Source organism: Halolamina pelagica (genome assembly GCF_900115675.1).
Taxonomy (GTDB): Archaea; Halobacteriota; Halobacteria; order Halobacteriales; family Haloferacaceae; genus Halolamina; species Halolamina pelagica.
Genome location: NZ_FOXI01000010.1, coordinates 1 through 89249, shown reverse-complemented (window position 1 = coordinate 89249; position 89249 = coordinate 1). Strand labels below are relative to the sequence as shown.

At 67.4% G+C, this 89249-nt stretch carries 83 protein-coding genes and 4 pseudogenes; 47 read left to right on the top strand and 40 right to left on the bottom strand.

All coding sequences use genetic code 11. The features are described from left to right. On the top strand, positions 1-573 hold a 573-nt coding region (locus BMZ83_RS12265; RefSeq protein ID WP_143076953.1), incomplete at its 5' end, for a sulfite exporter TauE/SafE family protein. A gap of 163 nt (positions 574-736) precedes the next feature. Beyond that, on the top strand, positions 737-1141 hold the full coding sequence (locus BMZ83_RS12260) for a helix-turn-helix domain-containing protein (protein ID WP_074879068.1): 405 nt from the start codon (positions 737-739) through the stop codon (positions 1139-1141). Between the two features lie 24 nt (positions 1142-1165). Here the strand turns inward: BMZ83_RS12260 and BMZ83_RS12255 are convergent, their stop codons facing one another. Beyond that, complete coding sequence (locus BMZ83_RS12255; protein WP_074879066.1) at positions 1166-1372, bottom strand: hypothetical protein; 207 nt, start codon at positions 1370-1372, stop codon at positions 1166-1168. A gap of 117 nt (positions 1373-1489) precedes the next feature. Here BMZ83_RS12255 and trxA point away from each other — a divergent pair, with 117 nt between their 5' ends. From trxA to BMZ83_RS12240, 3 genes are read left to right on the top strand one after another with little or no spacing between them, the layout of a single operon-like run. Next, positions 1490-1849 (top strand): thioredoxin, encoded by a 360-nt coding sequence (trxA, locus tag BMZ83_RS12250; RefSeq protein WP_074879064.1) that lies wholly within the window; start codon positions 1490-1492, stop codon positions 1847-1849. Then, positions 1850-2887: an NAD(P)/FAD-dependent oxidoreductase gene (locus tag BMZ83_RS12245; protein WP_074879062.1), complete on the top strand. Its 1038-nt coding sequence runs from the start codon at positions 1850-1852 to the stop codon at positions 2885-2887. Further along, positions 2887-3270, top strand: a complete 384-nt coding sequence (locus BMZ83_RS12240; RefSeq protein ID WP_074879060.1) for a hypothetical protein — start codon at positions 2887-2889, stop codon at positions 3268-3270. Before BMZ83_RS12245 ends, BMZ83_RS12240 begins: the two co-directional genes overlap by 1 nt. 84 nt (positions 3271-3354) lie before the next feature. Here the strand turns inward: BMZ83_RS12240 and BMZ83_RS12235 are convergent, their stop codons facing one another. Continuing rightward, complete coding sequence (locus BMZ83_RS12235) at positions 3355-5742, bottom strand: heavy metal translocating P-type ATPase (protein WP_074879058.1); 2388 nt, start codon at positions 5740-5742, stop codon at positions 3355-3357. 122 nt (positions 5743-5864) lie between these two features. Here BMZ83_RS12235 and BMZ83_RS12230 point away from each other — a divergent pair, with 122 nt between their 5' ends. From BMZ83_RS12230 to BMZ83_RS12220, 3 genes are all read left to right on the top strand, one after another. Beyond that, a complete protein-coding gene (locus tag BMZ83_RS12230) occupies positions 5865-6650 on the top strand; it encodes a sulfite exporter TauE/SafE family protein (protein WP_074879055.1) in 786 nt (261 codons plus the stop codon). Positions 6651-7254: 604 nt separating this feature from the next. Next, positions 7255-7518: a hypothetical protein gene (locus BMZ83_RS12225; RefSeq protein ID WP_074879053.1), complete on the top strand. Its 264-nt coding sequence runs from the start codon at positions 7255-7257 to the stop codon at positions 7516-7518. Between the two features lie 54 nt (positions 7519-7572). Continuing rightward, positions 7573-8433 (top strand): SDR family NAD(P)-dependent oxidoreductase, encoded by an 861-nt coding sequence (locus BMZ83_RS12220; protein ID WP_074879051.1) that lies wholly within the window; start codon positions 7573-7575, stop codon positions 8431-8433. Between the two features lie 33 nt (positions 8434-8466). Here BMZ83_RS12220 and BMZ83_RS12215 read toward each other — a convergent pair whose 3' ends face one another. From BMZ83_RS12215 to BMZ83_RS12200, 4 genes are all read right to left on the bottom strand, one after another. After that, positions 8467-9477: a Cdc6/Cdc18 family protein gene (locus BMZ83_RS12215; RefSeq protein WP_074879049.1), complete on the bottom strand. Its 1011-nt coding sequence runs from the start codon at positions 9475-9477 to the stop codon at positions 8467-8469. A gap of 84 nt (positions 9478-9561) precedes the next feature. Then, positions 9562-11130 (bottom strand): PH domain-containing protein, encoded by a 1569-nt coding sequence (locus BMZ83_RS12210; RefSeq protein ID WP_074879047.1) that lies wholly within the window; start codon positions 11128-11130, stop codon positions 9562-9564. Continuing rightward, positions 11127-11792, bottom strand: coding sequence for a PH domain-containing protein (locus BMZ83_RS17470; protein ID WP_394327204.1), 666 nt, complete (start codon positions 11790-11792; stop codon positions 11127-11129). The genes BMZ83_RS12210 and BMZ83_RS17470 overlap by 4 nt, the downstream gene beginning before the upstream one ends. A 220-nt stretch (positions 11793-12012) precedes the next feature. Next, positions 12013-13035, bottom strand: coding sequence for a succinylglutamate desuccinylase/aspartoacylase family protein (locus BMZ83_RS12200; protein WP_074879045.1), 1023 nt, complete (start codon positions 13033-13035; stop codon positions 12013-12015). Positions 13036-13156: 121 nt separating this feature from the next. On the opposite strand from BMZ83_RS12200, the gene BMZ83_RS12195 reads away from it, so the two are divergent. The 3 genes from BMZ83_RS12195 (at position 13157) to BMZ83_RS12185 (ending at position 16428) form a co-directional block, all read left to right on the top strand. After that, positions 13157-14479, top strand: coding sequence for a putative ATP-dependent zinc protease (locus BMZ83_RS12195; RefSeq protein ID WP_074879043.1), 1323 nt, complete (start codon positions 13157-13159; stop codon positions 14477-14479). A gap of 81 nt (positions 14480-14560) precedes the next feature. Beyond that, entirely contained in the window at positions 14561-15868 is a 1308-nt protein-coding gene (locus tag BMZ83_RS12190) for an acetamidase/formamidase family protein (protein ID WP_074879041.1), read from the top strand. A gap of 125 nt (positions 15869-15993) precedes the next feature. After that, positions 15994-16428 (top strand): hypothetical protein, encoded by a 435-nt coding sequence (locus BMZ83_RS12185; RefSeq protein WP_074879040.1) that lies wholly within the window; start codon positions 15994-15996, stop codon positions 16426-16428. Positions 16429-16430: 2 nt separating this feature from the next. Here BMZ83_RS12185 and BMZ83_RS12180 read toward each other — a convergent pair whose 3' ends face one another. The 6 genes and pseudogenes from BMZ83_RS12180 to BMZ83_RS12155 form a co-directional block, all read right to left on the bottom strand. Then, positions 16431-18086: an acyl-CoA synthetase gene (locus BMZ83_RS12180; RefSeq protein ID WP_074879038.1), complete on the bottom strand. Its 1656-nt coding sequence runs from the start codon at positions 18084-18086 to the stop codon at positions 16431-16433. A gap of 265 nt (positions 18087-18351) precedes the next feature. Next, a pseudogene (locus BMZ83_RS17240) lies at positions 18352-18549 on the bottom strand (response regulator); the annotation flags it as partial. Between the two features lie 356 nt (positions 18550-18905). Then, positions 18906-19139 carry an SHOCT domain-containing protein gene (locus BMZ83_RS12170; RefSeq protein WP_241729598.1) on the bottom strand — a complete coding sequence of 78 codons (234 nt, stop codon included), beginning with the start codon at positions 19137-19139 and terminating at the stop codon, positions 18906-18908. Positions 19140-19325: 186 nt separating this feature from the next. Continuing rightward, positions 19326-19643 (bottom strand): hypothetical protein, encoded by a 318-nt coding sequence (locus BMZ83_RS12165; RefSeq protein WP_074879035.1) that lies wholly within the window; start codon positions 19641-19643, stop codon positions 19326-19328. A 220-nt stretch (positions 19644-19863) separates the two neighbouring features. Continuing rightward, positions 19864-20586: pseudogene (locus BMZ83_RS12160) on the bottom strand (rhodanese-like domain-containing protein). Positions 20587-20688: 102 nt separating this feature from the next. After that, positions 20689-22470, bottom strand: a complete 1782-nt coding sequence (locus tag BMZ83_RS12155) for a 5'-nucleotidase C-terminal domain-containing protein (RefSeq protein ID WP_074879033.1) — start codon at positions 22468-22470, stop codon at positions 20689-20691. Positions 22471-22749: 279 nt separating this feature from the next. On the opposite strand from BMZ83_RS12155, the gene BMZ83_RS12150 reads away from it, so the two are divergent. After that, positions 22750-23535: a sulfite exporter TauE/SafE family protein gene (locus BMZ83_RS12150; RefSeq protein WP_074879031.1), complete on the top strand. Its 786-nt coding sequence runs from the start codon at positions 22750-22752 to the stop codon at positions 23533-23535. A 110-nt stretch (positions 23536-23645) separates the two neighbouring features. On the opposite strand, the gene BMZ83_RS12145 is transcribed toward BMZ83_RS12150, so the two are convergent. The 3 genes from BMZ83_RS12145 to BMZ83_RS12135 all read right to left on the bottom strand — a co-directional run bounded on the left by BMZ83_RS12145 (position 23646) and on the right by BMZ83_RS12135 (position 26641). Then, the gene (locus BMZ83_RS12145; protein ID WP_074879080.1) at positions 23646-24239 is read right to left on the bottom strand and encodes a helix-turn-helix transcriptional regulator; all 594 of its coding nucleotides are present in this window, start codon (positions 24237-24239) and stop codon (positions 23646-23648) included. A gap of 132 nt (positions 24240-24371) precedes the next feature. Then, positions 24372-25775, bottom strand: a complete 1404-nt coding sequence (locus tag BMZ83_RS12140; RefSeq protein WP_074879029.1) for a permease — start codon at positions 25773-25775, stop codon at positions 24372-24374. Between the two features lie 224 nt (positions 25776-25999). Further along, positions 26000-26641, bottom strand: coding sequence for a helix-turn-helix domain-containing protein (locus tag BMZ83_RS12135; RefSeq protein WP_074879027.1), 642 nt, complete (start codon positions 26639-26641; stop codon positions 26000-26002). A gap of 276 nt (positions 26642-26917) precedes the next feature. On the opposite strand from BMZ83_RS12135, the gene BMZ83_RS12130 reads away from it, so the two are divergent. Beyond that, positions 26918-29749 (top strand): efflux RND transporter permease subunit, encoded by a 2832-nt coding sequence (locus BMZ83_RS12130; protein WP_074879025.1) that lies wholly within the window; start codon positions 26918-26920, stop codon positions 29747-29749. A 224-nt stretch (positions 29750-29973) separates the two neighbouring features. On the opposite strand, the gene BMZ83_RS12125 is transcribed toward BMZ83_RS12130, so the two are convergent. The 3 genes and pseudogenes from BMZ83_RS12125 to BMZ83_RS17465 all read right to left on the bottom strand — a co-directional run. Continuing rightward, positions 29974-30885, bottom strand: coding sequence for a hypothetical protein (locus tag BMZ83_RS12125; protein ID WP_074879023.1), 912 nt, complete (start codon positions 30883-30885; stop codon positions 29974-29976). A 166-nt stretch (positions 30886-31051) separates the two neighbouring features. Further along, positions 31052-31885, bottom strand: coding sequence for a ZIP family metal transporter (locus tag BMZ83_RS12120; protein WP_074879021.1), 834 nt, complete (start codon positions 31883-31885; stop codon positions 31052-31054). 178 nt (positions 31886-32063) lie between these two features. Continuing rightward, positions 32064-32276 (bottom strand): annotated as a pseudogene (locus BMZ83_RS17465) (CBS domain-containing protein); the annotation flags it as partial. Between the two features lie 134 nt (positions 32277-32410). Here BMZ83_RS17465 and BMZ83_RS12115 point away from each other — a divergent pair. After that, positions 32411-33745 (top strand): cytochrome P450, encoded by a 1335-nt coding sequence (locus tag BMZ83_RS12115; RefSeq protein ID WP_074879020.1) that lies wholly within the window; start codon positions 32411-32413, stop codon positions 33743-33745. Positions 33746-33787: 42 nt separating this feature from the next. Here BMZ83_RS12115 and BMZ83_RS12110 read toward each other — a convergent pair whose 3' ends face one another. The 9 genes from BMZ83_RS12110 to BMZ83_RS12070 form a co-directional block, all read right to left on the bottom strand. Further along, positions 33788-34627, bottom strand: coding sequence for an ABC transporter permease (locus tag BMZ83_RS12110; protein WP_074879018.1), 840 nt, complete (start codon positions 34625-34627; stop codon positions 33788-33790). Next, complete coding sequence (locus BMZ83_RS12105; RefSeq protein WP_074879016.1) at positions 34624-35613, bottom strand: ABC transporter ATP-binding protein; 990 nt, start codon at positions 35611-35613, stop codon at positions 34624-34626. Before BMZ83_RS12105 ends, BMZ83_RS12110 begins: the two co-directional genes overlap by 4 nt. A 400-nt stretch (positions 35614-36013) precedes the next feature. Further along, positions 36014-36865 (bottom strand): SDR family oxidoreductase, encoded by an 852-nt coding sequence (locus tag BMZ83_RS12100; RefSeq protein ID WP_074879014.1) that lies wholly within the window; start codon positions 36863-36865, stop codon positions 36014-36016. Between the two features lie 230 nt (positions 36866-37095). Then, positions 37096-38175: a DUF5305 family protein gene (locus BMZ83_RS12095; protein ID WP_074879012.1), complete on the bottom strand. Its 1080-nt coding sequence runs from the start codon at positions 38173-38175 to the stop codon at positions 37096-37098. Beyond that, positions 38172-38666: a hypothetical protein gene (locus BMZ83_RS12090; protein WP_143076952.1), complete on the bottom strand. Its 495-nt coding sequence runs from the start codon at positions 38664-38666 to the stop codon at positions 38172-38174. Before BMZ83_RS12090 ends, BMZ83_RS12095 begins: the two co-directional genes overlap by 4 nt. Then, positions 38663-39649, bottom strand: a complete 987-nt coding sequence (locus BMZ83_RS12085; RefSeq protein WP_281243263.1) for a signal peptidase I — start codon at positions 39647-39649, stop codon at positions 38663-38665. The genes BMZ83_RS12090 and BMZ83_RS12085 overlap by 4 nt, the downstream gene beginning before the upstream one ends. A gap of 11 nt (positions 39650-39660) precedes the next feature. Beyond that, positions 39661-40182, bottom strand: coding sequence for a hypothetical protein (locus BMZ83_RS12080; protein ID WP_143076951.1), 522 nt, complete (start codon positions 40180-40182; stop codon positions 39661-39663). A 116-nt stretch (positions 40183-40298) separates the two neighbouring features. Continuing rightward, the gene (locus BMZ83_RS12075) at positions 40299-42761 is read right to left on the bottom strand and encodes a bacterio-opsin activator domain-containing protein (RefSeq protein WP_079990178.1); all 2463 of its coding nucleotides are present in this window, start codon (positions 42759-42761) and stop codon (positions 40299-40301) included. A 291-nt stretch (positions 42762-43052) separates the two neighbouring features. Continuing rightward, positions 43053-43832: a cytochrome b family protein gene (locus BMZ83_RS12070; protein WP_074879002.1), complete on the bottom strand. Its 780-nt coding sequence runs from the start codon at positions 43830-43832 to the stop codon at positions 43053-43055. 266 nt (positions 43833-44098) lie between these two features. Between BMZ83_RS12070 and BMZ83_RS12065 the strand changes: the two genes are divergently transcribed. From BMZ83_RS12065 to BMZ83_RS12030, 8 genes are all read left to right on the top strand, one after another. Next, complete coding sequence (locus BMZ83_RS12065; protein WP_074879000.1) at positions 44099-44971, top strand: winged helix-turn-helix domain-containing protein; 873 nt, start codon at positions 44099-44101, stop codon at positions 44969-44971. Positions 44972-45178: 207 nt separating this feature from the next. Continuing rightward, a complete protein-coding gene (hutU, locus tag BMZ83_RS12060; protein ID WP_074878998.1) occupies positions 45179-46930 on the top strand; it encodes a urocanate hydratase in 1752 nt (583 codons plus the stop codon). After that, a complete protein-coding gene (gene hutG / locus BMZ83_RS12055; protein ID WP_074878996.1) occupies positions 46927-47853 on the top strand; it encodes a formimidoylglutamase in 927 nt (308 codons plus the stop codon). The genes hutU and hutG overlap by 4 nt, the downstream gene beginning before the upstream one ends. Next, the gene (gene hutI, locus BMZ83_RS12050) at positions 47850-49079 is read left to right on the top strand and encodes an imidazolonepropionase (RefSeq protein ID WP_074878994.1); all 1230 of its coding nucleotides are present in this window, start codon (positions 47850-47852) and stop codon (positions 49077-49079) included. Before hutG ends, hutI begins: the two co-directional genes overlap by 4 nt. Next, on the top strand, positions 49072-50637 hold the full coding sequence (gene hutH / locus BMZ83_RS12045; protein WP_074878992.1) for a histidine ammonia-lyase: 1566 nt from the start codon (positions 49072-49074) through the stop codon (positions 50635-50637). The genes hutI and hutH overlap by 8 nt, the downstream gene beginning before the upstream one ends. A gap of 150 nt (positions 50638-50787) precedes the next feature. After that, positions 50788-52254 carry an arginine/ornithine antiporter ArcD gene (gene arcD / locus BMZ83_RS12040; protein ID WP_074878990.1) on the top strand — a complete coding sequence of 489 codons (1467 nt, stop codon included), beginning with the start codon at positions 50788-50790 and terminating at the stop codon, positions 52252-52254. Between the two features lie 92 nt (positions 52255-52346). Next, the gene (locus tag BMZ83_RS12035; protein WP_074879078.1) at positions 52347-53066 is read left to right on the top strand and encodes a hypothetical protein; all 720 of its coding nucleotides are present in this window, start codon (positions 52347-52349) and stop codon (positions 53064-53066) included. Continuing rightward, positions 53066-54367, top strand: coding sequence for a hypothetical protein (locus BMZ83_RS12030; RefSeq protein ID WP_174955944.1), 1302 nt, complete (start codon positions 53066-53068; stop codon positions 54365-54367). Before BMZ83_RS12035 ends, BMZ83_RS12030 begins: the two co-directional genes overlap by 1 nt. A 21-nt stretch (positions 54368-54388) precedes the next feature. Here the strand turns inward: BMZ83_RS12030 and BMZ83_RS12025 are convergent, their stop codons facing one another. From BMZ83_RS12025 to BMZ83_RS12015, 3 genes are all read right to left on the bottom strand, one after another. After that, on the bottom strand, positions 54389-56572 hold the full coding sequence (locus BMZ83_RS12025) for an LUD domain-containing protein (RefSeq protein WP_074878988.1): 2184 nt from the start codon (positions 56570-56572) through the stop codon (positions 54389-54391). Beyond that, entirely contained in the window at positions 56573-57079 is a 507-nt protein-coding gene (locus BMZ83_RS12020) for a LutC/YkgG family protein (protein ID WP_074878986.1), read from the bottom strand. Positions 57080-57154: 75 nt separating this feature from the next. Continuing rightward, positions 57155-58840 (bottom strand): formate--tetrahydrofolate ligase, encoded by a 1686-nt coding sequence (locus BMZ83_RS12015; protein ID WP_074878984.1) that lies wholly within the window; start codon positions 58838-58840, stop codon positions 57155-57157. Positions 58841-58971: 131 nt separating this feature from the next. Between BMZ83_RS12015 and BMZ83_RS12010 the strand changes: the two are divergent. Continuing rightward, positions 58972-59726, top strand: a pseudogene (locus BMZ83_RS12010) (potassium transporter TrkG). Beyond that, a complete protein-coding gene (locus BMZ83_RS12005) occupies positions 59723-59935 on the top strand; it encodes a hypothetical protein (protein ID WP_074878981.1) in 213 nt (70 codons plus the stop codon). Before BMZ83_RS12010 ends, BMZ83_RS12005 begins: the two are co-directional and overlap by 4 nt. A 56-nt stretch (positions 59936-59991) precedes the next feature. Here BMZ83_RS12005 and BMZ83_RS12000 read toward each other — a convergent pair whose 3' ends face one another. Together BMZ83_RS12000 and BMZ83_RS11995 are read right to left on the bottom strand one after the other, a co-directional pair. Further along, complete coding sequence (locus tag BMZ83_RS12000) at positions 59992-60333, bottom strand: antibiotic biosynthesis monooxygenase family protein (RefSeq protein ID WP_074878979.1); 342 nt, start codon at positions 60331-60333, stop codon at positions 59992-59994. 184 nt (positions 60334-60517) lie between these two features. Next, positions 60518-61261: a universal stress protein gene (locus tag BMZ83_RS11995; protein WP_074878977.1), complete on the bottom strand. Its 744-nt coding sequence runs from the start codon at positions 61259-61261 to the stop codon at positions 60518-60520. A gap of 212 nt (positions 61262-61473) precedes the next feature. On the opposite strand from BMZ83_RS11995, the gene BMZ83_RS11990 reads away from it, so the two are divergent. From BMZ83_RS11990 to BMZ83_RS11970, 5 genes are all read left to right on the top strand, one after another. After that, complete coding sequence (locus BMZ83_RS11990) at positions 61474-63081, top strand: long-chain-fatty-acid--CoA ligase (RefSeq protein WP_074878975.1); 1608 nt, start codon at positions 61474-61476, stop codon at positions 63079-63081. A gap of 29 nt (positions 63082-63110) precedes the next feature. Further along, complete coding sequence (locus BMZ83_RS11985) at positions 63111-63944, top strand: helix-turn-helix domain-containing protein (protein ID WP_245748694.1); 834 nt, start codon at positions 63111-63113, stop codon at positions 63942-63944. 149 nt (positions 63945-64093) lie between these two features. Beyond that, positions 64094-65308 carry a YkvI family membrane protein gene (locus BMZ83_RS11980; protein WP_074879074.1) on the top strand — a complete coding sequence of 405 codons (1215 nt, stop codon included), beginning with the start codon at positions 64094-64096 and terminating at the stop codon, positions 65306-65308. 86 nt (positions 65309-65394) lie between these two features. Beyond that, on the top strand, positions 65395-66477 hold the full coding sequence (locus BMZ83_RS11975; RefSeq protein ID WP_074878971.1) for a DUF1611 domain-containing protein: 1083 nt from the start codon (positions 65395-65397) through the stop codon (positions 66475-66477). After that, positions 66474-67526 carry a dipeptide epimerase gene (locus BMZ83_RS11970; RefSeq protein WP_074878969.1) on the top strand — a complete coding sequence of 351 codons (1053 nt, stop codon included), beginning with the start codon at positions 66474-66476 and terminating at the stop codon, positions 67524-67526. The genes BMZ83_RS11975 and BMZ83_RS11970 overlap by 4 nt, the downstream gene beginning before the upstream one ends. A gap of 439 nt (positions 67527-67965) precedes the next feature. Here the strand turns inward: BMZ83_RS11970 and BMZ83_RS11965 are convergent, their stop codons facing one another. The 3 genes from BMZ83_RS11965 to BMZ83_RS11955 form a co-directional block, all read right to left on the bottom strand. Then, positions 67966-68565, bottom strand: a complete 600-nt coding sequence (locus BMZ83_RS11965; RefSeq protein WP_074878967.1) for a class I SAM-dependent methyltransferase — start codon at positions 68563-68565, stop codon at positions 67966-67968. Between the two features lie 418 nt (positions 68566-68983). Then, on the bottom strand, positions 68984-69259 hold the full coding sequence (locus BMZ83_RS11960) for a DUF7521 family protein (RefSeq protein WP_074878964.1): 276 nt from the start codon (positions 69257-69259) through the stop codon (positions 68984-68986). A 3-nt stretch (positions 69260-69262) separates the two neighbouring features. Next, positions 69263-69613 carry an ArsR/SmtB family transcription factor gene (locus BMZ83_RS11955; protein WP_074878962.1) on the bottom strand — a complete coding sequence of 117 codons (351 nt, stop codon included), beginning with the start codon at positions 69611-69613 and terminating at the stop codon, positions 69263-69265. Between the two features lie 114 nt (positions 69614-69727). Here BMZ83_RS11955 and BMZ83_RS11950 point away from each other — a divergent pair, with 114 nt between their 5' ends. Continuing rightward, on the top strand, positions 69728-70288 hold the full coding sequence (locus BMZ83_RS11950) for a DoxX family protein (RefSeq protein ID WP_074878960.1): 561 nt from the start codon (positions 69728-69730) through the stop codon (positions 70286-70288). 58 nt (positions 70289-70346) lie between these two features. Here BMZ83_RS11950 and BMZ83_RS11945 read toward each other — a convergent pair whose 3' ends face one another. After that, the gene (locus tag BMZ83_RS11945; protein ID WP_079990175.1) at positions 70347-72161 is read right to left on the bottom strand and encodes a PAS domain S-box protein; all 1815 of its coding nucleotides are present in this window, start codon (positions 72159-72161) and stop codon (positions 70347-70349) included. Between the two features lie 551 nt (positions 72162-72712). On the opposite strand from BMZ83_RS11945, the gene BMZ83_RS11940 reads away from it, so the two are divergent. Both BMZ83_RS11940 and BMZ83_RS11935 read left to right on the top strand, forming a co-directional pair. Further along, positions 72713-73000: a DUF211 domain-containing protein gene (locus BMZ83_RS11940; protein ID WP_074879070.1), complete on the top strand. Its 288-nt coding sequence runs from the start codon at positions 72713-72715 to the stop codon at positions 72998-73000. A gap of 2 nt (positions 73001-73002) precedes the next feature. Next, complete coding sequence (locus BMZ83_RS11935; RefSeq protein WP_074878958.1) at positions 73003-73584, top strand: VIT1/CCC1 transporter family protein; 582 nt, start codon at positions 73003-73005, stop codon at positions 73582-73584. A gap of 9 nt (positions 73585-73593) precedes the next feature. Here BMZ83_RS11935 and BMZ83_RS11930 read toward each other — a convergent pair whose 3' ends face one another. Beyond that, entirely contained in the window at positions 73594-74472 is an 879-nt protein-coding gene (locus BMZ83_RS11930) for a universal stress protein (RefSeq protein WP_074878957.1), read from the bottom strand. Positions 74473-74639: 167 nt separating this feature from the next. On the opposite strand from BMZ83_RS11930, the gene BMZ83_RS11925 reads away from it, so the two are divergent. The 4 genes from BMZ83_RS11925 (at position 74640) to BMZ83_RS11910 (ending at position 77218) form a co-directional block, all read left to right on the top strand. After that, entirely contained in the window at positions 74640-75059 is a 420-nt protein-coding gene (locus BMZ83_RS11925) for a universal stress protein (RefSeq protein ID WP_074878955.1), read from the top strand. A 77-nt stretch (positions 75060-75136) separates the two neighbouring features. Next, complete coding sequence (locus BMZ83_RS11920) at positions 75137-75766, top strand: class I SAM-dependent methyltransferase (protein ID WP_074878953.1); 630 nt, start codon at positions 75137-75139, stop codon at positions 75764-75766. A gap of 54 nt (positions 75767-75820) precedes the next feature. Further along, the gene (locus BMZ83_RS11915; protein WP_074878951.1) at positions 75821-76213 is read left to right on the top strand and encodes a secondary thiamine-phosphate synthase enzyme YjbQ; all 393 of its coding nucleotides are present in this window, start codon (positions 75821-75823) and stop codon (positions 76211-76213) included. 150 nt (positions 76214-76363) lie between these two features. Further along, the gene (locus BMZ83_RS11910) at positions 76364-77218 is read left to right on the top strand and encodes a universal stress protein (RefSeq protein ID WP_074878949.1); all 855 of its coding nucleotides are present in this window, start codon (positions 76364-76366) and stop codon (positions 77216-77218) included. Positions 77219-77228: 10 nt separating this feature from the next. Here the strand turns inward: BMZ83_RS11910 and BMZ83_RS11905 are convergent, their stop codons facing one another. Beyond that, complete coding sequence (locus tag BMZ83_RS11905; protein WP_074878947.1) at positions 77229-79790, bottom strand: heavy metal translocating P-type ATPase; 2562 nt, start codon at positions 79788-79790, stop codon at positions 77229-77231. A gap of 198 nt (positions 79791-79988) precedes the next feature. Here BMZ83_RS11905 and BMZ83_RS11900 point away from each other — a divergent pair, with 198 nt between their 5' ends. The 11 genes from BMZ83_RS11900 (at position 79989) to BMZ83_RS11850 (ending at position 88356) form a co-directional block, all read left to right on the top strand. Continuing rightward, positions 79989-80387 carry an ArsR/SmtB family transcription factor gene (locus tag BMZ83_RS11900; RefSeq protein ID WP_074878945.1) on the top strand — a complete coding sequence of 133 codons (399 nt, stop codon included), beginning with the start codon at positions 79989-79991 and terminating at the stop codon, positions 80385-80387. Beyond that, positions 80384-80827, top strand: a complete 444-nt coding sequence (locus BMZ83_RS11895) for an arsenate-mycothiol transferase ArsC (RefSeq protein WP_074878943.1) — start codon at positions 80384-80386, stop codon at positions 80825-80827. The genes BMZ83_RS11900 and BMZ83_RS11895 overlap by 4 nt, the downstream gene beginning before the upstream one ends. Beyond that, on the top strand, positions 80820-81668 hold the full coding sequence (locus BMZ83_RS11890) for an arsenite methyltransferase (protein WP_074878941.1): 849 nt from the start codon (positions 80820-80822) through the stop codon (positions 81666-81668). The genes BMZ83_RS11895 and BMZ83_RS11890 overlap by 8 nt, the downstream gene beginning before the upstream one ends. Further along, entirely contained in the window at positions 81661-82842 is a 1182-nt protein-coding gene (arsB, locus tag BMZ83_RS11885) for an ACR3 family arsenite efflux transporter (protein ID WP_074878939.1), read from the top strand. Before BMZ83_RS11890 ends, arsB begins: the two co-directional genes overlap by 8 nt. A gap of 195 nt (positions 82843-83037) precedes the next feature. Further along, the gene (locus BMZ83_RS11880) at positions 83038-83775 is read left to right on the top strand and encodes a DsbA family protein (RefSeq protein ID WP_074878937.1); all 738 of its coding nucleotides are present in this window, start codon (positions 83038-83040) and stop codon (positions 83773-83775) included. Beyond that, complete coding sequence (locus BMZ83_RS11875; protein ID WP_074878935.1) at positions 83772-84311, top strand: hypothetical protein; 540 nt, start codon at positions 83772-83774, stop codon at positions 84309-84311. The genes BMZ83_RS11880 and BMZ83_RS11875 overlap by 4 nt, the downstream gene beginning before the upstream one ends. Before the next feature lie 194 nt (positions 84312-84505). After that, a complete protein-coding gene (locus BMZ83_RS11870) occupies positions 84506-85750 on the top strand; it encodes a M20 family metallopeptidase (protein WP_074878933.1) in 1245 nt (414 codons plus the stop codon). A gap of 88 nt (positions 85751-85838) precedes the next feature. Continuing rightward, complete coding sequence (locus tag BMZ83_RS11865) at positions 85839-86225, top strand: DUF302 domain-containing protein (protein WP_074878931.1); 387 nt, start codon at positions 85839-85841, stop codon at positions 86223-86225. Positions 86226-86349: 124 nt separating this feature from the next. Continuing rightward, positions 86350-86592 (top strand): sulfurtransferase TusA family protein, encoded by a 243-nt coding sequence (locus BMZ83_RS11860; protein ID WP_074878929.1) that lies wholly within the window; start codon positions 86350-86352, stop codon positions 86590-86592. Then, complete coding sequence (locus tag BMZ83_RS11855) at positions 86589-87728, top strand: NAD(P)/FAD-dependent oxidoreductase (protein ID WP_074878927.1); 1140 nt, start codon at positions 86589-86591, stop codon at positions 87726-87728. The genes BMZ83_RS11860 and BMZ83_RS11855 overlap by 4 nt, the downstream gene beginning before the upstream one ends. A 1-nt stretch (position 87729) precedes the next feature. After that, positions 87730-88356 carry a DUF1641 domain-containing protein gene (locus BMZ83_RS11850; protein WP_074878925.1) on the top strand — a complete coding sequence of 209 codons (627 nt, stop codon included), beginning with the start codon at positions 87730-87732 and terminating at the stop codon, positions 88354-88356. Between the two features lie 126 nt (positions 88357-88482). Here BMZ83_RS11850 and BMZ83_RS11845 read toward each other — a convergent pair whose 3' ends face one another. Next, positions 88483-88710 carry a HalOD1 output domain-containing protein gene (locus BMZ83_RS11845; protein ID WP_074878923.1) on the bottom strand — a complete coding sequence of 76 codons (228 nt, stop codon included), beginning with the start codon at positions 88708-88710 and terminating at the stop codon, positions 88483-88485. Beyond that, the coding region (locus BMZ83_RS11840) for a DsrE/DsrF/DrsH-like family protein (RefSeq protein ID WP_074878921.1) at positions 88710-89249 on the bottom strand (540 nt) is incomplete at its 5' end. The genes BMZ83_RS11840 and BMZ83_RS11845, both read right to left, overlap by 1 nt.

The following is an 89249-nucleotide window of genomic DNA, read 5'->3' as shown; positions in this document are numbered from 1 at the left end:
CCCGACATCGCCAAGAAGATCCAGTCCTACCGCGTCCCGCCGATGATCAGCCTGCGGGGCGGGATCAAGGTCTCGCTGTGGATGATCCTCCTCGTCGCGTTCGCGACCGGGCTGCTCTCCGGATTCCTCGGCGTCGGCGGCGGGTTCATCCGCATGCCCGCGCTGTTCTACCTGATCGGCGTGCCGGTTCCGATCGCGGTCGGGACGGACCTGTTCGAGATCGTGTTCTCGGGCGGGATCGGGAGTTTCCTGTACGCGATGGACGGCGCGGTCGACCTCACGATCGTCGTCCCGCTGCTGGCGGGGAGTGCCGGCGGCGCCCGGATCGGCGCAGCGGCGACCAGTCTGGTCGACGAGGACGAGATCAAGGTGTACTTCGGGGTGATGCTGCTGCTGGGTGCGATCGCGGTCGCCCTGCGGAAGATCGGGACGTTCCTGGACGTTCCCGTGCTCCAGACCGTCTCGCTGGTCGTGATCCTCGGCGCCGCGACGCTAGTCGCCGGCGCCGTCGTCGTCAGCTCCATCCGGGCGCTCCGGGCCGAGACTGACTCGACGACGAACGTGACCAACTGAGGCGTTCCGTTCGGGCCCGTCGCGCCCACGACCGCTGCGGCGTTTTCTGCGCGGCACGATCGAGCGCCACTTCGACTGCCGAGAGCGGTTTGTGTTCCCGTTCGGAAGATTGTACAATTTACGCACAAGTCTTTTAGGCGCCTGCGTGGTAGCTCGGGTACCAATGCCGGACGCGATGGCCGAACAACTGCAGCGAGATATGGTGTGTGAGGGACTGCTCGAGTGTTTCCACGGTCTGAAGCAGCTCGACCGGGACTGTTTCGAGGCGCTCGTCGACGCCGCCGAGCCGCTGACGGTCGACGAGATCGCCGACGCGGTCGATCGGGAGCGCTCGACCGCCTACCGGGCGGTCCAGCGGCTGCTCCAGACGGGGTTCATCCAGAAGGAGCAGGTGAACTACGACCAGGGCGGTTACTACCACGTCTACTACCCGACCGACCCCACGAAGATCGCCGACGACATGCAGCGGATCCTCAACGACTGGTACGCCAAGATGGGCCAGCTCATCCAAGAGTTCGAGAACAAGTACGAGCAGACGTACACGCCGCCGCAGTCGGCCGAGAGCTAGCGCCGCGGTCGGTTCGCTGCCGGGTCACTCCTCGGCGTAGAACAGCGTCCGCCGACACGCCGGGCAGACGTACGGCACCGGCTCCAGGATCTCGTCCGCGCGAAGCCCACCGAACAGCCCGTCGGCCGACTCGTCGGAGACGAGCACCACGTCCCCGAGCGCGCTCGATCCCTGTAGCTCCATGGCTTCCAGCGGTTCTCCACAGTCGGGACACTCACGATCAGTGCTCATAGGCGGGTCTCTGCGGGCGAACAAAAACCTCCTTCGCTTTCTCCCCCGGGATAGCCCCAGTTGTCTTGTACATATTACCCACAACCCTTAACAACTACTGGCTCCTACGGTAGCGTGATGTCAGTTGACTCTACAGCGGACAGTAGCACCGACACGCCCACCGAGCCGATCTACGTGGACGGGGAGGAGGCGCTGGACGAGATCGTCGCAGGGAACGACGTGGTGCTGACGGACTTCTACGCGGACTGGTGTGGCCCGTGTCAGATGCTCGAGCCGGTCGTCGAATCGCTGGCCGAGGAGACCGAGGCCGCGGTGGCGAAAGTCGACGTCGATGCGAACCAGATGCTCGCGAACGCCTACGGCGTCCGCGGCGTCCCCACGCTCGTCCTGTTCGCCGACGGCGAGCAGGTCGAGGAGATCGTCGGCGTCCAGGGCGAGGACCAGCTCCGCTCGCTGATCGAGCGCTACGCCGAATAAATGTCCGCGGACACCCGAGAACTGGTCGTCGCGGGCTCCGGGGTCGCCGGGCTGTCGGCGGCCGTCTACGCGGCGCGGGCCGACCTGGACCCGCTCGTCCTCGAGGGCGACGAGCCGGGCGGCCAGCTGACGCTCACGACCGACGTGGAGAACTTCCTCGGGTTCCCCGAGGGCGTCGGCGGGATGGAGCTGATCCAGCGCGGGACGGAGCAGGCCGAGCGCTTCGGCGCCGAGTTCCAGCACGGCAGCATCGAGGCCGCCGACGTGGACGGCCAGCCGCTCGAGCTCTCGCTCTCGACGGGTGGGACGATCCGCACGCGCGCGCTCATCGTCGCGACCGGCGCGAGCGCCCGCTGGGTCGGCGCCGACGGCGAGGAGGAGCTGATGGGCTACGGGCTCTCGACGTGTGCCACCTGCGACGGCGCCTTCCACCGCGGCGACGACGTGCTCGTCGTCGGCGGCGGCGACAGCGCGATGGAGGAGGCGCTGTTCCTCGCGAAGTTCGCCGACAGCGTCACCGTCGTCCACCGGCGCGAGGAGCTTCGCGCCTCGGAGATCATGGCCGACCGCGCCCGAGAGCACGAGGACGTCGAGTTCGCCTGGAACACGGAGCTGCTGGCCATCGACGGCTCCCAGGAGGCCGGCGTCACCGGCGCGACGCTCGTCTCCCACCCCGAGGGCTACCCCAGCGAGCGCTACGAGAACGGCGAGGACGTAACCGTCGAGGACGTCGACGTCGGCGGCGTGTTCTACGCCATCGGCCACGAGCCCAACACCGAGTTCCTGCGGGACACCCCGGTCGAACTCGATTCGGACGGCTACGTCCGAACGACCGAGTCGGCGTCGTGGGCGACGACGGCGACGGCCGCCGAGGGAGTCTTTGCGGCGGGCGACGTCATGGACCGTGCGTACCAGCAGGCGGTCACCGCCGCCGGCATGGGCAGCATGGCCGCGCTCGACACCGAGGAGTGGCTCGAGTCGACGACTGCGGTGGCGGCCGCCGGCGCCGACACACCGCAGATGGAGGCTGACGACTGATGGGAACCACTGACGACACGATCAACACGACCGACCCGTCGACCGTCGAGGACCAAGCCGACCGGATCGTCCTCTCGTTCCGGTCGCCGGAGGCCGACCCCGACGACGAGGGCACCTGGTGGGTCGCTGACAGCGACTGGCTCCAGGAGAACATGAACGACAGCACCTACCTGCAGTACCTCCAGCGGGCTCACGCCGGCCCGGTCACCGTCGGCGAGGAGTGGGAGGAGTTCGTCAACTGCGGCTGTGCGAGCCCGCAGGACGTGGTGCTCCGCGTCGAGGCGATCGAGGGCGGCACCGCTATCGGCTTCGGGACGACGATCGACCTCGTCGCCCGGAAATCCGTGCTCGAGGGCGACGCCGTGGTCGGTGGCGCGAACTGACCCTCCACTTTCTGTCGTAACTCGACCGCGTTCGAGCGCTTCGGTGAAAAATCGCTTCTGACTGTCGACGGCGTCGTCGACGCGCTACTCCTCCAGCAGCGGGCGCGAGGAGTTCGTCACGACCAGGATGCTGCTCGCGGCCATCGCGACCGCGGCGAACAGCGGGTTGAGCAGCCCCGCCAGCGCCAGCGGGATCGCGACCGCGTTGTAGAGGAACGCCCAGCCGATGTTCTGTTTCACGCGCGTGCCGGTCGCCTTCGAGAGGTCGAACACCGTCTCCAGCGAGCGCAGGTCGTCGTCGATGATCGCCACGTCGGCGGCGTCGACGGCGATGGCGGTGCCGCTGCCCAGCGCGATCCCGAGGTCGGCGCTTGCCAGCGCGGGCCCGTCGTTGGTGCCGTCACCGACCATCGCCAGCGTCCGACCGGCGCCGAGCCGACGGACGGTTTCGGCCTTCCCCTCCGGCGGCACGCCCGCGAACACCTGGTCGATCGCCGGGTGCTCGCGGTAGGTGGCCGTCGCCTCGTTCTCATCGCCGGTGAGCACCACCACGTCGACGCCGCGGTCGGCGAGCCCGGTGACGGTCTCCTCCCAGCCCGCCCGGGGCTGGTCGCCGAGAACGATCACGCCCTCGGCCTCGCCGTCGCGGCCGACGAGGATCGGGAGGTTCCCCCGCTCGCGGACCGACGCCGCCCGCTCGCGCAGATCCTCGGGGACGGTCCAGCCGCGCTCGTCGAACAGGTCCGGGTGGCCGACCACGACCGCCTCGCCGTCGACGGTTCCCGAGACGCCGTTCGTGTGGCTCTCGAACGCCTCGACCGGATCGTCGTCCCAGCCGGTCTCGAACGCGTCGGCGATCGCCGTCGCGACGGGGTGGGAGGAGCGCCGTTCCAGCGCCGCGGCGGCCGCGAGCGCGTCCTCGGGCGCCCCGGTCTCCGTGACCTCGAGGTCGCCGGTGGTGAGCGTCCCCGTCTTGTCGAACACCACGGTGTCGACGCCGCGGAACCGCTCGAACACCGTCTCGTCGAAGACGACGATGCTGCGCTCGATGGCGTCCCGGATGCCGGAGGCGACCGCCAGCGGCGTCGCGAGCCCGAGCGCGCAGGGACAGGAGACGAGCAGCACGGTCAGCGAGATCAGCACCGCCTGCGTCGGCCCGGCGCCGATCGCCAGGTAGGTGCCCCCGGCGACCAGGGCCAGCAGCACCACCGTCGGGACGAAGATCACCGCCAGCCGGTCCGCCAGCTTCTGCACGCCGCTGTTGGCGCTCTGGAGGTTCCACAGCAGGTTCGTCACGCGGTCGATGCTGCTCGTCGCGCCCTCACCCACCGCGAGCGTGAGCGAGCCGTCCGAGAGCACCGAGCCGCCGACCACCTGATCGCCCGGCTCCTTCGAGACCGGGAGGGACTCGCCGGTGACGACCGCCTCGTCGACGGTCCCCGTGCCGTCGACGACGGTTCCGTCGACGGGGATGCGGTCGCCGGTCCTGACCAGCACGCGGTCGTCCGTCGTGAGGTCGCTCACGGCGACGGTCGTCGTCGAGCCGTCGTCGAGCAGCGTGGCCTCGGAGACCTGCTCGTCGCCGAGTTCGGAGAGCAGCCCCATCGCGCGCTTCTTGATCGAGGACTCGTAGTAGTTGCCCGCGGTGACGACGACGACGATCGCGACGGTCACGTCGTAGTAGATGTCGATCCGGCCGAGCGCGGCCGCGAGCGTGCTGTAGGCGAAGGCGCTGACTGCTGCGAGCGCCACCAGCAAGTCCATGTTCGGCGATTTCGCACGCAAGCTCACGAGCGCGCCCCGCAGGATCGGCTTCCCGACACCGAACAGCACCAGCGAGGTCAGCAGGAACAGCACGGCGTAGAAGTACGACGCCCCCTGGAGCTGAGCGCGGGCCATCTCCTCCAGCCACGGCGGGTAGAGCCCGAAGTGGACGGGGTAGATGTAGATGAAGTAGGGGAGCATCACCGCCATCCCGAGCATCACGCCCGCGGCGATCCGCCACAGCAGCGTGTCCTCGGCGTGGGCGCCGGCGGTCCCCTCCTCCCGGTCGTCGGCGACGTAGCCCGCGGTCGTGAGTCGATCCTGCACCGATCCCTCGTCGACCTGCTCGGGGTCGTGGTCGACCCGGACGGTTTCGGTGACGTAGCTCGCCTGCGCGGCGTCGATCCCCTCCTCCTTCCCCGCGACGGACTCCAGGAACGCCTCGCAGGTGGTGCAGTGCATCCCGCTGACGTGGAAGTACGACCGCTCGTACCCCTCGGGGGGCTCCTCGTCGAGGGCGGCGTCCTCGGCGGCCGCCTCGCGCACGTCGTCGGCGTCGAGATCGACGTCCGCGTCGGCGTCGCCGAGGGCGTCGTGCACGTCCCGACAGCCCGTACAGCAGTAGACCGCGTCCTCGCCCTCGACCCGGCCCCGCGAGAGCGGGAGGCCACAGAGCGCACACTCGCCCTCGTCGGCGCTCGCCGTCATGCCTGGATCACCCGAGGCCGTTCGAGAGTCACACCAGAACTGAAAACCCCGTGCGGTCCGTAGCCCCGCATCGTGATCCGTGATCGACCGTCGCCGACGCGACGACCCCGCCGAGGTGAGCGATGATCCCGACGCCCGCACACGTCGGCCCGCTGCCGACGGGCGAGGTCGAGATCGTCCTCTTCCTGGTCGTCGGCCTGCTCGGGGGCGCTCACTGTCTGGGCATGTGTGGGCCGCTGGTGACGATGTACGCCGACAGGATGGAGAGCGGGAGCGAGAACGTGCTCAGTCTGTACGAGGTGCGGCAACACGCGCTGTTCAACGCGGGCCGGACGGTTAGTTACGCCGTTATCGGCGCGCTGTTCGGCGCGCTGGGCTCGGTCGTCTTCGGCGCGGCGTCGACGGTCACCGCGATCGGCGACACGGTCCGGGCGGTCTCCGGACTGGTCGTCGGCGTCCTGATCCTCGTCGTCGGCGCCCGATACGCGCTCGGCCAGTCCGGCGGCCACGGGCTGTTCGGTGGCGGGGGCGGCCTGTTCAGTTCGGTCTACGGCCGCCTCACCGCCCACGTCGACGAGTGGGCCAACGGCCCGGGGATCTTCGGGCTCGGCCTCGTCCACGGGCTGTTGCCCTGCCCGATCCTCTACCCCGCCTTCCTCTACGCGTTCGCGCAGGGCTCGCCCGCGGTCGGCGCCGTCTCGCTCACGCTGCTGGGGCTGGGGACGTTCCCGACGCTGTTCCTCTACGGCACCGTGATCCAGTCGGTCGGCAACCGCCACCGGGACCGCCTGCACCGCGTGCTCGGCGTCGCCTTCCTCGTCATGGGCTGGATGCCGATCGCCCACTCGCTCAGCCTGTTCGGGATCTCCATCCCCCACGTCGAAGTCCCGGTCTTCCTGCCGTTCTGACGGCGCGAGACCGCGCCCGCGCCGGTCGGTTCCGGGGCGATTCACGCCAGCTATTGGGGGTCGATCCCCCTGACGGTTCTGGTACGGCAGTCGAACCCTCCCCGGCCGTCGGGCTGTCGACCGCTGCTCCCCCGCCCGTGACCGACCCTCACGACCCCACACCACGACGTCCGCCGGTTTCGTCCCGTCTACCGCGGACCCGGTGGCCGGCTGCTGCCGACGCCCGAAGCGGAACCCGACCGGAACCGTTCGTTTCGCGCCCCAGTCAGTCGATTCCTTTGCGACCAGAACCGAACGGAACCCCCCGACGAGGCTTGACGGGCCCAGCGTCGCGAGCGGGGGTATGGCGAGTCATCCCCGGTCAGGGACGCGTAACGGAGGCGACCGAACGAGCGGACGGCCCCGGCGACGGGCCACCCGGCGTGGCGCCCCGCCGGCCCGGCTTCGACGCCGATCGGCGCCACCGTCGATCGGAAGACGACGCGGGGAGCCGCGCCGATACCGCTCGGCACCGCCGCGGCGGCCGTCGACCGCTGACTCCCCGCGAGTAGTCACGACCCTCACGGGGGCTCTCGGCCTCGATCTGCCGCGCGGGCCGGCGTGCATGCTCGGCACGCTCGTGCTGGCCGACGGGCGCACGCGGACGATCGCGACCGCGGGACTGCTCTGGCTGGCGCTCCAGGTCGGCTGCGAGCTCGGCGTGCTCGACGCCGAGGCGGGCATCTGGCTCGCGGCGGGCGTCGTCGTCGCCGCGCTCCACGCGCTCGACGGATCAATGGCCCCGCGGCGACTGCCGAGCTCCCAGGCAATCCGGAGACGGGACGACGGGGCTCGGCGACGGCGGGGGCGAGAGGGACGACACGGCTGAGGACCTGATCGGTGGCCCCGAACGTTCACTTCGCCGCCGGCCGTACGGCGGGGCATGAGTCAGGGCGTCGTCGTTCTCACCGGCGGAACGAGCGGGATCGGTCGGATCGCGGCGACGGAGTTGGCCGACGCGGGCTGGACCGTCGCGGTCGTCGGCCGCGACCGCTCCGCCGGCGAGTCGCTCGCCGGCGAACCGTCGACGGCACCGGGGACGATCCGGTTCCACCGGGCGGATCTGGCGACACAGGCCCGGGTTCGCTCGCTCGCTGACGAACTCCGCGACGCTTACCACGGGATCGACGCGCTCGTCCACAACGCCGGCCTCTCGGGGAGCGACCGGGTCGAGACGGCCGACGGGATCGAACGCACGTTCGCGGTCAACTACCTCGCGCCGTACCTCCTCACCCACGAGTTGCTCGACACCGTCAGGGCGTCGGCGCCGGCCCGGATCGTCACCACGGGCTCGGAGCTCCACCGACGGGCCACGCTCGACTTCGAGAACCTCCAGTTCGAGACCGACTACGACGCGTTGCAGGCGTACGCCCGGTCCAAGCTCGCGCTGGTAGCGTTCACGCTCGAACTCGCGGCGCGGCTCCCGGCCGACAGCGGCGTCACCGCGAACAGTTTCCACCCTGGCTTCGTCCAGTCGACGGGGCTGTTCCGCGACGCGTCGCGCCGGACGCGACTGCTGGTCCGACTGGCGGGGCTCGTCCCCGGTGTCGGCACGACGCCGCAGGCGGGCGCCGATCGGCTCGTCCGACTCGTGACCGACCCGACGTTCGGCGACCGGACGGGAGTGTACGTGGCCGGGGACGGGATCGAGGAACCGGCCGACGAGGCCGCCGACCCGGCCCGGCGGGAACGACTCTGGGAACGGAGCGCGGCGCTCGTCGGCGTCGATCCGGCGTGGCCCTGAGTCTGCCGTCGCCGCGGCGGCCCGCTCGGGGCGCTACCCCGTTCGCGAGGCCAGCCGGTAGGTCTTCCCTTCGCCGCCGCGCTCGGTCTCGATCAGGTTGTAGTGTTCCAGTTTCGGCAGGTGGTTCTTGCGCAGCGCCCGGAGCGTGATCGGGTCGGGGTGGGCCCGCTGGTAGCGGTCGTACAGCGCCTTCTGGATCAGCGGGCCGTGCTCCTCGACGCACTCGTAGAGCACGCGCTGGTGGTCGTTGAGCTTCGAGATGGTCTTCCGCCGGACCTCGGCCTCGGCGTCCAGCACCGCGTCGTCGACGAGCCGTGGAGGGATCGTCGACAGCCCCTCGCGCTCGCTCTTGCGGGCAGCCACGCGTAGCGCCGTGATCGCCTGCCGGGCGTCGCCGTCGACGAGTTCGGCGATGCGCTCCAGCGTCCCGCGCTCGACCGCCCCGGGTTCGAGCCCCTGTGCCGTCCGGCGGTCGAGGATCTCCGTGACGGTGTCGACGGTGTAGCGATCGAACTGGACGCGGTAGCCCACGGAGATGCGGGAGTGGACGCGCTCGTCCAGCCGGGCGAGCAGGTCGACCTCGCGGTTGGCGATGCAGATCCACGCGAGGCCCGGAACGGAGTGGAGGTCGTACAGCACGTCCGCGTCCTGCAGCTGGTCGACCTCGTCGAGGATGACGACGCCGGGGGAGTCGAGGCCGTCCTGCAGCGTGTCGATCAGTTCCCGCGCCGGCGCGTTCTTCGGGACGGCGGCGTCGGCGAGCGTGTTCGCGGCGCGTTCGAGCACGCTGCTCCGGGTGTAGTCCTTCCAGCAGTTGACGTAGGCGGTCGGCACGTCGAGCACCTCGCGCCGGAGTTCGCGGACGGCGGCGCGGGCGACGGTGGTCTTGCCGGCGCCGCTGGGGCCGAACAGGAAGCAGTTCTCCGCACGGACGCCGTCCTCGACGGGGGCGAGCGCGTCGGTCACCTCGTTCATCTGGCTGTTGCGCCCGACGATCTCCCGGGGCAGGTGTTCGTCCTCGAAGACCGTCGCGTCTCGCAGCATCTACCGGGTGGTGTGCCGACGACAGCATAAGTGGAACCCCTCGTGTTCCGATCAGTTCCGAACGCCGCCGCCGGCGGTCCGAGGTCACCCCCCCGGCGCGTGTTCGTCGTTCGGGCGCCGACGGTCCCGTCGGTCCTCCTCGCGGCGCCGTCGCAGCGCGGTGTACAGGCTCGCGGTGACTGCCTCGCGCAACCGTGCCGCCGTCCCCTCGTCCACGTCGACGGCCTCGGCGTCGTTGCCCACGAGGCTCCGGGCGCCCGCGGTGTCGATCGTCACCGTGCCCAACCGGCGACGGCGCTGGAACACCGTCGCCGAACTCGCGACCGTCTGGACCCGGTAGTAGGGGACGATCTTCGTCTGTCGCACCCAGAACCCGTTCCGGGTCAGGACGTGGTTCTCGCCGACGGCGTAGCCGCGGTTCCGCCACTTCAGGTGGGCGGCCGGGGGGACGAGCACGAGCGCCCCCAGCGCCAGCCACGGCGCGAAGGGGAGCCCCACGACGGCGTCGACGCCCCACAGCAGCCCCGTGAGGACGAGGACGACGGCGGCGTAGCGCACCACGTAGCGCTGGCGCGCCCGTTTCGGCGGCCGCTCGAACGTCACGTCGCCGACGGCCTCGATCGAGTTGGTGAGTTCGAGCACGCGGCCCCGCGTCGCGATCGGGATCGCCGACTGGGTGCTCCCCTGTGACCCTGCCCCGCTACCGCTCTGGCCGGCGGTCTCGATCTCGAGCGAGGCGTAGCCCAGCCACCGCGCGAGGACGTTCTCCTCGACGGTGAGCGACTGGATCTTCGACAGCGGGATCGTCCCGCTGTACTTCTGGAGGAGGCCGCGCTCGTACCGGAGTTCGTCGGCGGCGCCCCGCAGCGTGAACCCGTAGTACAGCGTCGCGTTGAGTGCGCCGTAGAGCAGACCGATCAGGACGATCCCGGCGAGCGTCACTAGCGGGCCGACGATCGCGCCGACGACCGACTGGTAGCCGTACAGCAGCATCTCGGCGTCGAACATCGCCGCCGCCGACGGCGCGAACACCGACGCGCCGAGGAACAGCGCCGGGATGATCCGCAGGTCGGTCGACACCACCGCGAGCAGGCCCAGTTCGCGGTCGCTGATCTCGAACAGCGTCTCGAACGTCTCGGGCTCCGCGGACTGCTCGTCGCTGGCGCGGCTCAGCCGGCTGATCTCGCGCTGGAGCCGGTTCGCCCGCGCGACGCTGACGAACTTGAGGTGGGCCTCGCTGGTGCTCCCGCCGGCGGTCTCGAGGCGGACCTCGGCGATGCCGAGCGCGCGCTGGACGACGTTCTGGCTGATGTCGACGTTCTGGATCCGGCGGAGCGGGATCTCCCGGTCCCGTCTGGCGAACACGCCCGAACGGATGTCGAACGTGTCGGCCGTGAGTTCGTACTCGAAGCGGCGGTAGTAGGCGACCCCGTAGCCCACGACCCCCAGAACGATCACGACGCCGAGCGCGGCCGTCGGAGTCGACCCGAGGGTACCCTGGACCACGCCGAACGCCGGGGCGCCGACGACCAGCAGCACGAAGGCGAGGCCGAGCCCCTGCTCGAGCACGCGGTACGGGATGGACAGCGGGTGCAGCCGGAACGCGCGGTCGATGAGGCGCTCCGCTTCCGCTTGATCACCCCCGTCGGTCATACGGCGTCGGCCTCCTCGGACTCGATGGCGAGCCGTTCGAGGCGGGTCTGCAGCGTCGACGCCCGCTCGGGGGTGAGCCCCGGGATCGTCACGTCGGCGCCCCGCGAGCCGGCGGTGTAGACCACGAGCGTCGACAGGCCGAGCAGGCGCTCGAGCGGGCTCCGCGTCGTGTCGATGTGCTGGACGCGGACGTACGGGACGACCGTCCGGACGCGGGTGAACACGCCCCGGCGCAGGTACAGCGAGTCCTCCCGGACGACGTACTCCCAGGATCGGTACAGCAGCACGGCCTTCAGGACGCCGTAGACCGCCGCGAGCAGGAACACCCCGACCCCCGCGGTCACGGCGGTCGAGCGCCCGGCGGGAACCACGTCGGTCGCGCCGCCGGCGACGAGGGTGATGCCGGCGACGATCGCCCCGAAGACGGCCGCGCCGACCGTCGAGCGGAGGATCCACTGGAGGCGAACCGTCGACGCGAGTTCGCGCGGGCTGTCGAGCACGTCGTCGTCGATCCCGGCCGCAGCCGCGACGGAGGGCGGCTCGTCGGTCGTCTCCCCGTCGCCGGGTGCCGTTTCTTCGGGGTCGCCGTCGGTCGGCGTCGACGGCGTCCCGGCGGTCGACTGCTCGTCGTCCGCCACGTTGTCGTCGTTGCGATCGCTCACTGTCACATGGGTGGGCCAACGGCGGCTTAATCGTACCGCCGTCACGCGGGCGTCGCCGAGGATCGCTTCTTCCCGGCCGCTTAACCACGGGTAAGCGCCCCGTCCCGGCGTCCAACCGGCGCGTGTGAGCGAACGAGCGCGGGAACCGACTGTGTTCGCCGACGTGGTGCGAACCCGGCGTCCTCGGGGTGGGACAGCGTCGAACTGACCCCGAATTCGCTCACGTCGGTCGCTCGGGCATCGTCCCGGCCCGCTCGCGCTCGTAGGCGCGTTGCGTCCGCGCGTCCAGTTCCACGAGGTGAATCAGCGGGTTCCCCGGATACACCACTGGGTTCTCCAGTTTCCCGACGAGGAGGCCCGTGAACGGCGCTTCGACGTCTACGACGTCGGTCTTGAACGGGTTCGAGATGCTACAGACGGGATCGCCCTCGTGGACCAGGTCGCCGCGGTCGTAGTGCATGTCCACGAGGCCGCCGTCGTCGGCTCGGATCCACGTCTTCTGATCGCTGGTGATGATCGTGCGCCAGCCCGGCCAGTTCACGGGCTCGGTCGGGTAGACGCCGTACTCCGCGAGCACGCTCGCGACGCCGTCCAGCGCGTCGTCGATGAGCCGTCGCTGGAACCGGTGGGCCTCGCCCATCTCGACGGTGATCGTGGGGACGCCCGCGGCGGTCGCCTCGTGGCGCAGCGTCCCCGACGCCCCCTCGCTGTCGATGATGACGTTCGACCCGTACGCGCGAGCGAGCCGCGGAACGTCGTCGTCGGCCATGTCCGCGCGGACGTGGAGCATGTTCGTGCGGCCGCGGGTCGACGTGTGGAAGTCGAGCCCGAGGTCGCAGGGCTCGACGAAGTTCCGGAAAATGTCGTCGGCCATCCGCTTCGCACTCGTGGAGTCGGCGTTTCCGGGGAACGACCGGTTGAGGTCACGGTCGTAGACGGGCAGGTAGCGCTGCTGGGTGACGAACCCCGGCACGTTCAACACGGGCATGCAGACGAGCGTGCCGTGGAGGTTGGTGTGGGACCAGTCGTGGGCGACCTCGCGCACGACTTCGATGCCGTTCAGCTCGTCGCCGTGGGAGGCCGCGGAGAGGCACACCGTCGGGCCGGAGTGCTCGCCGTTGATAATGGAGACCGGGATGCGGACGGGGTCGCCGAGGTACGTCTCGCTGATGCTGTACCGGATGTCCGCGCGCTCCCCGGGATCGACCCGGCCGCCGTTGTACGTGAACGCCCCCTCGGTCATGAGGACGTGCTTGGCGGCGGTTGCTTAAAACTGGGGTGACCGGCCGGCGGGGACGTCCCCGGCGGAACAATCACGCCGCCCATCGGCAGCGTTTAGTCGCTATCGGTCGATATTCCGACTAATGGACGATTCTGTCTCAGTGGGCGTACTCAGCCTCCACAACAGCAAGGAGACGAAGGCGATCCTGAACGCGGTGGAGGCGCTCGGCCACACGGGCGTCTGGCTCCGGGAGGACAACCTCTGTGTGGACATCGAGGACGGCACGGCGACGCTCGACCCGAACGTCGACGTCATCGCGAACCGGCTGCTGCTCTCGAAGACCGAACAGCCGGCAGAACTGCTCGGCCTCGCGCTCTCGCTGAGCAACCTGCGGCCGATGCTGAACCGGCCGCGGAACGTCCTCACGGCGTTTCACAAGTTCGCGACCGCGACCGCGCTCGTGGACTCCGACGTCCGCCTGCCTGACGCCACGCTCGCGCTCGACGCCGACCGCCTGAACGGCGAGAAAGCCAAGTACGGCGACGAGGTCGTCTACAAGACCGCGATCGGCACACACGGCGGCGGCACGTGGAAGATCAGCGCCGACGAACAGGTCAACCCCCGCGTCGGCGAGCGGTACGCGTTCCTCCAGGAGCTCGTCGAGCGCGACAGCGACCACCACCGTGACCTCCGCGTGTACGTCGTCGACGACGAGATCGTCGGGACCATGCGGCGGTACGCGCCGGAGAACGACTGGCGGACGAACGTCGCGCTCGGCGGGTCGGTCGAGGGCGTCGACGATCTCCCCGAGGCGGCCGCGGAGATGGCGCTGGGGGCGGCCGACAGCGTCGGGCTGGAGTACGCGGGCGTCGACCTCGTGGAAGGTGAGGACGGCTGGCACCTCCTCGAAGTCAACCCGACGGCCGGTTTCAAGGGGCTGTTCCAGGCGACCGGCGTGAGCCCGGCGCCGTCCATCGCGAAACTCGCGATCGAGACGGCGGGCGGCGAGGTGGACGACGAACGGGTCGCCGAACTCGCGACCTCCCTCGACGACTCCACACCCGCGGCCGTGGCCACCGAGCCCGAGCGGCAGTCCGAGGAAGTCACGACCATCGGGTACACGGAGGACGTGCTCGTCTCCGGGACCAGCGGGACCGAGCGAATCGTCGCCAAATCCGACACGGGCGCGTCGCGAACGAGCATCGACACGCGGCTCGCGGCGAAGATCGGCGCGGGCCCGATCAAGTCGATGACGAAAGTCCGCTCCGGGAGCGTCAAATCGGGGAAGGCGCGGCCGGTCGTCGACATCGTCGTCGGCGTCGGCGGGGACCGCCACACCGTCGCCGCGTCGCTGGAGGACCGGGGCCACATGGACTACCCGCTGTTGCTCGGTCGGGACATCCTCCAGCACTACCGGGTCGACGTTCGGCGGCGCTCGGACGGCGACGGGTCGGACGAGGAGTAGGTCGCGTGGCGTGCCGGCGGGCCGATCACGCGTGACACGGGCGGCGAACTTATGCTGAGTCGCCCCCAATCGTAACGTGGCATGTCTCAACAGGAAGTGAACCAGGAGCTGTACGTCGATCAGTACACGCTCGGGCTCGTCGGGCCGGACCAGGAGTGGGCCGGCACAGTCGCCGACGGCGGCACGGTCACCACGTACACGCCGCCGGGTTGCTGGGGCCCGATGATTACGCCCTCGTTCCGCGGCGGCCACGAGGTCACGCGGCCGATCCGCGTCGAGGGGGCGGAGGTCGGCGACGCCGTCGCGATCCACATCCGCGACGTGGAGGTGACGAGCATGGCCACGAGCACGGGGTCGATGGCCGAACGCGAGGACGCCTTCACGGACGACCCGTTCGTCGATCACCGGTGTCCGGAGTGTGGCACCACGTGGCCCGACTCGATCGTCGAGGGGACCGGCGAGGACGCCATCCGCTGTGCGGAGTGTGGCGCCAACGCCTCCTCCTTCGGCTTCGAGTACGGCTACACGGTCGCGTTCGACCACGAGAACGCGGTGGGGGTCACCCTCGACGAGGACGGCGCGCACGAACTCGCGACGGACGCCGAGGAGGTGATGGACATCCCCGAGAACGCCCGCCAGCACCCCATCCTGCTCTACGAACCGGACGGGATGCCGGGGACGCTCGGGCGGCTCCGACCGTTCATCGGGAACATCGGCACGACGCCGTCGGTCACGATGCCCGACTCCCACAACGCCGGTGACTTCGGCCAGAACCTGATCGGCGCCGAGCACGACTACGGCGTCGAAACGGAGGAGGACTTGGAGAAGCGTACCGACGGCCACATGGACGTTCCCGAGGTCCGGGCGGGCGCGACGCTGCTCTGCCCCGTCGACGTCGACGGCGGGGGGATCTACGTCGGTGACCTCCACGCCAACCAGGGCGACGGCGAGCTCTCGCTGCACACGACCGACGTGAGCGGCACCGTCACGATGGACGTGGAAGTGATCGAGGACCTCGAACTCGACGGGCCGGTCCTGCTGCCCAACGAGGAGGACCTGCCGTTCATCAGCCAGCCCTACAGCGACGACGAGCGTGACGCTGGCCGGGACCTCGGCGCCGAACACGGCGTCGACGTGAACACCGACATGGGGCCGATCCAGGTGGTCGGCTCGGGGGCGACGGTCAACGACGCCACCCAGAACGCGTTCGACCGGGCCTCGAAACTGCTCGACATGAGCGAGGGCGAGATCCGCGCTCGCTGTACGTTCACCGGCGGCGTCCAGATCGGGCGCCTCCCGGGCGTCGTCCAGCTCGACATGCTCGTCCCGATGGAGATCCTCGAGGATCGCGGGATGGACGGGCTCGTCCGCGAGCAGTACGGGCTCTAAGCGACACATCGGCCCGCAGACGGCCTACTGCGGGCAGTCCGGCTACCACCTTGCGGGGAGGGACCCGCGGCCAGTGCGGTAGATCGTCGGGAAAACCACTTGGTCCCTCCCACCCACCACCCTGTATGTCCCCCACCGCGCGCGATCTCCTCCTCGGCGATCCGTTCCAGCGGAACCTCGACCTTCTCGTCGCTGCCGTCCTGTTCGTCGGGACGTTCGTCGGGTACGCCATCGGCCTGTTCAGCGTCGAGGGCGGCATCGTCGTCCTGCCGTTCGACGCGACCGTCGTCGGCGTCGTCGCCGCCGGCCTGATCGGCTACGGACGCGGGGCGCTGCTCCCGGCGTGGGTCTCCGTCTTCGCGGCGTATCTCGGGTTCCACGCCGAGTGGGGACTGTTGAGTCTCTCGGGCCACTCGCTCCCGGGCAAGCTCGCGTTCCTGTTCGACCCCGTGAGTCTCGGCGTGTTCGCCCTGGCGTCGATACTCGTCGGGAGCGTCGCGTTCGGTGCCGGCTTCCTCCTGCGCCTCGGCCTCGATCGAGTCCGAGGGGCGGCGACGTAGGGCTACTCCCCGAACCGGTTTTGCTCGCGCTCGCGGAGCTCGATCCGGCGAGTCTTCCCCGAGGCCGTCTTGGGGAGTTCGTCGACGTACTCGATCCGGCGCGGGTACTTGTACGGCGCCGTCTCCTCCTTCATGTAGCGCTGCAGCGCGTCGGTGAGCTCGTCGTCGCCGTCGTACCCCTCGGCGAGGACGACGTACGCCTTGACGACGTTCCCGCGCTCCTCGTGGGGTGAGCCGACCGCGGCAGCCTCGGCGACGGCCTCGTGGGAGACCAGCGCGTCCTCGACCTCGAAGGGGCCGATCCGGTAGCCGGAGGAGAGGATGATGTCGTCGGCGCGCCCCTCGAAGAAGAAGTAGCCGTCCTCGTCCTCCCGAGCCAGGTCGCCGGTGCGGTAGTAGTCGCCGTCGAAGGTCTTCCCGTCGAGGGTCGGCTTCTCGTAGTAGCTGTCGAAGGTGCCCGGACAGTCCACGGGTACGGCGATCTCGCCGATCTCGCCCTGCTCGACTTCCGCCTCGTCCTGCGTGTCGATGATCGTCGTCCCCAGTCCGGGGGTGGGCTTGCCCATCGAGCCCTCCTTCACGTCGATCCCCGGGTAGTTCGAGACGAGCGCGACGGTTTCGGTCTGCCCGTAGCCGTCCCGCGGCGTGATGCCGTAGGCGTCCTGGATCGCCTCGATCGGCTCGCGGTTCAGGGGCTCGCCCGCCGACAGCGCCTCGACGAGGTCGAGGTCGTACTGGTCGAGGTCGGTCTGGGTGAACATCCGGTACTGGGTCGGCACCGCACAGAGCCGCGTCACTCCTTCCTCGGCCATCACGGAGAGGAACTCGTCGGCGTCGAACTCCCCCTGATAGAGGAGCTGGCGGGCGCCGGTCGTGAGCGCGACGCCGACGGGCGACCAGAACCACTTCGCCCAGCCCGTGCCCGTCGTGGCCCACAGCAGCTCGTCGTCGAGATCGACGCCGTCACCCTCGACGCCCGCCGGCTGCTCGTCCTCGGCGGAGACACCCCACCAGTAGGGACCGTTGACGAGTTCGAACGCCCGGAGCCACCGGTGACGGTGGAGGACGGGCTTGGGTTGGCCGGTCGTCCCCGAGGTGTAGTTGATGCTCATCGGGTCCTCGGCGCCGATCTCGGGCCCGTCGTGCTCGGTGTCGGCGCCGTCGATCAGGTCGGCGAACGACGCCCAACCGTCGGGCGCGCCGTCGAGGGCGATCGTCGTCTCGAGCGGCGTCTCGTCGAGCACCGGCTCGACCATGTCGACGAGCGACTCGTGGGCGACGACGGTCGTCGCTTCGCAGTCGTTCGCGCGGAAGGCGATGTCCTTGGGCTTCAGCATCGCCGAACAGGGGACGAGCAGTGCGCCCCGTTTGAGCGCCCCCAACTGGATCGCGAAGGCGTCGGGGTGGCGCGGGAACAGGTGCATCACGCGGTCGCCCTCGCCGACGCCCAGCGACGCCAGCGCCTCGGCGAACCGGTTCATGTCGTCCCGGACGTCGGCGTACGTCCGCTCGGCTTGCGTTCCGTCCCCGTCGAGGAACGTGACGGCGACGCGGTCCCCGAACGCCTCCGCGTGGTCTTCGATCGTCGACGTGATCGCGTAATCCTCCGGAATGTCCCACTCGAACGCATCGACGGCGGCCTCGTAGTCGACGGACATGATCACCCGAACGTGTGGGCCAGGTGGAATAACCGTTCGGGTTCCGACGGGACGCCGTACGGTGGCCTGGGAACCCGTCACGAACACGGGATTGTTCGAAGAACGGCGAGAGGCGTTCCTGACTGGCTTCGAGGGCACGGCTCGATCGGTACTGCTCGACAGCGTTCGTGATCCGGTTCGCCAGGACCGCGTACCGGCTCGTCCCGCCCTCCTTTTGCAGGTACTCCGTGACGCCGGCGGAGATCGCGCCGCTCACGACCTCCTCGTTGCCCGTGTAGAGAACGAACGGGAGGTCGGGGTTGTCCTCACGGACCGTTTCGAGGAACTCGATCCCGTTCGGCTCGGGCATCTCGTGATCGGAGACGACACAGTAGACATCGCGAGCCGCCAAGACGTCGACGGCTTCGTCGGGGGTCGCCGCCGTCAGAACCGACAACCGGTCGTCCTCACGCTCGAGATACATCGAAACGGGATCACCGAAATCCGGGTCGTCGTCGACGTGGAGGACGTGAATCGGGTCGGTCGAGGGCGTCATGCGCTCGAACGAATCACGCGATCATGACTGACACGCGGCGTACTAGGTGCTAGGTTCGCGCCGATCCGAACGGCTGTACTGCCGACCTCTGGGGTTCGAGCCTTAGGAGGGGGATCACCGGCCCATCCACTGTTCCGATCTGTGCCGAGGAGACGGAGCCGCCTGTCCGACCGGAGGGCGATCGTCTGCGGCAGCCGCATCGAGTCCGAAGGAATGGGGGCGAGGGGCGGGATCGCTTCCGTCAGTGGATCGGTCAGTCGCCGGTCACCGCCTGGCGTGTCCGTTCAGCGGTTGGACGACTCGAGCTGTTTTCGTCGACGCTCGAACTCCTCGTCGGAGAGCTCCCCGCGGGCGTAGCGCTCACGGAGAACGGAAAGCGACCCGCCATCGGTCCCCCCGGAACCGCTGTCGAGGACCGAGTAGCCGACGTAGAGCGGGACGCCAATCAGCAGGGCCATCCACAGGAGGCCCCAGAGACCCATCGCGCCGCCGAAGAGCCCCCAGCCGCCGCCCATCATACCGCCCCCGTAGCCACCGCCACCGTGAGCGGCTGCGGTGCCCGTTGCTGCGACTGACAGCGAAACTGCGAGCGTGGCGATTCGACGAGTCGTCCGTCCGAGGGTGCTGAGTTCGTGTGTCATTGTGATCGTGGGGTTGCAGTCCGGCTTGTCTCCGTTCTAGACGGGAGGCGCAGACAGGGATCGCTAGCAGCCGTGTCCCTGTCCGTTCATCCCGGTACTGGTGTGCTCCTCGTCCGCCATCTCCCGAGCCATCTCATCGACGCTCACGCCCATGTGCGACTCCATCTCGTCGACGGCGTTCGGGCCCATGTAGTCGGTCATGTGCCCCTCCATCCAGGTTGCCCAGTCCGCCGCATCACCGTCGACCGGCATCCCGTCAGCGGCCGTCTCGTTCCCCTGGCCCGGTTCGTCACCGTGTGCACTGACTGCCGGGGCTGCGACCGCGAGTCCGACGATCGCGAGCGCCACGAGCAGCCAGCGGCCGAGTTTGAAGTTGGTCATTGTCTTTCTCTCCAGTTACTCGTAGGACTGCTCGGGAGTTATCGACGTGGGTGTGAACCCGCGTAGGAGAACGTTCGATAACGTGTATGAGACGATTTAACCGTTTTCAGAACGAGCACCGTTCCTCCGGCCCGAATTCGCCGGGTTGGCACTCAACCCTTCTCCCGGGAGAGAACCTCCCCGGCCGAATCTGGGTTACTGGCCGGCGACGGCGCTGTGCCTATGCGGCACCGTTGTTCGGCCCCAGTTCGAGCTCCGTCGCCTCGCTCTCGTCGTCAACGGTCTCCTTGCCGGTGTTGATGGCGATAACTGTCTCGTAGTTCGGGGGCTTCTCCGGGACATCCTCGGCCAATCGTTCGACGAACGCCTCGCGGTCCAGCCCGAGGACGTCGAGTTCGGCACGGAGGTCTCCGAGCCGAGCTTCGAGGGGTTCGCCCGGCGAGCCGTTCTCGTAACAGCCGTCGCCCGTGACGGTGAGGTGGCCTGGCAGGATCGTCGTGTCGTCCAGGAGGTCGAGAATCGTCTCGTGGAGCGAGTCGTACAGCAGTTCCGCGCCACGCGAGGCGCCGTCCTCGCCGAACTGGAGTTCGGTCCGCCCGACGGAGTCGACGAACAGCGTATCACCCGTCAACGGGAGTTGGACGTCTCGATGGGGACGACCTCGGAGAGTTTGCTCCAGTCCTCCATGCCGCCAGTGACGACCGAGACGTCGTCGTAGCCGTGCTCTTCGAGGTCGAACGCGAACGGCGTCGACGATATACCGCTCCCGCAGATAGCGACGACCGGCCGGCCGTCGACCAGTGCGTTCACCCCGTTCAGTTGCTCCTCGCTCGACCCCCCGTCGAGGTCGTACGGAACGTTCACCGCGTCGCGCACGTGCCAGGCCTACGTAGCTGTCTTCGGGACGCACGTCGATGAGCGTGAACTGTTCGTCGGCGTCGATCTCGTCTGCAAGTCGTTACGGTGTGCTGTTTTGACCATTGTATTTTGCCTGTGTCGTGTCGCGTATGTCGTTCGTCGGAATTGTCGCGTGCGCCGTCGCCGTCTAGCGGGTTCGGTTACGCCCTTCATCGGGGAACGTGTTCCCGCGCGGAATCATCGACGTCTCGCAGTACGCCTCGCCGTCGGTGTAGTCGACGCCGGGCTGGATGAACGGATACGCCCCGTCCGCGGGCGTGTTCTGGACTCGACCGCCATCGTCGGCTGTCTCGACCAGTCCCATCACCGCGTAGTCGACGGGCGAGTGGTCCTCGAGATACTCGACGATGACGTCGACCGGTATCGTCCCGTCGTCGACCTCGACGTCCTGGAACGGGAACCCGCAGTTGCCGAGGTCGCGTTCGGGATCACCGGGCCGGCGGAACGTCGCCACCGAATACGTCTCCTCCGGGTCGACTGGCTCGCCGTCGATTCGCATCTCGACGAGGCGACGGCCGCGCTTTGCGGTCGGATCGACGGTCACCTCGACGTTCGAGGAGAAGTTGCGGATTCGACCGTCCTCCTGGTCGTAGGGGTACGGCGTGAAGTTGTCTTCGAGGAACTCCTCCATGTGGTTCGTGAGTTGCTGGCCGTAGGCGACACCACGGGCGACGGGCGTCGCCATCGGGAAGAACGTGTACAGTTCGCCGAGCGTGATCTCTCCGGGCGGGATCGCAGTCCCGTACCGGAACCCGTGCGAGACGGCGAGATCCGTGTCGAAGTGTGCCTGCAGTGCGTCGTTGAACAGCGTGTTCCAGGCGCTTTCGAGGAACGACTGCCGGTAGAGTGGCTCTTCTGTCCGGCCGACGACGGTATCGAGGGGCTTCTCGAGCGTCCCGGCTCCTCGATCGAACCCCAGGTCGTCCTCGAGGAACGGTGCACGCACCGATTCGACTGTCTCCGCCGCGTCGGCGTCCGGTTCCGGCGTGTGCTCGCCATCCTCGGTCAGACAGTAGAGCTGATGACGGAACTGTACCTCCCCGTCTCGAACCCGGAGGTCCACACGGCCGAGCGCCTCGCCCATCCCGGACTCAACGACGACGGTTTCGGTCTCCTCGACGACGATCGGGTCGTAGGTGTACTCGTGGGTGTGTGCGCTGAACATCACGTCCACGCTCGCACAGTCCTTGGCGGCTTGGACCACCCACGGGAGGCCGATCTCGGTGACCGCGACCACGACGTCGGCGCCGTCCTCGCGGGCGGCCTGTGCGGACTCCTCGAGGAGCGCGGGGTGCTTGCCGAAGCGGTACTTCCCCTCGTAGAACGCGGGTGCCATCCGGTCGACGTAGACGTTCGTCATCCCGACGACGCCCACCGAGAGTCCGCCAACGTCGAGGATGCTGTACGCGTCGTACAATCGCTCGTCGATCTCCCAATCGTAGAGGTTGTTCGCGAGAATCGGGGCGTCGAGGTCGTCCATCAGTTCTACGAAGTTACCGTCCTCCGCGGCTTCGTTCGAGTAGTCCCAGTTGCCGGGGACATAGATGTCGGGCGCGACGTGGTCGTTGATGGGGTCGAGCATCGCTCGCCCGTTGGTGTAGGTGGTCACGGCGGAGCCGTGGAAGGTGTCCCCACTCATGAGCGTACACACGTCGTGATCCTCGCGAAGTTCGTCGAGTTTGGCCGCGAGCAGGGGGATCCCGCCGCCGCGCTCGACGACGCGGTCGTCGTCTCCGAAGTCGAAGTTCGGCCTCGACGTTGGATTGTCGTAGTAGACCTGGTAGCGCGGCGTTAGCTGGCCGTGGAGGTCGCTGACGTGCGTGAAGACCACGTCGGGGGCGCCCGCACCGTCGCTGGCAAGGTCGCCACCGAGGGACGTCCACTCACCGAGTGCCTTGGTATCGTTCATCGTGACGGGCGTACAGCTACGCGCTCCTACTGTTCATGATTTGGGGTTGATATTTGAAAATAGACGTGTATTCACCAACACTGCATCGCAGAAGACCGGACTCCATATCCGAGAAGCACACTTCCGAGTTGGACATACAAACTCGGCCTCGACCTGAGAGCGATCGCGAACTATGGCCGGGGCGTCTCCCTTCGGCTCACCGGGGTAATTATTAAAGAAGGAAGCCGTAGCATCGTCCACACAGATGCGCCCACTGCCTCGTTCGTGGAGGCGGTATCGATGACGACTAACTGGGTAACGACGGGGCTGTCTGCAGTCGTCATCCTCTTCGCGGCCGCCGTTCACGGTATTGCGGGGTTCGGCTTCGCGCAGGTGTCGATGGGCATAATGCCGCTGTTTCGGTCGCCCTCGAGCGCGTCGATCATCTTCACGGCGACGGCGGTGGTGGCCAACGCCCGCGTCTGGTGGAGCGTCCGGGACGCGTTCGACTGGGAGAAGTGGATCGTCCCTGTCGCTGGGCTCGTCGTCGGGATGCCGCTCGGTATCTACGTGTTCAGTGGGTTCGACGCGGCACAGATGCGCGTCGCCATCGGGGGGGTTCTCGTGTTAGCGGTCATCGTCGTCGGCGCGACCCAGCAACTCGATGTCGTTACGGACTGGATCGAGGAGAAGGACTACCGACCGGGGAAGATAATTGGCGCGACGGCCGGGCTGCTCGCCGGAGTCTTCGGCGGCGCCGTCGCCGTTCCCGGCCCGCCGATGATCGTCTACGGGGCGTTCATGTCGGCGAGCGGATTCTGGAGCGACGAGGAGATGAAGGCCACGTTCACCGCCTTCTTCGGGACGCTCATGCTGTATCGCCTCGGGAGTCTCACCTACACGGGAGACGTGACGATGCCGCTGATGATCGAGGCTGCCGTCGCCATGCCGATGGTGTTCGTCGGCTCTTGGATCGGCGTGTACATCTTCGACAACATCCCCGAACGCATCTTCCAGTGGGTCGTACTGGGGCTACTGACCGTGAACGCGGTCGTCCTCCTGTATACGGCGGTTCCGGAACTCTAACCGTGTTCAGCTGTTCTCTGAACGGGGGTTTCGGTGCCTCCTCCCTTTATTCGTTGGACCCGCAAGCACTCACACGGTTCCAAACAGTTCTGGATCGAGAGTAACGATCGTTACTGCCCCTGGTTCTGCTGCAAATTGTCACTCGGATAGATACGGTACGTTCGCCCCTGGGGCTCGCGGTACAGTAGGCCGCGCTTCTCGAGAGCGCTCACCGTCTGACTTACCTTGCTCTTCGAGAAGTCCGAGCGATCCCTGAGCTCGATCTGTGTGATGCCAGGCGAGGTGATGACTGGTTCGAGGATGCGGCGTTCGTCATCGGGCAAGAGGTCTAATACGCGAGTCTGTGGCTGCGCCTCTGGGTTGATACCCCCCGCTGATTGGGCGTCCCCCTCCGGTGGTTCGGCACTCTCAGGACCGGTCGGATCCGTCATCTCGGTCTGTGAGCGGTCGTTTACGTCTACGCTGGTGACCTCATCCCGAATCACGAGATACCCCCCACCGACGACAGCCGAGACGAGGAGGGTTCCAAGAACGTACCAGAGTGGATTCGTCCCGTGAACGGACCCCATCGACGTGCCCATCATCGATCCCATCTGGTCGAACGCCTGCTGTCGCTGGTACGCTTGCCAGCTGAGCACACCGCCGACGACGAGGACGACAGCGACCAAGCCGCCGACTACTGTATCGGCTTGCCGTCGATTCATCTCCCCCACCTCGGTCCGCCGGGATACTTACTCATACACGGGAGTTTGCGAGACATCGCTGTAGCAGTTTTGATCGGCCAACGCAACACCCGTGGGTGCCTAGCCGCGATACTTGCGATCGAGACGTGGTGGTCAGTGATGTTCATGGCTCCGGGAAGACCCAGTCTCCGAAACCCGTGGGTGTTGCTGTGCAAATTCGGAGGGGTGCTTCTCGAACGTTCGCTTACAGGTCTTCGAGCAGAAGTAGTACGTCGTCCCCGCGTGGGCCGCGCTCGGGCCGTCGTCGTCGGTCCGCATGCCACAGACTGGATCCCGGTACTGCCCCGGCGCGCCGAGTCCCCGTCGATAGACGTACAGGAGGAACCCAGAGAGCGCGAAGGCGACGAGGTTGAGGTAGAACGTGTAGTTGAGTTCGAAGTACGTCTGCTCGGTCGCCGTCTCCCCGCCAGCCAGGTCCGGAACGATGTCGAAGGCGTCGAACAGCAGCTCCATCAGGAACCCGGTGAACGCCATCGTGACGAAGAAGACGCCGAGGATGTACAGCATCACTTTCCAGCCGTAGTACTTCCGGTAGACGTTCAACACGGGGATCGTGATGAGGTCGGCGTAGACGAACGCGATGACGCCGGCGAAGCTGATGCCGCCCCCCCAGAGCGCGACGGCGAAGGGGACGTTGCCCATACTGCCGACGAAACTGATGACGGCGATGGCGACGCCCATGATCGCGTTCTCGGCGGTGACGAGGAGGCCGTCGCCCTGGACGAACAGCGTGTTCCAGACCCACTGTGGGACGAAGACGATCACGAACCCGGAGATGAGGAACCCCGCGACGACGTCCTTCCAGATCATCGACCACTCCTTGCGGTACTGATTAGCAACCTTGTACCAGCCCCCCCACGACAGCAACTCGTCGCGCCACCCTCCGCCACTCGACGTCTCCTGGAGATAGGTCTCCATACACCCTTCCGAACAGAACTTCAACGTCTCACCGCCGTCGGTCGTGAGGGTGTACTCGTCGGTCCCCTCCATCCCGCAGGTGGGGTCTTCCGTGACGCCTGATTCCCGATCGCGCCGGTTGAGTGCGTCACGAACCTCGTCGAACAAGGTCTCGGGCAGCGTGAGGTGGACGATGACGGCCATGACGGCGATGAGGACGAGGCCGCCGAGCAGTTCCGCGAGGAGGAACTCCCAGCCCAGCAGGATCAGGATCATCAAGCCGAGTTCGACGATCAGGTTCGTCGACGCGAACATGAACGCGAGGAAGTTCACCGCGTGGGCGCCCTTCTTGAACAGTCCCTTCCCGATGGCGACGGCCCCGAAACTGCAGCCGCTGCTCGCCGCCCCGAACGCGGTGGCCTTGGTGAGGCCGCGCAGGTCGCCGTCGCCCAGCACCTGCGCCATTCGCTCCTTGGAAACGTAAACCTGGACCAGACTCGTGATCGTGAGGCCCATGATGATCGCCCACGCCGCCGTCCAGAGGAACCCGACACCGATGCGGAGGGCCTCGAGAACGCTCTCGATCATCGTTACCTGCATACGTGTATCATCGGAGGGATCATCTATTGCAGTTGTCCTTCGGACACCGCCGTTGGGAGGGCGCTCCTACTGTGGATTCCAAACCGGAGCAACGCCGTCTCGGATGGATCCAAGTCGAAAGGGCAGTCACGCACGTTCCCGTCACGGTCCGCCGGCACACCGAGGGGGTGGCCATCCCCGACACGGTACCTGAACACGCCGCTCTCAGCCGCGGACCCCGAGAGTTACGCTTCCACGTGCTCCTCGACGAACCAGTGGATGATGTGGCCCTCAGCCCGATGGAGCACGTCGCTACACGTCGCGTTCGCGACGTCGAGCGCCTCCGCCACGTCGCCTAACGTCGATTCCCGAGGTGCGCGGTAGTAGCCTGCGTCGACGGCAGCCAGCAGCACTTCTTGCTGTCGGTCAGTCAGCAACTGGTCCGCTCGACTCGCGTCGATCTCGCGGACGTGCTCGATCGCGAAGCCGATACCCAAATCGTCGAGGTGATCGCCGAGACTCGAGAGCCGGCTCGTCGACGTCGTCACCTCCCACGTGGCCGTCCCGTCCTGGATATCGAAGGGCATCTTGAGCGGGACACCGGCTCGCAGGACCGGGAGAAGCGGGAGCGGGTTCGCCGTCTCGATCTGGAGGAGCGCCTCGTCGTCGTGTTTCCAGAGTAGTTCGAGGTCCTCGACGTCGTCACGTGACTGAATGTCGGTAATGAGCGGCAGTGGGTCGGTAGTCTTGAGCCTGACCAGTCCGATCCCGGTCCCTTCGCCGGGAATACTCGTGACGACTTGAAACACCACCTCCGGATGCGCGGTCGAGAGATCCCCGATCCAGGTGTGGTCCGGAATATCGACGGAGAGTTTCGCGTGTGGCATCGTCGGTAGCGTCCCCTAACGGACCGCTCATAATAGCGGTGGATGCGAACATGTGAGGATGTACCTCAATAGCTCGTGCTGATCACTAACCAGCCGAGGAGTGTAGAGACACGTAATGTCGGTACTCCGCGAATACGTGGCTAGCGGACCGGGCTCTCGATTTCACGTCGTCCGCGTTTCTATCGTCAGGGAGCTGTCGCGTGTCAAGCAGGAGGCGGCACCTGCTGTGGCTCGTGTCTCGTCCGCCCCTTCGAAACCGGGGGTGAGTAGTCAGTAATGTTTGATGTGAGTGAGTGGATCACGGACAATGCTCGGCTCGTCATCGCGGTCATGGTCGTCGCGTCCGCGGTCGTCGCCGCTGGCGTGCCGATGGTCGACCGCTCGACGTCGCTCGATCAGTTCCAGACCGACGCCGACGAAGCCGACGCGCTCGAGTACGTCGACGCGAACTTCTCTCGCGGAACGACTGACACGACGTCAGCACAGGTCATCGTCCGAGACGACGACGTCCTCGATAAGGGGACGCTCGTGTCCATCCTCGAATACGAACGGGCGCTCCAGACCAACGAAACAGTCAACGAGACGCTCGTCGAGAACGACTCCACCCGAAGTGTCGCGAACGTCGTCGCGACCGCAGCGATCCGGGAAGACCGGGCCGCCGAGCTCCAGACTCGCGAACGCGAATTGGCCAGGACGGAGGCGCACCTCGCCGAAGCCCTCGATTCGCTCGAAAGCAACCCGAACGCGAGCGTCCGCCCCGCGTTCGATGCCGTCGACGCCAACACGTCAGTGGGCCTCACGGAGGAGGATTACACCCTGTTCGCGGCCGCCGTCGAGGAGCGACGCGAATCAACTGACGACAACGAAACAACCCCCACGGCCACCGCACAAAACGAGACAGGAGACAGGAGCGTCACGGAACAGATCCTCGCGGACGAGTACGCACGTCTCGCCGAGGACAGGCGCGAGTTGGCGGAGCTCGACCCCACGCTCGAGAAGCAGCTCGAGGAACTCCGGTCGCTCAGCGATTCGGAAGTCGGGACCCTCGTCGCAGACGTCCTCGCCGGGGATTCGGACCGGTCGGCACGCGCGCTCGCCTTCATGCCCGACTACTACGAACCGGGATCGACGGGGACGAACGCGACGCTGCTCGTCGTGACCCAAGAGTCCGCAGGCGGGTCGTTCGCCCCCGGTGACGCACCCGAGGAGATCGAGGACGCACAGGCCGCCATGACGGACCTGGCACCGGACGACGACTCGATGGCCGTCCTGGTCTACGGTGACGGGATCGTCTCGACGGAGATCACGAACTCGATGATCGACAGCGTCCTCCTGGTCGGCCCGCTGGCGATCGCGTTCGTCTTGCTCGTGCTCGTGGTCGTCTATCGGGACCTGCTCGACATTCTGCTCGGACTCCTCGGGATCGTGCTCGTTCTCGTGTGGACGTTCGGCGCGATGGGGTGGTTCGACATCGCGTTCAGCCAGCCGTTCATCGTCGTCCTCGTCCTGTTGATCGGCCTCTCCATCGACTACGGCCTCCACGTCGTGATGCGCTATCGGGAGGCTCGCGAGTCGAGCGGGACTCCACCCCGTCGCGCGATGGCTGTCGCGCTCGGGAGTGTCGGCGTCGCACTCGTCTACGTCACCACGACGACCGTCATCGGCTTCCTCTCGAACCTCACGAGCCCGCTCGGGGTCTTCCGCGAACTCGGCGTCGTCAGCGCCATCGGGATCGTGGCCACGCTTCTGGTCTTCGGCCTCCTCGTTCCGGCGCTGAAGGTCGAACTCGACGAACTGCTCGAACGCCGGGGGATCGACCGGGTGAAACCAGCCGTCGGAACCGGGGGTGGGCCGGTCAATCGCCTCCTCGATACGGGTGCGACGCTCGCAACGAAGGCTCCCTACGTCGTCATCGTCGTCGCGCTCCTCGTCAGCGCCGCAGGTGCGTACGGGGCGACAGGGATCGACGCCAGCTTCGAACAGTCGGACTTCCTCGCGGAGGATCCAGACGACTGGGTGAAGGACCTCCCCGATCCGATCGCGCCGGGGACGTACACGGCGGGGACGGCGATAGACACGCTCGACCGGGACTTCGTCAGACAGGACACCACAGCCACGATACTCGTCAGGGGCGACGTGACCGATCCCGCGACGCTCGACCGGCTCGATGCCGCACGCACGAACGCCAGCGACATGTCGGCGACGGAGACGTACGCCGACGGTGAGCCCGCAGTGACCGACCCGGTCACGGTGATGGATCGCGTCGCGGCGGACGACGAGTCGTTCAACCGGACGCTGTCGGCCGCCGACACCGACGGTGACGGCGTCCCCGACGAGAACGTGACCGCCGTCTACGACGACCTCTACCGGGTCGCACCCGAGGAGGCCGCCGACGTCGTCCACCGGGAGGACGGCGAGTATCAGGCCCTCCGGATGGTCGTGACCGTCGACAGTGGCGTCGCCGACGAGGTCGTCCGCGACCAGATGGGGTGGATCGCCGACGACGCGGAGGGGGAGGGCGTTTCCGTCATCGCGACCGGTGACGTGATCCTCAACCAGATCACGGCCGACCAGCTCGCGGAGACGGCGCTCCTGAGTCTCGTCGTCGCGCTGCTGTCGGTATTTGTCGTCCTCGCGGTCGCCTACCGGCTCACCGAAGGCAGCGCGTCGCTCGGCGCCGTCACGATCGTCCCCGTCGCGTTCACCCTGACGTGGGTGCTCGGGACGATGGCACTGTTGAACATCCCGTTCAACATCGTGACCGGGATGATCACCGGGCTCACCATCGGGCTCGGCGTCGACTACAGCCTCCACGTCAGCGAGCGGTTCAACCAGGAACTCGCCGAAGCGGAGACGGTTACGGCAGCACTGCACGAAACCCTAACCGGCACCGGCGGCGCGTTGCTGTCGAGCGCGGCCACGACCGCCGCCGGGTTCGCCGTGTTGCTCGTCGCGATCCTCCCGTTCCTCCAGTCGTTCGGCCTCATCACCGCGCTGACGATCGTTTACGCGTTCCTCGCCAGCGTGTTCGTCCTCCCGAGCTTGCTCGTCGTCTGGGCACGGGTCATGAACCGAGGTCCCGGATCGGGACCGCCGACGAGTGGGTAGGATCGTTCGCCCGCGTACGGAACCCGCGCCTCCGAACACGACCGTCAGCGCTGACCCGACCCGCTTGCTCACATGGACTCCGGTACCGGCCGTTTCGAGCTCTATTCGACCGCGATCATCGGGAAGTCGGCCACCGGTAAGTACAGTCCGTGTTCTCAACTCTTCCCACCGACGAGGGTGGGGTGAGAGCTCTCACCCGTGACCGATATTCGCGTCGGTGAGCCCTAGGGCCAGAGGAGCGGCGCCTCGCCAATCGACGCCGACCCCGTGACGAGGGCGGTTCGGCCGGACTGTGAAACCGAGCGGTCCTCGAACGCACCGACCGTCCCGTCGGACTGGCTGTCGACCCACGACTGGACGGCGTCGAGGTCGACGTCGTCGGCGTCCGCATGGACGAACGCCCACTGACCCTCGGCGGCGTCGCCGTCGAACGAGAGCGCGCTTCCATCGGCGACCATCCCTTCGAACACGCCCTGCGCTACTCCGGAATCCGCGACGGTCTCACGGGTCCGTCCGTACGTCATGGCGTCCCCGTCGAGGGCGTCCAAGAGGTCGACCATGGGTTCCCGAGCGGCGGCGTAGCGTGGGGTTTCACCGGCGCCAGTGTCGATCACGGCACGGGCGGCATCGACGGGTTGCTGAACGTTCCCGGTCGAGACGACGCGGTCGTCGGCGACCGCAACGGAACTGGTCGGGCTCCCACTCCCGTCCGGGACGTAGAGTGTGTACTCCCGGTAGGTCGTCCGCTCGACGTAGCCGTTCCCCTCGAGTGCGTCGGTCAGTTTGTCCTTCGAGCGGGAGCAGGCGGCGACCCCGGCGACGCTGCCTTCGACCAGCCAGTCGACCCGATCGACGCCCAAGCCGGCGGGGCCGAGGTGGTAGTCGACGAACGATTCGACGTCCCGGTACGCCTCGGCGTCGACTGCCGACTCGCGGACGGCAAACGTCGAGACGTCGATGGCGGCGAACGGGTAGTGACCCGGATCCCGAACCGTTCCGGGTTCGTGGAGCCAGTCTCGGAACTCGTCCGTCCGTTCGTCGGGACGTGGAGGGCTGAGGGAACAGCCAGCGAGCCCGGCGGCGCCGGCAGCAGTCAGCGCGCCGAGCAGGGTGCGGCGTTCCAGTGTAGGGACCATGCGCCATGGCTTTCGAGTCGCTTTCTTAACAGGTTTCTGGAATCGTTCGGCACCCCTCGCTGCGACTCCGTACACCACTCGGGACCTCCGTTCCGAGATTACAGCAGGTAGCCTCGGGGCCTTGATCGCTGGATGGCTCTAAGTCCCCCCGAGTGCCTATCAGCGATCACCCTAAACTGACGTCGAGATACAGCATCACAATGACGCCCGCCATCACCCCCAGGGTGGCAGTCCGTTCGTACCCTCGGGTGTGGGTTTCGGGAATGATCTCGTCGGAAATCACGAACAGCATTGCGCCCGCGGCGAAGCCCATCGCGTACGGAAGGATCGGCTCGACGGCACTGACCGCCAACGCGCCGAGCACTGCGAGCGGGATCTCAACGATACCGGATCGCAAGCCGGCGAAGACGGCATAGGACCGCCGATCCAGCCCGGCATTGATCGCGGCCACAGAGACGGCGAGGCCTTCGGGGATGTTTTGAATGCCGATAGCGAGCATCAGCGGGATCGCGTTCGCGATGTTCCCGGATCCGAATCCGACACCCACTGCCAGCCCTTCGGGCATGTTGTGGAGCGTGATCGCTAAGATGAACAGCACGACAGGAGCCAGCCGCTCGTTATCGAGCGGCAGGGACGTGCTCGGGTTGGCCTCGTCCCTCCGTCTGCGCCCGGTTAGGAGGTAGTGTGCATGGGGGATGAGCGCATCGGCTTGATCGAGAAAGAGGACGCCGAGTGCGACACCCACCAGCGTCGGGATCGGATTCCCCCCGGAGTATTGCTCGATTCCGGGGATGATGAGGCTCGTGAACGCTGCGGCCAGCATCACCCCGGCCGCAAACCCGAGCGCGCCATCGAGGGCACGTTCCGACGGGTCCCGCCAGACGAACACCAGCATCGCGCCGAACAGGTTTAGCCCCGCGATCACAACCCCGCCGACGAACCCTTGGACGACCGGGTTTTCGCCGGCGACGCGAACGAACAGTTCAGCGATCGAGATCATCGCTTTAGTCCCGAATCCACCTGCACCCAGATAAATTAGCCCGTTTTGCCCTCCTCTCCCGCCTCCGGTCGGGGGTATGCGCTCGGATCCTCATCATCCGACGATCGTTACGGGCCCCCGGGGCTCGTCACGATCGCACAGGTCGCTTGAATGATGGCCGGGGGCTGACTCGTCCAGATCACTCCTCGAGCAGCCACCCGAGGCGCTTCTCCCAGTACTCCTCGCTGGGTGTCCCTTCCTTTTCGCGGTCGTCTTCCGGTCTCGGATCCGGCGTTCGGGCACGTCCCGCCGCTCGTTGAGCGCGTGCCTCGAACCGTCCCCCTCGCCGGACCCCACGTACAGCCCTCGATCCGTGTGCAGTCGGACTCCGGGCCGACAGCAGCGGCGTCCCGCAGCCTCGTCGCGTGTTTCCGGACTCGGATCCGACGCCGTAGATGAACGAGCTCCGGACCGCCGTGAGCTCGGCATCGGTCCGACCCTCCCGAGCAAGTATCCTCAACACGGGGGCGGTCGTAGTACCACGCGATGCCCTCTGACACGAGCGGTGAGTTCCCACCCGGCCCCGACGGCCTCCCCGTCGTCGGCGCGGTCCCGCAGTCGATCCTCGGCGGCCTCGAGTTCACGGAGTCCGTCGCTCACGAGTACGGCGACGTCGTCCACTGGGAGGGGTTGGGCGAGCACTTCTACCAGTTCAACCATCCGGAGCACATCGCTCACGTGCTCGTCCACAACAACACGAACTACGTCAAGGGCGAGCAGTTCCAGCGGATCCTCCGTCCGCTGACCGGCAACGGCATCCTCAACAGCGAGGGCGAGGCGTGGCGCCGGAACCGACGACTGATGCAGCCCGCCTTCCACCCCGACCGGATCAGCGTCTACGGCGAGATGATGACCGACCAGACCGCGCGATTGCTCGACGACTGGTCGGCCGGCGAGACCCGGTCGATCCACGAGGACATGATGGAGTTGACCCTCCGGATCGTCGCCGAGGCGCTGTTCGGCGTCGACATCGACCGGTACGTCGACGAGATCGAGGCGGCGATGAACAGCTACCTCCCCGCCACCGCCAGCCTCTCGAACCTGCTCGTTCCCGAGGGCGTCCCGCTCCCGTCCCGGCGAAAGATGGCCAGCGCGCGGGCGACCCTCGACGAGGTCGTCGACGACATCATCGCCCAGAAACGCGACGACCCCGGTGCGGACGACGTGATCTCGATGCTGCTCGAAGCGCAGGCGGACGGCGCACCCCTGGACGACGAGCAGATCCGCGACGAGGCGATCACCCTGCTCACCGCCGGCCACGAGACGACCGCGGTGTCGCTCACCTACACGACCTACCTGCTCGCCCAGCACTCGGGGATCGAGGAGAAGCTCGTCGCGGAACTCGAAGCCGTGCTCGGCGGTGAGCGCCCGACGATGGCGGACCTGCCCGACCTGACGTACACCGAGCGCGTCGTCGAGGAGTCGATGCGGCTGTTCCCGCCGGTGCCGAGCATCGTTCGCGAGACGAAGGAGTCCGATCACGTCGGCGGCTACGAGATCCCCGCCGGGTCGCGGGTGTTCCTGAGCCAGTGGGTGGTCCACCGCGACGACCGGTGGTACGACGACCCGTTGGCCTTCCGCCCGGAGCGCTGGACCGACGACCTGCGCGATTCGCTCCCCCAACTCGCGTACTTCCCGTTCTCCGCCGGCCCGCGCCGCTGCATCGGCGACCGGTTCGCAATGCTCGAAGCGCGACTCATCCTCGCGATGCTCTACCAGCAGTACCACCTCGAACTCACCTCGGGCCGTACCGTCGAGGTGATCCAGACGGTCACCTCCCGACCCGACGAGGAGATCCGGATGCGGCTGCACGAGCGATAGCCGGCGTGGCGGTCCCAGCCTCCTTGCCGGGAGATAGGCCGGTTAGCTCAGGTCGGCTCGGCGGAACGTGAGATACCCGGCGACGAGCGGGACGACAGCCCAAGCGAGCATGATGACCACGAACACCGCCGGATCGAGGTACCCCGGTGCTGGGCCGCCGAGTCGCGCTTCCACGGCAGTTCCGCCGCCGAGCAACAGCCGCTGGACGAGCGCGTTGTACGCCCCGGTCGGACTGAACCCCTGCAGGAGCAGGAACCACCCGGGCACGACTTCGCCGGGCATCTCGCCGGTGACGAGCAAGTGAACCGCGTTTGGGGCCAGGTCCCAGAGCAGCGTCAGCCCGAGGTACGCCGTGATCGCCAGCGTCATCGCCCGGGATCGCGTCTTCGTGACGGCGGAGATCCCGATGGCGATGCCGACGAACGAAACGCCGAGAAGGACGGTCAGGATCGTCGTTCCAACGAACGCCCCCACGGGGAGGCCGCCGTAGAGTGCCGCCGTGACGACACCCGAGACCGCGAACCCCAGCGTGAGTCCGATCGCGACCACACCGCTCCGGCCGAGGAACTTCCCGAAGAGCACTTCGCCCCGCGACGGCGGGAGCCCGAGGATCACCTTCAGGCTCCCCGACTCCCGTTCGCCGGAGATCGCGAGGTAGGCGGCGATCAGCGCCATGATGGGGACGAGCAGCCCCGCGAACTGCGACGCGCCGCCGATCGCCATCTCGACACCGCCATCGACGTCGGGCACGAGGAGGGAGACACCCGCGGACAGCGACGTCATCACGGCGATGATCACGACGATGCCCCAGATCATGCGCGACCGGAGGGCGTCGGCGAACTCCTTGCGAGCGATCGTCAGCCAGATCGGCGCGGCCGTCATCGCTCCCCCTCCGGAGCGCCGACCTGCCGGGGCGCATCGCCGGTGTAGGCGCTGAACAGGTCCTCCAACGACGACTCCTCGATCGTCACGTCGAGCACTGCCGCACCATCGTCGCGGACGCGGTCGATCACGTCGACCTTCGCTGTGGCCTCGTCGACGCGTACCCGAATCGTTCGGTCATCGACGGCAACGTCGGAGACGCCGGCGATAGCCGCGACCGTCAGCGAGTCCGGGACGGAATCGACCGTGAGCGTCACCGTCGACCCAGTTCCGAGCGCGTCGCGGAGCCCGGCGATCGAGTCGACGGCGACGAGTCGACCACGGTTGAGGATCGCGACGCGGTCACAGACCGCCTCGACCTGGCTGAGAATGTGGCTCGAGAAGAAGACCGTCCTCCCCCGGTCGGCGTGGTCCCGAGCGATCTCACGGACGAGACGGACGCCGTTGGGGTCGAGTCCCGACGACGGCTCGTCGAGGATCAGTAGCTCCGGGTCGCCGACGAGGGCGATCGCGAGGGCCAATCGTTGGGTCATCCCCTTCGAGTAGCCACCGACGACGCGATCGGCAGCCGACGCGTCGAGCCCGACTCGATCGAGGAGGTCGTCGACGTCGTCGGTCGCTCGTTTCAACGAGATCGCGTACTCGAGGTGTTTCCGCCCGGAGAGACGGTCGTAGAGGCCGTACCCGTCCGGCAGAATACCGACCCGTTCGTGGATCGCTCGCGTCTCCCGCTGGGCGTCGAAACCGAGAACCGTCGCACTCCCGGCCGACGGCCTGACGTAGTCCATGATCACGTCGATCGTCGTGGACTTCCCGGCGCCGTTGGGGCCGAGAAAGCCGAATATCTCGCCCTCGTACACCGTCAGGTCGAGGTCGTCGACGGCCAACACGTCCTCCCCGTAGCGTTTCGTCAGCCCCCTCGTCTGGATGGCGACCGGCTCGTCGCCGGCCGATCCCCGTGCGTCCGATAGTGAACCCGTATCCATATTGTCCGTACGTGTACATCTCCCAAAATACTACGGTATTAGGTGTGTAGACTAATCGAGGAGGGGATGGTGGCGGCGATAGCCTCCGTCGTGTATGTCCATCGCGGCCTCACCCAAGTGAACCAGTACGTCGCCGGGACCGACAGTCTCGTCGAACCGGTTGAGCATGTCGCTAGCCCCCGAGATGAACTGACGATCGCGGCACGTGACGACTTCGAATGCCCGAGATGGTGATCGGAACTGAGGTATCGCGCCAGGGTGGTTCGCGCGTTCTGAGCGAGGGTCGTAACCCTGCGCCGGCCGTGGTGATACCCCACGGAGAGGGCGTTTCAACCGCCGGGCGCCCCCCTTGGTTCACCGGGCAGGCTGCTGGACTCCCCGCCGTGGAGGAAGGGATCGGTCACTCCCCGCGTTCGAACTCCGGGTCGAACATCCGTGCCGACAGCGGTGCCGGATCGCCGTCGGTGAGGTTGTACGCCGAGAAATCGGTGACTCCCGCCTCACGGAGCAGGGCTTCGTCGTAGAAGCTGTTGCCCGTACACGCCGACGGATCGCGTGCCAGGATCTCGAGCACTGCATCGGAGACGATCTCCGGGGTGCGCCAGTCGTCCTCGGTCCCGAGCCCGAAGTACCGGGTGGCGCGGGTGTCGATCGTCGTCACCGGCCAGAACGTGTTACAGCCGACGTCGGCGCCCGCCAACTCCTCGGCGAGCGAGAGCGTGATAAACGACATCCCGAGCTTCGACCACGCGTACGGGGCTTTCCCCGGCGAGCGGTCAGTCACGACCGGCGGCGAGTTCGATAGCAGCCACGCCTCGTCAAGTTCCGCGAGGTGATCGGCGAACGAGTGCGCGACGAGGTGGCTCCCGCGGACGTTCACGTCGGTTAGCAGATCGAACCTGTCGGCCGGCAGGTCGGCGATGTTCGCCAGCTGGATGGCGCTCGCGTTGTTGATGACGACGTCCACCTCACCGAAGTGGTCGATCGCCTCCTCGACGACCGCCTCGACGCGGGCCTCGTCGCGGAGGTCGAGTTCGAGCGCGAGGGCCTCGACACCGCGGTCACGCACCTCGCGGGCCGTCTGCTCGATGGATCCGGCGAGATCCGCGTCGTCGTCGTCGGTCGTCTTGCCCGTCGAGACGATGTTACAGCCGTGGTCGGCGAGTGCGAGCGCGAGCTGTTTGCCGATCCCGCGGGTCGTTCCGGTGATGAACGCCGTCGAGCCCGAGAGGTCCGGGGTCGCGAGTGCCATGCCTTCGGGTCGGCCGACCGAAGTATAATTCCCGGTGTCCAAGCGACAAACGCGGAGCTACCGGTCTCAGTGGATGATCAAGCCGTGTGTCGGAGGGGAACTCGTGGCCGAAACCGATGCGACGTGTTCAGTGCCCGCGAAACGACCCTCCGATCCCGGTTGCCAGGGGTTCTGACTGCGCCCTGTGTCGACGCGGACATCATCGCCGAGCACGCCCAGCCGACGATCAGTCAGGCGTCTGCTGGCGCCGGATCGTCGACCTCGCTGCCGGCATCCGGAACGAACACGTACAGCGCGCCTGCCGTCAGCACCGCGTAGCAGTCCTGAGAGGCGTCGTGGACGACTCGCGTCTCGGAGTCGATGGCGACATCGACGAGCGCCTGGAGCGACGCCATCGGAACGACGAAGGGGTGCGCAGCGAGCGTCGCGGGGAGCTCGCCGGTCGAGATCCACTCGGCGTACCGGAGCCGGTGGACGGTGGCCCGTTCGCGGGTGACCGAGAACTCGCGGCCGTACCGAGCAGCGCCGATCGCCAGCCCGCCAAGCACGGCCAGCACGCCGAACAGGGGCGTCCAATGGGGAACGACGACGCTGCCCAGTTCGGGGAGCGGTACCTCGAACACCTGCCGGGGGTCAGGCTGGGTCACCGACGTGGTCGTGGGGTGGTCCTGGCGGAGGTCCGTCGTCGGCAGCCGGTAGGCGTCCTCGCTCACGGAGAGCGGCGCCCGGTTCTCGAGGGTCCCCTCGTACTCCGGACCGTCGTACACAGTCTCCACGTGGAGGTACGCGGTTATCCCGCCGGCGTCGCCGATCTCGTCGCGCATCGTGTTCAGCGTGCGCGCGATCTCGGCGATCTCGATCGAGACGGTCGTGTTGACGGCCTGGCCCTCCTGCTCAACGCGGTCGGTCGTCGTCCGGAGCACGTCGCGGCGCTCACGAAACACGCCATCCGCGGACGACGACGCCTCGTACACGATCGAGAGCCGTTGCTCGATGTCGACGCCGTCCGGCGGGGATCGGGTTGAGGCCGTCACCGAGAGGTTCGGGGCGACCGCGCGGATGTACACCGGTTCGTCGGTCAGCACTTCGCCGTCGTCGTACATCGCGTGCTCGCCCTCGACCGGTGCCCGCATCGTCGTCCCCGTCTCGACGGTTGCGCTGTCGGTCACTTCCGTCACCGTCGTCGTCGGTGGGTACATCAGCGTGGCGGCGACGCCAACGACGCCGACCACGAGCAACACGACGCCGAGGGTCCGGAGCGGCCGGCCGTGGGTCGCCACGACGTAGCGGATCTTCGCGGCCGGAATCACGTGGCGGTCCCCTCGATCGGTACGCGTCTGCCGGAGGCCGTGGCGTCGATGTCGCCCGTTTCTGCGGCAGCGTCGAACACGATTTCGCTCCCGTCGAGCGAGTCGTCGTCGGGAACGTCGACGTCGACGGTGAGGCTCGCGCCCGGCCCGAGGTCGGTGCTGTAGGCGTCACCGACCGACGCGCCACCGACGACCAGACTCGCGTTCGCGGGGGACGCGCTCGTGAGCGAGACCGAGACCGTCGCCGTGCTCTCGAAACCGTTGGTGACGACGACGAGTTGGTCGACCGTCCCGACGCTGACGTTCGCGGCCGTGTCGAGCGACAAGGAGGCCTCCTGGTCGTTCACGACGTCGACACCGGCCCCACGGTCGACATCGCCCGTCGAGTAGGAGGCAGCAGGAAGGACGGCTGCACCGACGAGCAGCACGGCCGTCAGGAGGACGACGACCGGAAGTACACGGCGGGACCGACGGCGGGAACGTCCGCTCATCGCGGGTCCCACCACGCGGTGCGTGACCGTGACCGACTCTCGATCGGTGCCCGGCCGTCGACAGCGAGTCGGTGGACGGCGTACGCCGGTGCGACGACGGTCCCGATCGTGGCGAGCGCCGCCGTGACGGGGTGGAACGCGTGCAGCGCGCGCACGAGGCCGTACGGCAGGACCGCCGGGTAGTAGTACGTCGTCACCGTCGCGTCGTAGGCGCCGCGCTCCGCCCGTGCGGGGACGTCGACGACTACGTCGAACACGTCGCCGTTCGCGGCGACATCGGCGATCGTGACGCCCGTCCCCTCGACGAACTGGTAGGTGTATCGCGGGCCGGCCGCGACTTCGATGGTCCTGCTCACGGCTTCGCCGAGCGGGAGGACGCGCCCCCCGTCGGCGTCAGTCGCCACGGCGGTGAACGCCATCGTGTACGTCGGCGCCGAGTACGCGAGTGCGATGGCGCTCCCGACGACCGTCGTGAGGACGAGCGGCGTGATCAGGTCGTCGACGCGCACGAGGTCACGGGCGCGGGGGTTCCGCTCCAGGAGGCCGCCGCCGAGCAGCACGGCCAGCACGCCGAGCGGCCAGTAGGTGGAAAGCAGGGAGACGACGCTCGCGAGCCCCGGGATCACCACCGGTCGGTCGCCGAGGGTGAGTACCTGCCCGACGACACGGTCAGAAGTGACGACTGGGTGGCCGGTTGCCTGGTCCGTCGCGGGGTTAGCGTCACCCTGTGTGACGTAGCCCGCCTCGGTGACGTCGACGACGCGATGGGTGACGTACTCGCCGCGGTAGTCGGAGTCGAACACGAGGACGTCGCCGACCGACACGTCGCCGGCCGGGACGACGACGTAGCCGTCGCCGGTCCCGATCGTCGGCTCCATGCTGTCGCTGTAGACGTACGAGAGTTGGACGGGCGTCCCGGGCAGCGCCACTACGAGGACGCTACCAACCGCTAAGAGGACCAACACTCGACGAATCATCGAAATGGTGGAGCGGATTAGTTCGCCGAGACAGTCAGCGTCCCGTCGAGGTCCGTCGCACCCGACGCGACACCGGTCGTGTCGATCGTCATGACCGCACGGATTTCCTCGGCGGCAGCCGCAGTCCAGGTCACGTCCGTCGTGCTGTCGACGGTGCCCAGCGAGGTCGCGTCCGTCCAGTCGGTCCCCTGCTGGAACAGTTCGAACGTGACGCCGGCGGTGTCGTAGCCGAGCGTGAACGACCGCTCGGAGCCGTCGTTATTGATAATCGAGAACGCGTGGGACGTGTCGATGTTCGCCCCGTCACCGTAGACGAACGTCCCGTCCGTGTTGAGGTCCTGAACCGCGATCGAGAGCGCGTCCCCGCTCTCCGTGACACCTGCCGTCGTGCCGGCGTTGAGGCCGATCAGCGCCGAGGAGGCGTCCGTCGCGACCGCGAACGTCGCATCACGGGTGACAGTCGCGCTCGTGTACGCTGCCGTGCCGACACTGGTTCCGAGGATCGCTCCAACGCTTGCAATCACCGTTCTTCGTTGCATACCCCATCGTACCGTCCAGAGACGGAGGTGTGGCTCCGTTGGGTAGCCAACTTCCAACTCACTCGAGGGTTGGGTAGTAAACCCCTCCCCTCGGCGGACGCCCCGTCGGCGGCCGTTCACTCGGACGCCGAAACGGACAGCACCTGTCGGAACGCCTCCTCGAACAGGGCCCGCTCGGCCTGACGGATGTGTTGATACACCGCTTGCGAGGAGATGCCGAGTTTCTCCGCCAGGTCGTCGCCGGTGCACTGGCGCGGCGACTTGAAGTAACCGCTGAGGTACGCCACGTGGAGCACCTCGCGCTGGCGCGACGTGAGCGACTTCCGGAACGCGAGCAGACGGTCGTAGTCCGAGCGCGTGTCGGCCTGGGTCCGCTTTGCGAGCAGCCGCGAGCCGTCGAACCGGTCGAGGACGGCCGTGACGACCGGTCGAACGTCCTCGGCCCGGGCGACGTCGACGCTCGCGCGAACGGTCTCGGACGTTGCGGAGAGGTCTCCGAGCCGAAGGGCGTACTCCCGGATCCCGGTACCGAGCACCGATATCTCGAGAGCCAACTCGACGACACCCGCGCCGTCGTCGTCGGCTGCGACCGTCGCTTCACTGATCGTACTCATCGACGCGCCAGCGGCCGCAACATCCGCGGGATCGGCACCCTCGACCGCGAGGAACACCCGGGATCGGCCGTCGGGTTCGGGAATTACGCCCTGCACCGCGAACTCGGCACCGGTACTGGTCGCGAGGCGGCCGAGCAGGTGGCGTTCCGGCGGGATGTCGAACTCGAGTTCGACAGTCTCGTCGGACCGCAGTCCTCGACGCTGCTCGATCGAGTGGAGCGTCTCCCCGACCGTCGCCGCGACTGCCGAGAGCAGATCGGCGAACTGCTCGTCGAACGTCGTCCGGTCGGTCGCCAGCAGCGAGAGCACCGCATCGGTGGCGCCGCCGACCTCGATGGGAACCGCCATCACCGACTCGACGCCGTTGGAAAGCGCCGCCCGTCGCCACGGCTCCCGGGTGAGGCCGGTCGCCGCGTTCTCGACGTGGACGCGTGTACCGGTGCGCACCGCGACGACGGCCGGTTCGTCGCTCGTCTCGAGATCGAGCGGGACGGCGTCGAGATACTGCGGGATCTCCCCGGCCCACGCGCGCCGGTCGAGTTGCTTCCCGTCGGTCGGGGTGCCGATCCACGCGAGTTTGATCCCCTCGATCCGGCCCAGTTGGTCACAGACCGCCTCGAACACCTCGGCCCGGGTGTCGGTGCGGAGCAGCGTCTCGTTGAGGCCTCGCAGCGTCGCGTTGAGCCGTTCCAGCCGTTGTAGCTCGTTCGTCTGCTCGCGGAGTGCCGCCTTGCTCGAGTGGGCCTCCCGGGCCTTCTCGATCCGCTCGAAGGCGGCGGCTGCCGCGTTCGTGAGTATCTGCGCGAACTCCTGGTCGTCGTCGAACGATCGCGCGTGGTCGTACTCGACGACCAGCACGCCCGCGGCCCCGATCGGGAGCGCGGCCGCGTGGGCTGGCTCGTCGACGCCCCCGCGTTCGAAAACGGAGTCGCGGATGTCGACCGGCTCGCCGTCGATGAACGCGCGGGCGATCGGCCTCTCGGGGTCGAGCGGGACCTCCGTCACCACACCGTCGGGTGACGTGGCGTCGACGACCGCCAACCAGTTCTCGGCGGGGTCGTGGCGGAACACCACGGCCCGGTCGACCCCGAGGAGGTCCGTGACCGTCGAGAGAACGCTCCCGGTCACCTGCCGGGGTTTCTCGGCGCTCACGATCTCCGTCACCGCGGCGTGGAGCGCCGAAAGCGTCTGTTCGTAGCGCTTCCGGTCGGTGATCTGTCGGGCCTGTGTCAGCACGAACGTGCTGCCCTTGATCTCGATCGGTTTGAACTGGAGTTCCATCCAGAAGCGCTCGCCGTCCGCCCGCCGGCTACACTCCTCGGTGCTAGTGGCCCCCTCCCGAGCCGCCTGCCGGAGACGGTCGAGCAGCGTCGTCTCCTGTTCCCGCTGTGGCGGGATCGTCCCGATGTCGGAGATACCCATTCCCATCAGCTCGGACCGGTCGAGTTCGAGCATCTCCCGGAACACGGGGTTGGCGTCGACGAACGCCCCCGTCTCCGGATCGTTCAGCGCGATGCCGTCGGCGGCCTTCCGAAACAGCTCCCGGTAGCTCACCTCGGCGCGTTCCGCCTCGACGGCAGTCTCGACGCGTTGGGCCAACACGGGGAACTGCCCGGCGACGTCCGACTTCCGGAAGTAGTCCGTGAGGCCGGCGGAGACCGCCTCGCTCGCGACGCTCTCCGAACCGCGACCCGTGAGGAGGATGAACGGGAGATCGGGCCACTCCTCCCGGACCGTCCGCAGAAGCTCCAGCCCGTTCATCCCGGGCATCTCGTAGTCCGAGACGACGCAGTCGACGCGCTCGTCGATCAGATCGAGCGCGGCGGTCGGGTCACCGACCGACTGCACATCGAACTCCCCCTCGACGTGCTCGAGGCTATCTCGCAGCAGCGTCCGCATCTGCTCGTCGTCGTCGACGTGGAGCACCCTGATGGAGTCACGTTGGAGGGCGGGAAGTCGCGACATATTGGCTCCGCGAGTACTCCGATAACGATTGCAGCACCGATAGGCGATTTGGCTCCGAGAGTGGTAATTCAGCCCCCGTCACACGAGCACATAGGTCGGGGGCGCACAGTAGAGGGCGAGGAGATCGCCGACAAGCGCACGAATGATGACCGTACCACCTCTGTCGGGGGTTTGCCTAGCGCCCCGGGGAAGTGCAGAGTTTCAGCGTGACCGCCGATGGTACGCGAACCGAAACGAATCTCGGTCGTTACACACCTCCGGCGAGATCGGTTCGGGGTGTCGGCCCGCCGGTCACTTCGGCGGCCGCAGCCGGTAGTACCGGCGATTGAGGTCGTACATGTACCCCTCTCGCATCGTCTTCAGCACTGCGTAGGAAATCGCCGCAGCGATCGGCGGCAGGAGGAACGTCAGGTCGAACAGGAGCGGCGGCGACATCGGCACGAGGTTCTTCGCCGAGTAGACGGCGATCGTGAACGCGAACACGGTGCCGCCGACGCCGATCGCCGCCCAAAACGGCTGTTCGACCGGTCGTCTGGCACTCCCCTTGTTCAGGAACGGGACGATCGAGATCGTCCCGACCACGACGACGTTCGCCAAAACGCCGTAGATCTTGTCACTGACGACCTTCTCGCCGCCCAAAACCGCAAGTTCAGGGTTCAACGGACCGAGTTTCAGGAGGCCGAACGACCAGTAGAGGTACCAGTCCGGGAGGATGATCGCCGGCGTCACGCTTCGGTTAGCGGGATCCCCGATGTGGGGCGGGAGTGTCGCCGCCAGTAACAGGAGCATGCCGACGAAGAACGTGGCCAGTGCGAGGTTTCGGATCAACTCGTGGGGCCAGGTGGGGAAGCCAAGGACGTCTCGCTCGACGTACGTCGACTCCTGACGCAGGTCCTGGTCTTCCCGGCGCGCGCGCTCGAAGTACTCGTAGGTGAGTCGGGGGAGACCAGCGCGTCGGCGCTTGCGCTCACCCCACGTCGGCGTCTCGTCGTCGGGAGAAACGATGTTCGCTCCGGCGCCGTCGGTTCGCGGTTCGTCGTCGGTTCGGTCGTCTGCGGTGGGCTGTGACATTGCTGTGGAGGGTCGTCGCGGTTTCGAACGCCATCGCTCGGTTGGTGCGTGCAACGGTGGCCGAAACGCGTGCTCGATGCGGGAATGCGTGAACAGGGTATGGCCGAGGGGACCGTAAGGGCTCGCAGGAACGAGTTCCTGTTCGCGAACCGATACTTCATCGTGGTGGGCCTAGCGCCCCCGGGATGGGTGATGGGGATCGGGACCGGACGCCCCTGGATCGGATTCCAGAATACTGATTGTCACTACGATGCAACGTCGAGGGGATGTCCCCCACACAGCACGCCCGGCAGCGGCCGGAAGACGTGTTCGCCCTCCTCGCGAACGACATCCGGCTCGACATCCTTCACGAGCTCTGGGACGCAGGTCCGGAGCCGCTCTCGTTCTCCGAACTCCGCACACGGGTCGGCGTCGACGACTCCGGGACGTTCAACTACCACCTCGATCAACTGCGCCCGGCGTTCGTAACGAAGGACGGCGAGGCCTACACGCTCACGTACGTCGGTCGACAGACCGTTGGAAGCGTCACGTCGGGGCGGTTCAGCGCGGCGGAGGAGGTCGACCTCGAGCCCGTGCCGGCCGGCGACTGCATCCACTGTGGCTGCACCACCGAAGCGACGTACGACGATGGGTTCGTCGTCGTCGAGTGTTCGGCGTGTAACGAACTGCTGATCAAGATGTCGGTGCCGCCGATCCTCGTCGCATCCGCCGATCCGGACACGCTCCCGGACGTGGTCAACAAACACGTCCTGACCCGGACCGAACGCCTGAGCCGCGGGTTCTGTTCACTCTGTCGGGGGCGCGTCGACGCCGCGCTCACCACGGGATCGGACGAGAAGTCGATCACCCACCGGTCTGAGCTGGACGTTCGATTCACGTGCCGGGAGTGCGGTGCCAGATCCCGGCTGAACGTCGCGGCAGTCGTGATGGACCACCCAGCGGTCGTCTCGTTTCTCTACGACGTTGGCATCGACCGGCGGAAGACCCACGTGTGGGAACTCGAGTCGCTCTTGGACCCCGAAGCGACGATCGAGCGCCGTGACCCCCTCGAACTAACCCTCGTGTTCGAAATCGACGGGGTAAGTCTCTCGGTCACCGTCGACGAGACAGCCACGGTACTGCGACACGAACGCCGCTGACGGAACGCGGTCGACGGTACTCGACGAACGCGTGCCTGCGCTTGCTGATCGCCCGTCGGAGCTGTTCCTCGGTCGTCCGTCCCCCGCTCCCGAGGTCGTCGCCGATTTCTTCGGACAGACACCACTCCGCCGCCCAGGATTACTTAAAGTCATCTCCTAATGGAGAGGATGGGCCCATTGTGCTGCCGCCCGATGCTACGGATATTCATGGACGAGTCTGCCGACAAGGAGAACCGGATCCGCGAACCGAGCGAACAGTGGCGAGAGTATCAGGGCGCTCCGACCGGCACCGACCTCGAGTGTGAGGGGTGGCGACAGGAGGCAGCGTTCCGACTGCTGAACAACAATCTCGACCCGGAGGTGGCCGAGGACCCCGAGAACCTCGTCGTCTACGGTGGGACGGGGCGAGCGGCGCGCTCCTGGGACGCGTACGACGCCCTCCTCGACGAACTCCGCGGCCTCGGGGACGACGAGACGTTGCTCGTCCAGTCGGGCAAGCCAGTCGGGACGTTCGAGACCCACGAGCGCGCGCCGCGTGTCCTCATCGCGAACTCGAACCTGGTCGGGAACTGGGACTCGTGGGACCACTTCCACGAACTGGAGGCCGAGGGGAAGATCATGTACGGGCAGATGACCGCGGGGTCCTGGGCCTACATCGGGACCCAGGGCATCATCCAGGGGACCTACGAAACGCTGGCCGCCGCGGGACGCGAGCACTTCGACGGCACCCTCGAGGGGTCCATCGTCGTCACCGGCGGGCTCGGCGGGATGGGCGGGGCCCAACCGCTGGCCGTGACGATGAACCACGGCGTCTGTATCGCCGCCGAAGTCGACGAGGAGCGTATCGACCGCCGCCTCGAAACCGGCTACGTCCAGGAGAAGACCGACGACCTCGACGCGGCCATCGACGCCGCAGTCGACGCCGCCGAGCGCGGCGAGGCCTACAGCGTCGGCGTGCACATGAACGCCGCGGACATGCTCGAGGGGATGCTCGACCGCGGGTTCGTTCCGGACATCGTCACGGACCAGACGTCGGCGCACGACGAACTGGAAGGCTACTACCCCTCCGGGTACACCGTCGACGAGGCCGACGAACTCCGGGCCGCTGACCCCGACAGCTACGTCGAGGAGAGCGTGGACACCATGGCCCGCCACGTCGCCGCCATCCTCGAGCTGCAGGACCGCGGCGCCGTCGCGTTCGAGTACGGCAACAACATCCGCGGCCAGGTCGCGGACCACCGCGGGTCGGTGACCACGTCGACGGGGGCCGAACACGACCCGTTCGACTTCCCCGGGTTCGTCCCGGAGTACATCCGGCCGCTGTTCTGCCGGGGGAAAGGACCCTTCCGCTGGCTCGCGTTGTCGGGCGAGGAGGACGACATCTACCGCACGGACGAGGCGGTCAAGGAGCTGTTCCCGGAGAAAGCGGCGCTCCACCGCTGGATCGACCTCGCGCAGGAGCGCGTCCCGTTCCAGGGGCTCCCGAGTCGGGTGTGCTGGCTCGGCTACGAGACTGACGACGACGGGGTGACCGAACGAGCCCGGTTCGCGCTCCGCATCAACGAGTTGGTGCGGGAGGGCGAGATCGCGGGTCCGATCGTCGTGACGCGGGACCACCTCGACGCCGGCAGCGTCGCGAGCCCCAATCGGGAGACGGAGGCGATGCGGGACGGCACCGACGCGGTCGCCGACTGGCCGATCCTGAACGCGCTGTTGAACACCGCTGCAGGGGCCGACATCGTCAGCGTCCACGACGGCGGCGGCGTGGGGATCGGCAACGCCATCCACGCCAACAACCACGTCGTGCTCGACGGGACGGACCTCGCCGCCGAGAAGGCCGAACGCGTCTTCACGACGGATCCGGGGATGGGCGTCGTCCGCCACGCCGACGCGGGGTACGAGGACGCGATGGACGAAGCTGACCGCTCGGACGTGCACGTCCCCCTCTCCGACTCATGAGTGGATTCACCGAACCCGACCCGTGGCACGGCCCGTCGTCGGACCCGAACGACGAGCAGATCGGCGATATCGTCCACGGGACGACAGTCGACGCTGCGGGCGCGTACGACACCGTGTTCGTCGGCGAGCCCTACGACGGCGCCGTCATCGGTCGTACCGGGGCTCGCGAGGGCCCGGCGGCGGTTCGCGACGCCCTCGCCGCGACGAAGACGCACCACTTCGCGGAGGGCCCGCTCGGCCCCATCGGCGACGTGGGAGACGTCGACACCGATTGGACTCGCACCGTTTCGGAGGTGCAACACGCAGTCGAGACCACGGTCGAACCGCTCCACGACGCCGGCGTGCTCCCGGTGTTCCTCGGCGGGGACAACTCGCTGACGGTGCCCAACGTCGCGCCGCTGCTGTCGGGCGACTCGGTCGGCGTCGTTAGCTTGGACGCCCACCTCGACTGTCGCGAGATCCGCGAGGGGCCGACGAGCGGGACGCCCTACCGCCAACTGTTCGACCGCGGGCTGGACTCGCTGGTCGTCCTCGGCGCGCGCCACTTCGAGACGAGCACGCGCTATCACGACTACCTCGACGGGCAGGGTGGGCGGATCCACTCGGCCGCGTCGGTCGGCGCCGATCCCGCGGGGGCGGCGGCGACCGCTTTGGAGGAGCTGTCGGCGGTCGATACCGTGTACGTGAGTCTGGACGCCGACGTGCTGGACGCGGCGACGGCGCCGGGCGTGAGCGCGCCGACGCCCGGCGGGCTCACCGGCCGGGAACTGTTCGCCGTCCTCGGCCGACTGGCGGTCGACGACCGCGTCGCCGGGTTCGAAGTGGTGGAGTGTGCCCCGTCGCTCGACCGTGACGGACGGACGGTGACGGTGGCCGCGCGGGCGATCGCACACTTCCTCGCTCATCGAGGTGGGGGGCAATGACGGTCGACCTCCTGATCCACGACGCCAGCGAAGTTCTCGTCGGCCCCGACGAACAGCTGCTCGAGGCGGCCAGCGTCGTCGTCGAGGACGGCGAGATCGTGGCGACTGGGCCCACAGCGGAGATCGAGCGACGCTACCCCCGCGAGAACGCGGCCCAGACGATCGACGCCTCGGGGCAAGCCGTGATCCCTGGGTTCGTCGACTCCCACACCCACGCGCTGTTCGCCGGCGACCGGTCGGACGAGTTCGCGGCGAAACTCCGCGGGAAGACGTATCAGGAGATCCTGGCCGAGGGCGGCGGGATCCACCGAACCGTCGACGCAGTCCGTGCGGCCTCGCGGGAAACGTTGCTCGACAACCTGCTGGCCCAACTCGACGTGCTGCTCGCCCACGGGACCACGACGGTCGAAGTGAAGTCCGGCTACGGGCTCGACCTCGAGACCGAGCTCCGGATGCTCGAGGTCATCGACGAGGCCGACGACCGGCATCCGGTCGACGTGATCGCGACGTTCCTCGGCGCCCACGCGGTCCCGCGGGACAGCGACGCCGACGAGTACGTGGCCCGGGTGATCGACGAGTTCCTGCCGGCCGTGGCCGATCAGGGGATCGCGGCGTTCAACGACGTGTTCTGTGACGAGGGTGCGTTCACCGTCGAGCAGTCACGGCGCGTCCTCGAAGCCGGCGCCGAGTACGGGCTGACGCCGAAGATCCACGCCGAGGAGCTCGCCCGGACCGGCGCCGCCCAGCTGGCCGCGGACGTGGGAGCGGCGAGCGCCGACCACCTGCTCATGGCGACGCGGGAGGACGCCGAAGCGCTGTTCGAGGCGGGCGTGACGCCGGTGTTCCTCCCGGGGACGGCCTTCGGGCTCGACACCGAGTACGCCGATGCAGGGATGTTCCGCGCAGTCGCCGACGAGATGGGCGTCGACTCGCCCGCGATCGCGATCGCGTCGGACCTCAACCCGAACTGCTACGCACAGAGCATGGGCTTCGCGAGCACGCTCGCCTGCGTCGGCATGAAGCTGGCGCCGATGGACGCGCTGGTCGCCGCGACCGCGGGCGGGGCCCGCGCGCTGAACCGCACGGACGGGCTCGGGACGCTTCGGGAGGGCGCCCCGGCAGACCTCGCGATCGTCGACGCGCCGACGGCGGTCCACGTCCCGTACAACTTCGGCGTGAACGCCATCGAGACGGTTATCAAGGGAGGTCGTGTGGTCCATGAGTGACGTGATACTCGACGGGCAGTCGTTGACGCCGGCGGGAGTGGAAGCGGTCGCGCGTGACGGGGCGACGGTGAGCGTCGCCGAGCCGGCCCGCGAGCGACTCCGCGAGTCACGGGTCCGCGTCGAGGACGTGATGGCGACCGACGAGGCGGTGTACGGGCTGAACACCGGGTTCGGCTCGCTCGTCAACGAGCGCATCCCGGCCGAGGACATCCGCGCCCTCCAGACGAACCTCCTCCGCAGTCACGCCTCCGGCGCCGGCCGGTACCTGTCGCCCGAGGAGGTCCGGGCGATGATGGTGTCGCGCGTGAACTCGCTGGTCAAGGGGTACTCGGGCGTCCGCGAGGTCGTCGTCGACCACCTCGTGACGATGCTGAACGAGGGCGTCCACCCCGCCGTTCGGTCGCGGGGGAGTCTCGGCGCGAGCGGCGACCTCGCCCCCCTCGCCCACATGGCGCTGGTGCTCCTCGGCGAGGGAGAGGTACTCGACGGCGACGGCCACATCGGCGGCGAGACGGCGCTGGAGCAGGTAGGGCTGGAGCCACTCGAACTCGAACCGAAGGAGGGGTTGGCGCTCATCAACGGGACGCAGCTGACGACGGGCCTCGCGGCGCTGTTCGTCGTCGACGCCGAGCGAGTGCTCGAAGCGGCCGACGTGGCGGGCGCCCTGACGACGGAAGTGACGATGGGGACGACCGCGAGCTGTGACGCCGCGATTCAGGAAGTTCGTCCGCACGACGGCCAGTGTGAGACGGCGCGGCGGATCAAACGCCTGACGGCCGACTCCGAGATCGTCGAGTCCCACCGCAACTGTGACCGCGTGCAGGACGCCTACTCCGTCCGATGTATCCCGCAGGTGCACGGCGCCGTCCGCGACGCGCTCGACCACCTGCGGTCGGCCGTTGAGACGGAACTCAACAGCGCGACGGACAACCCGCTCGTCTTCGACGCCGACCGGGTCGACAGCCGGTCGAGCGGCGGGGAGTCGGCGGCGGTCCTCTCCGGCGGGAACTTCCACGGCGAACCGCTCGCGCTGCGGCTCGATTACGCCGTCAACGCGCTCACCGAGTTGGCCACCATCTCCGAGCGCCGGACGAACCGGATGCTCGATCCGAACCTGCAGGAGGCCCACCTGACGCCGTACCTGACGAACGATCCCGGGCAGGAGTCCGGGTTCATGATCGCGCAGTACACCGCGGCGGCGCTCGTCAACGAGCTGCGGTCGATCGGGTCGCCGGCGACGGACAACACCCCGGTCAGCGGCGGGCAGGAGGACCACGTGAGCATGAGCGGCCAGAGTGCGCTCCTCGCGGGAACCGCCGTCGAGAACGCGGCGTCGGTCGTCGCCGTCGAACTCCTCGCCGGGAACCGTGCGAGCGCGTTCGTCGACGACTCGCTGGCCCACGGGACGGGGACGGGAGTCGTCCGCGACCTCCTCAGTTCGGCGGTGCAGCCGTGGGACGGCGACCGGCCGCTGGACGACGACGTCGAACTGGTCGCCGACCTCGTCCGCTTCGGCGACCTCGGCGAGCAGCTGGAACGGACCGTTCTCGAAGAGTAGCACCGCGAGTGGGGCGGTTTCCGCTCGACGGTTCGCCGGCGTCGAACCGTACCGCTTGCGGACAGCCCGGTCCCGCGATGATTCTGTTAAGTACGTCGCTCTATCGAGACGTTATTAGTGGGTGCTGTCGGGACACCCTGTTGTCATCGCATGGAACTGGACTTCACGCCGAAAACGTACGACGAGATACCCGAAGATCTGCGCCCGTCACTGATCGAGTCACTCGTTCCCGTCGCCGGGATGCTGTTGTTCCTCATCGTCGGGATCGTCATGCTGGAACTCGATCCGCAGATGCCCCTGCTCTGGGGGATCGTGTTCTCGGGCTTTTTCGCACGGTACCACCTGGGTTACTCGTGGGCGAACCTCTACGAGGGCGTCAGCAGAAGCATCCTGATGGGGCTTCAGGCCATCCTCATCCTTTTCGTGATCTACATGGTGATCGCGTCGTGGATCGACGCCGGCACGATCCCGACGATCATGTACTACGGGCTGGAGTTCCTCTTCCCGGCGATATTCCTCCCGTTCACGCTCCTGCTCGCCGCCGTCGCCTCCTTCGCGATCGGCTCGTCGTGGACGACCGCCGGCACGCTGGGGGTGGCGATGGTCGGGATCGGTTCCGGGCTCGGGATCCCGGCGCCGATGACGGCCGGCGCCGTGCTCTCGGGCGCCTACACGGGCGACAAGAACTCGCCGCTGTCGGACACGACCAACCTCGCTGCCGCCGTCACGAACACCGAGCTCATGGACCACATCCGGGCGATGCGGCCCGGAACGCTCATCGCGTTCACGGTGTCGCTCGTGCTGTTCGTCGCCCTCGGGCTGAACGCGAGCGGCACGATCCCGGTCGACCGCGTCGCGGAGATCCAGGCCGGCCTCTCGAGCGTCTACGTGATCTCGCCGCTCACGCTGCTGCCCATCGTGATCACGTTCGCGTTGGCGATCTACGGCTACCCGGCACTCCCCTCGCTCGGCGCCGGCATCTTCGCGGCGGTGGGGATCAGCATCACGCTGCAGGGTGTGGGTTTCGCGGCCGCCTGGTCGACCGTCCACTACGGGACCAGCCCCGAAACCGGCGTCGCGCTCACCAACGATCTGTTGGCCAGCGGCGGCCTCTCCGGGTCGATCTGGGTCATCTCCATCGTCGTCGCGGCGCTCTCGCTGGGCGGGATCCTGCAGGAGTCCGGCGTGCTGGCAGCCGTCGCGTACTACACGGGGAGGGCAGTCAGCAGCGTGGCCGGACTCACCGCCGGAACCGCGGTGGGAACGTTCGCGATCAACGTGCTGGCCGCAGAACAGTACATGGCGCTGGTCGTGCCGGGGATGACGTTCCGGAACCTCTACGACGACTACGACCTCGAGAGCCGGAACCTCTCGCGGGCCATCGAGGCGTCCGGGACGACGACCTCCGCGCTCGTCCCGTGGAACTCCGGCGGCGTCTACATGTCCGCCGCGCTCGGGGTTCCCGTGCTCTCGTACGCGCCGTACTACTTCTTCGGGTTCCTCTCGCCGATGGTGTTGGTGGTGATGGGTGTGACCGGTTGGAAGATCTTCTACAAGGACGACGCGAACGACCCGATCGACGGGCGGGCCACCGAGAACCCCTCGCCGGCCGAGTGACGTCGCGCGTGGCCGTACTCGCAGGGGGCGGGCACACGAGCGTCGGTCACGGGTGATTTTTTCACGCTGGTCGTCCCAACGGCCTCGTGACGATGGTCCTCTCGACACGACGCGCCCTCCTCTCCGGAGTCGCGGGCCTTTCCGCCGCGCTCGCCGGCTGTGGCGGGCTCGGTGACGGCGCTGCCGGCTCGACGCGAACAGCACCGCGCGACGACGGCCCCGACGGACCGATGTCCGGGTCGACGACGGATCCGGAAACACACCTCGTTCGGGTCGACACCGATCGCCCGCCGCTCTGGCTCGTGAGATCGGACGACGACGGTGATCGGCCGACAGCCAGCCGGCGTGACGGCTGGCGGGACTCCATCATCGTCGACGACGCGGACCGTGCCGGCAGGATCAGCGTCGCCGACAGCGTGGACCGCGATGCGGTCGAGTCGTTCTTCGCGGCGACGGAGTTCGACGCCGAAGCGGTCTACGTCGAGATGGGCGAGGTACGGGCGTGTTTCCGACTCGATCTGTGTCACCTCGGCTGGTCGTCGACGGGGATCTCGACGGACTACACCCGCGAGAGCCGCCCGTACACGGACCACTGCGAGGCCGACGCGTGGGTCATCGAGGCCCGCCTGATCCGGATCCCCGACCCGCTCGACGCCGACGAGGTGACCAGTTACTCGTCGTCGATCGGGACCGGCGTGTGCGACCGCCAGCACGCAGCCTCGGAGGGGGGAGACCGAACCGAGCCGTCACCAACCGACGGGAGCCCAACCCGAACCGAGACGCCGCCGACCGGTTCCGGGGGTGAACAGTGATGGACGACGAGCGTTCCGACGCGGCAGACCCGCCGATGCTGAGCCGTCGCGGGCTGCTGGCCGTGGCCGGTGCGAGCGCGCTCGCCGGCTGTAACGGGCTCCCCGAGTTCGGCGAGGAGGCGGAACCGGCGATCCGTGCCTACGACCTCCCGGACGTCGATCGCCGGGAGGAGCCGGTCGTGCCCGAATCCGTCCCCGTCGAGATCGCGCCGGAGTACTTCGACGCGAGCCGGAACCGGGTCACGACACTCCTCGCGGACCTCCCGACGCCGCTCGGCCCGGGGGACATCCCGAACGGCTACGTTCGCGAACAACTCGTCGACGCCGCGGCCGACGCCACCGACCGCCTCAGTGAGGCACAGGGCGCGCCGACAGCCCTCGTCGCGCTCACGGCACTCCGTCAGGCCCGCGCGGACGCCCGGTACGCTGCCGCCGGCTGGGCCGTCGTCGAGGAGGACCGCTCGGCCGAGACGCTCGAGGCGGAGCATCGACAGGTCGTCTCGGACGCGCAGTCCGTGCGAGACGATCACGAGTACGTCGGCGACGACCCCGTCCGGGCGGCGCTCGTTCACCGGCGGATCGAGGACCTGCTGGAGCGCGCGATCGCCACCGACGACCCCCGACGGGAGGGGAACCGGCTCCTCGCCGTCGCGGAGTGGGGCGAGACAGTCGAGTCCGCCCTGGCGTGCCTCGGCGACGCACGCCACCTCGACGAGCAGTTCACTGCGTCGCTGCCGGCGGACGCCGGCACGGTCGAGGAGACGCTTCGCGGGGCCGCCGAGGCGCTGTTCGCGGACGTCCAGTCCCGCAACTCGAACGTTCCGCCGGAGCCGACCGGCGAGGAGTGGGGCGTTCAGGAGCTCGTGATCGACGAGCTCCGCCAGCGGTTCATCTACGGGGCGGGCCGGGTCGCGGACGCGAACGGGCCAGCGAGTGCCGTCGTCGACGCGAACCGACAACTCACGCGGGTCGAGGCACTGGATCGGCTCCGGGGGCGTATCGACGACGGCGACCTGTCCCGACCGCAGAGTGCCGAGGCAGTCCGGGAGATCCGGTCGAACGCGTACGACGCGCTCAGGACGGCACTCGCGGACAGTGCCGCGCCGGACCTGACGCGGACGGCCATCACGAACGCTGGCTGGCGGGTTGCCCACGCCGACCGGGACCTCTCACGGTACGACGGGGAGTTCCCCGTGTCCCGGCTCGACCGCACGATCGCCGAGTACGTCGTCGCGACAGCCGTCGGGCAGGCGGCGCCGGGCGTCTCCGAGGAGACGGCCGAGACGCTGGAGAGCGCGTGATCGCTCGCTCCCGGGGCTCGATTACTCCCGATCGAGCAGTCGCACCGGGTGTGCGGGCCGCCGCGTGAGCAGCGCGTCGAGCTGTTCGAGACAGGACGTACCGCTGGCGACGACGGTTCGGTCGGCGGTATCCTCGGTCGTGAACTGCTCGGCGAGCGTCTCGCCCACGTCGACGCTGAGTTCGTAGTACTCGGACTTGTACCCGAAGCTCCCGGCCATCCCGCAGCACTCCACGTCCGAGGTCGTCACGTCGAACCCGCAGTCCTCCAGCACCGCCACCGTGTAGGGTTCGAGGTCCAGCGTGCGCTGCTGGCAGTGGCTGTGGTAGGCGACGCGCTCGTCGTCACCGTCGGGCAGTGCGTCGACGCCCGCGCCGTTCTCCAGCAGGCCGTAGACGTACTCCATGAGTTCGTAGCTCCGGTCTTTCAGCGCGGCGTAGCTGTCCTCGGGGAGGAGCCGTTCGTACTCCCGGTGGAACATCGCGAGATCCGAGGGCTCGACGACGACCACGTCGTGATCCGCGGCGACGGCGGGCGCGAGCGCGTCGTAGACGGCTTCGGCGTTCGACCGGGCGGTCGCCACCATCCCCTGGGAGAGCGGCGCGCGGCCGCTCTCGCCGGCGGCCGGCACGTCGACGCGAACGTTGAGGGCTTCGAGCACGCGGACGGCGGCCTTCCCGCGCTCGGTGCGGACGTAGTTCGTGTACGCGTCGGGGTAGAGCGCGACCTGTCGGCGGGCCGCCTCGCGGCTCACGCGCGGGCCCCGACTCTCGAACCACTCGACGAGGGATTCGCGTTCGAACTCGGGGAGTTCGCGGCGGCTGTCGACGCCGAGGGTTCGCTCCATCAGCGCGCGGGCGGTGTCGGTTCGGGCGACCCAGTTCGAGAGCGGCGCGAACGTTGACCCGAGCTTCGCCAGCGTGTCGAAGTTCCCGAACAGGCGTTTCTGCGGGTCGACGCCGCCCGGCTCGTCGTCCGGCGTGAGCCCCTCGACGAGGAAGTCGAGGTCGCCGTCCTTCCCGCGGTTGATCCGATCGCGGACGACGGTGTTGATCCACGGGATGTCGATGTTCACCGGGCACTGGTTCACACAGCGGCTACAGCCCGTACAGAGGTCGTTGAACTCGGCGGCGCTGTCCTGTCCGTGGACGCCGGCCTCCCAGCCGGTGGCGATCCCCCCCGAATACGTCTCGCCGCCGAAGGCGTGGCCGCCGACGTGCTGGAAGTTCGCACAGGAGTTCGCACACGCCGAGCAGCGGATGCAGTACAGCGTCTCCCGGAGCTGGTCGTCCTCGCGCATCGCCATCCGCCCGTTGTCGACGAGCACGAGGTGGAACTCGCGGTCGTCGCCGGGTTCGAGGTCGTCCTCGCCGAACGTCGGCGAGTCGACCGGCGGCGTGAACAGCGAGACGTAGGAGGTGACGTCCTGGCCGGTGCCCGAGCGGCCGATGAGTTCGACGAACGGCTGGAGGTCCTCGACGCTCGGCACGACCTTCTCGACGCCCGCGACCGCGACGTGGGTGTCCGTCGCCTGCACGCACTTGCGTGCGTTGCCCTCGCTCGTGACGAGCGCGAGCGTGCCCGTCTCGGCGGTGACGAAGTTCGCGCCCGTCATGCCGACCTCGGCGTCGCGGATCTTCTCGCCGAGGTACTCGCGGGCGAACCGCGTCAGCTCCTCGGCGGTCTCGAGCGGTTCCTCGGGCTCGAACACCTCGTTGAACAGGGTCGCGATCTCCTCGCGGGACTTGTGGATCGCCGGGGCGACGATGTGTGAGGGCGCCTCGTCGGCGACCTGGAGGACGAACTCCGCGAGGTCGGTCTCCCAGACGTCCGCGCCGCTCCCCTCGAGCGACTCGTTCACGTCGAGCTCCTCGGTGGTCATCGACTTCGACTTCACCACGTCCCGGCCGTCGACGACCTCCGCGAGGTACCGGTTCGCGTCGGCGGCGTCGTCGGCGAGGTAGACGGTGCCGCCGTTGGCTTCGACGGCCTCGGTCACTCGATCGACGAGGTCGGGGAGGCGCTCGATGGCGTCCTCCTTGATCGCGCGGGCCTCGTCCTTGAGCTCGTCGTAGTCGTCGAGGTTCTCGGTCGACTCGTACCGACCTTCGTTGAAGACCTGGGTGTTCTCGTGGACGGCGTCGCCCTCGGTGTCGAGGAGGTGGCGGATGCGTTCGGCCTTCCGCCGGCGATCGTCGGCGCTCATCTACCTGTCCTCCAGGAGCACGACGGTCACGTCCATCGGCCCGTGTGCGCCCTCCACGAGCGACCCCATGTCCGCGGTGGCGCTCGGCCCCGTGGCGACGATCGACTGTCTGGTGCCGCTTCGAACGTCCTCCGCGAGTCGGTCGAACGCCGCGTCCATGTCCGGGAGCACGTCGCTCGCGGCGACGACGGCGACGTGCTCGTCGGCGTAGAGGCTCACCGGCTCCGCGCCGTCGGCCCCGCCCTGCACGACCACGGAGCCGTAGTCGGCGATGCCGTAGCCGGCGGCGGTGACGCCGGTCGCCGCCGCCTCGAGTTCCGCGACCGTCGGATCGGTCTCGACGCTGTCCGGCAGTGTGGCGCTCTCGAAGGGGAGTGGCGTGCCGACGGCCGGCGCGTCGAGGAGCGGCGCGACCGTCGACGCGAACTCGTCGGCCGCGGTCCGTACGAGGTCGACGCCGAGATCCTCGAGCGACGACGCGAAGGTCGCGATCGGCTCGGCAGACATTTGCCCCAACTTCCGGGAACAGCCTCTTGGGTGTTTTCCTCCCCGCACTCGCAGGCCGGGAGGACGGTTCGACCCTTAGAACAGCCCGTGGATCGACCCGTCCTCGTCGATGTCGATGTGGGCAGCCGCCGGGTCAGACGGGAGCCCCGGCATGGTCAGCACGTCGCCCGTCAGCACGACCACGAACCCGGCCCCCGCGGAGGGTGAGAGTTCCGTAACGGTGAGCGTCCAGTCCTCCGGGACGCCGATCTTCCCGGGATCGTCCGAGAGCGAACTGGGGGTTTTCGAGATGCAAACCGGCATGTCGTCCAACCCCTGTGCCTCGATGCGTTCGATGTCGTCACGCGCCCCCGACGTGAACTCCACGTCGTCGGCGCCGTACACCCGCGTCGCGACTGCCCGGATCTTCTCCGGGAGCGACGCGTCGAGGTCGTACACGCGCTGGAGCTCGCCGTCGCCCGACTCGACTTCCCCTTTCACCAACCGGGCCACGTCGGTTCCCCCCGCCCCGCCGTCGGCGTGGACCGTCGAGACGGCCGCGGGGACGTTCTGTTCCTCGCAGTGGTCGAGGACCTCGCGGATCTCCGCGTCGGAGTCGTCGGGGAAGCGGTTGACGGCGACGACGACCGGCAGCCCCATCGACTGGAGGACCTCGACGTGGTGGTCGAGGTTCGCGAACCCGGCCCGGAGCGCGGCCATCGGGTCCGATTCGTCATCCTCGATCCCGCCGTGTTTCTGCAGGGCGTCGACAGTCGCCACGATGACGGTCGCGTCGGGCTCGACGCCCTCCCTGGAGACCACGTCGACGAACTTCTCGGCGCCGAGGTCGGCCCCGAACCCCGCTTCGGTGACGACGTAGTCGCCGAGCCGGAGCCCGAGCTTGTCGGCCAGGATGGAGTTCGTCCCGGTCGCGATGTTGGCGAACGGCCCGCCGTGGACGAACGCCGGCGTCCCCTCGATCGTCTGGACGAGGTTCGGCCGCAGGGCGTCCTTCAGCAGCGACGCGACCGAGCCGGCGACGTCAAGGTCGGCGACGGTGACGGGGTCGCCGTCGGTGTCGTAGGCGACGATGATCCGGCTCACTCGCTCGCGGAGGTCGCTCACGTCGGTCGCGAGACAGAGCACCGCCATCAGTTCCGAGGCGGCGGTGATGGAGAACCCGTCCTCCCGGGGCGGTCCGCTCGCGGTGCCGCCGAGCCCGGCGACCGTCTCCCGGAGTGCGCGGTCGTTCATGTCCAGCACCCGCGGCCAGACGACGCGGTCGGGGTCGATGCCGAGTTCGTTGCCGTGGTGTCGATGGGCGTCGACCATCGCCGAGACGAGGTTGTGCGCCGAGGTCACGGCGTGGATGTCGCCCGTGAAGTGGAGGTTGATCTCCTCCATCGGGAGGACCTGACTGTACCCGCCGCCCGCGGCGCCGCCCTTGATCCCGAAGACGGGACCGAGAGAGGGCTCACGGATCGCGACGACGCTGCGCTCGTCGAGTCGGCCGAACGCCTGGCCGAGGCCGACCGTCGTGACGGTCTTGCCCGCACCGCGTCTTGTCGGCGTCATCGCCGTCACGAGAACGAGGTTCCCGTCCGCCGGCTGGTCCATCTCTCGGTGGATCGCGTCCCACGTCAGTTTCGCGACCTCGTTGCCGCGGCGTTCGAGGTCGGCGGCGGCGAGTCCCAGGTCCGCCCCGACGGACTCGATCGCTCTCCGCTCGGCGTTCCGGGCGATGTCGATGTCCGCGGGGATCGCTTCCGTGTCTGAATCCATATAGACGGTAGTCGTGGGCGAGCAGTGCTAAAAGTGTAAGCCAATTCCCGGCGAGTGGCGATTCCACACGCTCGTCGTGACCAAGTACGCGTACCGAGCCTGAGTGGCCCGGATCCGTCGATCCACCATAAATCCCGGGCGAACGATGTTGCAACGGGCCTTCGAAGGGTGTGCGGATCTCGCTGGTCGTGCCGATCGTCTGGGGGGAGTACTTCGCGGTCCCGGCGCTGCTCGCCTCGGCGCTCGTCCCGCTGGGGCTCGGGTGGCTACACTATCGACAGTTCCGGGGTGCAGAATCCCCGAGTCGGCTCCACGGGATGGTCGTCGCCGCATCCGGCTGGTTTTCTGTGGGCGTCTTCGGCTCGCTCCCGTTCCTCCTGATCGCGTGGAGCGTCCAACTCGGAGTACCGGGGTTCGCGAGCCGGCGCAGACGGCGACGCTCGCGGCGTTCACCGAGCCGCTGAACGCCCTCTTCGAGAGTGTGAGCGGCTTCACCGGCACGGGGCTCACGATGACCGACAACGAGGAGGTGCTGCCCCGAACGCTCCAGTGGTGGCGGACGTTCAGTGAGTGGGTCGGCGGCGTGGGAGTGATCGTTCTGACGACGGCGATCATCGTCGTCCTCTGGACCACGTTCCTGGTCGTCGGCACCTTCGTGTTGCTGCTCGCACTCCCGGCTGGGGAGTACTCGCTGGCCAACGTCCTGTTCGAGGTCGCGAGTGCACAGGGGAACGTGGGGCTTTCGTCGCGGATCACGGGCCCCGACTCGCTGCCCACGGTCGGGAAGATCGCGTTCCTCTTCCACATGTGGATCGGGCGCCTCGAGATCATTCCGGTGCTCGTGATGCTCCGAACGATCTTCAAGCGAGGAGGACTCTACCGATGAGGCTGCGCGAGTTCCCCGTTGTCTCGTACGTGATTGAAGCCGGCGCGGACGACCGGGTCTTCGATTCGCTCCTCCTGGCCGGCCCCTTCGTCATCGGGATGATCGTCGTGCTTGACCGGACACCGATCACCGAGGCCCTCGCGGTCGCGTATATCGCGGTGTTCGTCGCCTACATACTGTATCTCGGTGTTCTGGAGGAAGCCGGGTAGTGTCGAACGTCCGAAACTACTGCGTGTGCTGACCGGCTGTTCGCCGTGTACGCGGCTCAAACGGGACCATGGCCGTCCGATGCGGGTGGGCCTGCGTCGGCACCGAACCCACTTCCGTATGACTCGACGATCTCGGTAACGGTGACTTCATACGCGTCGTACCACTCCGTCCACCGCTGTTTCGCCTCCTCGTGCTCCGGATCGGCGCCGAACGCCTCGAGCGCGTCGAGCGACTCCCAGTAGTATACGACGAGGACTTCCTCGTTCTCGGGGGCGTGCCACGTCCGCTTCCCCAGATACCCCTCCGTCTCCTCGGCAGCCGCTTGTACCGCGTCATTCAGCTCGTGGAACGCTGCGTCGTACTCCCCCGGATCGAGGCGAAACGTAACGAGATACACTACGACGGGTTACTGACCCACGGGATCAAGACGCTTCCCCCTCAGGGGCGTAGATCACCGTTCTACGTCCCAGCCGTTCCGGGCGCGGGCTGACCGAGAACGGGTGGCGAGTCGGACAGCCGTCCGGGGAATCAGGTAGCTCTCCGGGGTTCGGTCCCCTCCCTCATGAGCGGTCCGCGGGAACTCACTCGTGGTCAGCCTCCTCGGCACCGTTCGCTTCCCCGTGTTGGATTACGAACACCGGACCGAGGAACTGTTTGCCGACTTGGTCCGCAGTCATCCCGAACAAGAAGGTCGTCACTGACGGATCGGATTCGCCCATGACGATGGCGTCGTAGTCGCCGGAAGTATCGACGATCCTCGATCGGGGGGAGCCCTCACGCGATATTTCGGTATCGATCAGGTCCGAGGGGATTCCTTCGTCGGAGAGCCGGCTCGCGACCCCGTTGAGCAGCGTCTCCACGTCGGCGTCAGTTTCGTCCTCTTCGGCGACGTGGTACAGTGTTATGTTGACATCCATCGTTCCGAACAGTCCCGAGATCAAGCGGACGAACCGGTCGATACCCACGATCCCGCGGACCGGTACTAGTACGTTCTTCAGCGGCCTCGTCGCGTTTGGGATCAGTACCGCGAGGCAGTCGTGCTCGTCCGTCATCCGGTCGATCGTGGTCTGCCCATCGTGGGTGAACACGAGCTGGGATTCGACAGTTGCCCCCGCGTGTTCGAGCATCGCCGTATAATCGTCGAGCCGGCGGATGGCCTGGTCTTCGAACTGGTTCCGCGCCTGATCGGTCGCGGTTTGGTCGGGTACGACATGGTACCCGAGCAGGACGACGTGTGCGTTCGTAAGCAGATCCGGAACACCCTCCGGAATGGATTCTCCCTCGAGGACACGCAACGGGACCAGGATGCTGGGGCTGTCAGACATGATAGGACCTTCCTATGTGTCAGAAGGGACTGATCCGGTAAATAAATACGCGCGAAATTCGGGTTCGACGCCGAGCGCTCCCGGCGTCTCCAAGCCTGTCACCGAGGCATCGGGACAGCCGGACACAACTTCCGCGGCTCGTGACGGTTCCAGTACGAAATTTGTCCCGATCCGAAAGGCTATGACACGAACGTCGGTTTACCACGCTAGAGATGGAGCGACCACTCCTCGTCACTGACTTCCTCGACCGCGCACGCAAGTACTACGGCGACGAAACCGGCGTCGTCGCCGCCACGGGTGAGCGCTACACGTACGACGAGTTCGGCGACCGGGTCGACCGCTTCTCCGCACTCCTCCAGCAGCGCGGCGTCGAGAAGGGCGACCGCGTCGCGGTCCTCGACCCGAACACCCACTACCACCTCGAAGCAGCCTACGGCGCGATACAGCTCGGCGCCATCCACACCCCCCTCAACTACCGCCTCACGCCCGCGGACTTCGAGTACATCCTGAACGATGCCGGCGTCACCGCGATCTATGCGGACTACGCGTACGCCGAGAAGGTCGAAGCGATCCGCGAGGAGGTTCCCGTGGAGACGTTCCTCACGAACGACGCGGACGCCGTCGAGGGTGACTGGGACGACGTCGACGCCCGGCTCGCGGACACGTCGCCGTCGTACGACCGGCCGGCGATGGACGAGAGCGACGTGATCACCATCAACTACACGTCGGGGACGACTGGCGATCCGAAGGGCGTCTGCCGCACGCACCGGAACGAGACGCTGCACTCCTATCTCGTCTCCTACCACCAGAACATCCGGGACACCGACACCTACCTCTGGACGCTCCCCATGTTCCACGTCAACGGCTGGGGGCACATCTTCTCCATCACCGGCGCCGGCGCGGTTCACGTCTGCACACGCGGCGTCGACGCCGCCGACATCTTCGAGACCATCCGGACCGAGGACGTCTCCTACCTCTGTGCGGCGCCGACGGTCCTGAACATGCTTCAGGACTACGACGCGAACAACGACGTCGAAACCACCGGAGATGCGGACGTTCGCGCCGCAACCGCCGGCAGCGCCCCACCCGAAGCCACGATCCGCACCGTCGAGGACGAGTTCGGCTGGGACCTCGTGCACGTCTACGGCGCCACCGAGACCGGCCCCCTCATCACCACGTCGGAAGCCGGCCGGTTACTCGACGACGAGAACCGCTACGCGCTGAAGAAACGGCAGGGGATCGGCTTCCTCGGCACCGACGTCCGCGTCGTCGACGAGGACGGCGAGGACGTCCCCTGGGACGACGAGACGATCGGCGAGATCGTCGTCAGCGGGAACCAGGTGATGGAGGGGTACTGGAACAAGCCCGACGCCACGGAGGAAGCGTTTAACGAACGACTCGAGGGCTACTACCACATGGGGGATTTCGCGGTCGTCGACGAGAACGGCTTCCTCTCCATCCAGGACCGGAAGAAGGACATCATCATCTCCGGGGGCGAAAACATCTCCAGTATCGAACTCGAGGACACGCTCTTCGACCACCCGGCAGTGAGCGACGTCGCCGTCATCCCGTCGCCACACGACGAGTGGGGTGAGACGCCGAAGGCGTTCGTCGTCCCCGAATCCGGTGACACCGACAACCCGGGCGTCACCGAGGACGACCTCGTCGCGTTCACTCGCGAGAACCTCGCCACGTACAAAGCGATTCGGCGCGTCGAGTTCGTCGAGAGCCTCCCGACGACGGCGACCGGGAAAGTCCAGAAGTACGAGCTCCGCGAGGAGGAGTGGGCGGACGAGGACTCGATGGTCGGGCAAGGGTAGGGAAGGGCTCGCGAACTCGGGCTTTATCGGTGGAACACCGTACCGGTTCCCGGGTCGCGGACTATCCCCCCGTGGCAACCTCTTGCGAGAGGCCTATCGCTTTGACCATCGGAGTTATACGGTTCGCCGAAAGCCGTCTAGTCATGGGTACCGTTAGCAAGGAGGGGCACGAGCGGGAGCCGACACAGTTGACGCTGGAAATCTGGCACCCGGACTGTTGGACGTTGGAAACGACGGCCGAAGCCGACGCCGGGATGGTCGCCCATAGCGTTCACGAGTACGATGGGCTCATCAACGCACGGGTGACTGCCTACGCCGATCGTCGTGCCGATATCGCCGATCTCGTTTCGGCTATCGACGCCTCCGACCTGACGCATCGGGTTGAGCGAGTCACGAACTACTTCAACCCCCGCCTCGGAACCGAGGCAGCAGGGAACGTCACCGAGGAGTTACTGGTCCGGTACGAGCCGTCCAACAGCATTCACGACGCCATTCTTTCGCGCGGGTTCATTCCCGAGGAGGAAATCCGGATCAGGAACGGCTACGAGTATTGGACGGTCATTATCACGACGGCTCGAACGAACGTCCAGTCACGGCTCGATGAGATCCGTGAGGAGATGAACGCTGAAATCACTGTCCGGGGAATGAAATCGCCCGGGACGGAACCGACTGGGCCGCAAGCGGGCGATCGACTCTCCGAGCGCCAACGGGAGGTGTTCGAGTTCGCCCGTGAGCGCGGGTACTACTCCTGGCCCCGGGACGTATCCGCTACGGACATCGCTGCCGAACTCGACGTCAGCAAGGCGACTATACTTGAGCACCTCCGGAAAGCCGAGTCGAAACTCCTCGGCCCCGAATCGTGACCCCCTCGATGCTCGGTTGAGAGGTTCGCCAACGATTCAGTTCGTATGGGGCCACTACAGCACGATCTCGGGGAGGGGCCCTTCCATGGGAGGTGGGTGATATAAGATGGTACGTTCAAATCCCACGCCATAGTATGTCAGCAAATGACATGGGTTCGGATTCGAGCCTGTTCGAACGATTGACGTACGGGCCCTTCGGGAAGATCGTACTTCCCGCGATCATTCTTCAATCAGTACTCATCGGCGGTGGGTACGCAACCGGGCGAGAGATCGTCGCCTACGGAGCAAAGTACGGATCCGCTGGGTGGCTCGCCGTGGTGGGTATCTGGCTCGGGTTTACCGTGATGGCCGTAGTGACGTTCGAGTTGGCTCGCACGTTCCAGGTCTACGACTACAAACAGTTCATCAGGCAGATAATCGGCGGCCTGTGGCCGGTGTTCGATCTCTTGTTCCTCGTGATGGCAGTGCTCGTCATCGCCATCATGGCCTCCGCGGCCGGAAACATCATGGAACAGACGATCGGGATCCCCTATCTCGCTGGGGTGGGCATCGTGATCGCTATCGTGGGCGCACTCAGTTACGCGGGCGACACGCTTCTCGAAGAGTTCAAAACCGGGGGAACGATCTTCCTGTACCTCGCGTACGTCCTGTTCGCAGTAGTCGTGCTTTCCCAAGTCTGGGGCGACGTGACTTCGGTCTTCGCGACGGGAGATACGTCGTACGTCGCCGACGCCGGCACTCTGTCCGTACTGCAATCGGGAATCCTCTACGTGGGATACAATCTCGTGGTGTTCCCGGCAGTGTTCTTCGCGTTGGATCACCAGGAAACCCGCCGTGAGTCAGTCATCTCAGGAGTCCTCGCCGGTACGATGATGACCCTCCCGTTCGCGCTCACGTACGTCACGTTCATGGGGTTCTACCCTTCCGAACAGGTAATGGGCGCCGAAGTTCCCTGGCTTCAGGTGTTGGAGAGCGCCGGCGGGACGCTGCTCATCGGCTTCTACGGCGTAGTGATGGGGTGGACGCTCGTCGAGACCAGCGTGGGTCTCATTCACGCCCTACTCGACCGCGTCGACGAGAACATCGAGGACGTCGCAATTGGCCCGCTCGAAGGGCTCGAGGGCCTTTCGAAGGTCCAGAGTGGTGGTCTCGCGGTCGGGATCCTCGTCGGTGCGCTACTGCTCTCACGAGTCGGCATCATCGCTCTCGTCGCTCAGGGGTACACGCTGATGGCGTACTTCTTCATCGCCCTCTTCGCGCTCCCGCTACTCACAGTCGGAGTGCTCCGAATCCGGGATCCCAACTGGGGGTCCGACTTCTTCGGGTCGGGCAGTCGATCGTCTGTGGTGCAGTCGGACGACTGAAGTCGATCGCGGGGGAGCGTACTCGTTTTCAGCCTTTCATGGAAGGGGGTGTAGTTTAGGAAAACGTCCGCCAACGCTCCGGCACGATGAACCTCCGAGACGTATTCGACGTTCCCGTCCCGGCAATCGTCCTCGCAGAGGGCGAGTTCGGAGAGACGGGCGGCAAAACCGCTAACGGGGTGGTCATGCACAGTGAAGTGTTCGATACTCGGGCCATCGTGGATACCGATACTGCTGGACGCACGCCGGCGGACGTTCTCGGAAAGCCCGATGCCCCGGAGGTACCCATCGTCGAGTCCGTCGAAGCAGCTCTCGACGAGGCCCCGGAGGCTGCAGCACTCGTCATCGGCGTGGCACCCGCAGGTGGAGAGCTGCCCGAGGCCTGGATCACAGACATGGAGGACGCGATCCGTGCCGGCTGTGATATCGTCTCCGGATTGCACGTCTTTCTGGGTGAGGAGGACCGTTGGAAGAACTTAGCCGATCAGCACGGTGTCCGGCTGTTCGATGTCCGAAAGCCTCCCGCCGACGATGATCTCCGTGTCGGCGACGGGTCCGTGGACGACGTGAACGCCGACGTGGTTCTCACGCTGGGGACCGACTGTGCAGTCGGGAAGCGGACAACGACCTTCGAGTTGTATCAAGCGGCTCGGGCCGCCGGCCTCGACGCCGGGTGGGTTGCCACCGGTCAGACCGGGATAATGGTCGGCGCCCATGAGGGCGTGGTTGTTGACCGCGTCCCTGCCGACTTTACTGCCGGCGTTGTGGAGGACCTAGTGACCGCGGTCGGTACCGATCACGACCTCGTGTTCGTGGAGGGGCAGGCATCCCTCACGCACCGGGCCTACTCGGGTGTCACACTGTCTATCCTCCACGGGGCGTGGCCGGATGCGGTGGTGCTAGCTGACGAACCGGTACGCGAGGGTCGAACACACTTCGAGCGATTCCAGGTCGAGGGAGTCGAGAAGGAGGTCCGTCTCATTGAGGACCTGTCCGATGCTCGTGTGGCCGCGCTTTCGACATGGGGTGATCCGGACGAGCAAGCGGAACGCTACGGATTGCCGGCCTCCAACGTGTACCACGAGGGAGGCGCGTCCGAACTGCTATCAGTAGTCCGGGAGACGCTGAGGGACGAAAAGGGAGTTCACCTCGAGGGGACGGATCAGTGAGCAGTATTACGAACCTCACAGTTCGGCCGGTCGACTTGTCGCTGAAGGAGCCGTTCGAGATCTCGCTGGGCACACAGCACGAAGCATCGAACCTCCTCGTAACGGTTGAGACTGAGTGTGGAGTCACTGGGTACGGTGAAGGATCGCCGATCCCACCAGTAACCGGTGAGACTCAGGCGGCTGCCGTCGAAACTGCCCGGGCAACTGCGGCGGTGATCGAGGGTCGGCCGGTCGGTGAGTACCGCCAACTAGTCGGGGACGTTCGAGAAACGTTCCCGGGAATGGCATCGGCGCTGTTTGCGATCGAGACGGCCATCCTCGATGCCTACTGCCGGGAGGAAGGAATCCCGCTCTCTGCGCTGTTCGGTGGGGAACCGACTCCCGTCGAGACGGACCTGACGATTCCGATTCTTCCGGCGGAAAAGGCGGCCGAGCGCGCAGTCTCCGCGACGGAACGGGGATACAAGCACCTGAAAGTCAAGACGGGAACCGACGTTACGGCTGACGTTGAGCGAGTCAGTGCTGTTGCGGAGGCGGCACCGAACGTGGCCCTGAAAGTCGACGCGAACCAAGGATGGACACCAAAGGAAACCGCTCAGTTTGCCGAAGAGCTAGCGAGCAGGGGGGTCGACCTGGAACTGATAGAGCAACCCGTCCCGGCGACCGATATCGCCGGCCTCGCGCAGGCGCGTGACCGGGTCGATCTCCCGATCGCGGCTGACGAAGCGGTTTTCACGCCGGCCGACGCGATCCAAGTCGTCCGCGAGGGGGCCGCCGACGTGATCAATGCCAAACTCGGCAAATCTGGACCTCTAGCAGTCGGGGATATCGCTGCTATTGCCGAGGGTGCCGACCTGGAGTTGATGATCGGTTGTATGTTGGAGAGTGCGGTCGGCATCCATACGAGCGCCCACGTCGTTGCCGGGATCGGGTCGTTCGACTATATCGACTTGGATGGAAACCGTCTGCTCGAGTCAGATATCGTCGACGCGGACGGTCCTATTCACGACATCTCGGGGCCGGGTCACGGAGTGACCCCTTCAGAGTGAGAAGTTCCATCGGGAGGCCACTGAGGCGGGCGTCAGTCCGATAGGGGTGATCCGGTCCCGGCAGGCCGGAAGCAGAACAGTGCTCGTACAGTGTCGAGGTATCAACCATCGAGAGCGGCGTGGTTCTCGTTCTATCGGTGAGCCGGGCGGGTCGTCGACGCCTCGGGGATCGCCGGTCGCGAGGGGATCCCCTTCCGAGAGTGCACTGAAGGACCACTTGAACGGACGATCGCGCCGCCGGAGACGTCGGGGGATATCGAGGGATCCGCGGGGACCTCCCCGCCGAGCGGCGTCGAGGAGCGTCCGGCCGGCTGCGACGGAGGACCGGTGCGTGGTTCTCGGCGAACCGACCGAACTCCTCGGAGATCTGCGACCACGAAGAGGGGTGCTGGTTCGTCGATGTGTATCGTCGCTGAAACCCTCGAAAGCGAGTTCGTCGCTATCGCGTTTCGGGATACGATTGAGCGTCACCGTGGCTGTTGCGAGCGACCACTTCGACGGTCGCCGAGAGTTCCCCGTCCCGGTTCTCGCTCGATTCTTCGTAGTAGAGGACGGTCAGATCGAGGCAGGCGCGGAGGAGTTCGTTCGCCCCGAACCGGTGGCGGTCGGTACTCGGCCCGACCGTTGCCGGGGGCTCCGAACGGAGGTGGTGCTGGTAGAAGAACAGTCCGTCGGGCCGCAGTGCTCCCTTGATGTCGGTCAGGCGGTCAACCACCCGGAAGAAACTGATCGTCACGACGTCGTATCGCCCCTCGGGGTACTCGAACTCCGTTGCATCGGCCTGGATCGGATTGATCCGGTCGTCGACGCCCTGCTCCACGGCGTTCGCTTCGGTCAAGCGGAGCCCCTCGATGGACCGATCAAGCGCGTCGACCTCGTACCCCTGCTCGGCGAGAAAGAGCGCGTTGCGGCCCGTTCCACACGCGACATCAAGCGCCCGTCCGTCGGCTGTCTCGTCGACGTACTCGCGTAGAACTGGTGACGGATCCGGGTTGGCGGGATACTCTCCGGTGCGAAATCGTTCGTCCCAGGAAGTCATACCCCCACAATGGGGCCCGCCGCTCTTGGTACTGTCCCCCCCAGCCCTATGAGCGGGTACGATACGCGGTGAAACAGGCGGTACGTTGGGTTGCCCACCGACCTTTTGCGTCGGGCTCCGGAGGGCCCTTGCAAAAGCTTGACCAAAAGCCGTCGTCACCCCCTTCGGGGTTCCTCGGCCCACTCACTCGCTTCGCTCGTTCGCGGAAAATACATCTCCTGAGAAGCAACCGCGAGCGACCAGCGGGAGCGAGCGGTTCCCCGCCGGAGCGGGGTGAAACCCCGCGAAGGCGGCCTTTTGGCATCAACGGGTTTTACCGGGGTTCGACCGAGCGAAGCGAGCGAGGACCCCGGTAAAAGAGGTCGCTGCACTTACCGCTGTTACCCGAACCGCGGAACCGGCGATACCGACCCGGAACTCAGGGGTTCGGCGCGTAGAGGGCGTACAGGATCGAGAGCATTCCCGCGGCGGTGACGACGGCCGCGATGAAGCCCGCTTCGAAGATCGATACCTGGAGGACCTCGAACAGCACGCCCTCGAGGAGGCCGCCGAGCCCGACGAGCCCGAAGCCGACTGCGACGTACAGGAGTAACTGCGTGCTGTGCCGTTGGTACCCGCGGTAGGCCTGGGAGGCGATCACCAGCGCGAGTGCGGTCGTGAACAGTTTGGCGACGACGTATAGCGTGTGTTCCATGGGTCAGTCTCCCCGCATCTCCTCGAAGAGGGACGCGATCCGGTCGGCGGGGTCCGGCCGGACGTCGATCTTGACGTCGAAGCCCTCCGCCCGGAGGAACACTTCGACGCGTTCGAGCCGCGCCTCGTACTCGCTGTAGTGTCGGCCGCCCGGGTCGACGTGCGTGTACTCCTCGAGGAGGCCCTGTTCGACCAGGCGGCTGACGCGACGGGAGACGGTCGGCCGTGACATGTCGCACTCCTCGCTGAGTTCCTTCGCCGACAGCCGCGCCGTCTTCGTCGCCACGAGGATGTCGCGGGCGTACTCGTCGTCGAGGGTGGCGAAGACGTCCGCCGGGACTGGCTCCTCGGTCACACGTCCCTACACGCGACAGAGGGGTAATATAGCCCGTCGATTTTCTGACCCGGAACGTCGGCTCACAGCTATATGCTCCGTCCCGACCTACGGGTAGTTGAAGGTGCAATAACTATGTCCACACTCGACCCCGGCATGAACCAGCTCGAGAGCAGAGTCGGCGGCCTGACCGTCGGCGGGAAAGTCCACAGTCTCAGCGCGTGGTTCGTGCTCGCGCTCCGCCTCATGATGGGGTACGCGTTCGCCTACTCCGGCTTCACGAAGGTCACCGGCGAGTTCGGCGCCGGCGGCTACCTGTCGAACGTTGCCGCGACGAACGGGAACCCGCTCGCGGGGATGTTCGCGTGGATGGGGTCGACGCCGTGGTTCGTCGAGTTCGCGAACGTCGCCGTGCCGTGGGGCGAGCTGCTCATCGGGGTAGGCCTGCTCGTGGGCGCGCTGGTCCGCCTCGCGGCGTTCTTCGGCGCGCTGATGATGGCGATGTTCTACTTCGGCAACTGGGAGATCGCCCACGGGTTCATCAACGGGGACTTCGCGTACATGCTCGTGTTCCTCGCGGTCGGCGCCTTCGCTGCGGGCCGCATCCTGGGACTCGACCAGTACATCGAACAGTACGAGGTCGGCGGCGAAGCGCTCGTCGAGCGCTACCCCGTCCTCGAATACGTCCTCGGCTGACCACGCCGACCTTTCTTCACGGATACGTGACCCGATTCGCGAGGTGGAACCCCGTCAGTTACGCCTCGACGTCGACGATCTCGAACCGGGCGCCGCCGTCGATCCCGTCCCGAACCCGGATCTCCCAGCCGTGAGCAGCGACGATCTGGGCCACGCTGGCCATCCCGAGCCCGCTGCCGCCCTCCTTCGTCGTGAACCCGGGGGTGAACACGTCGTCCCGTTCCGCCTCCGGGATCCCCGGGCCGTCGTCGGCGACGTAAAACCCCGCCTCGCCGTCCAGCCCCCCGACGCGGATCGTCACGGCGTCCCCGCCGTGTTCCAGCGAGTTCCCCAGCAGGTTCTCGAGCAGCCGTCGCAGCGCGTCCTCGTCGGCGGCCACGGTCGGCGTCCCGTCGTCGAGAGCCAGCGACGCGTCGCCGACCTCCAACGTCTGCCAGACCTCCTCCGCGACCGCCGCCACGTCGACGGGCGCTTCGTCGCTCACCAGTTCGCCGGTCTCCATCACCGCTGCGACGTCCTCGATCAGCGCCGCCATCCGGTCGATCGGCTCGTCGATATCCTCGAGGTGACCGACATCGCCCGTCTCCTGTGCTAACTCCACGCGACCACGGATCACGGAGAGCGGCGTCTGCAAATCGTGTGACAGCACGTCCCCGAACCCCCGCATCAGCTGGATCCACTCCTCGTGTCGCTCCTGGATCGCGTGGCGTTCGGTCACGTCCTCTTGGAAGCCGACGAAGTAGTCGGGGTCGCCGTCCGCGCCCCGGATCGGCGCGATACTGACGCGGTTCCAGAACAGGTCGCCGTCGGCCCGGTAGTTACGAAGCTCGACGGTGACCGGCTCGGCGTCGGCGACGGCCTCTCGCATCGCCGTGACCGGCTCCGCACGCGTCTCCTCGCCCTGGAGGAACCGACAGTTCTCCCCCGTGATCTCCTCGCGAGCGTAGCCGGTCAGTTCGACGAACCCGTCGTTGGCGTAGACGATGGGATTGTCCGCCTGCTCGGGGTCGGTGATCGTGATCCCGATGGGTGCCTCGTCCATCGCGCGTTCCTTCAGCGACAGTTCTTCGCGTACCGCTTCGTCCTCGGACACGTCGGTGATGGTGCAGATCAGCGTGTCGTCCGTCGTGAAGGTGATCCGGTGGTCGACGTCGACGGTGTCGCCGTCCTTCCGGACGTAGACGGTCCGTCCCCTCCACTCGCCCTCCCGGGCCGCGGGGATCATCTCGTTGTAGGCCCGGTCCAGTTCGCCGGCCGGATACAGGACGTCCCAGTGGGTGCCGATCAGCTCCTCCCGGTCGTAGCCGGTGATGTCGGCGTACGCCTCGTTGACGTAGATGAACTGGCCGCCCTCGTCGAGGAGGCTGATACCGTCGTGGGCAGTCTCGATCGCGTGGAACCCGCGTGTCACCTGTCGCTCCGCGCGGTACCGCGCCACGGCCTGCTCGATCCGGTTGGCCAGCACCGCGTACTGCTCGGTGCCGCCGCCCTTCTGTAGGTACTCCGTGACCCCCTTGGAGATCGCCTCGCTGGCGATCTCCTCGCTACCCTTCCCGGTGAAGAGGACGAACGGGAGGTCCGGATACTCCGCGCGGACGCGTTCGAGTACCTCCAAGCCGTCCAGGCCCGGCATGTCGTAGTCGCAGACGACGCAGTCCACGTCGGCGTGTTCCAGGCGATCGAGAGCCGCCCGGGGGTCGGTTTCCGTCTCGACGGTGAAGTAGTCGCGCTGGCGTTCCAGGAACGTCGAGACCAGGTCGGCGAAACGCTCGTCGTCCTCGATGTGGAGAACGGACACGCCCTCCCCGACGTCGGCGATGAGCCCCTGCTCGTCGATGGCTCCCTCGATTCCCCCGGGGAACGAATCCGTCATTGATCAATAGTCGCTCCGCCCGTAGTTAAACCACGGGTCATCCCGCTCCCGGAGCGACTGGCAGTGACTCGGTTTCGCAAACGCAGGTGCCGAAGGTAACGAAGGCACCCGAAGTGGCGGGGGTTGCCGGGGCGGCCGTGGAACATCGTCTTCGCGTCCGGCGTGTGAAAACGGGCTCACGCTGCGCCCGGTTTCGGATCCGACCGAACCGATCGACGGGACGACGATTCCCGAGGGCTGATAGTGGGGGGACGACCGGTCCGTCTTCCCCCTCAGGAGGTGGGCAGCGAGAGTGTGTCGTCCCGATTGCGTCCGATCCCGTCGATGCGTCGAATCCACTCGATCCTGCGGGTTGTCGCGTCCTCACCTTGCCAGCGTTTCCCGCCGGTTCGAACGGTGCCCCCCGACCGTGATCCGAACCCTTGGCTTCCGAACTGTGCCGCCGGGTACGATCGGCCGACTGAGACCGGTTCCACGGCCATTCACTACTGACTTCCCGTCTGACGACCACCGGCCCCCGGGATTAAGCGATGGGGCGACAACTGTTCGACATGGTCACAGCTCGACGACTCGTCCTCGACCTGTTGAAACCGTACGATCCGGATGTCGTCACGACCGCCGAGGCCGTCGCCGACATCGACGGCGTCGACGGCGTCAACGTCGTCCTGGCCGAGAACGAGGAGGAAGTCCAGAACGTCAAGATGACCGTCGAGGGCGATCCGATCCGCGTCGAGGCGGTCTACGAAACGATCGAGGATCTCGGTGCGGCGGTGCACTCGATCGACGAGGCCGCCTGTGGCGAGCGCCTCGTCGAACAGAGCAAAACGCCACAGGACTGAGCATGCGTTCCCCCCTGCGACGGCTGGTACGAGCGTTGGAACGGGAGGACGTCCGGTCGATCTCCCGGCGCTACTTCATCTCGAACGGGTTCGACGGCGCGCTCACGAGCATCGGCGTGACCGTCGGCGCCTACCTATCGGGTATCCCCGACGGGTTGACGGTGTTCAGTATCGGTATCGGGGCCGCGATCGGGCTCGGTACCTCCGGCGTCTGGAGCGTCTGGGAGATCGAACGCGCCGAGAAGCGGGCCGAGCGCGCCCGCATCGAACACGCAATGTTGACTGACCTCGCCGACACGCGGGTTCAGCGACAGCAAGCCGGCGCCCGCCAGGTGAACGCACTGATGAGCGGTATCGGCCCGATCATCGGGGTGGTGTTGCCGATGGTCCCGTTCCTCGCCGAAGGAACCCTGTTGAGCATGCGCGCGGCGACGCTGATCTCCATCGGCGTCGCCGTCGGTATCCTCTTCGCCTTCGGGGCGTATCTCGCGACGATCTCCGAGCAGAGTTGGCTCGTCGCCGGCGCCAGGATGGGGCTGGCCGGCGTTCTCGTCGCCGTGTTGAACTTCCTGCTCCCGGGGTGAACCGGCCTCTCACTCCTCGGCGGGCTCTCGGACCGTGAGTACCGGGACCGGCGAGGTCCGGATCAGCTTCTCCGTGACGCTGCCGAGCAGATACCGGTCGAAGCCGGTCCGCCCGTGCGTGCCGACGACGAGGAGGTCGACCTCGTGTTCGTCGACGTAAGAGAGGACCGTGTTCGGGATCGACGAGCCGAACTCGACTGCGGTGACGGGGACGTCGATCCCCCGCTCCGTCGCGAGGTCGGCGGCGTCGTCGACGATCCGGTTCGCGGACTCCTCGATGGTCTCCAGCTGCATCTCGGTCCGCACGTCGGCGCCGAGCGCCATCGTGTCGATCACCGACAGAAGGTGGAGCCGCGCATTATCGACGGTCGCCATCTCGATCCCCGTCGTGAGGGCCTCTTCCGCACAGGCGCTGCCGTCGGTCGGCACCAGGACGTTCCGGTAGGGGTGCTCGATCCGGGTTTCCTCGTGCGGGCGGATCGTGAGCACCGGCACGTCGGCACGTCTGACGACGCGTTCGGTCGTACTCCCGAGCAGGAACCGTTCGAGACCGCGGCGCCCGTGGGTCGGCATAGTGATGAGGTCGATCCCCTCCGCGTTCGCGTAGTCGACGATCGCCCGGTAGGGATTCCCCCGCTCGACGGCGGTCTCGGTGTCGACGCCGCGTTCGCGGGCTGCTGCCGCCGTCTCGCTCACGAGCTGTTCCCCCTCGCTTTCGAGCTCGGCCACGGCGTCGTCGCCCCCTCGGCGGCGGCCGTCACCGGACGTGTCTACCACGTTGAGGACGTGTACCGTCGCGTCGTGTGTCGCGGCGACGTCGAGGGCGTGATCGAACGCGGTCGATGTGCCCTCGCTGCTGTCAGTCGGGAAGAGGAGCTTATCGTACATCGTGTTCCCTTGGGGACACAACTACAAAATACCGGGTATCCGCCGGGCGGTCGTCGCGAGGTCGAACAGCATCGTTGGGTCGGTTCAGCCGCTCGCCACCGGTCTCGTTGGGGCCGGTTCCCTCGGCCGGGGCCTGCCTTTATCGTTTGGGGCTCCTTATCGACTGTATGACCCACCGAGTTCTGGTGCCGATCGACGGCTCGGAGATGGCCGAACACGCGCTCGAGTACGCCCTGGAGACGCACCCGGAGGCGGAGATTACGGTCCTGCACATCGCTGGCGCCCCCTCGGCGATGATGGGGGCGAGCGTGGGGCTGGCGCTGGAGTCGGACATCGAGGAAGCCGCCGAGGAACGCGCCGCCGAGATCTTCGACGGGGCCCGCGAGATCGCCGACTCACACGGCGTCGAAATCGAGACCGACGTCTCCTGGGGCAGCCCCGCGAAAGCGATCGTCAACCACGCCGACGGGTTCGACGTGGTGGTGATCGGCAGCCACAGCGGCACCCTGGCTGACCGGCTCATCGTCGGGAACGTCGCCCAGAAGGTCGTCCAGCACTCGCCCGTGCCGGTGACCGTCGTTCGGTAGCCCGGGACCTCGGGAGTCCGCCGACGGGAACTGCTGCCGTCCCAACCTTACTGTCACCACGGCGCCTAGGGTCCGGTATGCCCACCGCAACCCCTTTCGAGGAGCGCACTGCTCAGTACGAGGCCTGGTTCGACGACAACGAGGCCGCCTATCGGGCCGAACTGGCGGCGCTGCGCCGGCTCGTGCCGTCGCCGGGCGACGGACTCGAGATCGGGGTCGGGAGCGCGCGGTTCGCCGCCCCGCTCGGGATCGGCGTCGGCGTCGACCCCGCCGCGGCGATGCTCGACATCGCGCGGGAGCGCGGCGTCGACGTGGTCAGGGGCGTCGCCGAGTCCCTCCCGTTCGGGGACGGGACGTTCGACACGGCGCTGCTGGTGACGACGATCTGCTTCGTCGACGACATCCCACGGACGCTCGCTGAAGCGGCACGCGTCCTCGGCCCGGATGGACGCCTCGTGATCGGGTACATCGACAAGGAGAGCCCCGTGGGGGCGCGGTACCTGGAGAAGCAGTCGGACAGCCCCTTCTACCGGGAGGCGACGTTCGTCTCGACGGAGGGACTCGTCGACGCACTCGAGGACGCGGGGTTCAGCGAGTTCGAGTTCGTCCAGACGCTGTACGACTGGCCCGGCGAGGCCGACGGCGGGGAACCGATCGAACCGGGCTATGGCGAGGGATCGTTCGTGGCGATCGAGGCGACCCGGTAGGCCACGGAGCCCGTGACGGGCAGGCTCTTTCCGCCAGCCGCCGTACCGACCGCTATGTCGCTCCAGGTCGAGACCACCGCGCGAACCGATATCGTCGACGTGACGGCGGAGGTGGCCGAGGCGGTCCCGAGCGGGATCGAGCACGGTGTCTGTACCGTCTTCGTCCCGCACACGACCGCGGGCGTCGTCGTCAACGAGAACGAGTCTCGACTCCTCGGGGACACCGAGCGAGCGCTCGACCGGCTCGTCCCGCGCGGGGAGGGGTACGACCACGACGAGGTCGACGACAACGCCGACGCACACCTCCGGGCGATGCTCCTCGGCGAGAGCGTCGCCGTTCCGGTCGTCGACGGCTCGCTATCGCTCGGCACGTGGCAGTCGATCCTGTTCGTCGAGTGCGACGGCCCGCGAACCAGGTCACTGGAGGTGCGAGTGACGTCGAGGTAGCAGTTCCCGCCGCCTTCGAAGCAGTTTCGCGAGCCACGTCCCCAGTGCTGATCCACGAAAGAAGGCCCGTTTCGTCGTCGAACATCGGGACCGGGCCGCAGAATTGTGTGGTAAACACAATATTAATACGACCGGCCACCTACGTCGAGTATGCGCGCAGTATACGCGACTGACTTGTCCGCCGCAATCGAGACCGCCATCGGTTCCCAGACCTGCCTGGAGTGTCTCCAGCGCTACGGGATCGACGCGATCGACCTCGTCACAGTCACGAGTCCCAACGTCACGACCGGCATGCCCGGTAGCGACGTCGGGGGACGCACGAAGCAGGCGCTCGCACGCCAGCGCCGGCTGCTCGAGGACGAGGGCTTCACCGTCGAGACACACGTCCTCCGGGGGACGCCGCACCGACGTATCAACGGCCTCGCCGATCGCGTGAACGCCGACCTCATCATCGTCGGGTCGCGTGGGCAGAGCCCACTCGAGCAACGGTTCATCGGCGGCACGGCCCGCAACGTGGCCCGAACAGCGGTTCGGCCGTTGCTGGTCCAGCGGATCGTCGAAGGCGAGAAGGAACCCGAAGTCGCCAACGAACACCTGTTCCAGCGGGTCCTCTACGCGACGGACTTCTCCGAGAACGCCGAGCGGGCGTTTGACGAGTTCGAGCAGCTCCAGTCGGCGACGGAGGAAGCGACGCTACTCCACGTGGCGCCGCCGGAACGTCGGGCCGGCAGCGAGGGCGACACCGACGCGGACGCGGAGGCCCAGTTAGCCGAGTTAGCCGATCGGCTGGAGTCGTTGGGCATCGAGACCCGAACCGTCGTGCGAGCGGGCGAGGCCGCCGACGAGATCCTGGCCGCAGAGGAGGAGTTCGACCCCACGACGATCCTCATGGGATCGCGGGGGCAGGGGCCGATTCGCCGCCTGCTGCTGGGCAGCACCTCCGAGACGGTGACTGCCAGGGCGCGGTCGAACGTGCTGCTCGTGCCGCCGTCGAAGACGCGCTGAACGGTCGGCACTAGGGCTCGATCCGGGAGAGCCGCATCGCGTTCCCGGTGACGCCGAGGGTCATCCCGGCGTCGCCGACCAGCACGGCCGCCCAGATGGGGACGAGTCCGAACGGCACGGCGAGCGCGAGCGCCGCCTTCGCGCCCAGACTCACCCAGATGTTCTGGCGGATGACGCTGTTCGCGTCGTGAGAGAGCTCGTAGAGGTAGGGCAGCCGGGAGAGGTCGTCGCCCATCAGCGCGATGTCGGCCGTCTCGAGGGCGGTGTCCGTCCCCGCCGCACCCATCGCGACGCCGACCGTCGCCGTCGCGAGCGCGGGCGCGTCGTTGATCCCGTCGCCGACCATCGCCACGCCGTCGCCGGCCGCGTCGAGTTCTTTCACCGCGTCGACCTTGTCCTCGGGGAGCAGTTCCGCGCGGTACTCGTCGACGCCGACGCGCTCGGCGATCGCCCGCGCCGTGCGCTCGTTGTCCCCCGTGAGCATGACCACGTGCTCGACGCCGAGATCGTGGAGCCGGGCGACGGCGGCCTCGGCCTCCGGGCGCACCTCGTCGGCGACGGCGATCACGCCCTCGATCTCCGCGTCCGTGCCGACGAGGACGACCGTCTTCCCCTCGGCCTGGAGTTCGGGCACGACCGTCTCCAGCAGGTCGACGCAGTCGTTTCGCTCACACAGCTGCTGGCTCTTCCCGGTCACGACGCCGCCGTCGGTCGCGGCGTGGACGTGGTTGAGGTCGAACCCGAGTTCCTCGAACAGCCCGGGCTTGCCGGCGTAGTGGGTCTCCCCGTCGAGGTCCGCCCGGACCCCCTTCCCGGTGATGCTCTCGAACTCGTCGAGGTTGCGTCGGTCGACCTCCCGCTGCTGGGCGCGGTCGACGATGGCCTCGCCGATCGGGTGCTCCGACCGGCGTTCGAGCCCGTGGGCACACCGGAGCACGTCCGCTTCGGTGCGGTCGCCGAGCGGGATCACGTCGGTGACGCTGAGTTCGCCCGTGGTGAGCGTCCCCGTCTTGTCCAACGCGACCGCGTCGACCTCGCCCATCGCCTCGAGGTGGTTGCCGCCCTTGATCAGGACGCCGTTTTTCGCGCCGCTGGTGATCCCCGAGACCACCGAGACCGGCGTCGAGATAACGAACGCACACGGACACGCGAGCACGAGCAGCGTCAGGCCGTAGACGATCGCTTCGGTCTGCGTGGCGCCGAGAACGGTCGGCGTCGCGAGCGTCACCAGCACGGCGAAGGCGACCACCACCGGCGTGTAGTAGCCCGCGAAGCGCTCGACGAACTGCTCGCGCTCGGTCTTGTTGGACTGGGCGTCCTCGACCATCTCGATGATCCGGGAGAGCGTGTTGTCGCCGGCCGCCGAGGTCACCTGTAGTTCGAGGTAGCCCTGTTCGTTGATCGTCCCGGCGTACACCTCGTCGCCCGGGGTCTTGTCGACCGGGACGCTCTCGCCGGTGATCGGCGCCTGGTTCACCGCGCTCTCGCCGTCGGTCACCTCGCCGTCGAGGGGGATCTTCTCGCCGGGTTTGACGACGACCGCGTCGCCGACGTTCACGTCGTCGACGGACACCGTGACTTCCTCGCCGTCACGCCGGACCGTCGCCTCGTCCGGCGAGAGGTCGATCAGCTCCTGGAGCGAGTTGCGGGCTTTGTCCATCGAGTAGCGCTCCAGCAGTTCGGCGACGCTGAACAGGAACGCCAGCGTCGCGGCCTCCATGTACAGCGACTCCCCGAACCCGACGCTGACGGCGATTGCGCCCAGGATCGCGAGGCTCATCAGGAGGTCGATGTCGAGGTTCCGGTTGCGGAGCGAGTAGTAGCCGCCGCGGACGATCTCCTGCCCGCCGGCCACGACGGCCGCGAGAAACAGCACGTCCGCGGTCGTGAGCGCGATGCCGCCCGCTGCGAGTAGCTCGGCGTTCACACCGCGGAGGACGAACTCGAAGAGGAGGCCGAGCAGCGTGAACACGCCGCTGATCCACGTCTTGATCGCGCGGCGGCTGCGCCAGACGCTGTCGGTTCCGGCGACGCCGCCGTCGCCGTCGGCCGAGGAGTCGACGACCTCGTACCCAGCGCCCTCGATGGCCTCGCGGACCGCCGCGGCGGACGTGTCGGACTGATCGAACGTGACGACGACCTTCCCGGTCGTCGGTTCGGTCCGGTAGCCCGTGACCCCGTCGAGGGCCGTGATCGCGTTCTCGACCGTCCCGGCACAGGACGGGCAGTCCATCTCGGGGGCGGTGAACGTCTCGGTCGCCTCGCCGACGGCGTCGTCGATCTCGTACCCCGCCTTCTCCACGCGCTCGGCGACGTCCCCGGGGGCCGCGCCGTCGCCGTCGTAGCTGACTCTCACCTTCCCCGTCGTCACTTCCGGATCGACGGTCTCGACGGCGTCGAGTTCCCGGACGCTTGTCTCGACCTTGGTGGCACAGGAGGGACAGTCCATCCCGGGGACGCTGAGCTCGACTGACTCCGCCGTTTCGGAGCCGGCCGGATCGCCGTTTTCGGGGGGCGGGGAGCTGTCGGCGCCCTCGTCGTGGTCCCCCTCGGATTCCTTCGGACCGCTCATGCCTGCCGGTAGTCGCTGTGTAGTTAATAATCCCGCTGCTAACGACCCGGGGTAAGATGCGTCTTTTTAGTAATCGAGCGGGAATTATTTATTAAGTCGTCCGTCGGTGCTCCCGGAGTCGGGGTCGCCGTCGCGGCTGCAATCGACCGTCGTCTCGCCCCGACACCGTTATATGAGGAGGTGTTCAACTACTCATTCATGAGCTCGCAAACGGACCGCCTCGAACGACTCATCACCGAGGAAAACGGCGGCTGCTGTGACGCCGACCTGGAGGCACGGCTCGATACGCTCCGGTCGCATCAGTCCGCGGCGCCCTCGGATCTCGACGCTGATCTGCGCGCGCTCAAGACCCTCGGGAACGATACGCGGTACAACATCGTCCGGCTACTCACGGCCGCGGATGGGGAACTGTGTGTCTGTGAGATCAACCCGGTCGTCGACGTCAGCGACAGTGCGATCAGTCACGCCCTCTCGGATCTCCTCGACGCCGGACTCGTCACGCGGCGAAAAGACGGGACGTGGCGGTACTACGAGACCACTGATCGCGCCGAGGCGCTCCTGGCAGCCCTCGACGAGACGCGAGGGACCGACCGATGACCGACACCCCGGTTCGCGTGGCGTTCGTGTGCGTCCAGAACGCCGGGCGGTCGCAGATGTCGACCGCGTTCGCCGAACGGGAACGGGACCGTCGCGGTCTCGGCGACGCCGTCCAGATCCGTACTGGCGGCACTCGCCCTGCCGAGCACGTTCACGACGTCGTCGTCGACGCGATGGGCGAGGCCGGGTTCGACCTCTCGGATCGCAGCCCGGGGGCGATCTCGTCGGACGAGCTCGCGGCGTGTGACTACGTCGCCACGATGGGCTGTTCGACGCTCGACCTCGACGCGGACCGATCCGCCGTCGATGTCCGTGACTGGGCGCTCGACGATCCCGACGGGGCGGACCTCGAAGGGGTCCGAGCGATCCGCGACGAGATCCGTGACCGCGTGAGTGCGCTTTTCGACGAAATCGAACGCGAGGTGACCACCAGTGCCTGAACCAGGAGACTCCTCGACGGAGTCCAGTCTCGACCCACAGACACAACGAGAAGTCGTGCGGGAACGGTACGCACGCATCGCGACCGAAGAGCGTGCCGGTGACTGCTGTTCGACTGACGATTCCTGCTGCAGTTCCGCGGAAGCCACCGCCCCCGCCGACGAGACGGCGCGGAAACTCGGCTACTCGGACGCCGAGTTGTCCAGTGTCACGGAGGGGGCGAACTTGGGGTTGGGCTGTGGTAATCCCCAAGCGATCGCGTCGCTGGACGCCGGTGACTCGGTGCTCGACCTCGGATCGGGGGCGGGGTTCGACTGCTTCCTCGCCGCACGGGAGGTCGGCGACGCGGGCCGGGTGATCGGCGTCGACATGACTCCGGAGATGGTGGAGAAGGCACGCGAGAACGCCCGGGAGAACGGAACAGACAACGTCGAGTTCCGACTCGGTGAGATCGAGCATCTCCCGGTCGCGGACGCCAGTGTCGACGTGATCATCTCGAACTGCGTCGTGAACCTCTCGCCGGAGAAGCCACAGGTGTTCGAGGAGGCGTTCCGCGTGCTCCGTCCGGGCGGCAGGCTCGCCATTTCGGACGTCGTGCTGACCGCCGAGGTCCCCGCCGACGTTCGGGCGGATCCGGAGTCCGTCGCGTCCTGTGTCGCCGGCGCGTCGACGATCGACCGCCTCGAAACGATGCTCGCCGCGGCAGGGTTCACGTCGGTGGATATCGCGCCGAAAGACGACAGTGAGGAGGTCATCCGCGACTGGGACGACGAGTACGACGTGAGCGAGTTCCTCGTCGCCGCCGCCATCACTGCCCGGAAGCCGGAGGTGGACGGTGAGTAACGTCGACCACGGCCCGAACTGCGACTGCCCGGACTGCGGCGATCCGCGGTCGATGGACTTCCTCGACAAGTACCTCACCGTCTGGATCTTCGGTGCGATGGCCGTCGGCGTCGGCCTCGGCTACGTCGCTCCCGGCGTGACCCGGCCCATCCGGGAGTTCCACCTCGTGGAGATCGGCCTGATCCTGATGATGTACCCGCCGCTCGCGAAGGTCAACTACGGCCGGCTCCCGACCGTCTTCAAGAACGGGAAGGTGCTGGGGCTGAGCCTCGTCCAGAACTGGCTCATCGGCCCGACCGTGATGTTCGCGCTGGCGATCGTCTTCTTCAGCGGGCTCGTCCCGGGGCTGCCGGCCCGACCGGAGTTCTTCCTCGGGCTCGTGTTCATCGGGATGGCCCGGTGTATCGCGATGGTGCTCGTCTGGAACGAACTCGCGGACGGCTCCAGCGAGTACGCCGCCGGACTGGTCGCGTTCAACAGCGTGTTCCAGATCGTCACTTACGGCGTGTACATCTGGTTCTTCGCCCTGTTCGTCCCCGACCTGCTGGGACTGGAGGCGCTCGCAGCGGGCATCAACGCCTTCGACATCGGCCCCTGGGAGGTGTTCACCGCGATCGCGGTCTTCCTCGGGATCCCCTTCGCCGCGGGGATCGTCTCGCGCGTCGTCGGGACGCGCACGAAGGGCGTCGAGTGGTACGAGGAGGAGTTCGTGCCGGCGATCGACCCGCTGACGCTGATCGCGCTGCTGTTCACCGTGGTCGTGATGTTCGCGATGCAGGGCGAACGCATCGTCGGCCAGCCCAGCGACGTGCTCCTGATCGCGGTCCCGCTGACGATCTACTTCGTGGTCATGTTCCTCGTCAGCTTCGGGATGGGCCACGGCATCGGCGCCGACTACTCGACGACGACCGCGATCGGCTTCACCGCGGCCTCGAACAACTTCGAACTCGCGATCGCCGTCGCCACCGCGGTGTTCGGTGTCGGCTCCGGCGTCGCCTTCGCGACGGTCATCGGACCGCTGATCGAAGTGCCCGTCCTGCTCTCGCTCGTGTACGTCGCGCTGTGGCTCCAGCGCCGGCTCGACTGGACCGGCCACGGGACGGGATCGCTCGGGAGTACGAGAACGGGGAGCACCGCCGGCGACGACGCCGATCACCTCACCGAGGACGACTGACTCGTGTCCGTCGACACGCTGCCGGCCCTGACCGACGCCCCCGGACGCGCGACGGCAGTTTCGGGTGGGGACGAACGACCGATCCGCCGGGTCCGGTTCGGACCGCTTTCGTCTGTGTTCAGAACGCGGGTCGCTCGCAGAAGGGAGCGCTGGTGACCGCAAGGCCCTTCGGCGAGATCCCGTTATTGGGTATCAATGGGTTCGAAGGGCAAGATTACGAGACGCCGAGCACTCCTCGCCGGCACCGGGACGCTCGGTTTCGGCGGCGCCGTCGCGTATCTCGCCTCCCGCAGCGGCTCGAGTGCGGGTGAGTACGTTCCGGAAACGTCCCACCCCAGCGACGGGACGACCGGCTTCGGCGTCGAACTCGCCGGGCGACCGATCGCCGGACAGGCGGACGCCCCAGTCGACGTCTACTACTGGACCGACTACCTCTGCCCGTTCTGCAAGCGCTTCGAGACGGAGACGCTCCCGAAGGTGGGCCGGAACTACGTCGACGCCGGCGACGTGCGGCTGGTCGCCCTCGCCTTCCCGGTCATCGGCGAGTACTCCACGCCGGCGGCGGTCTGGGGGCGCTGTGTCTGGGAGACGGTCGCCGCCGACGAGCCGGCTGCCTTCTGGCGATGGCACGGTGCCGCGTTCGACGCCCAGGAGAGGAACGGGAACGACTGGGCGACCGCGGAGACGTTCAGAGGGATTACGGAGCGAACGGCGGGCGTCTCCCTCGACGCGGTCGAGGAGTGCCGGCAGTCTCGCGGCGACGCGGTCCGGGAGTCGATCACCGTCGACGCCGAGCTGGCCCGATCGGTCCCGTTCCGGGGGACGCCGGGATTCGTCATCTACAACCGCGAGAGCGACGCCGCGGGCAAGATCACCGGCGCACAACCCTACGAGAACTTCGCCGACGCGATCGACCGGGTGCTGGACGCGTGACCGACACTCGTCACCGGGGCTGGCTTCGCGATCTCCGCGATGGGCTCGCCTACCCGCTCACGTCGAACCGGCGACTACTGCTCGCCGGGGTCGCGACGGCGGTGACCTACGCCGTACTGGTGTTGAGCTCGTTCCCGCAGTTCGCCGTCCAGACCCTCACCCGCGACCCGGCCCAGCTCGCCTACGCCGTGTCGGCGCTCACACGGGAGGTGTACCTCGGAACCGGCTGGTTGGGGATCGCACTCGTGGCCGCCTACGCGCTCCTGACGGGCGTCGCCGTCACGAACGCCGTCGCAGTCGCCCGCCGGGCGCGACGCGGCGGGGCGTCGACGCTCGCCGGCGTCCTCCCGGGGCTGCTCGCCGCCGGCTGTGCGAGCTGTGGTGCGGGCGTCCTCGGCACGCTGGGGTTTCTCGGTGCGATGGCGGCACTCCCGTTCGAGGGGAACCTCCTCCGGATCGGCGGGATCCTGCTGCTGGCGTACTTCGTGGGACGGACCGGCGACCCGCGGACCTGCTCGATCGACCCGACCCGGTGAACCGGCGTCGATCCGCGCTACTCGCAGCGGTCGCGCGTTTCGAAGCGCCGACCGGTTCCCGGTATTGTGCAACGTGCGGTGTTCTTTAGGTTGGGCGGACGAAACGTCGCGTATGTGCAACACGTTCGGTGGCGACGGCGGGGCAGGGGGCGGCCGAACCGACGCGGTTGCCACGTCCTCCGAGGGGGCCGACGATGCCGACGAGTAGCCCCGTCGACGTCACGACGCGGCGGGAGGCGCTCGTGGAGCTGGCGCTCGATCTCCTCGCGGTCGATACGGCGAACCCGCCCGGCGACACCCGGGAGGTCGTCGACCTGGTCGAGTCGTGGCTGGAGCCGCTGGCCGTCGAGACCGAGCGGTTCGCGGCCGATCCGGCGAAGCCGAACCTCCTCGTGACGGTGCCGGGCGAGCGCGATCGGACGCTGCTGTTCAACGGCCACCTGGACACCGTGCCCTACGACGCCGACGAGTGGTCGTTCGACCCGGGCGGCGAGCGCGTCGACGACCGCATCTACGGCCGCGGCGCGACCGACATGAAGGGGGCCGTCGCGTCCATGCTGATGGTGCTGCGGGCGTACGCCGAGGGTCCGACGCCGCCGGTCACGCTGCAGTTCGCGTTCGTCAGCGACGAGGAGGTCGGCGGCGACGCCGGGCTCCCGGCGCTGCTGGACGCCGGAAAACTCGACGCCGACGCCTGCGTCATCGGCGAACCGACGTGCAACGAGTGGCGCCACTCCGTCACCGTAGCTGACCGGGGCAGCATCTGGCTGACGCTGTCGGCCAGCGGCACCGCCGCCCACGGGTCGCGGCCGGTTCTCGGCGACAACGCGATCGACCGACTCTACGGCGCCGTCGAGACGCTGCGGGACCGGTTCGGGACGGTCGAACTCGACCTCGACCCCGCGATGGCGGCGATCGTCGACGAGTCGGTGGAGTACTACGCGCCGACCATGGGCGAGACGACCGCGCGGGACCTCTTCCGGTACCCGTCGATCAACCTCGGCGTCCTCGATGGCGGCGAGGCGGTCAACAGCGTCCCGCAGACGGCCAGTGCGGAGATCGACATCCGTCTGACCGCGGGCGTCGACACGTCGGCGATCCTCGCGGAGATCCGCGACTGTGTCGCCGACTGCGAGGGGATCACGATCGCGGACGTCTCCTGGAGCGTCGGAACCGCGGAACCGATCGACGGACCGCTGGTCGAGGCAGTCGCGTCGACGGCGGCGGACGTGACCGGCGACCGGATCTATCGCCGGAGCGCGACGGGCGGCGGCGACGCCAAGCGACTGCGGAACCACGACGTACCGACCGTCGAGTTCGCGCTGGGGACCGACACCGTCCACGCCGTCGACGAGTACACGACCGTCGACGCGCTCCTCGGTAACGCAGCGGTGTACGCGCGGCTCCCGGCCGTGTGGGCCGACCTGGTCGACGCCTGACGGTTGCCGTGAACCCGTTGCTGGCTGTCACTACCGCCAGCCGGGCCTGCACGAAACAGTAATGAGTGTTCGGACGAAATTGTCCCGTATGGAGTATACTCTACAACAGCAGGTCGACGGCGAGTTCGACGACGTGGTCGATCGGACGATCGAGGCGCTCGGCGACGAGGGGTTCGGCGTGCTCTGTGACATCGACGTCCGGGCCACCTTCGCGGAGAAACTCGACGAGGAGTTCCGCCAGTACCGCATTCTCGGCGCGTGCAACCCGGCGCTCGCGTTCGAGGGGCTCGGCGAGGAGATCGAACTCGGCGCGCTGCTGCCCTGCAACGTCGTCGTCTACGAGGAAGGCGACGGGAGCGTCGTCGTGAGTGCCGTCGATCCCGAGCGCCTCCTCGACGTTGCCGGGAACGACGACCTCGAACACATCGGCGCCGAGGTCGGCGACCGGTTCGAGCGCGTCCTCGACTCGCTGTAGTCGGCGACGATTCCGTTTCTCCGTCCGACAGCTACGTGCAGCCACGAACAGCGCCTGTGTTCCCACAGTCTTGAAACTACTACGCATTATTAAGGAGGTTGGCCACCCATATGCAACTGTACTAATGACTGACACCGATATCGCCTACGACGAGACCGTCGACGCGCGTGGCTCGGCCTGCCCCGGCCCGCTGATGGACCTCATCGGCGAGATGCGCGACGCCGACTCGGGGACCGTAGTGCGGCTGTTGAGCGACAACGATCAGTCGCTGACGGACGTGCCCGAGTGGACCGAGGAGGCCGGTAACGATCTCCTCGAAGTGGACGAGGGCGACGACTACCACACGTTCTACGTCGAGAAAGCATGACCGACCACATCGCGATCGTCGGCGGCGGCACCGGGGGCACCGTCCTGGCGAACAACCTGGCCGAGCGACTGGACACGGAGATCGAGCGCGGCGAGGTCCAGGTCACGCTGATCAACGACGACCCGGACCACGTCTACAAGCCGGTCTGGCTGTACGTCCCCTTCGGCCAGCGCGAACCCGAAGCCGGTCGGCGACCGCTCGAGGAGCTCGTCGACGACGCCGTCGACCTCCGCATCGACCGCGTCACCGACCTCGACACGGACGCCCACCGCCTCCAGGCGCGGGACGGCGGCGCGATGGAGTACGACTACCTCGTGCTCGCGACGGGGTCGACGCTCGTGCCGGAGAAGATTCCCGGGCTGGCGTCGGCTGCACACGACTACTACAGCGAGTCGGGCGCGACCGAGCTCCGGGAGGAACTGCTCTCCTTCACCGAGGGTCGGATCGTGCTGAGCGTCGTCGGCACGCCGCACATGTGCCCGGCTGCGCCCCTGGAGTTCGTGTTCATGGTCGACGACTGGTTCCGCGAGCGTGGGCTCCGGGACGACGTCGAGATCACGTACACCTACCCCATCCAGCGGGTCCACGGCAACGCCAACATCGGGGAGTGGGCGCGCCCGATCATGGACGAGCGCGGCATCGAGGTCGAGACGTTCTTCAACGCCGAATCGGTCGACCCCGACGCGGAGACGATCACCTCGATGGAGGGGACCACCCTGGAGTACGACCTCCTCGTGGGGATCCCGCCCCACAGCAGCATCGACCTGATCGAGGAGGCCGGGCTCGGCGAGGACTGGGTCGACGTGGACAAGCACACCCTCGAGGCCGAGGCCGCCGACGACGTGTACGCGCTCGGCGACACGGCCGACACGGGCGTCCCCAACGCCGGCAGCGTCGCCCACTACCAGGCCGGCGTCGTCGGGCAGCGGCTGGCCAGCCAGATCCGCGGCCGCCCCGCGACGGCGACCTACGACGGCAAGACGCTGTGCTTCATCGAGACGGGGATGGATTCGGCGTCGTTCGTCGAGTTCGACTACGAGAACCCGCCGTCCCCGGCGCCGCCGTCGGAGAAGCTCCACTGGTCGAAGCTGGCGTACAACGAGGCGTACTGGCTGACTGCACGGGGGCTCCTCTGAGATGTCGGAGGAGTCACTGCCCGAGACGAGCGAACTCGAGGCCGCCATCGAGGAGAACCCCGAGGCGGTCGCGTCGTTCGTCCGCCGTCTCGACGCCGTCAACGAACTGCTCGACGTGCTCTCGCTCGGCGAGAGCGCGCTGAGCGACGAGATGGTGCGGGAACTGTCGGGCACGACCGCGACGCTGGCCGAGTCCGCCGACGGACTCGCGACCGAGGAGACCGTCGGGCTCGCCGGCGCCGTCGGCGACAACGGCGCCGAACTCGAGGCCGCCCTGGAGTCGCTAGTGGAGCTCCAGCAGACGGGCACCCTCGACGAGCTCGTCGAACTCGCGGAGGTCGTGTCGCTTGGCACCGCCGCGCTGGACGACGAGATGGTCCGCTCGCTCGCGGACACCGGCGGCTCGGTGGGCGAACTGGCCCAGACCGCCGCGGACGACGACACCCGCGACGGGCTCGAGACGCTGCTCGAGGGCGTCGGCGAGGCCGAACAGGGGGAGCCGGAACGAGTCGGCGCCCTCGGGCTGGTGCGGGCGGTCCGGGATCCCGAGGTCCAGTACGGCCTCGGCTACCTGCTGGCACTCGCCGCGGCGCTGGGCCGTGCGAAGTCGGGCGGCGCCGACGAGTAGCGCCGCTTCTCGGCTTTCGTTCGGTCCGTCAGTGTCGGCGACGCGGCACCGGTCGAACACCCTGTCGTGGGTGGAGACGGCGCCGCTGTCGGTCACAGTCGGCGCGCGGGGTACCCTCGCAGAAAACTACTGGATCTCGACGCGTCCGTCGCCACGGACGACGACCTCGTCGTCGCCGTACTCGAAGCGGACCGCGACTCCGTCGGCAGTGTCGGCGTGGTCGACTATCGCGTTGAGCGCGTCCGGATCGACGACCGTCGAGAGCGGCGGCGTCAGGTCGCCGGGATCGACGCCGGTTCGCTCGGCGATCACGTCGACGACTCGCGTTGCGGGGCGGGGGGTTGTTGGGGTCATCAGACGAGCAGTTGGATGTCGGCTTCGGCCATGTCCTGGATGGCGGTGGCGGCGCCGACGCCGGTGGTGACGCCGTCGTAGAAGTTCTCCTCGTCGTAGTCCATCAGGTCGATGGTCATCTGACAGGCCTGGAACTCCACGCCCATATCGAGGGAGGTCTCGATGAGCTCCTCGATCGAGGCGGTCTCGTTGTCGTCGATCTTCTTCTCCATCATCTTCGTCGTCATGCGGTCCATCCCCGGGATCGCGCCGATCACGTTCGGAACCGGCATGTTGGGGTTACCGACCGAACTGAGCTTGAGGTCTTTCGAACGCTCCTCGTGGAGGATTTCCAGCCCCCAGAACGTGTGGAACACGGTGACCTCGTAGCCGAACGCCGCTGCCGTACTCGCGAGGATCAGCGGCGGGTACGCCATGTCCAGCGTGCCCTTCGTGGCGATGATGGACATCTTCTTCTCGTCCTCGCCGGTCTCGGCGGCCACGTCGGCGAGTTCCTCCTCGAGCTCCTCGACGCGGGCGGCCAGTTCAGCACGCGAGGG

Bases quoted from the DNA above. Each gene is read 5' to 3' on its own strand.
- BMZ83_RS12260 (WP_074879068.1), top strand. From the start codon at position 737: ATGCCGGACGCGATGGCCGAACAACTGCAGCGAGATATGGTGTGTGAG.
- BMZ83_RS12255 (WP_074879066.1), bottom strand. From the start codon at position 1,372: ATGAGCACTGATCGTGAGTGTCCCGACTGTGGAGAACCGCTGGAAGCC.
- trxA (WP_074879064.1), top strand. From the start codon at position 1,490: ATGTCAGTTGACTCTACAGCGGACAGTAGCACCGACACGCCCACCGAG.
- BMZ83_RS12245 (WP_074879062.1), top strand. From the start codon at position 1,850: ATGTCCGCGGACACCCGAGAACTGGTCGTCGCGGGCTCCGGGGTCGCC.
- BMZ83_RS12240 (WP_074879060.1), top strand. From the start codon at position 2,887: ATGGGAACCACTGACGACACGATCAACACGACCGACCCGTCGACCGTC.
- BMZ83_RS12235 (WP_074879058.1), bottom strand. From the start codon at position 5,742: ATGACGGCGAGCGCCGACGAGGGCGAGTGTGCGCTCTGTGGCCTCCCG.
- BMZ83_RS12230 (WP_074879055.1), top strand. From the start codon at position 5,865: ATGATCCCGACGCCCGCACACGTCGGCCCGCTGCCGACGGGCGAGGTC.
- BMZ83_RS12225 (WP_074879053.1), top strand. From the start codon at position 7,255: ATGCTCGGCACGCTCGTGCTGGCCGACGGGCGCACGCGGACGATCGCG.
- BMZ83_RS12220 (WP_074879051.1), top strand. From the start codon at position 7,573: ATGAGTCAGGGCGTCGTCGTTCTCACCGGCGGAACGAGCGGGATCGGT.
- BMZ83_RS12215 (WP_074879049.1), bottom strand. From the start codon at position 9,477: ATGCTGCGAGACGCGACGGTCTTCGAGGACGAACACCTGCCCCGGGAG.
- BMZ83_RS12210 (WP_074879047.1), bottom strand. From the start codon at position 11,130: ATGACCGACGGGGGTGATCAAGCGGAAGCGGAGCGCCTCATCGACCGC.
- BMZ83_RS12200 (WP_074879045.1), bottom strand. From the start codon at position 13,035: ATGACCGAGGGGGCGTTCACGTACAACGGCGGCCGGGTCGATCCCGGG.
- BMZ83_RS12195 (WP_074879043.1), top strand. From the start codon at position 13,157: ATGGACGATTCTGTCTCAGTGGGCGTACTCAGCCTCCACAACAGCAAG.
- BMZ83_RS12190 (WP_074879041.1), top strand. From the start codon at position 14,561: ATGTCTCAACAGGAAGTGAACCAGGAGCTGTACGTCGATCAGTACACG.
- BMZ83_RS12185 (WP_074879040.1), top strand. From the start codon at position 15,994: ATGTCCCCCACCGCGCGCGATCTCCTCCTCGGCGATCCGTTCCAGCGG.
- BMZ83_RS12180 (WP_074879038.1), bottom strand. From the start codon at position 18,086: ATGTCCGTCGACTACGAGGCCGCCGTCGATGCGTTCGAGTGGGACATT.
- BMZ83_RS12170 (WP_241729598.1), bottom strand. From the start codon at position 19,139: ATGATGGGCGGCGGCTGGGGGCTCTTCGGCGGCGCGATGGGTCTCTGG.
- BMZ83_RS12165 (WP_074879035.1), bottom strand. From the start codon at position 19,643: ATGACCAACTTCAAACTCGGCCGCTGGCTGCTCGTGGCGCTCGCGATC.
- BMZ83_RS12155 (WP_074879033.1), bottom strand. From the start codon at position 22,470: ATGAACGATACCAAGGCACTCGGTGAGTGGACGTCCCTCGGTGGCGAC.
- BMZ83_RS12150 (WP_074879031.1), top strand. From the start codon at position 22,750: ATGACGACTAACTGGGTAACGACGGGGCTGTCTGCAGTCGTCATCCTC.
- BMZ83_RS12145 (WP_074879080.1), bottom strand. From the start codon at position 24,239: ATGAATCGACGGCAAGCCGATACAGTAGTCGGCGGCTTGGTCGCTGTC.
- BMZ83_RS12140 (WP_074879029.1), bottom strand. From the start codon at position 25,775: ATGCAGGTAACGATGATCGAGAGCGTTCTCGAGGCCCTCCGCATCGGT.
- BMZ83_RS12135 (WP_074879027.1), bottom strand. From the start codon at position 26,641: ATGCCACACGCGAAACTCTCCGTCGATATTCCGGACCACACCTGGATC.
- BMZ83_RS12130 (WP_074879025.1), top strand. From the start codon at position 26,918: ATGTTTGATGTGAGTGAGTGGATCACGGACAATGCTCGGCTCGTCATC.
- BMZ83_RS12125 (WP_074879023.1), bottom strand. From the start codon at position 30,885: ATGGTCCCTACACTGGAACGCCGCACCCTGCTCGGCGCGCTGACTGCT.
- BMZ83_RS12120 (WP_074879021.1), bottom strand. From the start codon at position 31,885: ATGATCTCGATCGCTGAACTGTTCGTTCGCGTCGCCGGCGAAAACCCG.
- BMZ83_RS12115 (WP_074879020.1), top strand. From the start codon at position 32,411: ATGCCCTCTGACACGAGCGGTGAGTTCCCACCCGGCCCCGACGGCCTC.
- BMZ83_RS12110 (WP_074879018.1), bottom strand. From the start codon at position 34,627: ATGACGGCCGCGCCGATCTGGCTGACGATCGCTCGCAAGGAGTTCGCC.
- BMZ83_RS12105 (WP_074879016.1), bottom strand. From the start codon at position 35,613: ATGGATACGGGTTCACTATCGGACGCACGGGGATCGGCCGGCGACGAG.
- BMZ83_RS12100 (WP_074879014.1), bottom strand. From the start codon at position 36,865: ATGGCACTCGCGACCCCGGACCTCTCGGGCTCGACGGCGTTCATCACC.
- BMZ83_RS12090 (WP_143076952.1), bottom strand. From the start codon at position 38,666: ATGAGCGGACGTTCCCGCCGTCGGTCCCGCCGTGTACTTCCGGTCGTC.
- BMZ83_RS12080 (WP_143076951.1), bottom strand. From the start codon at position 40,182: ATGCAACGAAGAACGGTGATTGCAAGCGTTGGAGCGATCCTCGGAACC.
- BMZ83_RS12075 (WP_079990178.1), bottom strand. From the start codon at position 42,761: ATGTCGCGACTTCCCGCCCTCCAACGTGACTCCATCAGGGTGCTCCAC.
- BMZ83_RS12070 (WP_074879002.1), bottom strand. From the start codon at position 43,832: ATGTCACAGCCCACCGCAGACGACCGAACCGACGACGAACCGCGAACC.
- BMZ83_RS12065 (WP_074879000.1), top strand. From the start codon at position 44,099: ATGTCCCCCACACAGCACGCCCGGCAGCGGCCGGAAGACGTGTTCGCC.
- hutU (WP_074878998.1), top strand. From the start codon at position 45,179: ATGGACGAGTCTGCCGACAAGGAGAACCGGATCCGCGAACCGAGCGAA.
- hutG (WP_074878996.1), top strand. From the start codon at position 46,927: ATGAGTGGATTCACCGAACCCGACCCGTGGCACGGCCCGTCGTCGGAC.
- hutI (WP_074878994.1), top strand. From the start codon at position 47,850: ATGACGGTCGACCTCCTGATCCACGACGCCAGCGAAGTTCTCGTCGGC.
- hutH (WP_074878992.1), top strand. From the start codon at position 49,072: ATGAGTGACGTGATACTCGACGGGCAGTCGTTGACGCCGGCGGGAGTG.
- arcD (WP_074878990.1), top strand. From the start codon at position 50,788: ATGGAACTGGACTTCACGCCGAAAACGTACGACGAGATACCCGAAGAT.
- BMZ83_RS12035 (WP_074879078.1), top strand. From the start codon at position 52,347: ATGGTCCTCTCGACACGACGCGCCCTCCTCTCCGGAGTCGCGGGCCTT.
- BMZ83_RS12030 (WP_174955944.1), top strand. From the start codon at position 53,066: ATGGACGACGAGCGTTCCGACGCGGCAGACCCGCCGATGCTGAGCCGT.
- BMZ83_RS12025 (WP_074878988.1), bottom strand. From the start codon at position 56,572: ATGAGCGCCGACGATCGCCGGCGGAAGGCCGAACGCATCCGCCACCTC.
- BMZ83_RS12020 (WP_074878986.1), bottom strand. From the start codon at position 57,079: ATGTCTGCCGAGCCGATCGCGACCTTCGCGTCGTCGCTCGAGGATCTC.
- BMZ83_RS12015 (WP_074878984.1), bottom strand. From the start codon at position 58,840: ATGGATTCAGACACGGAAGCGATCCCCGCGGACATCGACATCGCCCGG.
- BMZ83_RS12005 (WP_074878981.1), top strand. From the start codon at position 59,723: ATGAGGCTGCGCGAGTTCCCCGTTGTCTCGTACGTGATTGAAGCCGGC.
- BMZ83_RS11995 (WP_074878977.1), bottom strand. From the start codon at position 61,261: ATGTCTGACAGCCCCAGCATCCTGGTCCCGTTGCGTGTCCTCGAGGGA.
- BMZ83_RS11990 (WP_074878975.1), top strand. From the start codon at position 61,474: ATGGAGCGACCACTCCTCGTCACTGACTTCCTCGACCGCGCACGCAAG.
- BMZ83_RS11980 (WP_074879074.1), top strand. From the start codon at position 64,094: ATGGGTTCGGATTCGAGCCTGTTCGAACGATTGACGTACGGGCCCTTC.
- BMZ83_RS11975 (WP_074878971.1), top strand. From the start codon at position 65,395: ATGAACCTCCGAGACGTATTCGACGTTCCCGTCCCGGCAATCGTCCTC.
- BMZ83_RS11965 (WP_074878967.1), bottom strand. From the start codon at position 68,565: ATGACTTCCTGGGACGAACGATTTCGCACCGGAGAGTATCCCGCCAAC.
- BMZ83_RS11960 (WP_074878964.1), bottom strand. From the start codon at position 69,259: ATGGAACACACGCTATACGTCGTCGCCAAACTGTTCACGACCGCACTC.
- BMZ83_RS11950 (WP_074878960.1), top strand. From the start codon at position 69,728: ATGTCCACACTCGACCCCGGCATGAACCAGCTCGAGAGCAGAGTCGGC.
- BMZ83_RS11945 (WP_079990175.1), bottom strand. From the start codon at position 72,161: ATGACGGATTCGTTCCCCGGGGGAATCGAGGGAGCCATCGACGAGCAG.
- BMZ83_RS11940 (WP_074879070.1), top strand. From the start codon at position 72,713: ATGGTCACAGCTCGACGACTCGTCCTCGACCTGTTGAAACCGTACGAT.
- BMZ83_RS11935 (WP_074878958.1), top strand. From the start codon at position 73,003: ATGCGTTCCCCCCTGCGACGGCTGGTACGAGCGTTGGAACGGGAGGAC.
- BMZ83_RS11930 (WP_074878957.1), bottom strand. From the start codon at position 74,472: ATGTACGATAAGCTCCTCTTCCCGACTGACAGCAGCGAGGGCACATCG.
- BMZ83_RS11925 (WP_074878955.1), top strand. From the start codon at position 74,640: ATGACCCACCGAGTTCTGGTGCCGATCGACGGCTCGGAGATGGCCGAA.
- BMZ83_RS11920 (WP_074878953.1), top strand. From the start codon at position 75,137: ATGCCCACCGCAACCCCTTTCGAGGAGCGCACTGCTCAGTACGAGGCC.
- BMZ83_RS11915 (WP_074878951.1), top strand. From the start codon at position 75,821: ATGTCGCTCCAGGTCGAGACCACCGCGCGAACCGATATCGTCGACGTG.
- BMZ83_RS11910 (WP_074878949.1), top strand. From the start codon at position 76,364: ATGCGCGCAGTATACGCGACTGACTTGTCCGCCGCAATCGAGACCGCC.
- BMZ83_RS11905 (WP_074878947.1), bottom strand. From the start codon at position 79,790: ATGAGCGGTCCGAAGGAATCCGAGGGGGACCACGACGAGGGCGCCGAC.
- BMZ83_RS11900 (WP_074878945.1), top strand. From the start codon at position 79,989: ATGAGCTCGCAAACGGACCGCCTCGAACGACTCATCACCGAGGAAAAC.
- BMZ83_RS11895 (WP_074878943.1), top strand. From the start codon at position 80,384: ATGACCGACACCCCGGTTCGCGTGGCGTTCGTGTGCGTCCAGAACGCC.
- BMZ83_RS11880 (WP_074878937.1), top strand. From the start codon at position 83,038: ATGGGTTCGAAGGGCAAGATTACGAGACGCCGAGCACTCCTCGCCGGC.
- BMZ83_RS11870 (WP_074878933.1), top strand. From the start codon at position 84,506: ATGCCGACGAGTAGCCCCGTCGACGTCACGACGCGGCGGGAGGCGCTC.
- BMZ83_RS11865 (WP_074878931.1), top strand. From the start codon at position 85,839: ATGGAGTATACTCTACAACAGCAGGTCGACGGCGAGTTCGACGACGTG.
- BMZ83_RS11860 (WP_074878929.1), top strand. From the start codon at position 86,350: ATGACTGACACCGATATCGCCTACGACGAGACCGTCGACGCGCGTGGC.
- BMZ83_RS11855 (WP_074878927.1), top strand. From the start codon at position 86,589: ATGACCGACCACATCGCGATCGTCGGCGGCGGCACCGGGGGCACCGTC.
- BMZ83_RS11850 (WP_074878925.1), top strand. From the start codon at position 87,730: ATGTCGGAGGAGTCACTGCCCGAGACGAGCGAACTCGAGGCCGCCATC.
- BMZ83_RS11845 (WP_074878923.1), bottom strand. From the start codon at position 88,710: ATGACCCCAACAACCCCCCGCCCCGCAACGCGAGTCGTCGACGTGATC.